At 34.9% G+C, this 112,964-nt stretch carries 144 protein-coding genes and 1 tRNA gene (2 of these 145 running past the window's edge); 66 read left to right on the top strand and 79 right to left on the bottom strand.

Annotation, left to right across the window (positions count from 1 at the left end; genetic code table 11):
• Positions 1-250, top strand: partial view of an inositol-3-phosphate synthase gene (locus NsoK4_RS05125; RefSeq protein WP_211685804.1) — the final stretch only. Its footprint begins 845 nt before the window's first position; 250 of the gene's 1,095 nt are visible here — the last part of the coding sequence; its start codon lies beyond the left edge, outside the window; it ends in the stop codon at positions 248-250.
• A gap of 2 nt (positions 251-252) precedes the next feature.
• On the opposite strand, the gene NsoK4_RS05120 is transcribed toward NsoK4_RS05125, so the two are convergent.
• A complete protein-coding gene (locus tag NsoK4_RS05120; RefSeq protein WP_211685802.1) occupies positions 253-990 on the bottom strand; it encodes a carbon-nitrogen hydrolase family protein in 738 nt (245 codons plus the stop codon).
• Positions 991-1,348: 358 nt separating this feature from the next.
• Between NsoK4_RS05120 and NsoK4_RS05115 the strand changes: the two genes are divergently transcribed.
• A complete protein-coding gene (locus NsoK4_RS05115) occupies positions 1,349-4,873 on the top strand; it encodes a chromosome segregation SMC family protein (protein ID WP_211685800.1) in 3,525 nt (1,174 codons plus the stop codon).
• On the opposite strand, the gene NsoK4_RS05110 is transcribed toward NsoK4_RS05115, so the two are convergent.
• Positions 4,870-5,835, bottom strand: a complete 966-nt coding sequence (locus tag NsoK4_RS05110) for an ABC transporter ATP-binding protein (protein WP_211685798.1) — start codon at positions 5,833-5,835, stop codon at positions 4,870-4,872. The genes NsoK4_RS05115 and NsoK4_RS05110 overlap by 4 nt on opposite strands.
• A 94-nt stretch (positions 5,836-5,929) precedes the next feature.
• Here NsoK4_RS05110 and egtD point away from each other — a divergent pair, with 94 nt between their 5' ends.
• Positions 5,930-6,952, top strand: coding sequence for an L-histidine N(alpha)-methyltransferase (egtD, locus tag NsoK4_RS05105; RefSeq protein WP_211685796.1), 1,023 nt, complete (start codon positions 5,930-5,932; stop codon positions 6,950-6,952).
• Between the two features lies 1 nt (position 6,953).
• Here egtD and egtB read toward each other — a convergent pair whose 3' ends face one another.
• The 3 genes from egtB to NsoK4_RS05090 form a co-directional block, all read right to left on the bottom strand.
• Positions 6,954-8,264, bottom strand: a complete 1,311-nt coding sequence (egtB, locus tag NsoK4_RS05100) for an ergothioneine biosynthesis protein EgtB (protein ID WP_211688937.1) — start codon at positions 8,262-8,264, stop codon at positions 6,954-6,956.
• A 198-nt stretch (positions 8,265-8,462) separates the two neighbouring features.
• Positions 8,463-9,905, bottom strand: coding sequence for a proline--tRNA ligase (gene proS / locus NsoK4_RS05095; RefSeq protein WP_211685794.1), 1,443 nt, complete (start codon positions 9,903-9,905; stop codon positions 8,463-8,465).
• A 52-nt stretch (positions 9,906-9,957) separates the two neighbouring features.
• A complete protein-coding gene (locus tag NsoK4_RS05090; protein WP_211685792.1) occupies positions 9,958-10,245 on the bottom strand; it encodes a hypothetical protein in 288 nt (95 codons plus the stop codon).
• A 174-nt stretch (positions 10,246-10,419) separates the two neighbouring features.
• Between NsoK4_RS05090 and NsoK4_RS05085 the strand changes: the two genes are divergently transcribed.
• From NsoK4_RS05085 to NsoK4_RS05060, 6 genes are all read left to right on the top strand, one after another.
• On the top strand, positions 10,420-10,653 hold the full coding sequence (locus NsoK4_RS05085; RefSeq protein ID WP_211685789.1) for a hypothetical protein: 234 nt from the start codon (positions 10,420-10,422) through the stop codon (positions 10,651-10,653).
• A 124-nt stretch (positions 10,654-10,777) separates the two neighbouring features.
• Positions 10,778-11,428, top strand: a complete 651-nt coding sequence (gene serB, locus NsoK4_RS05080) for a phosphoserine phosphatase SerB (protein WP_211685787.1) — start codon at positions 10,778-10,780, stop codon at positions 11,426-11,428.
• A gap of 32 nt (positions 11,429-11,460) precedes the next feature.
• Positions 11,461-12,186 (top strand): coenzyme F420-0:L-glutamate ligase, encoded by a 726-nt coding sequence (gene cofE / locus NsoK4_RS05075; protein WP_211685784.1) that lies wholly within the window; start codon positions 11,461-11,463, stop codon positions 12,184-12,186.
• Positions 12,187-12,239: 53 nt separating this feature from the next.
• A complete protein-coding gene (locus NsoK4_RS05070) occupies positions 12,240-13,154 on the top strand; it encodes a PHP domain-containing protein (protein WP_211685782.1) in 915 nt (304 codons plus the stop codon).
• A 68-nt stretch (positions 13,155-13,222) separates the two neighbouring features.
• Positions 13,223-13,453 (top strand): sulfurtransferase TusA family protein, encoded by a 231-nt coding sequence (locus NsoK4_RS05065; RefSeq protein WP_249110986.1) that lies wholly within the window; start codon positions 13,223-13,225, stop codon positions 13,451-13,453.
• Between the two features lie 8 nt (positions 13,454-13,461).
• Positions 13,462-14,454 (top strand): cysteine synthase family protein, encoded by a 993-nt coding sequence (locus NsoK4_RS05060; protein WP_211685780.1) that lies wholly within the window; start codon positions 13,462-13,464, stop codon positions 14,452-14,454.
• On the opposite strand, the gene NsoK4_RS05055 is transcribed toward NsoK4_RS05060, so the two are convergent.
• Genes NsoK4_RS05055 through NsoK4_RS05035 form a run of 5 tightly spaced genes read right to left on the bottom strand, consistent with a single transcriptional unit; the run spans position 14,448 to position 17,821 of the window.
• Positions 14,448-14,927 carry a hypothetical protein gene (locus tag NsoK4_RS05055; RefSeq protein WP_211685778.1) on the bottom strand — a complete coding sequence of 160 codons (480 nt, stop codon included), beginning with the start codon at positions 14,925-14,927 and terminating at the stop codon, positions 14,448-14,450. The two genes, NsoK4_RS05060 and NsoK4_RS05055, sit on opposite strands and share 7 nt — an antisense overlap.
• A 27-nt stretch (positions 14,928-14,954) precedes the next feature.
• Complete coding sequence (locus tag NsoK4_RS05050) at positions 14,955-15,167, bottom strand: hypothetical protein (protein ID WP_211685776.1); 213 nt, start codon at positions 15,165-15,167, stop codon at positions 14,955-14,957.
• Positions 15,168-15,182: 15 nt separating this feature from the next.
• On the bottom strand, positions 15,183-16,175 hold the full coding sequence (trxB, locus tag NsoK4_RS05045) for a thioredoxin-disulfide reductase (protein WP_211685774.1): 993 nt from the start codon (positions 16,173-16,175) through the stop codon (positions 15,183-15,185).
• A 27-nt stretch (positions 16,176-16,202) separates the two neighbouring features.
• The gene (locus tag NsoK4_RS05040) at positions 16,203-16,979 is read right to left on the bottom strand and encodes a DUF6775 family putative metallopeptidase (RefSeq protein ID WP_211685772.1); all 777 of its coding nucleotides are present in this window, start codon (positions 16,977-16,979) and stop codon (positions 16,203-16,205) included.
• Between the two features lie 23 nt (positions 16,980-17,002).
• On the bottom strand, positions 17,003-17,821 hold the full coding sequence (locus NsoK4_RS05035; RefSeq protein ID WP_211685770.1) for a sulfide-dependent adenosine diphosphate thiazole synthase: 819 nt from the start codon (positions 17,819-17,821) through the stop codon (positions 17,003-17,005).
• Between the two features lie 187 nt (positions 17,822-18,008).
• Between NsoK4_RS05035 and NsoK4_RS05030 the strand changes: the two genes are divergently transcribed.
• Positions 18,009-19,817: a nitrite/sulfite reductase gene (locus tag NsoK4_RS05030; RefSeq protein WP_211685768.1), complete on the top strand. Its 1,809-nt coding sequence runs from the start codon at positions 18,009-18,011 to the stop codon at positions 19,815-19,817.
• The gene (locus tag NsoK4_RS05025; protein WP_211685765.1) at positions 19,814-20,617 is read left to right on the top strand and encodes a sulfurtransferase; all 804 of its coding nucleotides are present in this window, start codon (positions 19,814-19,816) and stop codon (positions 20,615-20,617) included. The genes NsoK4_RS05030 and NsoK4_RS05025 overlap by 4 nt, the downstream gene beginning before the upstream one ends.
• Here the strand turns inward: NsoK4_RS05025 and NsoK4_RS05020 are convergent, their stop codons facing one another.
• Positions 20,618-21,754, bottom strand: coding sequence for a tetratricopeptide repeat protein (locus tag NsoK4_RS05020; RefSeq protein ID WP_211685763.1), 1,137 nt, complete (start codon positions 21,752-21,754; stop codon positions 20,618-20,620).
• 95 nt (positions 21,755-21,849) lie between these two features.
• Between NsoK4_RS05020 and NsoK4_RS05015 the strand changes: the two genes are divergently transcribed.
• Complete coding sequence (locus tag NsoK4_RS05015) at positions 21,850-23,505, top strand: collagen-like protein (RefSeq protein WP_249110984.1); 1,656 nt, start codon at positions 21,850-21,852, stop codon at positions 23,503-23,505.
• Positions 23,506-23,514: 9 nt separating this feature from the next.
• A complete protein-coding gene (locus NsoK4_RS05010) occupies positions 23,515-23,799 on the top strand; it encodes a hypothetical protein (RefSeq protein ID WP_211685761.1) in 285 nt (94 codons plus the stop codon).
• Between the two features lie 72 nt (positions 23,800-23,871).
• Here NsoK4_RS05010 and NsoK4_RS05005 read toward each other — a convergent pair whose 3' ends face one another.
• The 4 genes from NsoK4_RS05005 to NsoK4_RS04990 all read right to left on the bottom strand — a co-directional run bounded on the left by NsoK4_RS05005 (position 23,872) and on the right by NsoK4_RS04990 (position 25,858).
• On the bottom strand, positions 23,872-24,216 hold the full coding sequence (locus NsoK4_RS05005; protein ID WP_211685759.1) for a hypothetical protein: 345 nt from the start codon (positions 24,214-24,216) through the stop codon (positions 23,872-23,874).
• A gap of 113 nt (positions 24,217-24,329) precedes the next feature.
• Complete coding sequence (locus NsoK4_RS05000; RefSeq protein ID WP_211685758.1) at positions 24,330-24,506, bottom strand: hypothetical protein; 177 nt, start codon at positions 24,504-24,506, stop codon at positions 24,330-24,332.
• Between the two features lie 19 nt (positions 24,507-24,525).
• Entirely contained in the window at positions 24,526-25,635 is a 1,110-nt protein-coding gene (locus tag NsoK4_RS04995) for a GTP-binding protein (RefSeq protein WP_211688735.1), read from the bottom strand.
• 1 nt (position 25,636) lies between these two features.
• Positions 25,637-25,858 carry a DUF504 domain-containing protein gene (locus tag NsoK4_RS04990; protein WP_211688733.1) on the bottom strand — a complete coding sequence of 74 codons (222 nt, stop codon included), beginning with the start codon at positions 25,856-25,858 and terminating at the stop codon, positions 25,637-25,639.
• Between the two features lie 143 nt (positions 25,859-26,001).
• Between NsoK4_RS04990 and NsoK4_RS04985 the strand changes: the two genes are divergently transcribed.
• From NsoK4_RS04985 to NsoK4_RS04970, 4 genes are read left to right on the top strand one after another with little or no spacing between them, the layout of a single operon-like run.
• On the top strand, positions 26,002-26,208 hold the full coding sequence (locus NsoK4_RS04985) for a hypothetical protein (RefSeq protein ID WP_211688730.1): 207 nt from the start codon (positions 26,002-26,004) through the stop codon (positions 26,206-26,208).
• A 42-nt stretch (positions 26,209-26,250) separates the two neighbouring features.
• Positions 26,251-26,601 carry a DUF6659 family protein gene (locus NsoK4_RS04980; protein ID WP_211688728.1) on the top strand — a complete coding sequence of 117 codons (351 nt, stop codon included), beginning with the start codon at positions 26,251-26,253 and terminating at the stop codon, positions 26,599-26,601.
• A gap of 34 nt (positions 26,602-26,635) precedes the next feature.
• On the top strand, positions 26,636-27,331 hold the full coding sequence (locus tag NsoK4_RS04975; RefSeq protein WP_211688726.1) for a phosphoglycolate phosphatase: 696 nt from the start codon (positions 26,636-26,638) through the stop codon (positions 27,329-27,331).
• Between the two features lie 3 nt (positions 27,332-27,334).
• Positions 27,335-29,221 (top strand): arginine--tRNA ligase, encoded by a 1,887-nt coding sequence (locus tag NsoK4_RS04970; protein WP_211688724.1) that lies wholly within the window; start codon positions 27,335-27,337, stop codon positions 29,219-29,221.
• A 109-nt stretch (positions 29,222-29,330) separates the two neighbouring features.
• Here NsoK4_RS04970 and NsoK4_RS04965 read toward each other — a convergent pair whose 3' ends face one another.
• Positions 29,331-29,534 (bottom strand): hypothetical protein, encoded by a 204-nt coding sequence (locus NsoK4_RS04965; protein ID WP_211688722.1) that lies wholly within the window; start codon positions 29,532-29,534, stop codon positions 29,331-29,333.
• A gap of 121 nt (positions 29,535-29,655) precedes the next feature.
• Here NsoK4_RS04965 and hsp20 point away from each other — a divergent pair, with 121 nt between their 5' ends.
• The 7 genes from hsp20 (at position 29,656) to NsoK4_RS04935 (ending at position 34,122) form a co-directional block, all read left to right on the top strand.
• On the top strand, positions 29,656-30,153 hold the full coding sequence (gene hsp20 / locus NsoK4_RS04960) for an archaeal heat shock protein Hsp20 (protein WP_211688720.1): 498 nt from the start codon (positions 29,656-29,658) through the stop codon (positions 30,151-30,153).
• A 12-nt stretch (positions 30,154-30,165) separates the two neighbouring features.
• Entirely contained in the window at positions 30,166-30,288 is a 123-nt protein-coding gene (locus NsoK4_RS10120) for a hypothetical protein (protein ID WP_256438687.1), read from the top strand.
• Positions 30,289-30,300: 12 nt separating this feature from the next.
• Complete coding sequence (locus tag NsoK4_RS04955; RefSeq protein WP_211688718.1) at positions 30,301-30,483, top strand: hypothetical protein; 183 nt, start codon at positions 30,301-30,303, stop codon at positions 30,481-30,483.
• On the top strand, positions 30,464-30,643 hold the full coding sequence (locus NsoK4_RS04950) for a hypothetical protein (protein WP_211688717.1): 180 nt from the start codon (positions 30,464-30,466) through the stop codon (positions 30,641-30,643). The genes NsoK4_RS04955 and NsoK4_RS04950 overlap by 20 nt, the downstream gene beginning before the upstream one ends.
• A gap of 387 nt (positions 30,644-31,030) precedes the next feature.
• The gene (locus tag NsoK4_RS04945) at positions 31,031-31,849 is read left to right on the top strand and encodes a tRNA (adenine-N1)-methyltransferase (protein ID WP_211688714.1); all 819 of its coding nucleotides are present in this window, start codon (positions 31,031-31,033) and stop codon (positions 31,847-31,849) included.
• 52 nt (positions 31,850-31,901) lie between these two features.
• On the top strand, positions 31,902-32,765 hold the full coding sequence (locus tag NsoK4_RS04940; RefSeq protein WP_211688712.1) for an NAD(P)H-hydrate dehydratase: 864 nt from the start codon (positions 31,902-31,904) through the stop codon (positions 32,763-32,765).
• 4 nt (positions 32,766-32,769) lie between these two features.
• Positions 32,770-34,122 (top strand): M20/M25/M40 family metallo-hydrolase, encoded by a 1,353-nt coding sequence (locus tag NsoK4_RS04935; protein WP_211688710.1) that lies wholly within the window; start codon positions 32,770-32,772, stop codon positions 34,120-34,122.
• Here NsoK4_RS04935 and NsoK4_RS04930 read toward each other — a convergent pair.
• On the bottom strand, positions 34,119-34,538 hold the full coding sequence (locus NsoK4_RS04930) for a DoxX family protein (RefSeq protein ID WP_211688708.1): 420 nt from the start codon (positions 34,536-34,538) through the stop codon (positions 34,119-34,121). The genes NsoK4_RS04935 and NsoK4_RS04930 overlap by 4 nt on opposite strands.
• Before the next feature lie 95 nt (positions 34,539-34,633).
• Between NsoK4_RS04930 and NsoK4_RS04925 the strand changes: the two genes are divergently transcribed.
• Positions 34,634-35,227: a proteasome subunit beta gene (locus NsoK4_RS04925; protein ID WP_249111182.1), complete on the top strand. Its 594-nt coding sequence runs from the start codon at positions 34,634-34,636 to the stop codon at positions 35,225-35,227.
• Here NsoK4_RS04925 and NsoK4_RS04920 read toward each other — a convergent pair.
• The 5 genes from NsoK4_RS04920 to NsoK4_RS04900 all read right to left on the bottom strand — a co-directional run bounded on the left by NsoK4_RS04920 (position 35,224) and on the right by NsoK4_RS04900 (position 39,202).
• Positions 35,224-35,700, bottom strand: a complete 477-nt coding sequence (locus NsoK4_RS04920; RefSeq protein ID WP_211688706.1) for a PUA domain-containing protein — start codon at positions 35,698-35,700, stop codon at positions 35,224-35,226. The genes NsoK4_RS04925 and NsoK4_RS04920 overlap by 4 nt on opposite strands.
• On the bottom strand, positions 35,697-36,707 hold the full coding sequence (locus NsoK4_RS04915) for a homoserine dehydrogenase (RefSeq protein ID WP_211688703.1): 1,011 nt from the start codon (positions 36,705-36,707) through the stop codon (positions 35,697-35,699). Before NsoK4_RS04915 ends, NsoK4_RS04920 begins: the two co-directional genes overlap by 4 nt.
• 125 nt (positions 36,708-36,832) lie before the next feature.
• A complete protein-coding gene (gene msrB, locus NsoK4_RS04910) occupies positions 36,833-37,234 on the bottom strand; it encodes a peptide-methionine (R)-S-oxide reductase MsrB (protein WP_211688701.1) in 402 nt (133 codons plus the stop codon).
• Between the two features lie 31 nt (positions 37,235-37,265).
• The gene (locus NsoK4_RS04905; RefSeq protein ID WP_211688699.1) at positions 37,266-38,885 is read right to left on the bottom strand and encodes an FAD-dependent thymidylate synthase; all 1,620 of its coding nucleotides are present in this window, start codon (positions 38,883-38,885) and stop codon (positions 37,266-37,268) included.
• Positions 38,886-38,917: 32 nt separating this feature from the next.
• Positions 38,918-39,202, bottom strand: a complete 285-nt coding sequence (locus tag NsoK4_RS04900; RefSeq protein WP_211688697.1) for a hypothetical protein — start codon at positions 39,200-39,202, stop codon at positions 38,918-38,920.
• Positions 39,203-39,336: 134 nt separating this feature from the next.
• On the opposite strand from NsoK4_RS04900, the gene NsoK4_RS04895 reads away from it, so the two are divergent.
• Positions 39,337-40,215 (top strand): CdvA-like protein, encoded by an 879-nt coding sequence (locus NsoK4_RS04895; protein WP_211688929.1) that lies wholly within the window; start codon positions 39,337-39,339, stop codon positions 40,213-40,215.
• 262 nt (positions 40,216-40,477) lie between these two features.
• Entirely contained in the window at positions 40,478-42,388 is a 1,911-nt protein-coding gene (gene acs / locus NsoK4_RS04890) for an acetate--CoA ligase (RefSeq protein WP_211688695.1), read from the top strand.
• Here the strand turns inward: acs and NsoK4_RS04885 are convergent, their stop codons facing one another.
• Both NsoK4_RS04885 and fen read right to left on the bottom strand, forming a co-directional pair.
• Positions 42,389-42,922, bottom strand: a complete 534-nt coding sequence (locus NsoK4_RS04885; RefSeq protein WP_211688693.1) for a PAS domain-containing protein — start codon at positions 42,920-42,922, stop codon at positions 42,389-42,391.
• A 41-nt stretch (positions 42,923-42,963) separates the two neighbouring features.
• Positions 42,964-43,986 carry a flap endonuclease-1 gene (fen, locus tag NsoK4_RS04880; protein WP_211688691.1) on the bottom strand — a complete coding sequence of 341 codons (1,023 nt, stop codon included), beginning with the start codon at positions 43,984-43,986 and terminating at the stop codon, positions 42,964-42,966.
• Between the two features lie 90 nt (positions 43,987-44,076).
• Here fen and NsoK4_RS04875 point away from each other — a divergent pair, with 90 nt between their 5' ends.
• From NsoK4_RS04875 to NsoK4_RS04865, 3 genes are all read left to right on the top strand, one after another.
• A complete protein-coding gene (locus NsoK4_RS04875; RefSeq protein ID WP_211688689.1) occupies positions 44,077-44,259 on the top strand; it encodes a hypothetical protein in 183 nt (60 codons plus the stop codon).
• Positions 44,260-44,362: 103 nt separating this feature from the next.
• On the top strand, positions 44,363-44,620 hold the full coding sequence (locus NsoK4_RS04870) for a hypothetical protein (protein ID WP_211688687.1): 258 nt from the start codon (positions 44,363-44,365) through the stop codon (positions 44,618-44,620).
• Positions 44,621-44,671: 51 nt separating this feature from the next.
• Positions 44,672-44,753 (top strand) — tRNA-Ser (locus NsoK4_RS04865).
• A gap of 388 nt (positions 44,754-45,141) precedes the next feature.
• Here the strand turns inward: NsoK4_RS04865 and NsoK4_RS04860 are convergent.
• Positions 45,142-45,456, bottom strand: coding sequence for a translation initiation factor eIF-1A (locus NsoK4_RS04860; protein ID WP_211688685.1), 315 nt, complete (start codon positions 45,454-45,456; stop codon positions 45,142-45,144).
• Between the two features lie 540 nt (positions 45,457-45,996).
• On the opposite strand from NsoK4_RS04860, the gene NsoK4_RS04855 reads away from it, so the two are divergent.
• Positions 45,997-46,329, top strand: a complete 333-nt coding sequence (locus NsoK4_RS04855) for an Lrp/AsnC ligand binding domain-containing protein (protein WP_211688683.1) — start codon at positions 45,997-45,999, stop codon at positions 46,327-46,329.
• 54 nt (positions 46,330-46,383) lie between these two features.
• A complete protein-coding gene (locus NsoK4_RS04850) occupies positions 46,384-46,530 on the top strand; it encodes a hypothetical protein (protein WP_211688682.1) in 147 nt (48 codons plus the stop codon).
• A gap of 599 nt (positions 46,531-47,129) precedes the next feature.
• On the opposite strand, the gene NsoK4_RS04840 is transcribed toward NsoK4_RS04850, so the two are convergent.
• Complete coding sequence (locus tag NsoK4_RS04840; protein WP_211688680.1) at positions 47,130-47,651, bottom strand: hypothetical protein; 522 nt, start codon at positions 47,649-47,651, stop codon at positions 47,130-47,132.
• A gap of 657 nt (positions 47,652-48,308) precedes the next feature.
• Between NsoK4_RS04840 and NsoK4_RS04835 the strand changes: the two genes are divergently transcribed.
• A complete protein-coding gene (locus NsoK4_RS04835; protein ID WP_211688678.1) occupies positions 48,309-49,259 on the top strand; it encodes a radical SAM protein in 951 nt (316 codons plus the stop codon).
• A 94-nt stretch (positions 49,260-49,353) separates the two neighbouring features.
• Positions 49,354-49,497, top strand: coding sequence for a hypothetical protein (locus tag NsoK4_RS04830; RefSeq protein WP_211688675.1), 144 nt, complete (start codon positions 49,354-49,356; stop codon positions 49,495-49,497).
• Between the two features lie 3 nt (positions 49,498-49,500).
• Here NsoK4_RS04830 and NsoK4_RS04825 read toward each other — a convergent pair whose 3' ends face one another.
• Positions 49,501-49,653 (bottom strand): hypothetical protein, encoded by a 153-nt coding sequence (locus NsoK4_RS04825; RefSeq protein WP_211688673.1) that lies wholly within the window; start codon positions 49,651-49,653, stop codon positions 49,501-49,503.
• 63 nt (positions 49,654-49,716) lie between these two features.
• On the opposite strand from NsoK4_RS04825, the gene NsoK4_RS04820 reads away from it, so the two are divergent.
• Together NsoK4_RS04820 and NsoK4_RS04815 are read left to right on the top strand one after the other, a co-directional pair.
• Positions 49,717-50,562, top strand: a complete 846-nt coding sequence (locus NsoK4_RS04820) for a hypothetical protein (protein ID WP_211688671.1) — start codon at positions 49,717-49,719, stop codon at positions 50,560-50,562.
• Positions 50,563-50,582: 20 nt separating this feature from the next.
• Positions 50,583-50,948, top strand: a complete 366-nt coding sequence (locus NsoK4_RS04815; protein WP_211688669.1) for a response regulator — start codon at positions 50,583-50,585, stop codon at positions 50,946-50,948.
• 1 nt (position 50,949) lies between these two features.
• Here NsoK4_RS04815 and NsoK4_RS04810 read toward each other — a convergent pair whose 3' ends face one another.
• Positions 50,950-52,179 (bottom strand): PAS domain-containing sensor histidine kinase, encoded by a 1,230-nt coding sequence (locus NsoK4_RS04810; protein WP_211688667.1) that lies wholly within the window; start codon positions 52,177-52,179, stop codon positions 50,950-50,952.
• Between the two features lie 256 nt (positions 52,180-52,435).
• Here NsoK4_RS04810 and NsoK4_RS04805 point away from each other — a divergent pair, with 256 nt between their 5' ends.
• Positions 52,436-53,284 (top strand): CBS domain-containing protein, encoded by an 849-nt coding sequence (locus NsoK4_RS04805; protein ID WP_211688665.1) that lies wholly within the window; start codon positions 52,436-52,438, stop codon positions 53,282-53,284.
• A 2-nt stretch (positions 53,285-53,286) separates the two neighbouring features.
• Here the strand turns inward: NsoK4_RS04805 and NsoK4_RS04800 are convergent, their stop codons facing one another.
• Positions 53,287-53,496, bottom strand: a complete 210-nt coding sequence (locus NsoK4_RS04800) for a hypothetical protein (RefSeq protein WP_211688664.1) — start codon at positions 53,494-53,496, stop codon at positions 53,287-53,289.
• 24 nt (positions 53,497-53,520) lie between these two features.
• On the bottom strand, positions 53,521-55,122 hold the full coding sequence (gene pyrG / locus NsoK4_RS04795; protein WP_211688927.1) for a glutamine hydrolyzing CTP synthase: 1,602 nt from the start codon (positions 55,120-55,122) through the stop codon (positions 53,521-53,523).
• A 74-nt stretch (positions 55,123-55,196) separates the two neighbouring features.
• Here pyrG and NsoK4_RS04790 point away from each other — a divergent pair, with 74 nt between their 5' ends.
• On the top strand, positions 55,197-56,006 hold the full coding sequence (locus NsoK4_RS04790; protein WP_249111181.1) for a PEFG-CTERM sorting domain-containing protein: 810 nt from the start codon (positions 55,197-55,199) through the stop codon (positions 56,004-56,006).
• Positions 56,007-56,204: 198 nt separating this feature from the next.
• Here NsoK4_RS04790 and NsoK4_RS04785 read toward each other — a convergent pair whose 3' ends face one another.
• A complete protein-coding gene (locus tag NsoK4_RS04785) occupies positions 56,205-56,384 on the bottom strand; it encodes a hypothetical protein (protein ID WP_211688661.1) in 180 nt (59 codons plus the stop codon).
• Between the two features lie 84 nt (positions 56,385-56,468).
• A complete protein-coding gene (locus NsoK4_RS04780; protein WP_211688659.1) occupies positions 56,469-56,675 on the bottom strand; it encodes a hypothetical protein in 207 nt (68 codons plus the stop codon).
• 95 nt (positions 56,676-56,770) lie between these two features.
• Between NsoK4_RS04780 and NsoK4_RS04775 the strand changes: the two genes are divergently transcribed.
• Both NsoK4_RS04775 and NsoK4_RS04770 read left to right on the top strand, forming a co-directional pair.
• On the top strand, positions 56,771-57,265 hold the full coding sequence (locus NsoK4_RS04775; RefSeq protein ID WP_211688657.1) for a tetratricopeptide repeat protein: 495 nt from the start codon (positions 56,771-56,773) through the stop codon (positions 57,263-57,265).
• A gap of 38 nt (positions 57,266-57,303) precedes the next feature.
• Positions 57,304-57,501: a hypothetical protein gene (locus NsoK4_RS04770; protein WP_211688655.1), complete on the top strand. Its 198-nt coding sequence runs from the start codon at positions 57,304-57,306 to the stop codon at positions 57,499-57,501.
• A gap of 150 nt (positions 57,502-57,651) precedes the next feature.
• Here NsoK4_RS04770 and NsoK4_RS04765 read toward each other — a convergent pair whose 3' ends face one another.
• On the bottom strand, positions 57,652-57,948 hold the full coding sequence (locus tag NsoK4_RS04765; RefSeq protein WP_211688653.1) for a rhodanese-like domain-containing protein: 297 nt from the start codon (positions 57,946-57,948) through the stop codon (positions 57,652-57,654).
• A 94-nt stretch (positions 57,949-58,042) separates the two neighbouring features.
• Between NsoK4_RS04765 and NsoK4_RS04760 the strand changes: the two genes are divergently transcribed.
• On the top strand, positions 58,043-59,443 hold the full coding sequence (locus tag NsoK4_RS04760; protein WP_249111179.1) for a rhodanese-like domain-containing protein: 1,401 nt from the start codon (positions 58,043-58,045) through the stop codon (positions 59,441-59,443).
• 10 nt (positions 59,444-59,453) lie between these two features.
• Here NsoK4_RS04760 and trpA read toward each other — a convergent pair whose 3' ends face one another.
• Genes trpA through NsoK4_RS04730 form a run of 6 tightly spaced genes read right to left on the bottom strand, consistent with a single transcriptional unit; the run spans position 59,454 to position 65,179 of the window.
• On the bottom strand, positions 59,454-60,254 hold the full coding sequence (trpA, locus tag NsoK4_RS04755) for a tryptophan synthase subunit alpha (RefSeq protein ID WP_211688651.1): 801 nt from the start codon (positions 60,252-60,254) through the stop codon (positions 59,454-59,456).
• Complete coding sequence (gene trpB / locus NsoK4_RS04750; RefSeq protein WP_211688649.1) at positions 60,241-61,431, bottom strand: tryptophan synthase subunit beta; 1,191 nt, start codon at positions 61,429-61,431, stop codon at positions 60,241-60,243. Before trpB ends, trpA begins: the two co-directional genes overlap by 14 nt.
• Positions 61,428-62,204 carry an indole-3-glycerol-phosphate synthase gene (locus NsoK4_RS04745; protein WP_211688646.1) on the bottom strand — a complete coding sequence of 259 codons (777 nt, stop codon included), beginning with the start codon at positions 62,202-62,204 and terminating at the stop codon, positions 61,428-61,430. The genes trpB and NsoK4_RS04745 overlap by 4 nt, the downstream gene beginning before the upstream one ends.
• Positions 62,197-63,243: an anthranilate phosphoribosyltransferase gene (gene trpD / locus NsoK4_RS04740; RefSeq protein WP_211688644.1), complete on the bottom strand. Its 1,047-nt coding sequence runs from the start codon at positions 63,241-63,243 to the stop codon at positions 62,197-62,199. Before trpD ends, NsoK4_RS04745 begins: the two co-directional genes overlap by 8 nt.
• Entirely contained in the window at positions 63,240-63,833 is a 594-nt protein-coding gene (locus NsoK4_RS04735) for an aminodeoxychorismate/anthranilate synthase component II (protein ID WP_211688642.1), read from the bottom strand. Before NsoK4_RS04735 ends, trpD begins: the two co-directional genes overlap by 4 nt.
• Positions 63,830-65,179, bottom strand: a complete 1,350-nt coding sequence (locus NsoK4_RS04730) for an anthranilate synthase component I family protein (protein WP_211688640.1) — start codon at positions 65,177-65,179, stop codon at positions 63,830-63,832. Before NsoK4_RS04730 ends, NsoK4_RS04735 begins: the two co-directional genes overlap by 4 nt.
• A gap of 156 nt (positions 65,180-65,335) precedes the next feature.
• Here NsoK4_RS04730 and NsoK4_RS04725 point away from each other — a divergent pair, with 156 nt between their 5' ends.
• Entirely contained in the window at positions 65,336-65,524 is a 189-nt protein-coding gene (locus NsoK4_RS04725) for a hypothetical protein (RefSeq protein ID WP_211688638.1), read from the top strand.
• Positions 65,525-65,709: 185 nt separating this feature from the next.
• On the opposite strand, the gene NsoK4_RS04720 is transcribed toward NsoK4_RS04725, so the two are convergent.
• The 8 genes from NsoK4_RS04720 to NsoK4_RS04685 form a co-directional block, all read right to left on the bottom strand.
• Positions 65,710-66,312, bottom strand: coding sequence for a transcriptional regulator-like protein (locus NsoK4_RS04720; protein ID WP_211688635.1), 603 nt, complete (start codon positions 66,310-66,312; stop codon positions 65,710-65,712).
• A complete protein-coding gene (locus tag NsoK4_RS04715) occupies positions 66,309-67,118 on the bottom strand; it encodes a winged helix-turn-helix domain-containing protein (RefSeq protein ID WP_249111177.1) in 810 nt (269 codons plus the stop codon). The genes NsoK4_RS04720 and NsoK4_RS04715 overlap by 4 nt, the downstream gene beginning before the upstream one ends.
• A 44-nt stretch (positions 67,119-67,162) precedes the next feature.
• Positions 67,163-67,351 (bottom strand): hypothetical protein, encoded by a 189-nt coding sequence (locus tag NsoK4_RS04710; RefSeq protein ID WP_211688633.1) that lies wholly within the window; start codon positions 67,349-67,351, stop codon positions 67,163-67,165.
• Between the two features lie 92 nt (positions 67,352-67,443).
• Entirely contained in the window at positions 67,444-67,584 is a 141-nt protein-coding gene (locus NsoK4_RS04705) for a hypothetical protein (RefSeq protein ID WP_211688631.1), read from the bottom strand.
• Between the two features lie 202 nt (positions 67,585-67,786).
• Positions 67,787-69,298: a MopE-related protein gene (locus NsoK4_RS04700; RefSeq protein ID WP_211688629.1), complete on the bottom strand. Its 1,512-nt coding sequence runs from the start codon at positions 69,296-69,298 to the stop codon at positions 67,787-67,789.
• 233 nt (positions 69,299-69,531) lie between these two features.
• Complete coding sequence (locus NsoK4_RS04695) at positions 69,532-69,942, bottom strand: hypothetical protein (protein ID WP_211688626.1); 411 nt, start codon at positions 69,940-69,942, stop codon at positions 69,532-69,534.
• Between the two features lie 304 nt (positions 69,943-70,246).
• Positions 70,247-71,266: an LEA type 2 family protein gene (locus NsoK4_RS04690; protein WP_211688624.1), complete on the bottom strand. Its 1,020-nt coding sequence runs from the start codon at positions 71,264-71,266 to the stop codon at positions 70,247-70,249.
• Positions 71,267-71,463: 197 nt separating this feature from the next.
• Positions 71,464-71,853, bottom strand: a complete 390-nt coding sequence (locus tag NsoK4_RS04685) for a VOC family protein (protein WP_211688622.1) — start codon at positions 71,851-71,853, stop codon at positions 71,464-71,466.
• A gap of 77 nt (positions 71,854-71,930) precedes the next feature.
• Between NsoK4_RS04685 and NsoK4_RS04680 the strand changes: the two genes are divergently transcribed.
• Positions 71,931-72,485 carry an HD domain-containing protein gene (locus NsoK4_RS04680; RefSeq protein WP_211688620.1) on the top strand — a complete coding sequence of 185 codons (555 nt, stop codon included), beginning with the start codon at positions 71,931-71,933 and terminating at the stop codon, positions 72,483-72,485.
• Here the strand turns inward: NsoK4_RS04680 and NsoK4_RS04675 are convergent.
• The 3 genes from NsoK4_RS04675 to NsoK4_RS04665 form a co-directional block, all read right to left on the bottom strand.
• Complete coding sequence (locus NsoK4_RS04675) at positions 72,482-72,697, bottom strand: hypothetical protein (protein ID WP_211688618.1); 216 nt, start codon at positions 72,695-72,697, stop codon at positions 72,482-72,484. The genes NsoK4_RS04680 and NsoK4_RS04675 overlap by 4 nt on opposite strands.
• A 33-nt stretch (positions 72,698-72,730) precedes the next feature.
• Positions 72,731-72,961, bottom strand: coding sequence for a hypothetical protein (locus NsoK4_RS04670; RefSeq protein WP_211688616.1), 231 nt, complete (start codon positions 72,959-72,961; stop codon positions 72,731-72,733).
• A 208-nt stretch (positions 72,962-73,169) separates the two neighbouring features.
• Positions 73,170-75,803 (bottom strand): DEAD/DEAH box helicase, encoded by a 2,634-nt coding sequence (locus tag NsoK4_RS04665; RefSeq protein WP_211688613.1) that lies wholly within the window; start codon positions 75,801-75,803, stop codon positions 73,170-73,172.
• A 565-nt stretch (positions 75,804-76,368) separates the two neighbouring features.
• Between NsoK4_RS04665 and NsoK4_RS04660 the strand changes: the two genes are divergently transcribed.
• Together NsoK4_RS04660 and NsoK4_RS10115 are read left to right on the top strand one after the other, a co-directional pair.
• On the top strand, positions 76,369-77,607 hold the full coding sequence (locus tag NsoK4_RS04660; protein WP_211688612.1) for a S8 family serine peptidase: 1,239 nt from the start codon (positions 76,369-76,371) through the stop codon (positions 77,605-77,607).
• A gap of 198 nt (positions 77,608-77,805) precedes the next feature.
• The gene (locus NsoK4_RS10115) at positions 77,806-77,931 is read left to right on the top strand and encodes a hypothetical protein (protein WP_256438686.1); all 126 of its coding nucleotides are present in this window, start codon (positions 77,806-77,808) and stop codon (positions 77,929-77,931) included.
• Between the two features lie 97 nt (positions 77,932-78,028).
• Here the strand turns inward: NsoK4_RS10115 and NsoK4_RS04655 are convergent, their stop codons facing one another.
• From NsoK4_RS04655 to NsoK4_RS04645, 3 genes are read right to left on the bottom strand one after another with little or no spacing between them, the layout of a single operon-like run.
• Positions 78,029-78,709 carry a PAC2 family protein gene (locus NsoK4_RS04655; RefSeq protein ID WP_211688611.1) on the bottom strand — a complete coding sequence of 227 codons (681 nt, stop codon included), beginning with the start codon at positions 78,707-78,709 and terminating at the stop codon, positions 78,029-78,031.
• A gap of 54 nt (positions 78,710-78,763) precedes the next feature.
• Positions 78,764-79,162, bottom strand: a complete 399-nt coding sequence (locus NsoK4_RS04650) for a hypothetical protein (protein ID WP_249111175.1) — start codon at positions 79,160-79,162, stop codon at positions 78,764-78,766.
• A gap of 36 nt (positions 79,163-79,198) precedes the next feature.
• Positions 79,199-79,357, bottom strand: a complete 159-nt coding sequence (locus tag NsoK4_RS04645) for a hypothetical protein (protein ID WP_211688610.1) — start codon at positions 79,355-79,357, stop codon at positions 79,199-79,201.
• A 217-nt stretch (positions 79,358-79,574) separates the two neighbouring features.
• Between NsoK4_RS04645 and NsoK4_RS04640 the strand changes: the two genes are divergently transcribed.
• Positions 79,575-80,633, top strand: coding sequence for a hypothetical protein (locus NsoK4_RS04640; protein ID WP_211688608.1), 1,059 nt, complete (start codon positions 79,575-79,577; stop codon positions 80,631-80,633).
• 10 nt (positions 80,634-80,643) lie between these two features.
• Here the strand turns inward: NsoK4_RS04640 and NsoK4_RS04635 are convergent, their stop codons facing one another.
• A complete protein-coding gene (locus tag NsoK4_RS04635; RefSeq protein WP_211688606.1) occupies positions 80,644-81,045 on the bottom strand; it encodes a DUF6659 family protein in 402 nt (133 codons plus the stop codon).
• Positions 81,046-81,080: 35 nt separating this feature from the next.
• Positions 81,081-81,527 carry a universal stress protein gene (locus tag NsoK4_RS04630; protein WP_211688603.1) on the bottom strand — a complete coding sequence of 149 codons (447 nt, stop codon included), beginning with the start codon at positions 81,525-81,527 and terminating at the stop codon, positions 81,081-81,083.
• An 81-nt stretch (positions 81,528-81,608) separates the two neighbouring features.
• Between NsoK4_RS04630 and NsoK4_RS04625 the strand changes: the two genes are divergently transcribed.
• Positions 81,609-82,034 carry an AAA family ATPase gene (locus NsoK4_RS04625; protein ID WP_211688601.1) on the top strand — a complete coding sequence of 142 codons (426 nt, stop codon included), beginning with the start codon at positions 81,609-81,611 and terminating at the stop codon, positions 82,032-82,034.
• Between the two features lie 98 nt (positions 82,035-82,132).
• Complete coding sequence (locus NsoK4_RS04620; RefSeq protein WP_211688599.1) at positions 82,133-82,945, top strand: ParB/RepB/Spo0J family partition protein; 813 nt, start codon at positions 82,133-82,135, stop codon at positions 82,943-82,945.
• A gap of 43 nt (positions 82,946-82,988) precedes the next feature.
• On the opposite strand, the gene NsoK4_RS04615 is transcribed toward NsoK4_RS04620, so the two are convergent.
• The 3 genes from NsoK4_RS04615 to NsoK4_RS04605 all read right to left on the bottom strand — a co-directional run bounded on the left by NsoK4_RS04615 (position 82,989) and on the right by NsoK4_RS04605 (position 84,713).
• Complete coding sequence (locus tag NsoK4_RS04615; protein WP_211688597.1) at positions 82,989-83,324, bottom strand: hypothetical protein; 336 nt, start codon at positions 83,322-83,324, stop codon at positions 82,989-82,991.
• A 68-nt stretch (positions 83,325-83,392) separates the two neighbouring features.
• Positions 83,393-83,581 (bottom strand): hypothetical protein, encoded by a 189-nt coding sequence (locus tag NsoK4_RS04610; RefSeq protein WP_211688595.1) that lies wholly within the window; start codon positions 83,579-83,581, stop codon positions 83,393-83,395.
• Positions 83,582-83,654: 73 nt separating this feature from the next.
• Positions 83,655-84,713 (bottom strand): Vms1/Ankzf1 family peptidyl-tRNA hydrolase, encoded by a 1,059-nt coding sequence (locus NsoK4_RS04605; RefSeq protein WP_211688593.1) that lies wholly within the window; start codon positions 84,711-84,713, stop codon positions 83,655-83,657.
• Between the two features lie 282 nt (positions 84,714-84,995).
• Here NsoK4_RS04605 and NsoK4_RS04600 point away from each other — a divergent pair, with 282 nt between their 5' ends.
• From NsoK4_RS04600 to NsoK4_RS04590, 3 genes are all read left to right on the top strand, one after another.
• On the top strand, positions 84,996-85,133 hold the full coding sequence (locus tag NsoK4_RS04600; protein ID WP_211688591.1) for a CxxC-x17-CxxC domain-containing protein: 138 nt from the start codon (positions 84,996-84,998) through the stop codon (positions 85,131-85,133).
• 129 nt (positions 85,134-85,262) lie between these two features.
• The gene (locus NsoK4_RS04595; RefSeq protein ID WP_211688589.1) at positions 85,263-85,541 is read left to right on the top strand and encodes a DNA-binding protein; all 279 of its coding nucleotides are present in this window, start codon (positions 85,263-85,265) and stop codon (positions 85,539-85,541) included.
• Positions 85,542-85,564: 23 nt separating this feature from the next.
• Positions 85,565-86,476: a transcription initiation factor IIB family protein gene (locus NsoK4_RS04590; protein WP_211688587.1), complete on the top strand. Its 912-nt coding sequence runs from the start codon at positions 85,565-85,567 to the stop codon at positions 86,474-86,476.
• A gap of 202 nt (positions 86,477-86,678) precedes the next feature.
• On the opposite strand, the gene NsoK4_RS04585 is transcribed toward NsoK4_RS04590, so the two are convergent.
• Entirely contained in the window at positions 86,679-87,320 is a 642-nt protein-coding gene (locus NsoK4_RS04585; RefSeq protein ID WP_211688585.1) for a nitroreductase family protein, read from the bottom strand.
• Positions 87,321-87,703: 383 nt separating this feature from the next.
• On the opposite strand from NsoK4_RS04585, the gene NsoK4_RS04580 reads away from it, so the two are divergent.
• Positions 87,704-87,883 carry a hypothetical protein gene (locus NsoK4_RS04580; protein ID WP_211688583.1) on the top strand — a complete coding sequence of 60 codons (180 nt, stop codon included), beginning with the start codon at positions 87,704-87,706 and terminating at the stop codon, positions 87,881-87,883.
• 12 nt (positions 87,884-87,895) lie between these two features.
• Here NsoK4_RS04580 and NsoK4_RS04575 read toward each other — a convergent pair whose 3' ends face one another.
• Positions 87,896-88,267 carry a response regulator gene (locus NsoK4_RS04575; RefSeq protein ID WP_211688581.1) on the bottom strand — a complete coding sequence of 124 codons (372 nt, stop codon included), beginning with the start codon at positions 88,265-88,267 and terminating at the stop codon, positions 87,896-87,898.
• Between the two features lie 48 nt (positions 88,268-88,315).
• Between NsoK4_RS04575 and NsoK4_RS04570 the strand changes: the two genes are divergently transcribed.
• From NsoK4_RS04570 to NsoK4_RS04560, 3 genes are all read left to right on the top strand, one after another.
• A complete protein-coding gene (locus NsoK4_RS04570) occupies positions 88,316-89,191 on the top strand; it encodes a phosphate/phosphite/phosphonate ABC transporter substrate-binding protein (RefSeq protein ID WP_211688579.1) in 876 nt (291 codons plus the stop codon).
• A gap of 3 nt (positions 89,192-89,194) precedes the next feature.
• The gene (locus NsoK4_RS04565; protein WP_211688577.1) at positions 89,195-90,556 is read left to right on the top strand and encodes a sensor histidine kinase; all 1,362 of its coding nucleotides are present in this window, start codon (positions 89,195-89,197) and stop codon (positions 90,554-90,556) included.
• Positions 90,557-91,055: 499 nt separating this feature from the next.
• Entirely contained in the window at positions 91,056-91,670 is a 615-nt protein-coding gene (locus tag NsoK4_RS04560) for a phosphoribosyltransferase (protein WP_211688575.1), read from the top strand.
• On the opposite strand, the gene NsoK4_RS04555 is transcribed toward NsoK4_RS04560, so the two are convergent.
• The gene (locus NsoK4_RS04555; RefSeq protein ID WP_211688573.1) at positions 91,664-92,131 is read right to left on the bottom strand and encodes a hypothetical protein; all 468 of its coding nucleotides are present in this window, start codon (positions 92,129-92,131) and stop codon (positions 91,664-91,666) included. The genes NsoK4_RS04560 and NsoK4_RS04555 overlap by 7 nt on opposite strands.
• Positions 92,132-92,180: 49 nt before the next feature.
• On the bottom strand, positions 92,181-92,939 hold the full coding sequence (locus NsoK4_RS04550; protein ID WP_249111173.1) for a restriction endonuclease: 759 nt from the start codon (positions 92,937-92,939) through the stop codon (positions 92,181-92,183).
• A gap of 184 nt (positions 92,940-93,123) precedes the next feature.
• Between NsoK4_RS04550 and NsoK4_RS04545 the strand changes: the two genes are divergently transcribed.
• The gene (locus tag NsoK4_RS04545; protein WP_211688571.1) at positions 93,124-93,477 is read left to right on the top strand and encodes a hypothetical protein; all 354 of its coding nucleotides are present in this window, start codon (positions 93,124-93,126) and stop codon (positions 93,475-93,477) included.
• A gap of 198 nt (positions 93,478-93,675) precedes the next feature.
• Here NsoK4_RS04545 and NsoK4_RS04540 read toward each other — a convergent pair whose 3' ends face one another.
• The 7 genes from NsoK4_RS04540 to NsoK4_RS04510 all read right to left on the bottom strand — a co-directional run bounded on the left by NsoK4_RS04540 (position 93,676) and on the right by NsoK4_RS04510 (position 96,863).
• Positions 93,676-93,906 carry a hypothetical protein gene (locus NsoK4_RS04540; protein ID WP_211688569.1) on the bottom strand — a complete coding sequence of 77 codons (231 nt, stop codon included), beginning with the start codon at positions 93,904-93,906 and terminating at the stop codon, positions 93,676-93,678.
• Between the two features lie 455 nt (positions 93,907-94,361).
• Positions 94,362-94,508, bottom strand: coding sequence for a hypothetical protein (locus NsoK4_RS04535; protein ID WP_211688566.1), 147 nt, complete (start codon positions 94,506-94,508; stop codon positions 94,362-94,364).
• 36 nt (positions 94,509-94,544) lie between these two features.
• On the bottom strand, positions 94,545-94,883 hold the full coding sequence (locus NsoK4_RS04530) for a hypothetical protein (protein WP_211688564.1): 339 nt from the start codon (positions 94,881-94,883) through the stop codon (positions 94,545-94,547).
• Positions 94,884-95,271: 388 nt separating this feature from the next.
• A complete protein-coding gene (locus NsoK4_RS04525) occupies positions 95,272-95,691 on the bottom strand; it encodes a universal stress protein (RefSeq protein ID WP_211688562.1) in 420 nt (139 codons plus the stop codon).
• A 25-nt stretch (positions 95,692-95,716) separates the two neighbouring features.
• Positions 95,717-96,067, bottom strand: a complete 351-nt coding sequence (locus NsoK4_RS04520) for a hypothetical protein (RefSeq protein WP_211688560.1) — start codon at positions 96,065-96,067, stop codon at positions 95,717-95,719.
• A 35-nt stretch (positions 96,068-96,102) separates the two neighbouring features.
• Positions 96,103-96,693, bottom strand: a complete 591-nt coding sequence (locus tag NsoK4_RS04515) for a hypothetical protein (RefSeq protein ID WP_211688558.1) — start codon at positions 96,691-96,693, stop codon at positions 96,103-96,105.
• A 32-nt stretch (positions 96,694-96,725) separates the two neighbouring features.
• A complete protein-coding gene (locus NsoK4_RS04510) occupies positions 96,726-96,863 on the bottom strand; it encodes a hypothetical protein (protein WP_249111171.1) in 138 nt (45 codons plus the stop codon).
• A gap of 244 nt (positions 96,864-97,107) precedes the next feature.
• Between NsoK4_RS04510 and NsoK4_RS04505 the strand changes: the two genes are divergently transcribed.
• Positions 97,108-97,365: a hypothetical protein gene (locus NsoK4_RS04505; RefSeq protein WP_211688555.1), complete on the top strand. Its 258-nt coding sequence runs from the start codon at positions 97,108-97,110 to the stop codon at positions 97,363-97,365.
• 339 nt (positions 97,366-97,704) lie between these two features.
• Positions 97,705-98,607 (top strand): matrixin family metalloprotease, encoded by a 903-nt coding sequence (locus NsoK4_RS04500; RefSeq protein ID WP_249111170.1) that lies wholly within the window; start codon positions 97,705-97,707, stop codon positions 98,605-98,607.
• Here the strand turns inward: NsoK4_RS04500 and NsoK4_RS04495 are convergent, their stop codons facing one another.
• Complete coding sequence (locus tag NsoK4_RS04495) at positions 98,608-99,096, bottom strand: hypothetical protein (RefSeq protein WP_211688554.1); 489 nt, start codon at positions 99,094-99,096, stop codon at positions 98,608-98,610.
• Between the two features lie 315 nt (positions 99,097-99,411).
• On the opposite strand from NsoK4_RS04495, the gene NsoK4_RS10030 reads away from it, so the two are divergent.
• Both NsoK4_RS10030 and NsoK4_RS04485 read left to right on the top strand, forming a co-directional pair.
• Positions 99,412-99,612, top strand: a complete 201-nt coding sequence (locus NsoK4_RS10030) for a hypothetical protein (RefSeq protein ID WP_249111169.1) — start codon at positions 99,412-99,414, stop codon at positions 99,610-99,612.
• A gap of 48 nt (positions 99,613-99,660) precedes the next feature.
• On the top strand, positions 99,661-100,194 hold the full coding sequence (locus tag NsoK4_RS04485; protein ID WP_211688553.1) for a hypothetical protein: 534 nt from the start codon (positions 99,661-99,663) through the stop codon (positions 100,192-100,194).
• Positions 100,195-100,217: 23 nt separating this feature from the next.
• Here NsoK4_RS04485 and NsoK4_RS04480 read toward each other — a convergent pair whose 3' ends face one another.
• The 3 genes from NsoK4_RS04480 to NsoK4_RS04470 form a co-directional block, all read right to left on the bottom strand.
• Complete coding sequence (locus tag NsoK4_RS04480) at positions 100,218-100,478, bottom strand: hypothetical protein (protein ID WP_211688552.1); 261 nt, start codon at positions 100,476-100,478, stop codon at positions 100,218-100,220.
• A 329-nt stretch (positions 100,479-100,807) separates the two neighbouring features.
• The gene (locus NsoK4_RS04475; protein ID WP_211688551.1) at positions 100,808-101,050 is read right to left on the bottom strand and encodes a hypothetical protein; all 243 of its coding nucleotides are present in this window, start codon (positions 101,048-101,050) and stop codon (positions 100,808-100,810) included.
• Between the two features lie 67 nt (positions 101,051-101,117).
• Positions 101,118-101,435 (bottom strand): GIY-YIG nuclease family protein, encoded by a 318-nt coding sequence (locus NsoK4_RS04470; RefSeq protein WP_211688550.1) that lies wholly within the window; start codon positions 101,433-101,435, stop codon positions 101,118-101,120.
• Between the two features lie 101 nt (positions 101,436-101,536).
• Between NsoK4_RS04470 and NsoK4_RS04465 the strand changes: the two genes are divergently transcribed.
• Positions 101,537-103,216 (top strand): helicase C-terminal domain-containing protein, encoded by a 1,680-nt coding sequence (locus NsoK4_RS04465; protein ID WP_249111168.1) that lies wholly within the window; start codon positions 101,537-101,539, stop codon positions 103,214-103,216.
• 541 nt (positions 103,217-103,757) lie between these two features.
• On the opposite strand, the gene NsoK4_RS04460 is transcribed toward NsoK4_RS04465, so the two are convergent.
• Positions 103,758-104,042, bottom strand: a complete 285-nt coding sequence (locus tag NsoK4_RS04460; RefSeq protein ID WP_211688548.1) for a hypothetical protein — start codon at positions 104,040-104,042, stop codon at positions 103,758-103,760.
• Positions 104,043-104,100: 58 nt separating this feature from the next.
• The gene (locus NsoK4_RS04455) at positions 104,101-106,221 is read right to left on the bottom strand and encodes a CDC48 family AAA ATPase (protein WP_211688913.1); all 2,121 of its coding nucleotides are present in this window, start codon (positions 106,219-106,221) and stop codon (positions 104,101-104,103) included.
• A gap of 230 nt (positions 106,222-106,451) precedes the next feature.
• Here NsoK4_RS04455 and NsoK4_RS04450 point away from each other — a divergent pair, with 230 nt between their 5' ends.
• The 3 genes from NsoK4_RS04450 (at position 106,452) to NsoK4_RS04440 (ending at position 108,179) form a co-directional block, all read left to right on the top strand.
• A complete protein-coding gene (locus NsoK4_RS04450; protein WP_249111167.1) occupies positions 106,452-106,886 on the top strand; it encodes a universal stress protein in 435 nt (144 codons plus the stop codon).
• Position 106,887: 1 nt separating this feature from the next.
• Positions 106,888-107,322 (top strand): universal stress protein, encoded by a 435-nt coding sequence (locus NsoK4_RS04445; protein WP_211688546.1) that lies wholly within the window; start codon positions 106,888-106,890, stop codon positions 107,320-107,322.
• A gap of 305 nt (positions 107,323-107,627) precedes the next feature.
• Positions 107,628-108,179 (top strand): hypothetical protein, encoded by a 552-nt coding sequence (locus NsoK4_RS04440; RefSeq protein WP_249111166.1) that lies wholly within the window; start codon positions 107,628-107,630, stop codon positions 108,177-108,179.
• Here the strand turns inward: NsoK4_RS04440 and NsoK4_RS04435 are convergent.
• Both NsoK4_RS04435 and ilvD read right to left on the bottom strand, forming a co-directional pair.
• Complete coding sequence (locus NsoK4_RS04435; RefSeq protein WP_211688544.1) at positions 108,176-109,300, bottom strand: YncE family protein; 1,125 nt, start codon at positions 109,298-109,300, stop codon at positions 108,176-108,178. The genes NsoK4_RS04440 and NsoK4_RS04435 overlap by 4 nt on opposite strands.
• Positions 109,301-109,331: 31 nt before the next feature.
• Positions 109,332-111,005, bottom strand: a complete 1,674-nt coding sequence (gene ilvD, locus NsoK4_RS04430; RefSeq protein ID WP_211688542.1) for a dihydroxy-acid dehydratase — start codon at positions 111,003-111,005, stop codon at positions 109,332-109,334.
• A gap of 101 nt (positions 111,006-111,106) precedes the next feature.
• Here ilvD and NsoK4_RS04425 point away from each other — a divergent pair, with 101 nt between their 5' ends.
• A complete protein-coding gene (locus NsoK4_RS04425) occupies positions 111,107-111,301 on the top strand; it encodes a hypothetical protein (protein ID WP_211688540.1) in 195 nt (64 codons plus the stop codon).
• A gap of 3 nt (positions 111,302-111,304) precedes the next feature.
• Here NsoK4_RS04425 and NsoK4_RS04420 read toward each other — a convergent pair whose 3' ends face one another.
• Complete coding sequence (locus NsoK4_RS04420; protein WP_211688538.1) at positions 111,305-111,904, bottom strand: protein-disulfide isomerase; 600 nt, start codon at positions 111,902-111,904, stop codon at positions 111,305-111,307.
• Positions 111,905-111,983: 79 nt separating this feature from the next.
• Here NsoK4_RS04420 and NsoK4_RS04415 point away from each other — a divergent pair, with 79 nt between their 5' ends.
• Positions 111,984-112,388, top strand: coding sequence for an HIT family protein (locus NsoK4_RS04415; protein ID WP_211688536.1), 405 nt, complete (start codon positions 111,984-111,986; stop codon positions 112,386-112,388).
• On the opposite strand, the gene prf1 is transcribed toward NsoK4_RS04415, so the two are convergent.
• Positions 112,381-112,964: the 3' portion of a peptide chain release factor aRF-1 gene (gene prf1 / locus NsoK4_RS04410; protein WP_211688534.1), read on the bottom strand. 697 nt of this gene lie beyond the right edge of the window; 584 of the gene's 1,281 nt are visible here — the last part of the coding sequence; the start codon falls outside the window, past its right edge — the gene reads right to left on this strand; it ends in the stop codon at positions 112,381-112,383. The genes NsoK4_RS04415 and prf1 overlap by 8 nt on opposite strands.

Here is a 112,964-nt window from a genome sequence, read left to right as displayed (position 1 = left end):
GTTTATGAGGATTGAGGGAAGGCAATGGGCAAACATTCCATATAACATGGAAGTTCGTTTAGAGGTTGATGATAAAGCAAACTCTGCTGGCATCGTAATTGATGCAGTTCGATTGGCAAAAATTGCTCTTGATCGTGGAATTGGTGGTCCAATAAAACCTGCAAGTGCATACTTGATGAAGCATCCTATTGAACAAACTTCTGATGTTGCAGCAAAGGCAGCATGTGAAAAATTTGTTGCAGGCGAATAGTTTTATTTGAAACTCCGCTCATCTGAAAATCTTGTTTTTCGAATTTGATTGTATTTTAATAGATTGAATTCTTTTGCTGTAGCGTTTTCTCCTCTTAGATGAGTTATCTTTGGAATGACAACTTTGTTTTTTTCAACAAGATCTACGATAATGCTATTTCCTCCAAACCTGTGATTGTTTACATTTGCTGCCAGAATGGGCACTCTGTTTTCTAATGCTCGTACTTGTACGTACATTTGCCATGGATTTATACCTCTTTTGACAATCCTGCTGGGTGAGATTAGTACTTCTGCACCTTTTTTGACAAGTGTGTTTGCTACATCTGGAAAAACCATGTCATAACAAATGATCACGCCAAACTTGCATGATGTGTTGAAAATTTTTGCTTCTCTGCCTGGTTTCACAAGATTTCTCTCATAGTCAAACGGGTGGATTTTTTCTTGCCTGCCAACAATTTCTCCTTCTGGACCTATTATTGGAGATGATATGGCCATTCTGTGTTTTATTCTTTCATAAAATGCTCCTGGAATTATGGTCATTGAAAAATCTCTTGCAATTTTTTTAAAATCTAAAAATTCTTTGTCATAATCTGTTATTCTATTATCTTGTAACCATTGTTCAGGCAAACATACCAGATCTGTTTCTTTTTTTCCAAGATTCTTCAGCAATCTTGAAACTGAACTAATCCCTACTTTGTTATTTCTGTATGATTTTGTTTGGATGATGCCTATTTTGACCATGATTGTTTTTTGATTAATGGATAATTATAGGTAGGCTTGATTTTGGGCACTAGAATAATTTTGTAGTTCTGGTTAAATACAAAACACACTTCATTTTGTTTATGGAGTTTCCAGCAGAACTAATCAGGTTGATTGAATATGAATTAAAAACTCTGAAAAATTTAGAAACCAAAAATCATTCAAATGTTAAACAAGAAAAAACTTGATCTATGTGTGCTTTAGGCACACGATCTTGAATGGATATTTCATAATACCCACCAATACGAAAAATTTGATAGTAAAACAAGAAAAATTATGCAATTATGTCAACTAAACTTGTTAACAATCGATTATCTCATGATTTTACACAATATTGTTATTGGTACATGTCAAAAAAGTAGAGATCTTTGGTTTCAAGTCGTTTGGATTTAAGAATACTACTGTAAATTTTGAACCTGGATTGGTTTCAATATCTGGACCAAACGGTTCAGGCAAAAGTAACATCTTAGATGCCATTATCTTTGCAATGGGTGAGAATAAACCCAAAATAATGAGAGTCGATAAACTTCGTTCTCTAATTCATGATATTGAAGGGAGTCGACGTGGGCCAAAAATGGCAAGATCAAGCGTTCATTTTGACAATTCTGATAGAAAAATCCCTGTTGATTCTGACGTTGTTGAAATTACAAGGGAAATGGATGAATCTGGAGAAAATACTTACTATCTTAACAAAAAGAAGACAAACCGTAGCCATATTTTGGATTTGCTTGATATGGCAAATGCCGGTCTAGGACAATTAAATGCAGTTCAGCAAGGAACTGTTACGAGGATTTCGGAATTCACATCTGAGGAAAAAAGGAAAACGATTGAAGATCTTATTGGCCTTTCATATTTTGATGAAAAAAAGGCTGAAGCTATCAAACAACTTGATGAAGCTGATAGGCGATTAGAAATTGCACTTGCAAAAATGGGCGAGATTAAGAAAAGAATTGATGAACTAGAAGAAGAGCGAAACCAGAAACTTCGTTATGATATTCTTGAGCGTGAACTGAATCGATATAAAGCAATTGCAGCTGCAAATAAACTCAAAGTCATCGTAAATCAAAAGAGCTCAAAAGAAGAAACCCTTGGAAATATCAATTCTGAAGTTAAGACTTTAGATGATGAAAGAAGTATTCTTAGAACTCAAATTGAACAATTAGAATCAGAAAAATCAAAACTAATGGCCCAGGCAAATGATTACAGTCAGGCCAAAGCTGCAATTGATGCAGAGTTAAGTGCTGCAATGGAGCAATATGAAATTGATAACAGCGCAATTGTAGCTTCAACAAAAAGAATTCAACAGATTAATGATCGTATACCTGAAATAAAAAATGAATTAGAAACAATCAACTCTACAAGAAATGAAATTGAAAATAAGATTCAGGAAATAAAAAACTCAATTGAAGAAACTGAATCCAAAAAGAAAAAAATTAATGATGATTTGGAATTAATTGATTCAGAAAGAACTAAAATTCTAAATGAACAATCTATAGCTGCATCTAAAAAATCTGAAATTGATAATAAAATAAAATCCCTTTCAACACAACTTAACGAAACTAAATTAAAACTGTCTAAAGTTGAACACGAAAAACAAGAATCTGAATCTAAAATTAAATTTAATTCTGAAAAACTTTCTTCCCTTGAAACAGATATTGAAAAATTAACTGGATTGAAAACTCGTCTTGAATCTATGATTAATAATCATAATGCCACAATAAGAGAGATTAAAACAAGAATTGAGAAACTTAATTCTAAAAAGTCTAAAATAATTCATGATATCGAAGAACTTACTCTCATTCTTGAAAAGTCGAGCAAAGCAGCAGCTCAATATGAAACAAAAATTAAAACTGTCAAAGGAATAATGCATGAGGACTATACTGTTGCAAAATTAAAAGAAGATGCTGAAAAACTTGGAATTGTTGGACTAGTTTATGAAATGATCACTTGGGATAAACAATACGAACGCTCGGTTCTTGCGGTGAGTTCTGATTGGATTAAGGCTATTGTGGTTCAAGACTTTGCAACATTGCTTAGTATTGCAGAAGTTGCACGCTCGCAAAACTTACCAAAATTAAAAATTATTCCTCTTGAAGCTATTCCAAAATTCAAACTAGATCTTCCAAAAGATTCTGGTGTTGTTGGAGTGCTTTCTGACTATGTGCACTCAAAACCAGAATATTCTGCTCTGAAAACATTTCTGTTTGGAAATGTGATTCTTACAGAAAGCCGTGATGCTGCACATAGAATTTCAAAGAAAGGCTACAAAACAGTAACGCTTGATGGTGAATATTTTGAGGCCAAAGGTGGTGCCGTAATTATTGATATTAACTCCAAAATCTCAAAACTCACAAAAATCATCTCTATGAGTACTGATATTGAGGGATTAATTCAATCCATCAACCTCCTCAAAAAATATGTTCAAAAGAAAAAACTCTCCCTGAAAAAAATTGAGGACTCCATACATGGGTATTCTCAGAGACTATCTATGTCTGAAAAAAGCTTGGCCTCTACTGATGAAAATTTCTCTAATCTGAACTCGAGAATTTCATCAGCACTTAGTATGAAAGAACAGTTTGCCGAAAGAATCTCAAAACTCACTCAAAGAAATCAGGATATTCTAACTGAGATATCTACACATGAATCTCATGTTGAATCTCTTAATGAAAGAATTGCACTTGTTGAGGAAAATTATGCCAGTGGGGAACAAACACGTATCGCCCATGAGTTGTCCAGAATCAATGCCAAAAAATCTGAAATTGAAAAATTATACACACAAATAATGAATGAATACCGTGATAAGTCATCTAATCTTACTGCATTACAAACAGAAGACAATCGAGAAAAATCACAGGCAAAAAGCCTTCATGAAGAAGAAGTCTCCCTTGTCACACAACGTGAAGAATTACAACAAAAAATTGAATCTCTGGAAAAAGAGAAATCAATTAAAAATGAAAACCTGGTGAAACTAAGAGAGAAAGAACAAGAACTAATTTCTACCTCTGGTTCTTCTATAGGACAACTAAAAGAATTTGATGACAAATTAAAAATTCTGAGTGATAAAGATCGAGAACTGTCAAAACAAATTAACACACTGGAAAGACAATCGGACTCTTTGAACCGTGACTTGCATGATTTGGTTGAAAATGAAACGAAATTACAACAAATTCTATCTACATTTGGATTTGATCAAAATATGGAAACATTTGATGTTGAATCTATCGTTCAGGGTTTGACATCTGAACAAAATTCATTAAATGCACTAAATGCTAAAGCTCCTGAAACTTACCTTGAGGTATCTCATGGATATCGTTCAATGTCAACACGTAAGAATTCTCTAGAAGAAGAGCGCAACTCTATAGTCAAATTTATTGAAGATATTGAAAAAGACAAGCGCCAAACTTTCTTAGATGCTTTTGATAAAGTCGATAAGGAAATTAGGTTAATTTTCAATAAAATGACTAAGGGTAATGCTTGGTTAGAATTACAAAATGAAGATGATATCTTTAATTCTGGAATTTCTTACTTGATCCAATTTCCAAACAAACCAAAAAGAGAATCTACATCGATTAGTGGTGGTGAAAAGACTCTGGCTGCTATTGTATTTGTACTTGCACTTCAAAAACTAAAGCCCTCTCCGTTTTACTTGTTTGATGAAGTTGATGCACATCTTGATGCACCAAACTCTGAGAAACTTTCCAATATTTTAGAAGAGCGTTCAAAAGAAAGTCAATTCATTATGGTTTCTCTAAAAGATTCTGTAGTACAAAAAGCCAAGTTGATCTATGGTGTTTATCCAAAGAATGGTGTATCTCAAGTTGTAACGTATAAGGACAAAAGAGCTCCTTCTGTAAAAGCCACCTAATCCAAATCTACATAACATGCAACAAAGTGGTTTGAGGTTTTTTCACCCAGATTTGGTTCTGTAGCGCATTTTTCTATTGCATATGGACATCTTGGCTTAAACCTACATCCTTTGAAATCTTGTTTTTCTGTTGGTTCCTTTATTCTGATGTGTTTTTCTCTTAGGCGATTTTCTGGATCTGGCTCTGATATTGCATCAATTAGTGCTTGAGTATACGGGTGCTTGGGGCTCAATAACACATCGTCAATTGGTCCCATTTCTACGATTTTTCCTTGATACAAAATCCCTATCCTTTGTCCAAAAAATCTTGCCGTTGCAAGGTCATGCGTTATGTACATAAATGAAATGTTGTGTTTTTTTTGCAATTCTCTCATCAATTCTAACATCTCTGCCCTTATGGACACGTCAAGCATAGATACGGGTTCATCTGCTAAGATGACTTTTGGGTTAACTGCCAATGCCCTTGCCAAAACAATTCTTTGTCTTTGACCTCCTGATAACATATGTGGAAACTTCTTAACGATTTCTTCTGCTGGTTCTAACTTTACTTCATGTAATACGTCGATTACTCTTTGATGTCTTTCATCTTTCGTACCTAAACCGTGTATTTCCAATGGCTCTGCAATAATGTCTCCTATTTTCATTCTGGGGTTTATAGAGTCATATGGATCTTGTTGAATCATTTGACAATTCATTCGAATTTTTTCTAAACTTTTTTTATCGTCTTTGATCTCACTTCCTTCAAAAATTATTCTTCCTGAATCTGCATCAATTGCCTTTAAAATTAATTTTGCAATTGTTGATTTTCCAGATCCTGACTCTCCTGCCAATACAAAAACTTCTCCTTTTTTTAATGTGAATGAAACATCATCGGTAGCTTTTACAGTGATTGTTTTTGATGAAAATATCCCTTTTTTAGTGAAATACTTACTCAAATTCTCGATTTGTAATATTTCATCCATGTATAGACAAATCTTTTCATCTATATCAAGAGATATGTTTCAAATGGCTAATTTAGGATAAAACATTTAAGTTCAAAAAATTTTGTTTTAATACTTGAACGAAACAATACAAGACAATCTAAATTATAAAAAATATGTTATAGATTCTAGACTCAAATACTTTAAACCACACTCTACAAAAATTGAAAAAAGCTTTTCAGAAGAAATTTCTTTTAGTCTTAACCGAGATTCAAAATTTATTCATCCTAAATTTTTTTATGACAAAAAAGGCTCTGAATTATTTGAAAAAATTTGCACTTTAGATGAATACTATCCTACAAGAACTGAAATCTCTATTCTTAAATCAATTCAGAATGATTTGTTTGAGCTACTTGATGGTTCTTTTAGGTTGGTAGAGCTGGGCAGTGGTGCATCTGTAAAAACACGACTAATTTTGGATGTTTTTAACAAAAAATATGATAAAATTGAATATTTTCCAATTGATATTTCTGAAATTCTCACTGAAAGCTCAGAATTACTCTTAAAAGATTATGAAAATCTGTCTATAACCGGCATAATTGATACTTATGAAGGGGGTTTGGAATTTATACAAAATTATGACAGCGAGAAAAATTTAATCGTGTTTTTAGGTTCAAGTTTTGGAAATTTTTCTCCAATTGAAGGTGCTAAATTTTTAGAAAAAATCAACTCAACAATGAAGCATGGTGATCTATTTCTAATTGGATTGGATTTGGTGAAAAGTACATCTGTTTTAGAAAAAGCATATGATGACTCCAAGGGAATTACTGCAGAATTTAATCTAAATGTATTATCTAGAATAAACGATGAACTAGATGCTGATTTTGATCTTTCAAACTTTAAACATTATGCAATTTACAATGAAAAAGATCAACGTGTTGAAATGTATCTAAAATCTCTTGTTAATCAGTCTGTGATTATATCAAAATCTAATCTTTCACTAGAATTACATAAAGATGAATTGATTCACACTGAATATTCTCATAAATTCAAAATAGAACAAATTAAGGAGTTACTTGGGAAAACTGGTTTTAAAATTCAAAAAATATGGCTTGATAAAAACAATCTTTTTTCATTGACTTTGGCTTCAAAAAATTAGTTTAGATGTCTTCAGCACATCTAAAACCTGAAAATAACCATCTCTCGTCTAACCTGAAAAAATTTCTGTAACTTCCTCTGATTGACATTTGTGGTGTACCAAATGATCCTCCGCGTAATACTTTTTGATTTGTAAACCATTTGTCGTTATACTCGTCAAATCCTGTTTTGAAACCTGGATATCCTACAAATTCTGATGATGTCCATTCCCATACATCTCCTATCATTTGATGACACCCTGATGGACTTTGACCACTTGGATATGACCCAATTTCAGTTACTCCCCAATGATATGATTCTAGTAAATTACAATTTTGTTCTGATGGGCTTTCATTTCCCCATGGGAATATCGTCTTTTCTTGTTTTTCTTCATTCCAACATGCTGCCTTTTCCCATTCTGCTTCTGTTGGCAATCTTTTTCCTGCCCATTTACAATATGCTGCTGCTTCGTAAAAACTAACATGGCATACTGGCTCGTTTGGATTTATTTTTCTAATTCCTAGGAAATCCCTTATGTGCCATTGGCCATCTATTTTTTCCCAATACATGGGCGATTTCCATTCATTCTTCTTTACCTTCTCCCAACCATCTGATAACCAGTGTTTGTAGGTTTGATATCCTCCGTCATCTATGAATTTCAAATATTCCTTGTTTGTTACAGGGTATGCGTCTATTTTGAAATCATTTAGGTAAACTTTGTGTTGTGGTAATTCAATATCATAACAATACTCTTTTCCGTTGTATCCTAATGAAAATAACCCTCCTTTGATCATAATTGTTTTTTGTTCTGTATTTCCTGGTTTTGGCATTTCATTTTTTCTTACTGGTCTATATTGTTCTGCAAGTAAATGCTGTAAGTCATAAACTAAAAGTTCTTGATGTTGACATTCGTGATGAAATCCCATGATGATTAGTTTTTTTGCTTTATCACTTAGTGTTTGTGATTGAATAAATTTTTCAACGCGTTGATTAATTGTATTGAAATATTGAAAAATTTGATCAACTGTTGGTCTTGAAATTATGCCTCTTAGACCTTTATCGTGAGGCACACCAAATTGTTGATAGTATGAGTTTAGGTACTCTGAAAACTCCTTTGAATAAAATTCATAATTTTTATCAATTTTACTCAATATTGCCTCATAAATCCAACTAACATGTCCTATGTGCCATTTAGGTGGGCTCATAAAAAACGCAGTTTGCACTACAAAATCATCTTTTTCTAATGTTTTGACTAATTCTAAAGTTCTTTTCCTTGTCTCTTTGAATTGGTCAATGAGTGATTTGTGGCTTGTTAACTCTGGATTGGTCGTCAACACTGAAAATTATTTTTCTCCACTATTATATTTGCCCCTGGATACCTTCTTTTTAGAAATCAATATTCTGTATTCGTTATGTGATCTGTGTCGTGTCTTGAATGAAAATTATGTACAAAAATCTGAATCGTTGATATCTAAACCTGCGCAAATTTTATGAAACTGCTAAAAATTATGAATCACTGTCTTCTTTGATTTTTAATAGCCTCTTGCAAAAATTGGCTTTGATTGGCTTTGTTTCTGACAATAAAGACATTTTCCAGATACATCTTCTGACCCAAATGGTATAACTCTGATGTCTGCACTTGTTTCTTCCTTGATCTTTTCTTCACATTCTTGATTGCCACACCAATATGCTTTAAAGAATCCCCCACTTGAGATTTTTGATTTAAACTCTGAATAATCTAAAATTTCTACTGTGTTTTCTTTTCCTTGTTTCTTTGCTACTTCTAACATGTCTTTTTGAATTTGTTCTAAGATTGAATTGATATTCTTAATTTCTGAAATGGGCATGCTTAATTTTTCTTTATTGTATCTCTTTGCAATCATCACACTTTGTTTTTCAAGATCTTTTGGCCCTATTTCCATTCTTAATGGAACTCCTTTCATCTCCCAGTCATTAAATTTGTAACCTGGGGTTAACTCACTTCTGTCATCTATATGGACTCTGATGTCCTGTTTTTCTAATTCCTCTTTGATTTCTTTTGCTTTTTGAATTACTTGTTCTTTAGTTTCTTCTGATTTGTAAATTGGAACAATTACGATCTGAATTGGAGCTACTTTGGGTGGTAATACTAGTCCTTTATCATCTCCGTGGACCATTATCATTGCTCCAATTAATCTCCACGAGACCCCCCATGATGTTTGCCATGCAAAATGTTCTACATTGTCTTTATCTGCAAATTTTACTTCAAATGGAATTGAAAAATTCTGACCTAGAAAATGCGATGTTCCCATTTGTAGTGCTTTTCCGTCTGGCATGATTGATTCCATTGTGGTTGTGTATACAGCACCAACGAATTTTTCCTTCTCGCTCTTTTTTCCTGTTACTACTGGGATTGCTAATTCATTTTCAACAGTATTTTTATAAATGTCAAGAATTTTCATTACTTCTTTTTCTGCTTCATCTTGTGTTGTGTGAACTGTATGGCCTTCTTGCCACAAAAACTCCGATGTTCTAAGAAATGGTTTTGTAGCTTTTATCTCTGCTCTAAGTGCTGTGTTCCAAAAATTAATTTTTAGTGGTAAATCTCTCCAACTTTGAATCCATTTGGAATATAATGTATATGCTAATGTTTCTGATGTTGGTCTTAATGCCAGTTTGTCTCCTACTTCGTTTTCTCCTGAATGTGTTACCCAAAATACCTCTGGATTAAACCCTGCAAAGTGTTTTTGCTCTTTTCCTAATAATGATTCTGGGATGAGTACTGGTAAGAATCCATTTCTAATTCCGTTCTTTGAAAATTTTTTGTCAAAAGTGTCTCTAAGTAATTCCCAGATAGAATATCCGTCTGGTCTTAGGACAATTAATCCTTTAACTGGTGCATAATCTGCAAGTTCTGCTTTTAGAACTACTTGCGTGTACCACTCGCTAAAATCTTCTTTTTTCGAAACTGTGATCCCTTTATCTTCTTTACTCAAACATGATTCCAACAAAGATTTTACTAATGAGCCTTTCGTGAATTTTGGATTTTTACTTTAATTTGTCTCCTTTACAGAGTACTTTTCCAGTTACTCTGCTTTGGAAATTTGGGCATACAAAACATTGGATAAAATGAGTTTCTGCCTTCAAAACAGGGCAATCCACAAATTCTTGTTTCATCCTCTTGAGCATTTTTGGACTAACTCCTTTGAGTTTGAGTTTGCCTTTGTCATCCATCATTCCTGATGCTTTTAATTCTGCCTTTACTTCATCAGTTAGTTTTTGTCTTTTTTCAGTTGTTTGAACTTCTACTTCGAATTTATGTTCTAATTCTGCCATACTCGGTATCACTATCATCTTTGATTTATTACTAACGTTTTTTTGATCATAAAACTGGTTTAGACTTTAAACCTAAAACCATTTTTCTGTTTGCACTCACTTATTATTTAAATAACTTGTAAAATTTGTAATTTGTTTTAACATCTTTAAATGTCATTCATTTTATATTAAGTTATGAGCCATATATGTCCTGACTGGGAACGAGTTAAAGATTTGCCTACTTTGGAATTAACTGACTTCTTAAGAAGTCATGATGATGAACTTCCGTGGTACATACAATTACTGAGATCTCGAGAATCGAAACATGAGAAAGAAAATGATGGACTAAAAGATCAAAATGGTCATCATGAACAAGAGATTCTTATCTTAAGAGAACTATTGAAAGAATTGGAAAATAAGAAAAAATAATATGATCTCTTTTGTCTTCTACGAAAACAATTCCTTCTTGAATTCTTGAAAAATGTGATTTAATTAGCAAAAATGTGTGGTTACTTTAATATAATTAGCAATTTTTTTGCAAATCAGATAACACTTGTTAGTAATTTTTGATGTTGAAGGGGTTTTGTATGATGCAGAGTATTTGCCAATTCTTGCAGAAAAACTAAACAAAGAAGACGAAATTTGGGAAATTACTAAAAAAGGTATTCAGGGAGTCATAAATTGGGAAGAGGGTCTAAGAACTAGAGTTAAGGCACTAAAAGGATTAGATTATGAAACTTGTAAACAAGTTGCAGATGAATTACCTATAATGACTGGTGCAAAGGAAGCTTGTAGAGTTTTAAAAGCTGCAGGATGGAAAATCATGGCAGTTTCTGGCGGATTTACAATTATGACTGATAGACTAAAAGAAGAACTAGGGTTAGATCATGTTTATTCTAATGAACTACTTTTCAAAGATGGAAAACTAGATGGTGTAAAGATTAACGTTGATTCTGATAAAGCTAAATCAGCTAGAATAAAAATTGAAGAGTGGGGAGAAACTAAAGAAAACATTGCTTGTGTTGTTGATGGCGCAAATGATGTTAAATTGTTTGATATCTGTGGATTAGGAATTGCATATAGAGCACAAGATTTGGTAAAGGACCTCGCTACTACCACATTAGAAGAAAAAGATCTTTCCAAAATTTTAGATATAATTAACAAGCACTACAAATTAGAACTTGAAACTACGACTACTGCATAACCAATATTTGTCTGTCTTTTAGATACCTATCGTTGAATATTTTACCTGTGTTTATCGACAAAGAAATTGAATCTGGCGATGATATTGTAAATTTTATCTTAAATGTTGAAGACATTCAAGACAATGACATTATAGTTTTAGCACAAAAAATAATCTCAAAGCAAGAGGGGCGATTAGTAAATTTATCTTCCGTTACTCCATCATTATTGGCAGAAGGTATAGGTTCCCAATATGAAAAAGATCCTAGGATTGTGGAATTAATTCTACAAGAATCAAAACGTATTATCCGAATGCAAAACGGGATAATCGTTGTTGAAACAAACAATGGATTCATTTGTGCTAATGCTGGAATTGATGAAAGTAATGTAAAAGATGGTTATGCAACATTATTGCCAAAAAATTCTGATGAATCAGCTGAAAAAATACGAAGATCTATTTTTGAAAAAACAAACAAATCCGTTGGTGTGATTATTTCTGATACTTTTGGGCGTCCTTTTAGAGTGGGACAAACAAATTTTGCAATAGGAGTTTCTGGAATTAATCCTGTGCTAGACTATGCAGGGACGTCTGATACTTTTGGAAATGTTCTACGTGTAACTGCCATTGCAATAGCTGATGAGCTTTCATCTGCTGCAGAATTAGTTATGAAAAAAACTACAAAATGCCCTGTAGCAATTATTAGAGGTTTTACATTTCCTAAAGATTCATCATCAATTGATGTTCTATTAAGACCTGAAAGTGAAGATCTGTTTCGTTAAAAATTGATTTCTTGCAATAGGATTATAATCTAAAGGCAATCTTTTTCCAAATATTGCCTGTAAAAACTGAATTACATTGTCATAATTCCTTTTCAAATTTTCATGTTGGAGAAGAAGAACCTCCATATGATTGCAATATTTCTATTAGGGATCAACTTGAGCGGTCATACAGTTTAGGTCTGGATGCAATTTTTGTTACAAATCATAACACATTAGATGGTTACAGACAATTACTAGAATACAAAAACAATCATTCTAAATTCCAAAATATTTCTGTATTTCCTGCTGAAGAAATAACCATTGATACTGGTGCGCATGTATTGGCATATGGCATTCATGATGAAATAAAGTCTGGAATAACATTAGATGAGTTAATTGATGAAGTTCATAAACAAGGCGGAATTACATCTGCACCTCACCCATTTAGTTTGTTAGATGCATTAAGAGATAGTGCAAAAAAATGTGATATGGTTGAGGTCTTTAATAGCAACAACATAGATGTTTTATCTAATGCTAAGGCCACTCAATTTGCGCTTGATAACAATATGATTCAGGTTTCTGGCAGTGACTCTCATGTGCTGTCTACGCTTGGAAGATGTGTAAATGTGATTGATTCAGAAAATGATTTGGACGATATTTTACAGTCTATGAAAAAAGGACAAATTGAAATTTCTCAAACAGGTTATGCTTTACAAGATGAAACCATGGACCATCTAAAATACAAAATTAACAATTCTAAAGAATATCTTGTAGATTATATTTCTGAGCATTATCCAAACACAAAATGGCTTTTGACTTTGCTGCTTCGAATTTATAACTCAAATCAAAACAGTCATCTTTGGTCACTATTTTATAAAATTGCAATTCATTTGATGAAAAGAATTTCCCAAAAAATTAATTTTCAAAATCATGACCCTTCTTTTATGAAGGACAGAAATCTTTCAACTATGTTCAAAATGGCTATTTAGCAAAATAGGTCAAGCTAAACTCAAATAACTTTTAATATGACAGAACGACCTTCTGAAATTAGATAAAAATGTCTGCTGAAAAAAAATTAGATGCAACAGGATTGTTCTGTCCTGAACCTGTGTTTAGAACAAAAATTGAAATTGAAAAAATGCAGGTTGGTGAAGTTCTAACTGTTTCTGCAGATGATCCCGCAGCTGAAGACGATATATCTAGATGGGTTACAAGAAATGGTCATGAATTGTTAGATATGTCTAAAGATGGCAGCGTAATTACTTTTCAAATTAAAAAGGTGAAATAAAACAGATCATGACAACTGTTGCTGATACTGATGTTCTTAACCGTGTTGGAAACACTCCTCTTGTAAAATTAGATTCGTTGTCAAATGAAAATGCTGAATATTTTGCAAAATTAGAAGGTCACAATCCATTTGGCTCTGTAAAAGACAGGGCAGCTTATTGGATGATCAAAGATGGTGAAGAACGAGGAATACTGACAAAAGGAAAGAGCATCATCATTGAACCAACTTCTGGAAATACTGGAATTGCCTTGACTGGAATTGCTAATTTACTTGGTTACAAAGTTGAGATTGTTATCCCTGAAAAAGCAAGTAATGAAACTAAAGATATCATTAGAAAACTTGGTGCCAAAATCTTTGAAACAAGCGATGATTTGTGTCCTAAGGTTGGTGCAGGCACTGATCAAAGCATCGCTCTTGCAACTTCTATTGCCTCTTCTAGGCCTGATACTTATTATTCTCCAAACCAATACGCAAATGAAGCAAACTTCAAGGGCCATTATGTTGGAACTGGCCCTGAGATTTGGAAACAGACTGATGGTAAAATAACTCATTTCTTTACTGGTGTAGGAACTGGTGGTACTATTACTGGAATTGGGACCTACTTGAAAGAAAAAAATCCGAATGTCAAAATAATTGGTTGCCAACCTCAACAAAACCATTTGATTCAAGGATGGAGAAACTTTGAAGAATCTGCAAAACCAGATCTGTTCTTGAAACGTGAAAACGTAGTTGATGATTGGATATCTGTAGATAATGAAGAAGCATTTTCTGTTGTAAAGGAAGTGTATTCTAAAGATAGATTATTGATTAGTCCGTCTTCTGCTGCAGTTTATGCATGCATGAAAAAATACCCCATTGATGGTAAAGCATGTGTGGTTGGAATCTTTGCTGATGATGGAAGAAAGTTCAAGAGTGTTTATGCAAAACAAAATGTAATGTCTGAAGAAGAATTTGACAATGCATTAAAGGATGCAAAACACATGTCTGAATTAGCCTATTGATCTTCTAGTAGTTTCTTTAGGTGTTTTTCATAGAATTCACGAAAGTTTGCATTCATATCCATTTCATGATGTAGTGTTTTATTACTTTGTTCAATTAATTGCTCTTTGAGTTCTTTACTCCATTTACTTTGCTGTTTGTCTTTTGATGACATGATGTTTGGGTTTTCTTTGACTTCTCCTAACAATTCAAAAAGTTTGTCTCCTAATTGATGTAATTTACTTATTCTGAGCAAAAACATTCCTGCTTCATCTTTTTCTACGAGACTCATCATTGAATGAATTTTTTTGTAATATTCCATTCCTTTGTCATGATATTTTTTGAAATCGTCAACGCGTTTTTCCCAATACGTATGGTCTGTTTTGTCTAATACTTTGTAATTAAATTGAATTTCAGATAGTTCTGAACCTAATTTTGCCAATTCATTACTGTGTATTTTTAAAGATTCTGTAATTTCAGTTATTTCTTTATCCATACTCTTCTTTTCATTATTCTTTTCTAATTATCTATTCTCTTTTTGCCATGCCTTACGCGAAATATCTGAATAATGTTTTACACATTCTTCACACAATGAATCCCATTCTCCGATTATTGTCTCTAAAAATTTTTTTGACCATTCGTAGTTTGGCTCTTTTCTGTATTGTAATTGTTGAATTGTATAGATGTCTTTTTCATGAAATCGTCTAGTACACCTAGTACATTGTGCATTTTTCATCTTTGTAAAATTTCTTTAGGGTTTTTCAGTCAAATATTTGTCAACATCAATTGCTGCCATGCATCCATAACCTGCTGCTGTGATGGCTTGTCTGTACCTTCTATCATGGACATCACCTGCAGCAAACACTCCTTCGATGTTTGTGTGTGTCTTGTTTTTTAGAATGATGTATCCTTCTTCGTCTAGATCAATTTGATTTTTAAATAATTTTGTGTTTGGTTCGTGTCCTATTGCAACAAATAGCCCTCCTGCATCAAGTGTTTTCTCTTCTCCTGTTTTGAGATTTTTTAAAATTGCCTGTTGCATCTTTTGATCTCCTTTAATGTCTGTGACTTCTGAATCCCAATGGAATTTTATCTTTTCATTGTTAAATGCTCTTTCTTGCATTGCTTTACTTGCTCTTAATTCGTCTCGTCTGTGTACTACGTGTACTGTGGTTGCAAATTTTGTTAGAAATGTTGCTTCTTCTATAGCTGAATCTCCTCCTCCAACTACGATTAATTCTTGATTTCTAAAAAATGGCCCATCACATGTTGCACAGTATGAAACACCTTTTCCACCAAATGTTTGCTCTCCTTCCAATCCTAGTTTTCTGGGATTTGCACCTGTTGCAATGATGACTGCTTTTGCTTCGTACTCTTCAGATGCTGTTAAAACCTTGAATGGTTTATGCCTAAAATCTACATTTACTGCTTCATCGTCTATTATTGTTGTTCCCATTCTCTGGGTTTGTTTTCTCATTTCAATCATTAAATCAGGACCCATTATTCCTTTTTCAAATCCTGGATAGTTTTCAACTTCTGTAGTGTTGACTAATTGTCCTCCTGGAAGTAATCCTGATAAAATCAAAGTATCATACCCTGCTCTTGAGCAGTAAATTCCTGCAGTGTATCCTGATGGTCCTGCTCCGATAATTATCACGTCGAATTTTGTCTGATTTTTGTCTGGCATTTTTGGTGGCTCGTCTTTTTCTTGAAGGATTGTAGCACCGTCATCTGCTGCCATCATGATGTATCGTGTTTTTACTTCAACAATTTAAGTTATTGTCATTTTTTCTAAGATCTCTTGATGTTTTTGACATAGTTTTGTTGATTCTAACTGAGAATACAAAAGATCTTTTTGCCAATGCGCATTAAACAATCTACATTCCTTATTTTCGCAAAAAGGTTCTAGTGTTTCATAATAAAACAGTGCTTGTAGAAAATACCCTTCGACAATCTTAGATAATCTGGAATCGTGATATTCAAGAAAAGTTCCTTTGTATTTTTCTTTTAGATGATCTATGTTTACACCTTGTCTTGATTTTGTAATTAACTCCATATAGTATTCCCTGGGTTTTGCAGGGGCTTCGATGATTCCCGTTGTTGAAATTATTACAGGATTTGACCCAATCAATGCCCTTCCGTGATATCTATAATCATTATAGTCATACGTACAAGTAAGTTTGTTTGTAAAAATTACATGAAATGTGTCTTCTCCTAGTTCATCTTTTGGAATAATTTTTCCCAAAATATTTTGTAACTCAAAACCGTCATAATATGTAATATTTTGATTGGCTGATGTATCTATGACATTCTTTTTTTCAAATTCAATTTCTTCAAATGATGGAATGTGTTTGGTGTATGGAACACTTAGTTTGAATATTCTTGTTCCAGCAATGTCTTTTGGGATCTCTTCATCAGCTAATGTGAGGATTGATTTTCTTTTTTCTGGTAAAATACCAAATGTATTTTGTGTAAATTTGACTAAATTATCAAGATCAATTTCAGGCACAGAAGGCTCATCATAGAAAATAATTCTAGATATTTTCAATAAATTAAAAGAACGCTGATTGTTTATCTTTCTAACTCTTTAATTTTTGCTGCTGCAATTTCTGCTGCTCTTTTTCCAGAATATAGCATTGAACCAAATGTTGGTCCCATTCTTGCCAATCCGTGAGTTTCAGTGACAGACATTCCTGCTGCGACTAGACCTGGATACACTTCGCCTGTTTTTTCAACAACGTGTTCTTCACCTTCGTTGACAAACATTGGATTCATTCCTTTCCATTCTACTAGTCCTCTGTCTACAAGTCTTTTTACTGCTACTGAATCATGTCCTGATGCATCAATGATTATTTTTGCTTCAAAAGCAACTGGATCAACACATGTGATGTTTCTTGGTAATGCTGAAACCGGCATCCAATTAACTACGATTCCTGCCACTCTGCCATTTTTCAAAACAAGATCATCAAACTTTGTAAGGTTTAGGAATTTTACCCCTGCATCACAAGCTCCTGCAATTAATTTTGATACTGCATGTGGTCCTGGTGTTAAGTAAAGTCCTTCTCTGACTTTTTTGTATGGGATTCCTAACTCATCCCAAATTTTTTGAGCTGGTTCTCTAACTGTAACGGGATTCATCATATAACCTCCAAGCCAATAACCTCCGCCAAGGTAGTTGTTTTGTTCAATAACTAGTACTTTGAATCCCATGTTTGACAGTTCTCTACTTGCAGTTAATCCTGCAGGTCCTGCACCAATAATGATTACATCTGATTCTGCCCTGTCAATTAGAACGGAATGGAATTCATCAGCTATTGCACGTGTAATTTCAACTTCTCTAACATCGGTAAATATTTTTGATGATTGTTCGGCAACTGTTGCTTCTTGCATGAAAAAATTACTGCCTAGAACCCATTAATACTTTGCCACATAATTGAAAATTAGGATCCACTAATTGTTCTAGACATGTAAAATAATTTGTCAAAATATGGGAAATATACTGCTAGTCTTGGATGTTTGACTCCTAAAACATCCATTTATCAAAAATTTATATCACAACTCGACGACTTTTCTTATATTGACAACACCTGAACTTAAACAATCTAGTCCTGATTCGGTCAAACCCAAAATTAACTGGGGACGTCTTGAAGAAGCAGATAACTTTGCAGAAACTGTAAAGCTTTATCGTCAGGGAAAATACGACGATGAAAGTTTTCGAAGGTATCGTCTCCAAAATGGCGCATATGGTACCCGAATGACTAGTGATTATGCAATGGTTAGAATCAAACTACCTGCTGGCGAAGTTTATCCTCACCAACTTGAAAAAATTGCTCAGCTTAGTGAACAATACTCAATTGGCAGTGCGCATTTCTCCACTAGAGAAAATATCCAACTGCATTGGGTAGTTTTAGAAGATGTTTCAGAAATTTTCAGAGGTCTTGCTGAAGTTGGCCTTACATCACGAGAAGCATGTGGGAATTCTGTTAGGAATGTCATGTGTAGTCCTATGTCAGGGGTTTGTCCTGATGAAGAGTTTGACGCTACTCCATATGCTTTAGCTACTGCTAAATTCTTTTTAAGAAATCCAATGGCACAAAGTCTTCCAAGAAAATTCAAATTCAATTTTACTTGCTGTGAAAAACATGGGATGGTAAGAATGGTGGATGTTGGATTAATTCCACAAATTAGAGATGTTGATGGCACTAAACAAAAAGGGTTCAAAATTTTCTTAGGTGGTGGTTTAGGTAATCGTTCTTTTGTTGGTCACCAATTGGAGGAATTTACACCCGAAGAAGAATTATTGTATACATCCATTGCAGTGATGAGAATCTTTGATAGACTTGGAGATAGAAAGAATCTTGCAAGAAATAGAATGCGGTATCTCGTAAATGACATGGGTTGGGATAAATTCCAAAATCTTGTTTTCAAAGAACGTGCTCTTGTTAAAGCAACTCAATCTGTAATCACACAACTTGATGTTGATGAAACACCTGTATCTGTAAAGAGACCTATTCGAATATCTGATGAAAGTGGAGCCCCAACCCCTGATGGGTTTGCAAGATGGTTAAAAACAAACACTGTAAAACAAAAACAATCTGACTATCGTTCTGTATTTATCACACTTGAATCTGGTGATATTACTGCAAATCAACTTACTGCTCTTGGCGGAATTGTCAAAGACTTTTCTGCTGAAGGTATGGCCAGAGCTGGATTTAATCAAAATATCGCGTTGAGATTTGTTCATGAGGATGATCTACCAAAATTATACTCAAAATTGCTAGAGGTAGGCTTGGCAAAATCTGGAGCATTAACTATGACTGCCCCTATTGGTTGTTCAGGCACGACATCTTGTAATTTGGCCCTGACTAATTCTCACAGATTGGCAAAAGAAATTCAAAGAAAATTCCTTGAACTAAAACTAGATGAGGATGATGATCTCCGTGATTCTTCAATTAAGATTAGTGGATGCCCTAACTCTTGTGGCCAACATGGAATTGCAACAATTGGATTCTTTGGTGGTGGGGGTAGAGTTGGAAAAGAAATGTATCCTAACTACCAAATGCTACTTGGTGGCCGTTCAGATGGAGAAACAATGCTTGCTCAAACATGTGCTAGAATCCCTGCAAAAAGAGTGATTCCTGTTATCTTGAAAATCATTGAATTGTTCAAACAGTACAAAAAACCTGACGACACTCTAAAAGAATGGATTCACCGAGTTGCAAATGGAAAAGAAGATTCTGAAATAAAATCCATTAATGATATGAGAAAAATTTTGGAGCCCTTTACAGTTCCACCCACAAAAGAAGAGGATCCTGACTTTTACTCTGACTATGGCAGTGATTCAAGCTATCATACAAAAACTGGAAAAGGTGAATGTGCTGCATGAGCCAAGAAAAAACTGTCAAGACTACAACTGATATTGATACCCTTCGTTCTGAAATTAGAGACAAGAGTGTTCGCGTAATTGATGTTAGACGTGAAGATGACTATAAACAAAATCACATCCCTACTGCAGTAAATTTGCCTTTGGCAAATTTACTATCTGACGATAGCCCTGAAAGAGTTCAAAAAATCTTCAACTCTTTAGGTGTTGATGATGAAACACGTGTTGTAGTTTATGATGATACTTTTGGAGCTCTTGCATCTCGTGTTGCGTGGACATTGGAATACATTGGTCATTCTGACGTTACATTACTTGAAACCACCTATAGTCATTGGAAGTCTCTTGGATTAGAAAATGAAACTCAAACACCCGACATACCAACAAAAGAGCATTCTTTACATCTAAAACCTGAAATTTTAGCTACATCTGATTATCTTGAAAACTCAAAAGAAAAAGAAGATGTGATCCTAATTGATAATAGAGAACGACTGAATTATCTTGAACAACACATTCCAGGTGCAATTAGTCTTCCTTATCGAACTTTGGCAAAAAATGACAAGATTTTGCGCCCAAGAGATGATATGAAACGGCTACTAGAAAATCGTGGAATTTCAGGTGATTCTGAAATTATTACTTATTGTGGAAGTGTAGGAACACTCTCTGGATTAGCTTACTATGCTCTCAAATCTGTTGGACTACCAAATGTAAAACTCTATGTTCGTTCTTTTAAGGAATGGAAGAATTTGCAAAAACCTACTGAAAAACAAGAAGATGCAAACTATTGGGATTTATCTGCTGAATAGCTAAGAGATTTCGTTTCTTAGTTTTTTTGTAATTGTTACTTCGACATTGTCAAACAGATTAAGCATCTTGTCTTTGTTCTCAATCAAATAATCTACTCCTCTGTCTTTTAATCTGATTTTCCACAATCTAATTTCTCTATGCTCGTCAAAGAATAACTCAATCATCTGTTCTCCAGATTTAGTCGAGTCTATAAATTCATCAAAAACATTCATTGTTTTTTCCACATCTTCTTCTTCAATTGCATCCCTGACTGATTGAATGGCAAGACTGAGCTCTTTTAGATTCTTTATTGGCGTTGGTAATTTCTTTCTTGTAATTCCAAACAGTCCTTTCTTCTCTTTTCCCATCTTATCGGCAACTTCTGGTGCAAGATCATAAACTGGAATTCTACTAAGACCATCACGTTTTTCATTTTGAACAATCAATCCCTTCTCAAGTAATTTGTTTAATGCATCATCTGCATCTGCCTTATCCAAAAATGTAGTCCAAACAATTGCCCCTAATGTGTGGTATCCTTGTCTGATGGATTCTAAAACTACGACTTCGTTAATTCTCTTAAAACCTTCTTCAATTCTTACATTTGCAAAGTCTTTATCTCTGACAGATTTTCTTGCATTCTTTACATCGATTTCAATTGACCGTTTTAGTGCTTCTAATGATTCTGGAACTTGATTTAACAATGATAGGTAACATGCTTTGTTGTACCATGCCATTCCATATGTTGGATCTGATTCTATTGCTTTCTCAACTGCATCTAATGCTTTTGCATAATTGTTTTGTTCATAATGTACCAGCGCCTTTAGATTCCAGGCCTCAGGATTTGTAACATCGATATCTAAAATTTTGTCATATACTTTGAGTGCCTCTCCATGTTCATCTAAGTGAAATCTTGCATAGCCTAGTTTCATCAAAGTTTCTACATTTTGTGGATCTATTCTTAATGCCTGCTCAAATACTACTGCTGCCTCTTCTAATTTTTCATCAGCCATGAGGTTGATGCCTTTTTTGAATAATTTTTTACGATTATAATCTGAATCTACAAGACTTGTTTCTTCTTTTTTTTCAGGCTCTGATTTTACCTTGATTTCGACAGAATCCTTACTTTCCTTCTTTTTTTTACCGAACGGTCTCTTCACTAGCTCATAATTGCCATTTTATCTAGATAAATACTATCCTGAATTGAGCCTAATCCTAAAAATCTCTGAAAAAATCCTTGAAAATATAGAAATACTTGGAATTCACACAAACGATTGTGTCTTCTTCAAGAATAGAAATTCAAGGCCAAGCTCCTTTTAAACAATCAGGTGTATATGAGGTTCAAATTTCAATTTCTACATCAAAGCCTTCTGATGATAGTATTAGAACAAAACAGTTTCAGTCATTATGGAGAGGAAATTACCATCTGAGAGTTAAAGATGGTGTATTTTCAGAAACCTTGGGTTCTAATGAAAATCCCATTCCTCAATCAGTTTATGATTATGATAAAATTTGGATTATAGTAGTAGATCTCTTCTCTTCATTACATTCTGTCTTTGACGTATCTTTGGGTGGAAAATCTGAGGTTAAATCAAAATCTCAACCTACATCTGAAACAAAGACTGAAACAGTTTCCGATAAACCAAAACAAAAACCAAAACAAAAAACAACTCCTCCTTCTATCTCAACACCTACTACAGGTCCACCAGGTGACAAAGGCCCTACAGGTCCACAAGGTCCAGTCGGTGACAAAGGTCCACAAGGACCACCCGGTCCACAAGGTCCTCCTGGGGAAAAAGGTCTGCCCGGTCCACAAGGACCACCCGGTGACAAAGGTTCTACTGGTGACAAAGGTCCACAAGGCGACAAAGGATTAACAGGAGAAAAAGGAATTTCTGGTGACAAAGGAATTACTGGTGACAAAGGTGACAAAGGTGACAAAGGCCCTACAGGTCCACCCGGTGACAAAGGTGACAAAGGCCCTACAGGTCCACCCGGTGACAAAGGTCCATCTGGACTTAAAGGTCCATTGGGAGAAAAAGGTGACAAAGGTCCTACAGGTCCCTCTGGTGACAAAGGCCCCACTGGACTACGTGGAATAGTTGGAGAAAAAGGTGACAAAGGTCCACAAGGTCCACCCGGTGACAAAGGTCTTACAGGTCCCACAGGTCCATCAGGAGAAAAAGGTCCCACAGGTCAAGCTGGTGTTCAGGGTGAAAAAGGAATTCAAGGTCCCCCCGGCCCAGTAGGAGAAAAAGGTCCTGCCGGCCCAGTAGGAGAAAAAGGTCCAGTCGGTCCACCCGGTCCAGTCGGTGACAAAGGTCTTACAGGTCCCACAGGTCCACACGGAGAAAAAGGTCCATTAGGTCCACCTGGCCCAATAGGAGAAAAAGGTCAACGAGGTCCAGAAGGTCCAGTAGGAGAAAAAGGTCCACAAGGTCCACAAGGTCCTGCAGGAGCTAAAGGTCTTACAGGAGTCCCAGGTCCTCAGGGAGAAAAAGGTGACAAAGGTGTTGTAGGTGGCCCTGGAGAAAAAGGCCCTACAGGTCCACCCGGTCCAGTCGGTGACAAAGGTCCACAAGGTCCACAAGGTCCACAAGGAGAAAGAGGTTCAGCAGGTCCACCAGGAGAAAAAGGTCCACAAGGTCCACAAGGTATTCAAGGTCCACAAGGAGAAAGAGGCCCAACAGGTCCTTTGGGCCCAATAGGTGAACAAGGCCCAATAGGTGAACAAGGCCCAGTCGGTCCAGCAGGTCCAAGAGGTCCACCCGGTCCACCCGGAGAAAAAGGTCCAGCAGGAGGGATGTCGTCTGAACAAAAAGCAATATTCAAAGAACTTTTAGAAATTCTAACCAACAAAAATATTATTTCTACTGAAGAACAAATCAAATTAATGAGTTATCTTTACTAGGTAATTGACATGAGTGAAAATAGAGAAAAAATAGATTTTGAAATGTTAGATTACAAACGTCTTGAAAATGAATTTGTTTCATTTGAATTGGAAGATGGAACTATTGTTAAAGTTAAAGTTGATTTAGACCGAGTTGGAAAAGCTATCAACTACACTAACCCTGATGGCACTCCTCATTATGCAATTAATACTGCTGTGAAATTATCTATTACCCCTCCAGATAAAAAATTCTCAGTACAAAAAAATTCTATTAAAGGAAAAAGCACCAAACCACCTGGACAAATGTTTAGTTAATTTTTAAAAATTAAATTAGAAAAAGGGAAAACAAACCGCCATCATGTGACGATTGTTAATTTTTGAACGAGTTTATCGTTTTCTTTTTGCTGCCTTTCTCTTTGGAGCTGCTTTCTTAGCTGCAGTTTTTCTCTTTGGAGCGGCTTTGCGTTTTGCTGCCTTTCTCTTTGGAGCTGCTTTCTTAGCTGCAGTTTTTCTCTTTGGAGCGGCTTTGCGTTTTGCTGCCTTTCTCTTTGGAGCTGCTTTCTTAGCTGCAGTTTTTCTCTTTGGAGCGGCTTTGCGTTTTGCTGCCTTTCTCTTTGGAGCTGCTTTCTTAGCTGCAGTTTTTCTAGTAGCTTTTCTCTTTGGAGCTGCTTTCTTAGCAGTAGATTTTCGTGTTGATCTACGTTTAGTTGCAGCTTTTCTTTTTGTAGCCATAAAAAAACGACATTTTCATTCTTTTTCTATAGTTAAACTAAAGAATGTTACACAATTTGATAACAATTTGTCAACGAAATTTTTACAAAAATTTTTTTCTTGATCGTTTTTTTTCAATAAACACTTTCTGCTGATGGTCTTCTTCCTTGCAACCAACTTTTTTTTCCACAAACTGTACATTTGTACTGTCTTCTACGCTTGTATGTTGCCATTTCTGGAAGAAACACAAGGATTTGTTTTGTTTTTGTCATGCAATATTTGCACCATCTATGTTCTATTTCTTGATCCATTTGAAATCTTCTGATCGAATTATACTCCTCGATTTTTAATTATTGTTAAAACATCTTCATCTTGTAAAATATGATTCAATCCTACTCTTTGTCCCCCAAATTTAACACTTTTACCCCATACTAGCCCATATCTGAAATCTCTTTTCATCCGACGATGAAGTTTGTTACAAATGTCTTCAACTGTGTCTCCTTCTCTTGCAATCAATGGTTCTTTGTAATCTGTTTCACCTCCTTTTGGTTTCATGTAAATTCTGATAAAGCTGAGTTTTTGGTAAATTTTTTCTTTCAATAATTCAATGTTAATATCTGAATTTGCAGAAACTTCGATTACATCTGATTTAATTTTTGTTTTCAAATCTTTGAGGAATTCTTTGTCTACTAAATCTATCTTGTTGAGTATTGTCAGTGATTTTGAATAGCTAATGTTTCCTGCAATATGATCTGCTAATTGCTCTGATGTGATGTCTTCTCTGATTACTACTCTTGCACTGATTATTCCGTAAAGATGAAGAATATCTTTAAGATGTTTTTCTGAAATTTTTGTTAATTTGACTTGTTGTGCAACTGCGATTCCTCCCATTGGTGCCTTCTCAATTGTAATGTTTGGTGGTAACTGATTCAGTCTAATTCCTATGTTTCCTAATTCGTTTACCAAAACATCTTCATGATACGGTTGAAAAACATCTAACACCAACAGTACTAAATCTGCACTTCTTGCAACTGACAAAATTCTTTTTCCAAGCCCCTTTCCGCTTGACGCCCCTTTGATAATTCCTGGTAAATCTAATACCTGTATTTTGGCTCCTCTGTACTCCATCATTCCTGGAACTACTGTCAATGTTGTGAATTGAAATGCTCCTACTGTGGATTTTGCATCTGTTAATTTGTTTAACAATGTAGATTTCCCTACGCTTGGCAACCCTATGAAAACAACAGTTGCATCTCCAGCTCGTCTTACATCAAAACCATCTGTTTTTGCACCACTTTTTTTAGTGTCTTTGTCTTCTTGTTCTCTTTTTAATTTTGCAATTTTTGCTTTTAGTAATCCTAAATGGTGTTCTGTAGCTTTGTTAATTTGTGTTCTTGCCATTTCATCTTGAATGGCTTTGATTTTTTCTGGAATTCCCAATCTATTCTACCTCTTTTTTCTTTTCAAATAAAACGGTATCATTCCTTTCAATTTTTTCTATTCTCGAAATAGGAATTGTTTGAAAATTATCTGATTCTTTGATAAAATTTGGTAGTGTTGTCTCTGTTATTCTTTCAAAATCCCTGTAGTAAATTTTGTACTCGCTTGGATTGTCTGCAAATTGTGCCTTACTGAAAATTTCCTCGATGACTCCTTTTTTCATATCTTGTATGAATACTGCATCAATTTTAGGCAATAACTATTCTGATAAAAGATATGTTCTACAATGTTTTTTTGAATTATGTGTCTGCAAACAATATTTCTGATAATGATTTATCAAAACTATGTGATTATGTGGAGAATGTATTGGAAGATATTGTCATTCAGTTTCGCGGTCAGTTTTTTGAAGAGGGTATGGAGAGTAAACTACGTGCACAATATGAGTCTCGTTTGTCGATCATGATTGCAAAGAAAGGGGGCAATTTTGAAAAATTGTCTGCTGAACAGCAAAAATTTATTCAAAGTAGAGTTAATCTGGCTCTTGACCTTTTCAAAAAAGAATATGAGTCGTGATTGATACAAAATTTTCTAATATTAGCCTAGACGATTAGGATCATGGATTTTGAAAAATTATGCAAAGATGTCATGTCTTTGGATTCTAAAATTCGCTTTTCCATGGCGGTGGTTGAAGGAAAACAAAAGTTTGGAGGTTATAGATTTGACACTGTCGGAATTCTGGATTCTGATGAACTAGAAAAATCCATCTGGTATGCCTTTGAACGAATGGAAGGCAGGCAAATGCAAGAGCACAAACTTGGAAAGATAAAATATGCTCTTGCTGAATATGAGAATGTAAAGAGAGTTACATTTCCCTTAGAACAAAAAACAATGCTTCTTGTAAGTATGGATACCGATTCCAATCATGATGAAATAATCAAAAAAATTCTTCACTTAATCCATGCTTAGTAGCAATTATTATTCGGATTAATTGAGAAATTCTGTGAAACCTAAAACATTTGCTGTAGATATTGATGGAACGATCACTGAAAATGGTGGCGGTAGAATTAATCTTGATGCTCTTGCTGCTCTTAGACACCTCAAAAACATGGGTCATAATGTGATCTTTGTAACAGGCCGCTCCTCAATTGAAGGGTTTCTTTTGTCTGTATTTGGTGGAACAACTAAAATCGCTGTTGGCGAAAATGGTGGATGTATAACTCTTGATTCTTATGATCATGTCAAACTAGGAGATATCACAAAATGCCAAGAAGCGTTTCAAATAATTAGAAAAGAAATTGATAATGTTATCGAAAAACCTGTATTTCCAAGGATGACAGAAGTTGTTTTAGAAAGAACATTTGATTTAGATTTTGCAAAAAAGATTGTTGATGAAAAAAACCTAGATGTTGTTTTATCTGACAGCCAATATGCATTTCACATAAACTCTGCAGGTATTGATAAGGGATTTGGATTTACTGAAATTATGAAGCGCCTTTCTATTTCAAAAGATGATGTGATTGCAATTGGTGATAGTGCAACTGATGTTCCGTTATTCAAAGTTGCCAAAACAAGCATTGCGCTTGGAAATGCATCAGAAGATGTTCAATCTGAGGCTACTATGGTCGTGTCTGCTAAGGCTGGAGATGGAGTTTTAGAAGCACTAGATAAATTAGCACCAAAATTATCGGAGATATAGCAAATGTCGTTTAAATCTCTTATTGATGAAATTGAAAATAATCTAAAGAAAATACTAGAGGATCTGTCTCAATCAGACATTCCTTTTTCTGTGGAGCCTGCAAAACCTGGTTTTGGCGATGCCAGTTCTAATGTTTCTTTTTTACTTGCAAAACGACTCAAACAAAGCCCTAAGGAAATTGCAGAAATGTTGTCTGAAAAATACGAAAAATGCCAAAACACACTTGTTTTAAAATCAGAAGCACATACGTCTGGATATCTTAACTTTTTTGCAGACTGGAAAAAACTCAGCCAACTGATTTTATCTGAATCTGTCTTGCCCGAATTTGGTGAAATTGATCTTGGAAAAAATTCTACAATTGTTGTAGAACACACCAGTGTAAATCCAAACAAAGCTCTGCATATTGGCCATATTCGAAATATCATTATTGGTGACACTGTGTCTAGAATTTTAGACAAATCTCATTACCATGTAAATGTTCTAAATTACATTGATGATTCTGGATTACAAGTTGCTGATATTATAGTTGGCTTTAGACACTTTGGATTTGATCAAGATCCTCCAAATGATAAAAAATTTGATCATTATTGTGGTGATGATGTTTATGTTAAAACTACTGAAAAATACGAAACAGATCCTAGTTTGGAAGAAATAAGAAAAAATACTCTAAAAGAACTTGAAGAGGGTGACTCTGATACTGCAAAGTTTGCTGATGTGATTACAAGACGTGTATTGTCCGCACAACTAGAAACCTGCTGGAACCTAGGAATCTCTTATGATTGCTTGAACTTTGAATCTCAAATTATTCGTTCTGGATTATGGAGTAAAATCTTTGAAAAACTCAAAGAAATGGGAATGATCGAATTTGAAAAAGAGGGGAAAAATTCTGGTTGTTGGGTGATTAGAGGAGAGGGAAAAGAAGAAGATAAAGTAATTGTGCGCAGTAATGGTACTGCTACATACATTGCAAAAGACATTCCCTATGCTGCATGGAAACTTGGTCTTGTAGATGATCCATTTAATTATGAAAAATATGAAAAAAACCAACCCTCTGGAAGACAGTTGTGGCAAACTACGTTGAATTCCTCTACAGAGCCAAAACAGAATTTTTCAGGACAGAAAGTTATCACTGTAATTGATTCTAGACAAGCGCGGTTACAAAAAATCATCACCTCGTTGATGGCCAAATTCAAATCTGTTGATGATGCATATGTTCATCTTGGATACGAATCTGTAACTCTTAGTGCAGATACTGCAAAAACTTTGGGATTGGAAACTGATGGAAAACAAGCTCAAATGTCTGGCCGAAAAGGCTTGTATGTAAATGCAGATTCTGTTTATGAATTATTGAAAAACAAAACAATTGAGGAAACAAAAAAGAGACATCCGGAAATGTCTAATGAAGACATAGAAAAAATCGCCCACCAGGTTTCTGTTGGAACGCTTCGCTATGAAATGATAAAACAAGATCTTGATAAAATTATTGCATTTGATTTGACCAAATCTCTTAGTTTGGAAGGTGATACTGCTCCATACATACAGTATACCCATGCAAGATCTGCAAGAATTATTGAGAAATCTGGAAGAACTCCTTCCATTGATGTTGATTATGGTTTGCTGAATGAAAAATCAGAACTGGATTTGATTAGGGGAATTGGTTTGTTTGATATCCAAGTTCGTGATGCTGCAAAGAACCTTTCTCCAAAAGTGATTGCAAGATATTGTCATGATTTGGCAGTGTCATTCAATTCATTTTATGAACATGTGCATGTTTTGGATTTGGGTGATGAGAAATTAGAAGATTCTAGATTGTGTCTGGTTAATGCATTCAAATCTGCAATTGAAAAATCACTTGACTTGCTAGGTATTTCTGCACCTGATAAGATGTAATGTCCCAGAGAGTGCACTGCACGAATGCTGGCTGTCTCTCTGGGCTGTTGGCGTGCAAACCAATCATTTTGGTTGATTTTTGACACGCCATAAATGTATCTTCAAAAAATTATCTTGATTCTATGAAAATCACATTGACTAGATCATCATTACTTCTTTTTGTTACAGTGTCTCTGTTTGCATTGTGGTGGTTTTGTAAGTGTGCTTTTCTTGTTTTAATTCCATAATTTCTGCACAACCTGCAAAAATATGTAACCTGTCTTGCTTCTCTTGGTTTTGCATGTTGTTCGTTTACTAATACTGCATGTTGCATGCTTGTCGATGCAATTTTTGATATTTTAATCTTGTCATAAATATGACATACAGTCAAATATAGACAATTAATGAAAAAATTTTAAATATTGTAAGATACATTACATACACTTGGTGATAATATGTGGTTTGATGACCAATTCGAAAAAACATTTCGAAGATTGTCTGACCGCTTTTTTAATTCGGGCGACGTCTTCGAATATCCATTTGGAGGCCAAGTCCAATCTTATGGACCATATTATTATGGCTATGAAATGACTGTGGGGCCTGATGGGAAACCCCATGTTAGAGAATGGGGAAATACAAAACCTACTACTGCGCTAACAGAGACGGGCACAAGAGAACCATACGTTGATGAAACAATCAACGAAAAAGAACAACTGCTCAAACTAGTGACAGAAATGCCAGGAATTGAAAAGTCTGACATATCTGTAAACATTGCAGACAACACTGTTTCTATCTCTGCTACTAGAGGAGACAGAAAGTACAGTGCCAAGGTTCCACTCAAGTACAAAGTAGATGAAAACTCTGCAAAAGCAAAATACACAAACGGAATACTTGAACTGACACTCAAGCTTGCCGAAGAGAAACCAAAAGGCAAGGTAGTGTCAGTTGAATAGGAGGTGTCTGAGATGAAAGAGTATACGTCTCTATCTAGCCTGAAAAACTCTATCAAATCCTCCTTTGATAAGATTTCTTCAATATCTGAAGAACTTCCAAACAAATGGAGGATTGGTAGAAGAAACTTTCCTTGAGGTGATGCAAAAATGAAGACGCAAAGTACATGGAACAAGTATGTGCATGCTCCATTCAAAAAAGTGGTTGCCTTTGATCTTCTTTGCATGGCAATGGGAATGCCAATAGGTGCAGGACTTGCAACTGCATTTTTGACAGGAGATATCTACAAGTTAATTCCATGGGTGATGGAAAATGCCAGACACCTTATGTAGGCGATGCGGTGGGGACTTGGATTCCCACCTACTTTGTCCTCAATGCCGTCAACCAATGCAAATGATTTGTACTAAATGCGCCAAAACTACTGAAGTCCAATTCCATAGTGGATGTCTGTATGGTGATGTCCTGTGTCATACAGTAGCAGCTCTTGCATGAATCAAAGAACAGATGACTCAAAAAGTGGGGAGACTTTTTCCTCCCCTCATACACCTACTTGCTATGTGGGATTGTGTCATAGGTGCTATACCAGTGGGACTGCAGTATCTGTGAGCAAATTTGATGAGATACTGTGTGAAAAGTGCTTAAATCAGTCAAAAAATAGGATTAATGGCTATGGCCACAACCACATGAATGATCTTCATGACCGTGGGATTCTTTAGGTGCACATTTGGAACATTTGTCTGAACCCATTGGGGAAAAGAAACTGATGCCACATGAAACACATTTCATATTTGCCATAATGTTGAACTTTTCTTACTGTATTTATTGAATTCGTATCTATAAAACCAGTAGATTCTTATCTAAAATTTTTTGGGAGCAAACATGGAAAAGATCAAACAAAATTCTCCTGTTTTGTTTTATTATAATCAATCAAAAAAATGGCTAGTCAAAATATCAAAAAAAGAATCTCTTCACACTCACATTGGTGTTCTAAAACATGCTGATGCAATAGGAAAAGAATACGGTTCTAGACTGACAACAAACAAAGACAAGTATGTCTATCTTTTGAAGCCAACCATCTACGACTACATAATGAAAATTCAACATGGGACTCAAATTGTATATCCCAAAGACATTGGATACATAATTGCACGAGCTGGCATTACAAGCGGTCAAAAGATTTTAGAAATTGGAACTGGCAGTGCATCACTTACTTCTTTTGTTGCAAGTGTTGTAAAACCAAGGGGTCATGTCTACACGTTTGATGTTGATGAAAAGTTTATGAAAATTGCAGAAAAAAATCTCAAAAAAGCTGGAGTATCAAAATATGTTACTCAGGAAAAATTAGATTTGAAAACTGCAAAGAAACTTCCTATGGATGATGCAGATGTTGCATTAATTGATTTGGGGGATCCTTGGACCGTAATTCCACAAGTTAGAAAAATGCTAAAGGGAAGCGGTGCCATTTTTGCAATATGTCCTACAATGAATCAACTTGAAAAATTAACTCAGTCTCTGGTTGAAAATGAATTTACTGACATTGAATCAACTGAGCATATTTTGAGAACTATTGAAGCACGAGAAGGAAAGACACGACACTCTTTTCAAGGTATTGGACACACAACATACCTTTGTTATGCCCGAAAGGCATTTTTTGAACGAGAAAAACCAAAGAAGAGAAAAAAATCTACTGATAAATAACCTCCAAATTCACTAAAACAAGATTTATTCCTCTTTGTTTAAGACAATTTGTATGGCAGGCAAACCACTGACACTTTCTTTAGTAAAAAAATTCATCCCTTCTAGAAAGGCAAAATCCAGAAAAGGTGAAAACGGCATTGTTTTGATAGTTGGAGGAAGTTACATCTATCATGGCGCACCTATTTTGTCTTCTATTGCAGCCCTTAGATGTGGCACTGACCTAGTCTACACTGCTGTTCCAAAAATCAATGTTTCAGCAACTCGCTCTGTATCTCCAAACCTAATTGTCATTCCATTAGTTGATCAAAAATTAACTCGTGGCGCTGTAAACAAACTGATTGGTGCATTGCCAAGAAACTTGGATTCTGCAACAATTGGAATGGGATTGGCAGTTCAAGACAAAAACGCATTACTTCTTTTGATTCAATCTCTTTTAGACAGAGATGTTAGATTGTCTTTGGATGCAAGTGCTTTAATTCCTGAAGTCTTACCCCTGTTGGCAGACAAGAATGTAGTTGTGACCCCTCATGCTGGTGAATTCAAACGACTATTTGGAATTGCTCCTCCAAATTCAAAAAAAGAAAGAATTTCTTTGGTAGAAAAATGTGCAAAAGAAAATGGAATTACTGTTTTACTAAAAGGCGCAACTGATGTTATTTCAGATGGGAAGACCACTTTTCTAAATGAGAAAAAAACCCCTGGAATGACTGTTGGTGGAACTGGAGATGTTCTATCTGGATTGGTGGCAGGCATGTTGTCAAAAAATCGCAAACCCTTGGAGTCTGCAGCAGCAGCTACTTTTATCAATGGATTGGCAGGAAAAGCAACTCAAAAAAAACTTGGTTTACACATGACGTCTATGGACCTTTTAGAAAACCTCGCATCTGTTATGAAACCCTTTGATAAAATAGTGTGATTAAATGAAACCGCTAACACATGTAGACTCTAATATGAAGAATCTTGTTTCAGATCTTCAAGTCTTAATTAGGCAACCAAGTGTTTCTGCAAAAAATGAAGGAATCGAAGAATGTGCAAAACTAGTAAAAAAATTACTGCAAAAATCTGGAATTAAATCTGAAATTTTACGTTTGAAAAAGAATGTGGCTCCTGTTGTTTACGGTGAAATCAAATCAAAATCAAATCCATCTAAGACCTTACTCTTTTACAATCATTATGATGTACAACCAGCTGAGCCTTTTGAGTTATGGGATGATCCCCCTTTTAGTGGAAAGGTAAAGGGAAACAAGATTTTTGGACGTGGCTCATCTGATGACAAAGGAGAATTAATCACTAGAATCAAGGCTGTTGAGGCATTTTTGAAAACTACTGGTGATGTTCCATGCAATATCAAATTTGTAATTGAAGGAGAAGAAGAAACAGGTAGTGCACACATTGAAGATTATCTAAAAAAATACAAAAAGAAATTCTCATGTGATGGTGTTATCTGGGAGTTTGGTTATGTTGATTCAAAGAATAGACCTATTGTTGGTCTTGGAATGAAAGGGCTGTTATTTGTAGAATTATCTGTGACTGAATCAATCCGTGATGCTCATTCCAGTTTGGCAGTATTGATCAAAAATCCTGCTTGGCGATTGATTGAAGCCCTAAAAACAATCAGAGGAGATGATGGAAAAATCCTCATCAAAGATTGGTACAAAGATGTTGCTCCTTTATCTAAAAAAGATCTTCAAATCATTTCAAAGGAGCCTTTTGATGAACATTCATTCAAAAAAGAATTTGGAATTAAATCCTTTGTTGGAAATAAACATGGGTTAGAAGCCAAAAAGGCTCTAGTTGGCGGTGCCACATGCAACATTGCCGGTTTTGTTTCTGGATATACTGGAGAAGGTGCAAAAACAGTTCTTCCTGGCAAGGCTCTGGTAAAAATTGATTTTAGATTGGTCCCAAAGATGAATCCAAAAAAACAGGTGGAGCGACTAGAGAAACATTTGAAATCTCAGGGATTTTCTGATGTCAATATCAAAGTTTTTCATGGTGAGGCAGCAGCAAGAACTAATCCATCTGATCCATTTGTAACAAATGTAAGAGAAGCAGCAGACGAATCCTATGGAAAATCTATTCTTAACGTTTCAAATGCCGGAACTGGTCCTATGTTTTCCTTTATTGATGTACTAAAGGCACCGTGCATTTCCATAGGAAGCACATACATGTTTTCAAGAATTCATTCTCCAAATGAATTTACTCGAATTGATTTGCTCAAAAAAACTACAAAATGTATTTGCTTGATAATGGAAAAATTTGGAAACTCTTAATGAAGACATCTTGGTAGTTTCTTTACGATATGAGATAATGATACTCTGCCTGGACCTCCTGCAATAATTACAAGACATGCAGCAAGTAAAATCAAGTCAATTCTGTATCCTCCATCCCCTGTTAGGCTTTGAGCTTCCTTGACTAGGAAAATTGCCCCTAGCATGATTATTGATAACAATGATGCAGAGATTCTACTCAAAACCCCGATAATCAAAAGAATCCCTGGCACAATTTCTGCAAGTGCAATGAGAATGTGCATCTCTGCTGGTAATCCGATGTTGCTCAAGAAACCTCCAAATCCTGGATTGCCTAACTTTGACATGCCTGCAACAATAAAGATTACACCAATTGATGATCTTAATCCCATAAACGAAATGTCTACTAAACTCTTTTTACTAATCTCGCTAGTAGCCATCGATAACTGAGATTTTTTTTAGTATAACTATTTTTCTTATTATTTTTCAACAGAATGTAGAAAGCCCTTTATTATGCTGTGAAATGATTTGAGATATGTCTATGTACATGCCAGGTGCAACGGCTGTAGGGATTACTTTTGACGGCGGAATTGTACTTGCCAGTGAAAAAAGGATCGCATTTGGAAATTTCCTTGTAAGTAAGTCTTCGAAGAAAACTTTCCCAATAACACCCAAAGTTGGTGCAACTTGTGCTGGTCTTGTAGCAGACATGCAAATTTTATCATTGCAAATTGCAGCATTGGCAAAAATTAGAAAGATGGAACTCAAAAGAGATGTTCCTCCAAATACTGTTGCCAAGATGATGTCAAACATGATGTATGAAAGAAGATTTTTCCCTCTTTTGACTCAGGTAATAGTGGGTGGAGTAGTTGGCAAACCTATCATGTATACTTTGGATCCGTTAGGCTCTGTCCTACCTGATGAATATGCTGCAGTTGGAACTGGCGCTGAAATGGCACTTGGTGTTTTGGATCCTCAGTTCAAACCAAACATGACAAAAGAAGAAGCAATTGATTTGGCAAAAAAGGCAGTACGTGCAGCAGCATTAAGAGATTCTGCAAGCGGTGATGGACTCGACATTCTTGTAATTACAGAGCAAGGAACTGAAGAGTTTACTGAAAAAATTTAATCATAAATTGTTTTTCCAATCTCCCAGAATTTATCTGAGATGTAATGAAGGTTTTTTATCACTTCACCTTTTTCCATATTTTCCAATTCATCACTAGAAACAAGCGCTTTTCCAACTGCTAAAAATTTATGTTGTGATTCTTCAACTATGCATACAATTTTATCTTTTTGGAACTCTGAGTTATTTTTAATTCCTGGCCTCATGACATTTGCTCCCTTACACATGAATTTTACAGCTCCCATGTCTACCATAACATATGGAAATTTTTCCAAAGTGTCCGTTTCTGATAAGAATGGGAGATAATCTTCTTCTGTTTTTAGTATTTTGATTCCATTTCCTGTGATAATTTGTGCATCATCTGTTATTTGATGAACTTTGAGATTTTTTATTTTTGGAAATTCAACCCCCCATTTGTCTGACACCTCTTTTAATAATGCAGATGTCTCACTTTTTGAAATTAGATTTGATTTCAACTTCTTGCAATCTCTTGTCTGATGTCTAGCAAGTCTCGTAGGATTGAACTGGCCGTCTCTATTCCTCCTGCTCCTCTTCCAATAATTGTCTGTGTTCCTGAATGCTCTGATGTAAATGCAATTGCATTTAGTGTTCCATTAACGCAAAGTGGATCATCTACTGATACTTCTATTGGTGCTACTTCTAATTCCTTATTGCATGATGCAATTAGTTTTACCGCACATTTGTTTTTTGTAGCTTTTTCGATATCTTCTGTAGTCACTTTTCTAATTCCAGTGCACTTTATGTCTGGCATTGTGACTTTCAAATCCATAACCCAATTTGCAAGAATTACTAGTTTTGCAGCAGCATCTAATCCGTCTAAATCTAGTGATTCATCTGCTTCTACGTACCCTTTATTTTTGGCGTCTTTGAGTGCCTCCTCAAATGACAGGCCATTTGCCATGTTTGTTAAAATATAATTTGTCGTTCCATTTAGGATTCCTGCAAATGATGTAATTCTTTCTCCTTTTAAGCTGTTTTTTGCATAGTTTAGAATTGGAGTTCCTCCCCCAACAGTCCCGCTAAACTTGAACATTACCTGATTGTATGTTGCCAATTCCATGAGTGATGGAAATGCTAAGGCTAGCGGTCCTTTGTTGACTGAAATTACATGCATTCTGTGTTTCATTGCATTTGTGATGTGTGTCATTCCAGGTTCTGCATCTTTGTAGTTGCTTGCTGTGGTCTCAATTAACACATCTGCTTCAAGGTTTTTTATCATGTCTATTCCAGACCAGTTGTTTTTTGTTTTTGCATAGTTTTTTACAGTTCCAGTGTCTTTTTTTACAGAGATTAATTTCTCCAAGTCTAATCCTGATTGATCAACTGCACTTCCTTTACTATCAAAAACCCCTACTACTCTTGGCTTTAGACCGTATTTTGCATAGAGGTCTTCAGATCTTGAAACAAACAATTTAACTAAACTTTGGCCAACAACACCAAATCCACAAAGTATTATTCTCAAATTCCTTCTTTCCTTTCTGATTTGTAATTATTGCTCATTTAATTCACTCTTTGATTTTCTTATCATTAATTGCGTTTTATTAATAATTTTTGAATGCTGTCTGAATCTTTCCCATCGTTTTGTGTCTATTGCTTGTCTTTACTCAAATCCAATGAAACAGAGTTGATACAATACCTTTGATTAGTTGGTTTTGGACCGTCATCAAAAACATGTCCTAAATGCGCTCCGCATTTGTTGCAGTTTACTTCTGTTCTTACCATTCCACAAGACGTATCTGATACATATTCTATCTTTTCATCTGCTATTGGCTGCCAAAAACTTGGCCAACCTGATCCAGAATCAAATTTTGTATCTGATTTGAATAATTCTTCTCCACAACACACACATTTGTATACGCCGTTCTCTTTACTATCACAATACTTTCCACTAAATGGTGGCTCTGTTCCCTTGTTGATGCATATCTCATACTGCTCTGGTGTGAGTACCTTCTTCCATTCTTCACGTGTTTTTGAAATTCTATCTGTCATGATATGGTTTGTTCGTGATGATATTAGAAGATTATCTATTTAGCTTTTTTCTTTTTTCTTCAGTTCTTTTTTCTGATTCAAATCTTTCAAGATCATACTCTTTCATGTCTGCAAATTTTATGATCTTAGATAGCTTTGGATGTACTCTGTTGATTTCTTTGAACATTTGCTGTGCCACCCTTCTATAATCAATATGTCCTTGAGGAACAGTTCTTAATTCTATAAGATGACATGCTTCTCGCAAATTAAATTTCATAAAATACTGATAATTGTATGCAAAGTTAACAACGTATTGGGATTGTTCGGGAAATTTTGTTCTCATCTTATCAAATGTTTCTTTTGTTTTTGCCATGCACTCTTTGTAATCTTTGTCAATTCCTAAAATTTTGATTTCCTCTGGCATGTTGTATCCATGGTCTGTTGTTAGGAGTTGCCTTTCTAGTGTTAATGCCCTATGTCTGTGAAAGTCTCTGAACATTCCAAAGTTATTTAATAAATCAAATGTATAGTATGCACTTTCAAATGCTCTAGGTGGCCTGTGCCTGCGATTTTTTCTTAATGTTACAAACGAATTGATGATTTTTTCCTTGTTTTGAATTGACATCTTTTTTACTTGTTGCAAAATATTGTGGTAGGATGTGCTTGGTGATTGCTCATACATTATACTTGTGACAATCTTGTCAAGTGCGTTTTTTTCTGATTCGTAATCTACAAGCTTTGTATGTGCCCCTGTGATGATTTTTGGTTTGATTTGTTTTTGTACAATCTTTTTTGAAGTCTTTTTGATGTCTTTGAGATATTTCTGTAATGCTTTTCCATATTTGTCATCGGCTCTTCGCACAAATGATTTGATTGTGGTGTCTAACTCTTTTTTGATTTTTGAGGCTAACTCTTGCTCTTCTTTAAGCTCAGATGAGCCTAAAACTGTGAGCAAATATTCAAAGGCTCTGCCGTTTCCTGTAATACCTACGTTTGTAAGAGTTGAAGCTGGTAAAAGTCCTCTCAGAATATCTAATGCTTTGGCTTTTGTAGATCCTTTGTAAATCATGTTTGCAGATTTGATATCTTTTTCATTTTTTAATTTTGAAAATGATTTTTCTTTACCGTCTCTGGAATCTTTGAAAGTATATTTTTCAATAGGGTATTTTTCTCTTACATAATTTATCATTGGCTCGATGTTTCTTGAATAAACATCAAATGAAAAATTACATGTATCTAAATACAAATCTGCAAATTTTGAATTCATAATTTGTGGATCTCTGTAAAATCTGTACTTACCATTAATTTTTTTATTCCATGCAACGTATCTTGATGATTTTTCTAAATATGATAATCCTATCCGTCTATCTTCGATTTTTTTTACTGCAATGTTTGATAATCCTTCTATTGCGATTTGGGCTTCGCCTAACTCTGCAACTGAATCATCTCCGTACTCTAAAAGCACTCTGTTGTAAAATTCCTCACCGCGGTTTTTATTTTGTAAAAATTCATCTAAGAAAATTCGTCGCATGCTCTTGTCTGTCCGACTGTATCTTGACATGAGAGCTCCTCGATCAACTTGTTGTGGGGTTATTATTGCAAATACGTCTCCGTCTGTATTTGAAAAGTGATCTGATAGAATCTTTTTTTCTTTATCTGAAAACTCTGACAATGACTTTTACATTATTCCCAATTATTAATAGTCTATTTCTTTTTTCCAATTTGAATTAGATCGGGTGATTGGTTTTTTTCATTTCCTTTAGCCTGCCATCTTAGCAAGACTTCTTTGAATGCATTTGCATCTGCTTCATTTTCTGTGTACATCAATGCAGTTACCCATCTTCCTTTTCCAGCTTTTCCTCCGACTGAATTCATCCAAAAATTACTTGGAAGTGTTTCCATCGCTTTATTGTTTGGTTCCTTTGTAATGTCAATCCATCTTTTTGAGACAAAGTACAAAATTTGTTCTAGTTCTTCACGCTGAATCATGCTATTGTTTTTTTCTCATAGGATTTTAAAATTTCTCAATCAATCTGTGATTTTTAGTTGGTAAAAATAATCTTACTAAAACTAGAAACCTTACTAACCCTTTGTGGGTTATACGTATCTCTAAAGAACTACACATGACCCACGACGATATCGATATTATCGGTAAGAACGTCAAAGACATGTACGGTACATTCATGGGTAAAGTCGTTGGAACAATAACTGACATCGATGGAAGCATCCAATCAGTAGGCATTGACTGCGGTTCTCAAGGATTACAGCAAATCCAGTATGAGCAACTAGTAGTTCAAGGCGATGTTGTTATTTTTATTCCAAGATGGAGACTAGACTCACAAAGACTTCTACGTGAAAAACAACTAACTCTACGTCGTCTAAAGGCTCTGATTGATATTGTTTCTGAAAACGATGACATGAAAGTAGATGCAGAAATAATTCATGAAAAATACAAGTCCAAACTTGTATCGTTAGATGAGACAGAACGTGAAATCAAAGCCAAACTTGAGGCAAGATTGACCGAGTTAGATGAACAAATGAAGTCTGCAAAGATGTTACTATTTGATGCAAAAGTACAATACAAGAGTAATGAAATCTCCGATGCAACATTTGAGACCGTGAAATCATGCACAACTGAAGTAATTGAGCATGTTACTCACGAAACTGCAGAAATCTCAAACGTACAAAGAAGAATTTCAGATCTTGATATGGAAGTTCAGAGTACTATTGCCCCTCCACAAAAACATCTACAGGAATCAGCCGTTTCATATCTGGACAATTCTGAACAAGTAGTTCAGACCAGCCTTCCAGAGGCACCAACAGAACCAGTACCAGAATCTTCAGAAACCCCTCTTGAGGTTGAGGCTCAATCCAAAATACCAGAACCTCCAACTGAAACTGAAGCACTACCAACAATTCCAGAACCACCCCAACAGGTGACAGCAGACACATCAGATGACAACAACGATAACGACTGGCTTGCTAGAATGGAAGCACAATAATTTTTTTCCTTTTTCTAATTTTTAATGGATTTTTTTGAGAATATTCTATATTTTTCTTAGTTTTGTGAAAACTGCCTCTGTCATTTTTAACAATTCGTTCATTTCTGGTTCTAGTTTTTCATCCATCATGAAAATTAGTAGATCTATTTAGTACTTAATCAGGTGTTTGTAATTTGAATTACACATTAATTTTCAGGCACGAATTCTGTTTTTAAATAAAAACATCATTAACATTTAGAAAGTTTGGGTTCCTTTGTTTTTTATGCCTGAAACCTATGAAATTGGGCTTGGAAATTATGATACTGAGACTCGAAAATCAGCCGAATCTGATTTTGTGTCTTTTTGGGGAAAACAGGCCGAATCCCTCCATTGGTTTTCAAAATGGAACAATGTTTTGGATTGGGATCCTCCCTTTGCAAAATGGTTTGTTGGTGGAAAAATCAACGCCTCCTACAATGCCTTGGACGTTCATCAGGAAAAACGAGCATCAAAACCAGCAATTCTGTGGGAAGGGGAAAATGGCGAGTCAAGAACATTGACCTATCGTGATTTGTGGGTTCAGGTCCAAAAACTTGCAAATGCTCTAAAATCACTAGGCGTAGAAAAAGAAGACCGTGTCACAATTTATCTTCCAATGGTGCCAGAGCTTCCAATTGCAATGCTTGCATGTTCTAGAATTGGGGCAACTCATACAGTAGTGTTTTCTGGATTTAGTGCATCATCAATTAGAGACAGAATAGATGACTCTAAATCAAAAATTGTGATCACTGCTGATGGTGGTTATCGAAGGGGCAATATTGTAAAACTAAAAGATGTTGTTGATGAAGCAATAAAAGATTTTGATTTTGTAAAAAATGTTATTGTTTTAGAAAGGACAAAAAACCAAATCACAATTAATCAAAAAGATAAACTTTGGAAAGATTTGATGAATAATGCATCGGAAAACTGCGAGGCAGAACCTCTTGACAGCTTACATCCTCTTTACATCCTTTATACTTCTGGTACTACTGGAAAACCAAAAGGTGTATTACATGGCACTGGTGGGTATCTTACACATCTACATTCTACTTTCAAATGGGCATTTGACATCAAAGACTCTGATGTGTTCTTCTGTACTGCTGATATTGGATGGGTTACGGGACACAGCTATGTTGTGTATGCCCCGCTTTTGCATGGCGCAACAGAAGTTATGTACGAAGGTGCTCCTGATTTCCCTGATGCATCTAGAATGTGGGATGTGATCCAAAAATACAAAGTTTCTATATTTTACACAACACCTACTGCACTGAGAATGTTTATGAAATTTGGTGATGATATTCCAAATTCATTTGATCTATCCTCAATTAGATTACTTGGAACAGTTGGTGAGCCGATAAATCCTGAGGTTTGGAAATGGTATTACCGTGTAATTGGAAAAGAAAAATGTCCGATTATTGATACATGGTGGCAAACAGAAACAGGTGGAATGATGATTTCTCCTCTTCCTGGCCTAGAAACAATTCCACTAAAACCCGGTTCAGGCACAAACCCTGTTCCTGGAGTGTTCATATCTGTAGTTGATGAAAAAGGGGATGATGTTCCTGCAAACACCAAAGGATATCTTGTAATCAAAAAACCGTGGCCTGGAATGCTTTTGACATTGTGGGGCGATGATGAAAAATACAAAAATGTTTACTGGTCAAAATACAAAAACTGTTACTATCCTGGTGACTATGCAATTAAAGATGAAGATGGTTATTTTTGGCTACTTGGTCGTGCCGATGATGTGCTAAAGGTTGCAGGACATCGAATTGGTACCGCTGAGCTTGAAAGTTGTATTGTATCTCATGAAGATGTTGCTGAATCGGCAGTATGTGGCATTCCAGATGAGGTCAAGGGTGAGGTTATTATTTCGTTTGTTGTCTTAAAAGAAAATTGCTCTAAACCTTCTACTGAATTAAAAAAAGAATTAATTGCAAAAATCAGAAATGATATTGGTGCAATTGCAACTCCTAAGGAAATTTATTTTGTTTCAAAACTTCCTAAAACTCGTAGTGGTAAAATAATGCGCAGGCTGCTCAAAGCAATTGCAAGCAATGACAAAATTGGTGATGTCAGCACTCTTGAAGATGGCGCAGCAGTAACCGAAGTTCAAAATGCTTTTGAAGAGTTACAAAAATCTATGAAAAAATGACTATTCATTTCGTAATTCTTTAAGATCTGTGTCTATTAGCATATCGAACATCTTCTTTAACCCGTCATACTCTGATTTTGAATTTTCATCGAGTTTGTCGTACTCTGTTTTTTTAATCTCATCTAATCGCTTTTTGGCATCTTTGAAATACTTTTCCAACTCTTCGATTTTTTGGTCTGTCAAATCATTGATGTCAAAAATCACAGTGTTACTTCCAATCAACTCCCCTTTCTTGTCATACAAGCTTGTTGCCTGCAACAGTCCAGGAAATTCATCCCCGTTTTGTTTTTTGAACTTAATCTTTCTTTCAGATACCTTTCCTGTCTCAAACCATGTTTTTAGAGACTCATTCATGGCCTCCCATGATTCTTTTGGAACGTGTTCGAATACTGGTCTGCCCAGAATCTCCGATTTTGCATATCCTATTTTTGCAGCATATGTTGAATTACAATCTAAAATTACGCCGATAGAATTTACCCTTCTCCACATGATTGGGGCATCTTTTAGAATTTTTCTTGCTTCTGTTTGCTGCACTTTTCTGATTTCATTTGTCTTATTATTAAATTAAAATCTGACTAGAACCACTGATCTAGATTTTGGCTTTTCTTTTCTAGTGCTTTTTTTAATCTATTCAGGGAAGATTGAATTCTGTCTTCTGAAAAACTCCTCTCATTTACTAGATAATTTGTTATTGCATTATAGTTGACTTCGTCAAATTTTATTTCCTCTACTTTTGCCACTTGTGGCTCTAGGAATATTTTTCTGATTTGCTCGTAGTCTATTTCGTTTAATTGTTCTTGTATTTGCGGAATGTCTTCTAGTCTTGAATGCTGTTTGATCATTTTCAATGCTGTCTTTGGGCCTATTCTTTCAAAACCATCTGGATTAAAATCAGTACCGATCAAAATACCTACATCTACTAACTCTTCTCTTGTAATTTCTAATGAATCTAGAATTTTCTGTGTTTCGATAATTTCTGGTTCTATGTCTATGTAGCTATTTCTGTTTGGAATTTTTCTTCTTCCACTGTTTGTAAAATTCCTTACTAGTCTTTTTGCACCAAACAAAATTGAATCGTAATCTTGACTTGCAGATGCATATGCCTGTCCTGTGTTTGTCAAATGTGCTGCAGTTGCTTCTCCTTCTGATGGTGCATCAATATATGGAATTCCAAAATGCTTCAAAAGCGTCTTAGAGTCTTCTACCATGCCATCTTTCATGCTTGTTGTCTGCTGTGCAAATTTTCTTGCATCTTCTAGATTTCCCTCTGCAATGGCTTTTTCATATTTTACAGTAGCATCCTTTTTGATCTGCTTTCTTCTTTCTATCTCTGCTGTCTTTAGTGACGGTGGTTTTCCATCAAATACATACACTGGTTTTATTCCTAGAGACAAGAAATTGATATTTCTATACAATAATCCACTCAGATGACTGGTGATTCTCCCCTCTGAATCTGATAATTGCATGCCATCTGGACCTCGGATTATAGCCAAAAATTGGTAAATTGCATTGTATGCATCAATTGCTATGACTTTGTTTGCAAATGACTCTAACTTTGTTTTTTCTTTGTCTACTAGTCCTTTCAGATTCAGACCCATTACTTTGAGACTGTTTTTTGCAGTATTTTGTGTTTATCATTGATTTGAATTAAGGCAAATACCAATATTCTAAGAATTATGACTTATTTTATGCAAAATTGGTTTCTTTGGGCAGGAATTAGCTTTGTTCTTGGCGGATTCATAAGTTTTGCCTTAAACGCAGGTGCTTCTGAAACGGTAAGCTTTCAAGAAGATATTTCTGGATATGCAATAGGCTGGATTCTTGTTGGTGTTGTTTTGATTTCTGTTGGATTCATCAAGAAGAAAAAATAATTGCGATCTTTTTTTGTGATAACATGAGACAATAAAAACACAATTATTCTAATCATGTCTTGTCTTAAATTTGGTTTTTATAATATTTTGAAAATGATCATGTGTGGATGATTTTGTTCTGCCAAAACGTTTGACTGATAAAATTTTTGAAATAAAAAGAAATGATGGATACGTCTCAATAATTTCATATTTTCCTTTATCTGATACTGAAAAAAATCAACTAAAAAAACTATTTGGCAAAAAATTAGTTTGTGATGGGTTTCGTTCTATTTTTTCTGACTCTGTATCTGACGAAGAATGGAAAAAATCCAAATCTCAAATCAAGAAAAGATTTCAGGATGAATTATTTGAGATAGATTAGATCCTGTTTGTTTCAGATTTGCTTAATTATGGAGTTAATCTCAATAAAACTGCCAGGTTAGCCAAGCGGTAAGGCGGCCGTCTCGAAAACGGCTACGCGCAAGCGTGCAGGGGTTCGAATCCCTTACCTGGCGTTCACTTTTGAGTTTAATACCCTGAATTGCCTATTTATCCACATTGCAAACTATACAGACAGAAAAATTCCAAATTCATAATTATGATGGTGCAATTGCCTCTATTCTGAGGGCAGTACACAAGGAACTGTCTCCTGAAAACATCGATCTTGTAATGAGATATGATAAATTGATGGTAAGGGAATCTCTTGTAAAAGCAACAAGAAGAAAACATCTGGAGATGATTCTTAGTAGGATGTTTCAAAAGAATTGGATGATGTCTCGGACTTGTAGGTTAAACTTTGCGCATCCTCATCCCATGTTGAATTTAACACTCTATTCCGTGAGACTGACGATTTTAACTATTATCTTTGATGTTGATCGGTTTGCAATCCTCATTACAAAATTTTTAAAAATCTAATGGTATATGCTTATTCTCTTTTAACCACTGTACTTGCGGTAATGTGTATCTCCATAATATGTCTCCTCTCTCTTCTTTTCCAAAATCCCAAGGTGCAATTATCACTATGTCGTTATCTCGTATCCATACTCGTCGTTTCAATTTTCCTCTGATTCTTCCTCTTCGCGCAACATTGTCTTCGCATTTTACCATGACGTTTTCTCCCCCCATCATCTTGATTACTCTGCCAAACATTTCTCCTTCTTCTTCTGGCATTCTGATTTCTTTTAATGCACTTTCATTTTTTACTTGACGTTTTCCCAACGCATTTCATACCTTGCTTGTGCTATTAGTGTTGGTATTGCATCATTTTTCATCTAATCATGTTTTCTAATTCTGATTTTTCATATATTTCTTGAATTATGTTGTTTATCTTTGAGTTTTTCAACTAGTTTCACAGCTTTTGTAGTAAAATTACATGTTTCTTACATGTTTCTCAGATGAAATTAATTTGTAATTTTTTTAGAAATATTTCTACTTCTTTTATAGTATAAGCGTGTAAACAATACATGTCTTTTATGAATTGTCTTCATTGTGGAAGAGAATACGAAAGTTTGAACAACGACACAACATGTTCATCAAACTGTGCACAGGAAATAGGAAAATAAATGAAATACAGATGCAGTAAATGCGATTTCTATTGGATTGGTACTTCCTACAAGTTTGATGAGGTACGTAAACATGAAAAAATCCATGAAAAAGGAAAAAACTCATGCTAATTTGTAACAAATGTTACAATGAACATCATGATCAATGCATGGGCAAAGCCGGAATGTTTGATTGTGGGTGCAATTGTTTAAAGAAATGAATGATTATACGTGCACCTGTGATTGTGGGTGCCAAAACTCTTCTGGTGAATATCTTTGTAGAACATGTAAGATTGGCATGTGTGCATCAAATTCTGCATACCTCTTAATCATATGTAATGAAGGAAAACTCGGAGATGTGCTGTCCGAAATCAAAATTCTGACAGATGTAAAAGAAGTTCAAGAGACATGCGGCGCATATGATATTATTGCAAAGATTGAGTCCATTACCTCTAATCATTTACAAAAATTCTTAATCAAAAAAATACAAAATCTGGCAAATGTTCGAAGTGCCATGACCTTACACTGCAAGTCCTCTTTCACTAGTTGATATTTAGAAAAACATGACAGCAAAGCTTAACTTTGAACGCTTCTGTAATTCAATATGATCGACGTAAAAGATTTGAGAGTGTGCTCTGATTGCGGTACTGTATATTTTGAAAAATTTTCCAGAGGACTATGCCCTAACTGTCATACCAACAACTATGAGCAAGTGTCTGCTGACAGTGGTGTGGGTAGTCTAGAAAGATAATACACTAAAAACACAAAATAAACCAATTTAATTTGAGAACTATTTATTCTTGCATTCACATTTTTGCTGTTTTTTAAACTTGGGATACTTTAGCTTATGGCATACTTCACAATACAATTGATTTGACATTTCCTATTTGTAATGGAATTCAAGTAAAAAGGGAATCATATAACAAATCTAAACTAAAAATACCATAAACAAGAACTGCTACTCTGGTACTATGCGACCATCGTCGTCTAGTAGATTTCCACATGTCTGACATTGCCATTTTTCAGATGTTCTGTGATTTTTCCTTGTGGTGTTGCATACTTTACATCGTACAGCCATTACTCTGTTTTACCTGTGTGTGTTTTCTCATGCTCTCTTACTTTGTCAAATGTATGTGATGTCCCTTCCCATTTAAAACTGCATTGAGTGCATTGGTATTTCATTTTTCTTTTACATCCTCTTGTTTTTCTTTTTTAATCTTTTGAACGGTGCTTGTCTTCTTTGTGATTTTCCACGATTCACACTGTAGTTTTTTCATCATTTTTCTGAACATGGCATAATAGTTCTTCTCTGTGATATATACCGGCGCAAACCGTAATTGTCACGCATGACTATGTTTTGTCTTTTAGTTGATTATAATCTCGCATTATCTTTGGAAGTTTGTCTTCCGGATCCAAATTAATTTCATGTTTTTCGCAATAAAGAAAATAATTCGGCCAATTTACTTTTGCAATCTTTTTGAAATCCTCACCGATCATGTTGTTGTACCACTCAATTATGCTCAATCCATACGCAAAAAACCTCTTGAGATACATGACGATTCCGTGGGGTATTTTTCCATTGATGTACAAAAAAGCGATTTCATCTACTGTGTTCAGATAATCATTTGCATATCGTTCACAATCCTCTGTAGTTTTAAGTACTGAGTTTTTGTTAAGACGATTTGTTAAATCTTCGTGAAAACCACGTAAAAGTTGGGAATATGTTGCCTTTGTGTTCTCTCGTATGTTCTTCCAAGTAAGAAAAACCATGCATGCAAAAATTGTTGCAGTCGTAGAACTTACTACTATGGCAACAAACGCTAAATCAATCCCTTGTGATAACTGTAAAAATAAATTTGAAAAACTAAACAACTATTTTTTTCTCCAACAAACCCTGATCTTTTTTCAAATGAGTTTTTTCATGAATCAATACTTTGTCAAAATTATCCATGTTCCCTTCCCAATGAAATTTGCAGTTTTTGCAATTATACTTCATTTTTTCTCCTCTCTTCGGTTTCTTTGAATGCATTTACGTCATTTGATGTCTTTTCTTGTTTTCCTTTCAGTCTTGCTAACAGATTTTTTAACATGATCATTTAGGCTGTATCTTACATATAAAGACAGAAATTATTGCCATTTGCTAAAAATCAATAATGTCTTTTAATGCCCGGAAGGCATCTTGATTAAAAAATGATTATCTATTTTGTAATGTTTTCATGCCTGCCCCATTTGAGATAATACTCTTCCTTGGAAATGGGGACTCTGGATTTACACTTTAGACATCTGCGTATTTTATTGTGTTTGGAATATCTCCAAATATGTGCTTCACTTTTTTTATGACAGTTCATACAGTTGTATGTTGTACTAGTATTTAGGAAACTCTCAGGACTGTCATACCTGAAATCAAAATTATATCTTAATTCTAATCAATACTGAAGTGATTTAGTTGATTATGCGCTATACAGAACTAACATGTCGTCATTAAATTAATTTGATAACTGTTAAATTTTTTGAAGTGTAACTTATGCCATGGAAATCATGGGTCGTGGTTTCAAACAGATAGTTAGAGAATCTCCTCTTTACTTTCATTTGGGACTAAAATTTGTTGGATACAAGCTATTTGGTAAAAAAAGTCCCTTTTATGGATCTGCTGATATTATCAACGTATGTAATTTGCATTGCAAGCACTGCTATTGGTGGTTGAACAGAAAAGAAAATGAGGAACTTTCCCTTAAAGAATGGAAAAAAATCATAGACGAGAAATTCAAGAAACAACATATCTTTATTGTGACTCTTGTTGGTGGCGAACCAATGATGAGGCCTGATGTTGTTGAATTGTTTGTAAAAGAATTCCCTAAAAGAGCATGCGTTGTTACTAATGGAACGTATCCTATTCCGCATTTTGATGACATTTACTTTTATTGGATTTCAATTGATGGGGATGAAAAAATCCATGATGAGATTAGGGGTGATGGTGCCTGGAGAAAAACAAGACAAAATGTAGTGAACTATGTTCAAAACAATGGCTCAGGAGCTTGGAAAGACATTTGGATAACCATGACGATTAATACAAAAAACTACAAAACTGTAAAAAAAGTAATTGAAGACTGGAAAGACTTTTCAAATAAAATTGGGTTTCAATTTCATACTCCGTTTATGGATGGAGATCCTTTATGGCTTCCTTTTGGAAAAGAACGTAATCAAGTCATAGATGAGATTCTTGAACTGAAATCTGGTAATCTAAAAAACTACATAATTAATCCAAAAGAGCAATTAGAAGTCATGAAGAAAAATTGGGGCGGAAAGGGAACTACTCCTATTGATTGTCCTACGTGGGCAATTACATCGGTTGATCATATGGGAAGAGAAAAACACCCTTGTTGTATAGGAAGTGCAGAAAATGATTCCATGAAGCCAATTTGTGAGAAGTGTGGCTTGGGGTGCTATTCTGTACTTTTAGGTTATGGAATTAAGGGTTAGATTTTTTACATCCTCTTTTGAATATTGTGATTGTTATGGTCTTAAATTATTATGTTAATAAAATCTTTTTTTACTAGTTTTTCCTATATATTACGTGGTTCATGCAAATTCATGGTACATTTCTATGCATTTTGATAGACTCTCTGAGGAATTGCTAGAAGGATTTCAGAATAACATTGATGACACTGAAGACTCAAAAAATGACAAAAAAACAGCTAATCCTAAACGTAAAAAATAAAAATTATTTTGTTCCTTTTATGCTGGAACGTAGCACTTCATTAATTACATGTGAGAAACTAATGGATTTAGCAGAATCTTGAATCATTTTGGATTGCTTGATTCTAAGCTTCTTTTCTAAATCTTTGTCTAACATGATGGTTATTCTTGATGACATTTCATATCTCCTTATAATGAGTAAATAATAATTCTTATATAAGAACATCACCCCATTTGCGGTATGGTTATATTAAATGAAGAGAGATTGCCGAGTCTTCTTACCTACAAGTACTACATTAGACCCAATGCTCATAGGTTGTATGGTGACTATGCAAATAGAACAAAACATCAACAAAACGTACACCGAATTTTAAAGATCCTTGCATTAAACGGCCCGATGACTACGTGGGATATGGCAAAAATCAGATTCCCAAACGATATTGAAAAAATTCGTTCAAAAGAAAAAGAGTACCGTAGACTTCTTGTTGGGCGTACTGATAGGGGGAGACATTCTGATGGTATATTGGGTCTTAAACTTGTACTAATTGACAGCATATCTACAAAACGCAATCCTGGAAACAAATACCGCTTATCACTGTTTGGGATTCTCTATTGCCTTGATCGACTTCATTTGGAAAAATTTGAGGTTGACAAAATGGCAAAAAATTATGCAGTCGTACTTCCGTTGGTTTTTGGAAACTGGGATTTACTAAAATCAATAATTGGGGATAATGTTTACAATTTATCGTTACTTGGAAAGGGGTTGCTGTTTGACAATCTTCATGTGTTGACTATAGATAATTCTGAATTTTATGAACTAATTATGTTTTTCAATATTAAATCCAATCAACTCTCTCAGTCTTTAAATGAAACTAAAATAGGCGAATTAATTTCGCTCTGGTTTTATATCACTTTGTTATATTTTCCTAATTTAAAACATGAAAAAAAGAGAAAGCCTTCCTTTATGCTAAAACAAATTTTTAAAAAAAGAAAAAATATTGAAAAATGGTTTTTGGATTATGTTGATTCTGCAAAAAAATATTACAAAGAGCGTTCAAATATCTTGGAGGATGTTTCTTTTACTTAGTGTATTTTTTGGTGATTGCTATGAGTAAGGGATTAATTTTGGTTGCTGATGATGACATTGCTGTTTTAGATACTACTTGCACTTTTTTAGAGTTCTTTGGCTATGATGTAATTCAAGCACATGATGGGCTTGATGCCCTCACAAAATATAAAAAATTCAAACCTGGATTGGTATTTTTGGATGTAAAAATGCCTAAGATGGACGGCTATGCTACCTTTTTTGAATTAAAAAAACAGTTTCATGATGCAAATGTAGTTTTGATGACTGCTCATGCTGATTATTCAGAATGGGAAAAAGCAAAAAAAGAAAATGTATTGGAATTAATTGAAAAACCTTATTCTGCTGAACAATTAAAGAAAATAACAGAAAAATTCTACGGTAAATAGACTATTTTTTTGGAAGTATTATGATAAACATTGTAGGATTTATTTTTACACCTATCTTTCCTCCATGCTCTTCTATGATTCTTTTACAATTTGCTAATCCTAATCCAGTTCCTGACTGTTTTGTTGTATATAATGGCTCAAAAATTTTGGAAATATCTTTTCTATCAATGCCTTTTCCAGTGTCTTTAATTGTAATCATTATGTCATCATATCTTTCTTCTGAATCTATTTCTATCACTCCTTTTTCTCCAATTGCATCGATTGCATTTTTAATCAGGTTTGTAATTACCGTTTGAATCTTGATCTTGTCCACTTTGATTTTGTAATTATTTTTAGGTAGTTTGACCTCAATCTGTTCAGAAATCTCAACTTCATTTATTGAGTTATTGAGAATCTCTAACAATTCAACATCCTCTTTTTTCATTAAAGATGTTTTTGAAAAATCTAGAACATCTTTTGTCAAATATTGTATTTTATCAACTGCTTTACTTATCTTGTCAAACTGTGCTTTCTGAAATTCATTCACTTCTTTTTGTTTTATTTTTAACATTTCTAAACTTCCTTTGATAACTGTTAGTGGATTTCTTAAATCATGGGCAATGCTGGCACCCATCTTGCCTATTGTTGCAAATCTCTCTAACTGTATTTTTTCTAGTGCTTCTTTATTGAAAATTCTAAAAACTATGATTACCAGTATTATATGCACAATTGTGTTTGTTATCAAAAGTGCTATCTCTAATCTGATTAATAACTGGTTTTTACCTTCTAAAAATATTGTAATCTCTTCTACTAATTTATCTGAACTTTGAATTACTGCTTTTCCATTCTGTTCTATTTCACTATGTATATTTTCTTGCTCCGATTTAGTACTGTCTAGTTTTTCAATACTCTCTCTAAAAATTAAATAATTTTCATAAACCTCATTCCATTCTTTTTCTAATTCTGTTGGAAGTTCTTTGAGGCTTTCGCCGTTTATTTTGCCTCCATTTTTTATCAAGAGGATATTTTTTTCAAGCATATTGATCATCTTGTCCTTTTCATCAAAATACTTCTCCTCATGATGAATTTCCATTATAGAACCTAGGGCCAAAAATCTATTCAGACCTGCGTAATCTATGCTATTTCCTAAATCAAGCCATTCTGTTTCAATGTATACAAGCACCAAAAAACTAACAATGATTAAAATGATCTGTACCATTACAATGGATGCGATTTTTTGCTTTACTTTCAAATTTTAAATCTCTATTACTTTTATCTTCCCCTTTTTAATGATTAAATTAATCACGTCATTATTCATTGCATAAATGACTAACTAATGAATTGACCATTTCTGTTAAATACAAATTTTGTAAGGATTGCTCACCAAGCACAAATGATTGGCATTGGCATGAATTCATGCAATGTCTATCATTCTTTGATTTACTCTGACGATTTTCATTCATGGAAATGATCCTGTGTTTTTTATAACTCTCTGTAATGGTCAACATATGAAATATGCAAAAGATATCCTAAATTCCCCTCGAACTATAAAATATGAATCCACACTAGCTGATATTTTAAAAAAAATACTTGATGAGAAAAAAAGTAGAATTTTAGTTACTGAAAATGGAAAAATTACTGGCATTGTATCTGAAAAAGATCTAGGATTCTTTTTGTTGACTGACAAATCCGAGCGTAAATTAGACGAAATACCTCTGTCTGAAATTTTTAAAAAAATTATTTCGGTTGATGAGAAAACAGAACTTAACGAATGTGCACAAATCATGCTAAAAAATGGAATTGGCTCTTTAGTGGTTTCTTCAAATGATGAGGTTGTTGGTATTTTGACAAAAACTGATCTTGTTCGATATTTTACCAAATCTTACTCTGGTGAAAAAACTGTTGGTGAATACATGTCGCCTTACTATGCTTGGCAATATGCTGATACTTCTCTTTACAAGATTGTGCAGAAAATGGTTGATGAGAAAATATCTAGGGTGATACTACGTGATGATCAAGAAAACCCCGTAGGAATTGTGACTTTTAGAGATTTGTTTAACCTTGCACTGAAACTAGGTGAACAAGAAGATGTTCTTGACAATACGGATCCTGTAATATCTGTAATTTTTCCTAGAAAGGGCTTTGTGTCTGAAACGGGATTTGGTGGCAGTACCAAAGCACATGAAATAATGAGCAAAAACATTGTATCTGTGGATTATGATGATGACTTGGCAAAAGCTGGAAAAACTATGCTAGATGAACATATCAACGGTATTGGCGTGCTATCCGGGCATGGAAATATTATCGGTGTTGTTAGTAAAACTGACATCATAAAGGCATTGGCCTTTATGAAGTGATTTTATCTTTTTGCAACTCTTTTTTCATCTCTGCATTTTCCACACAGATAGTTTTTTTTGAATTGTTCTAATTCTTTTTCAAACTCCTCTGTTTCATAATATGATTCGGATACTTGAATTCCTCCTGGTACCTTGCAATTACAATTTGTACAATTAATATCCAGATTGATTTTTATTCTTTTTTCATTTGGTCCTGTTTTACCAATAATCATTTTTCATCTAAATTGCAAGATTTCTTATTTTTCTGATGCTGCTTTTACAAATGCCTCAAAGGCCTCTTCAGGAAAGCCCGGTCTACTGTTAAATTCTGGGTGGAACTGTACGCCTAGATAGAACTTGTGGCTTGGAATCTCCAACATCTCCATTCTTTTTCCATTGTCACTGTCTGCAGGAAATATCATTCCATTCCTTTCAAACTCTGAAATGTATTTCTGGTTTATTTCATATCTGTGTCTATGTCTCTTTGAGATAGTGTCTGTCTTGTAAATTTTATGTGCAATTGTGTTTTGTTTGATGAATACCTCGTTTGCTCCCAGTCTTAGGGTTCCACCCATATCTGAAAGCTCTTTCTGTTCTGGTAACAAATCCACAACCGGATTTTTTGCATCTTCTTTTATTTCTGTAGAGTTTGCATCTTCTAAATTCAAAACGTTTCTTCCAAATGCAATAGCAGCTAGTTGAAATCCAAAACATATTCCAAGGTATGGGATGTTTTTTTCCCTTGCATAATTTGCTGTTTTGATTATTCCTTCAGAACCTCTTGTTCCAAATCCACCTGGCACTAAGATTCCGTCATATTTTGAAAAAATCTCATAATCTGTTATTGTTTCAGAATCAATCCAATCAATTTTTACTGATTTTCCAAGCTTTGCACCTGCATGTTTTAATGCGTGATTTACGCTTACATAACTATCTGGAAGTGTAACATATTTTCCCACCATTGCAATTCTGACTTTTTGATCTTCATGATTAATCATTGATTCAGCGATTTTATTCCACTTGTCCCAATTTGCAGATGCGTTAACCATTCCTACAATGCCAAACTTCTTGAAAATAGAATCTAAAATTCCCTGATCATACAAAATCTGTGGAACTTGAAATATCGATTTTACATCATGACATGATAATACGTCATTTACTGTAACATTTGTAAATAATGCAATCTTTTTCTTTGTTTTTTCTTCTAGAGGTAATGTGCATCTTACTGCCAAAAAGTCAGGCTGGATACCTATTCTCCTAAGCTCTTGAGCACTATGCTGTGTTGGTTTTGTTTTTTGCTCCCCTACCACATCTAATGATGGTGCCAGTGTAACGTGCACAAATAGAACGTTTTCAGGTCCTTCTTCTACTCTCATTTGTCTTAATGCTTCTAAAAATGGCAGAGATTCAATATCTCCTACAGTTCCACCACATTCTACAATCAAAAAATCCAGCTTTTCATCTTCTGCTATCCCTCTAATCCTGTTTTTTATTTCATCAGTGACATGGGGAATGATTTGGACACATGCACCAAGGTACTCCCCCTTCCTCTCTGCTTCTATTACCGAAGAATAAACTTGAGCAGTTGTAATGTTGTGTGTTTTTGGAATATTTTGATTTAAGAATCTCTCGTAATTTCCAATATCCATATCACATTCACCTCCATCGTCCGTGACAAAAACTTCGCCATGGGCTACTGGATTCATAGTTCCTGCGTCATAGTTTAGATATGGATCGATTTTGATACAAGAAACTTTTTGATCTGCCAATTGTAAAAGTTTTGCAATAGATGATGTTGTGACGCCTTTTCCGAGGCCTGACATGACACCGCCAGTGACAAAAATAAACTTCGTCTGCACATTAATGAAACGAGTATCTGGTTTTTGTATGTTTTGCCGATCATTTGAAATACTTGCACTTTGTATGGAATTTGTTGAAACTTCGTTATTTTCCAATTGCATTTTTTATTCTTTTTTCAGTTGGTCTTGGCGTAGATGCATTTGCAACAACTTATGAGATTAAAATTCCCTCTGGCGCATCAGATCCAAATGCTCCTTACTTTTGGTCTGAAAAAACCACTGGTGTGACAACAGGTGAAATTACAATTCATCCAGGTGACTCTGTTACATGGGAAAATGCTGACACTGCTTTCCATACCATTACGTCTGTTACCCGTGAAGGAGAACCAAATGACTTGTTTGATAGTGGATTCTTTACAGCAGGTGAGTTTTATACAAAGCAATTTCCTGAATTAGGTGACTTTTACTATTTTTGCAGTCTTCATCCTTGGATGAACGGTGTAGTGCATGTTGTAAAAGATCCTGGCAGTGTAAAATCTATCAAAGGTGTTGCATCAGGATTTAGTCAAACTGGTGTGGGATTTGAAGTAAAATACATCTTAGATAGTACTCTTCAACAAACTGTAGATGTTGAGCCTGATGAACGTACACTGACCTTTTTGATCACAGGAGAAACACAAAATGAACAGATTACACTAATCTTGCCTACTGAACTCATCGAAAATCCAAACACCGTTTGGATTGATGGCATGCAAACGGACTTTGATACTGAAGTAACAAAAACCGGTACAAAACTTATCATCCCAATTGAACCTGGTGCAAAAGAGATCAAGATAATGGGGAGTCATGTGATTCCTGAGTTTGGAATACTGACAATGATTATTTTGGGCATTGGCGTGCTTTCAGCAGTAATGGTTTCCCGATCTAAATTTCCTAGATTTTAAATCTTAACACTTGTTAAAATTTTTCAAAGATTTTTTACACTTGTTTTGATTGTATATCGAGATTTTTTTATTTATCTTTGTAGTATGATATCTTGAGAACATCTAGATAGTGGCCTTTGCCTGAAATAGAGTTCCCCTCAATTGCAGTCAAAAGAAAATCGGCCACTATTCTTTGACGGTGTTTTCATTTTTTTTGAATTATTTTGTCTTTTGCATCTCTCCAAACCAATTCATGATATCATTATACAAAATTATTTTCAGCATTTCTGAATGAATACTACATAGGCTATCGTTTCTCAAACAATTGTAACAATGTGAGATGTCTTCTAGCGACTCGTCAATCTCTGATCTACTGTCGTTATCAAACGATGTTTTCATAATTACTCTTGTCAGAATATGATTTAAGAAAATGTCATTTCTAATGATTACAAACAATTCTGAAAAATTCCCTAAATCGGGAAATTATTCTTTTAACATGAATCTGTATTCTTGGTATTCTTCATCAAAAATTTTTTTGATTATGTTTTTTTCAGACAATTTTGTAAGTATTTCTTCAGCTTTCTCTATTGGTATGTCAAATCTTCTATGAATATGACGTGAGGTTGTAGTTTCATTTTGTTGACCTCTGTTTTTTACAAACTCTAAAATTGTTTTTTCTAATATGCTCATGTGTGTATCTCTTTTATGTTCCTATATGTAATTTTAAAAATTAGAACATGTAAGACAACCGCAAATCTCATAAAATAACTTTGATAATTTGTATTGTGTCTGAATCTATTGAGCTTCTTTTGAAAAATGCTCAAATCTTATTAAATTTGGGAAATCCAAAAGAAGCATTAGTGCTTTATGAAAAGGTTCTATTTCAAGAACCTACCCACAAAGAAGCGTTGCTAAAAAAAGGACATGTTTTGGGCAAGCTTGGGAAATACGAAAACACAATTGATTGCTATGATGCTGTGATACAACAAGATTCTGGAAACTTGCTAGCTTATCTGAACAAAGGATTAGCTCATCATTATGTTGGAGAATGCGATGTTGCAATAAGGTGTTTTGACATGGTTTTAGATTCAAAACCAAACAACACCACTGCTCTATACAACAAGGCTTCGTCTCTTGTCAAATCGGGTAGATTCGATGAAGGTTTAGGTCTCTTATCTGACGTCATACAATTGGATGCATCTTTTAAGGAAAAAGCAAAGTTTGATGTTGATTTTCAGCATATAAAAAAATTAACTGAATTTAAAAAAATCACAGTATGAAAAGAAATTCTTAAGTTCAAAAATGATGTATAGTATTCATGGCAACTAGAGAAGATCTAAAAAATGATATTCTCAAGGCAAATGAGGAACAGCAAAAATTAATGTCAATGCGAAAAAAATTTTTGGGCTCAAAAGATAACGAGGATCAGATGAATTCATTTCGTCTTACTACTCAGATAATGAAATATGAGGATTTTATCCGCGATACTGAAAAACAGCTGAGAACTATGGATTGATAGTGATCTTTGCTAACCTGTTTTTCTAGTTATTGTAGATGTCGATGAAGGTTTTTCTTTCCGTATGGAATTACCCAACTAGGTTGTGCCTACAAACCTTTTGACGGCAAGGACAAGAAATTGATCATGGATAAAAACCTGATGGTTAATTTATTCTTGCTTCCATGATGGGTATCCGCCTTCTAATGTTACTGCATCAAACCCTTCCTTTGCAAGTTCGTCAGCTGCAATATTTCCTCTATACCCGGTTCCACAATACGTACAAATTTTTTTGCCTCTAAGATCTTCGATTTGTTTTTTCTTTGCATTTCTGATTGCCAATCCTAAAGGCATGTGTATTGCTCCTTCTATTTTTCCTAGTTCTAATTCGTCTGCTTCTCTTACATCTATGACTACAAAGTTTGCCTTTTGCGCTCTTAGGCTTTCAGCGGAAATTTTTTCTGCCATAAGCGTGGTTGGCCTTATTCTAATTTATTTTCATCCCTTCTATTTTTGAATGTGGTCCTCAAGTTTTATTTGGAATGATTGATAAGCAAATTCTGTGAAAAATTTGGATGATTTGAGCATATCTTCTGAAGAACTAACCAAAAATATTGCAGACCATGTTCCTTTACTGTTATTTGATCTCAGATTGAGAGATGATTTTGAAGAATCGCATGTAGAAGGTTCTGTTCATGCTGTATGTGATACAGATGCAAAAGAAAAAATCATGCCAAATATTCCAAAAGACACAAAAATTGTTCTGATATCAGAACCTGATGATTTTTCAAAAGAAATTGCAGAAATGATGGTCTCATTTGGTCTAGATGCTCATTATCTGCAAGGTGGGTTCTCTTCTTGGAGTGGTAAAACAGTAAAAGGCAGAACTGGCAAAACAATTTCCCCTGATGCATTGTATGAAAACCTTGATGATGTTTTTTTACTTGATGTGAGAAACGCTGATGAGTTCTCCGAATACAAAATCCCTGGAAGTGTAAATATTCCTCTAAATGCCATATTTGATACAAAAACACTTGAGCAAATCCCAAAAGACAAAGAAATTGTAACCATATGTCCACATGGTAATCGTGCAATGGTTGCAAACTTTGCCTTGGAGCAAGCAGGAATCTCTTCTAAAACCCTTGAAGGTGGACTTGCAGGATGGAATCAAGTCCTAAAGCCTGTAACTGTTGTGGATGGACCTACAAAAGTAATTCAAGTTCAAAAAATCGGCAAAGGATGTCTATCTTATATTGTAGTGTCAAATGGTGATGCAATAGTAATTGATCCTCTTTATCCTTTTGAAAAATATTCTGATGTCGCTAAAGAACATGGATTCAAAATAACACGAGTATTTGACACACATCAGCATGCAGATCATGTTTCAGCTGCCAGAAATCTTGCAAAACATGCAAATGCAAAATTATATTTTTCAAAATATGAAGGATATGAAGTTGATGCAAATTTTGTTGGCGATGATGATGAAATTTCATTTGGAAATGCAACCCTCAAAATCATACACACTCCTGGTCACACTCCTGGAAGTTTAAGCTATCTTGTTGATGACAAATTTGTATTTACAGGAGATATCTTATTTGTTGAATCAATCGGTAGGCCTGATCTGCGAGATCAAGCTGAAGAATTTGCAGAAAAATTATACGCCACACTGCATGACAAACTGCTTTCTCTTTCTGAACAATGTCTGGTGTTTCCAACTCATCATGGTGAAGGAGTCCTGGACACAGATGGCGCCTTTTACTCTACGATAGAAAAATCAAAAAAATTACCTTGGCTTGACCTTGCAAAACAAGAATTTATCAACAAGGTAGTTGCAATAACTGTTCCAAGGCCTATGAATTATAGAAAAATAATTGCAATAAACAAAGGGGAAGTTCCATTAAACATTACTGAAATTCCTGACTTGGAAATTGGTCCAAACCGATGTGCTGTAGATAGCAGTTAAAGCCTGTTTGTTATAGAATTGTCTGTTTCTTGAGTGATTTTGTAAATGATGTGATTTTTGATTCTAGTTTTGCTTGTGGAGTTTTTTCAATTAGTTTTAAAAATGCACTTCCTACAATCACTGCATCAGCCCCTGTCTTGACATATCTTTTTACATCTTCTGGGGTTGAAACCCCAAATCCCACTCCAATTGGAATTTTCCCTTTGGTTAATTTCTTGACGTCTTTGATTGCCTTTAGTGTGTATTCTTTGATTCCTGACTTTACACCCGTAGTGCCAAAAACTGCTACCAAATACAAGAACCCTGATGATGCCTTTGCAATATTCTGAATTCTTTTCTTACTAGTGTTTGGTGATATGAGAAATATTGTGTCTGCATTATTTTTTGCGGCAGACAGATATTCTTTTGATTCCTCGATAGACATATCTGGCAGAATAACCCCATCAATTCCTGCATTTTTTGCTTCTTTAATGAACTTTGAATATCCTTTGTTGTATAGAATGTTAGTGTATGTCATTAGGATTAGTGGGATGTCTGTTTCTTTTCTGATCTTTTTCACCAGTGAAAAGAATTTATCAATTTTAGTTCCTTTTTCTAATGAAACTGTACTTGCATTTTGAATTACAGGGCCATCTGCAAGTGGATCTGAGAATGGAAATCCTAATTCGATTATGTCTACGCCTCCCTTGATCAGTCCTCTTATGGTTGACATTGTTGCCTTTTCATTTGGAAATCCTACCATAATGTATGCAATCAATGCCTTTTCGCTCTTGGCATCAAGCTCTGAAAATTTTTCATTAATCCTTGACATTTTTATTCAAATAGTTTTGTACTTCTTCGACGTCCTTGTCTCCTCTGCCAGATAATGTGACTACTACTGTTTCTGATTTCTTTCCTTTTCTTGCGACTTTGACAGCTTCTGAAATTGCATGAGCTGATTCTAGTGCAGGGATGATTCCCTCTGTTCTTGTTAGAAGCAAGAATGCATCAATCACTTCGGTGTCTGTTGCAGAGTGGTATTTTACACGTTTAGTGTCTTTTAGATAAGAATGCTCAGGTCCAACTCCTGGATAGTCTAAACCTGCTGAAATGCTATGTGTTTCTGTAATCTGTCCCTCTTTGTCTTGTAGCAAATACGTCATCATTCCATGAAGCACTCCTTTGCTTCCAGCAGACAATGTTGCTGAATGTAATTTTGACTTTAATCCGTGACCTGCAGCTTCAACTCCTATTATCTCTGCGTTTGTATCTACTAACGGATAGAATGTTCCTATTGCATTGGATCCTCCTCCAACACAGGCGATAACACTATCCGGCGTCTTGCTGTTTATTTTTTTCATTTGTGATTTTATTTCCTCTCCTATCACACTTTGAAAGTCTCTTACCATTACCGGATACGGGTGTGGTCCTACTGCAGAGCCAAGCAAATAGTATGTTGTTTCTACGTTTGTAATCCAATCTCGAATTGCCTCATTAATTGCGTCCTTGAGTGTTTTTGAGCCTGATTTTACTGGATGGACTTTTGAACCTAAAAGATTCATTCTGAAAACATTCAGCTTTTGTCGAATGGTGTCTTTGTAACCCATGTATACTTCAGATTTCATTCCTAATGCAGCACATGCCATCGCAGTTGCAACTCCGTGTTGACCTGCTCCTGTTTCTGCAATGATTCTTTTTTTGTTCATTTTTTTTGCAAGCAATGCCTGGCCTAATGTGTTGTTGATTTTGTGGGCTCCTCCGTGTAACAGATCTTCTCTTTTTAGGTAGATTTTTGCACCGCCTATTTTTTCAGATAAATTCTTGGCATAATACAGTGGTGTTGGCCTTCCTGCATATTGTTTTAGATAGTAATCTAACTCTTTTTTGAAATTCTTATCATTTTTGAATTTAAGATAATTTTCTTCTAGTTCTTCAATTGCGGGAACCAGCGTTTCTGGTATGTATTTTCCACCAAATTCTCCAAATCTGCCGTCTTTAGGATATTTCAATATGCGTTCACCAAATTTCTAACCTGCTCTTCGATATTATCGCTTTTCATTATGCTGGACCCTATTAAGAAAGCATCTGCTCCGCATTTTCTAAGATATTGAATGTCTTCTGGAGTTTCTATTCCGCTTTCACTTAAGATCGGTCTGGTTTTTTCATACCCTTCAAGAACCTTTTCTGTTGTCTTCAAATCAATCTCTAATGTGTCTAAATTCCTGTTGTTGATTCCTATGAGATCTGCTTCTGTTTTTAGAGCATTTTCAAACTCTTGTTTTGTATGAACTTCTAATAAAATCTCCAATCCTTGTTTATGCCCATACCCAATAAACTCGTCTATGTCTTTGAGGAATCCTTGGTCAAACAGTGATTGGATTACTAGCATGTAATCAGCCCCTATCTTTTTTGCTGCATCAATCTGTATCTTGTCAATCATGATGTCTTTCATGAGCAATGGAACATCTACTGCCTGCCTGACTTTCATGAAATACTCTGGCGAACCATTAAACAAATGAGGCTGTGTCAACACAGACAACGCACGTGCTCCCCCTGCAATCATCTGACTTGCAATGCTTACAGGATCCGTTAATGTACGAATTTTTCCAAGTGATGGCGATGAAAATTTTACCTCAGTTAGCAAAGTGGCATGGGCATTTGTTCTAATTATCTGAATGAAATCTTTGTTTGATTTTTGCAAGTCACATTGCACATCATACGTGCCATCATCAATTGCTGCCTGAGAATTGTTTACTAGTTTTCTCAAAATGTTTTCAGCCATCTATTATCTCCCTTAGTTTTGACATGTCTCCTGTATCTTGTATAAATTTCTCTAATAATGAAAAGGCTTTCCCGTCTTTAATTGTATTTAACGCAGTTTCTACAGCTTCTTCAAAGTTCTTAGAAATGTTTGCAACAATTAATCCTCCCGCCGCATTTAGTGCTGTTGTCTCAATCATTGCTTGGTTTGCTCTGTTATTTAAAACATCTACAAATGACTTTATTGCTTCCTCTCTTGTTTTAATCTGAATATCTTCTAGCTTTGACTTGTGCAATCCTATAACTTCTGGATCTATTGCATTCATCAATACCTTGTCGTTTCGTAAAACACACACTCTGTTTGTGGAGCTGGTTGAAAATTCATCCATGCCGTCATCTGAACGTACTGTCATGACGTTTTCAGCTCCTTTTCTTTTTAGGATCATTGGAAGTCTGTCTAGATATTCTGTTGAGAACACTCCCACTAGTTGATTTTTTACTCCTGCTGGATTTGATAACGGTCCTAGTAAATTAAATGCAGTTCTTTTTCCAAGTCGCTTTCTAGCAGTTGAAACATGCCTCATTGCAGGATGAAATTTTTGTGCAAACATGAAACAGATGTTGTGTTTTTCCAATATGTCTGCAATCTGGGATGGCTCTGCATTTAGATCATATCCGAAATACTCAAAGATGTCTGCTGAGCCTGATACTCCGGAACTTGAACGGTTTCCGTGTTTTGCAACAATTCCACCAGCTGCTGCAACAACAAATGATGCTGTAGTTGAGACATTAAACGTCTGAAGCTTGTCTCCTCCTGTACCGCACATGTCTATCACAGTCCCTTTGTTTTTAGGCTCAACTTTGAGGGAAAATTCTTGCATTTTATCTAGCATGCCTAACAACTCATCATCTGTTTCTCCTTTGTCTGCCAAAAGTGAAAGAAAATCTGCATTTTCTTGATCATTTGTTTTACCTGAAAGCATCTCTGCCATTATTCCGTTTATCTCGTCATATGTGAGGTCTGTCTTTTCTTGCAGTTTTGAAATTAAATCTGAAATCATTTCTTTTTTTTCACCTGTTCTATGAAATTTGCTAAAATCTTTTTCCCGTCTTCAGTCATGATTGATTCGGGATGGAATTGAACTCCTTCGATAAGAAATTCCTTGTGTCTTATTGCCATGACTTCTCCGTCATCTGCTGCAGTTGCAGTCACTTCCAAAATTTCTGGAATTACTGTTTTATCACCTACTAAACTGTGATACCGTGTAGCCCTAAATGGATTCTTTACGTCTTTGAAGAGTTTGGAGTCTGTATGTTTCACAGGGCTTGTCTTTCCATGTCTGACACATCCTGCATTTGTTACCTTGCCTCCAAACGCATCGATAATTCCCTGATGTCCTAGACATACTCCTAGTATTGGTTTTGTTGGACCCATGTGCTTTATTACATCTGAACACACTCCAAAGTATTTCTTGTCTTCTGGGGTACCTGGACCTGGCGAAATTATTATTGCATCATAATTTGCATCTTTGATTTGTTGTAGCGTGATCTTGTCATTTCTAATGACATCGCAATCAACTCCCAACTCTCCCAAGTATTGTGCAATGTTGTACACAAATGAATCGTAATTATCGATAATCAGAAATTTCATTTTGTTGCCTCCTTGAGGGCCTGCAGCATTGCTCCTGCCTTGTGTTCTGTTTCTTTGAATTCGTTTTCTGCAACAGAATCTGAAACAATTCCTGCACCGGATTGCACAAACCCTTTGTTGTCTTTGATGAAAATACTTCTGATTGCAATTGCAAAATCACAGCATCCATTATATGAAAAATACCCTACTGCTCCTGCATACGGTCCTCTTGACTCTGGTTCTAATTCGTCGATTATTTCCATAGCTCTAACCTTTGGGGCACCTGACACCGTACCTGCTGGAAATACTGCCTTAAACGCATCAAACATGTCGTTTTCAGGTGCTAATTGGCCTACAACATGCGTAACTATGTGTTGAACATGACTAAATCGCTTTATTTGCATCAGTGATTCTGGATGCACAGTTCCGTACTTGCAAACTCTTCCAATGTCATTTCTGCCTAAATCCACAAGCATAGTGTGTTCTGCTAATTCTTTTTCGTCGTGAAGTAATTCTTCTGCTAACTGCTTATTTTTTTCTTCATCGCCTGTGATTTTTCTAGTTCCTGCAATAGGAAATGTTTCTACTCTGTCATTTGTGATTCGAACAAGCATTTCAGGTGATGCTCCTATGATTGTTTTGTTATCTTGCTTGAGATGATACATGTATGGTGAAGGATTTAGTTGGCGTAGTGTTTTGTATAGTGCAAGGTTGTCTCCATTTATGTCAAATGAAAACTTTCTGGATAACACGACCTGAAATATGTCTCCATCATGAATGTACTTTTTTGCCTTGTTGACAATTTCTGAGAACTGCTCTTTGTTCATGTTGGCAGTGACTTCACTTGAATGAAATTCTCCAAATTCATCCTTGCTCATTTTCAATTTATCGAATCTATTTTCATCATGGTAAAAATAAAATAATTTTTTGTGCAAGTTGTCATACAGAATTCCGTCATCGTAAATTCCAAACTCCATTAATGGCTGCGGTGCATTGTGGGAATCTGGAATATCTTCTACCGTTCTGATTGCATCATAATTTACAACTCCTACTGCTCCTCCAAGATATCGATAACTTTGATCCGTGGATTTTCCTAGGAGTTTCTTTAGCTCATCAAATGGGTCGTCTGTTTTTATCGTTTCAGTTTTTCCGTTTTCTATGACTTCTACTCTATCTGTGTATCCTTTTATGATAACTTTTGGGTCAAAACCCATGACTGATGTCTCTGCTAAGACCTCCGGCCCCGTAAGTGATTCAAAGAGAAATGAATGTGAATAATTTCTTGAGATTTTATTGTAAATTTGAAATTGGTTTTCAGATAAATCTAGGGGTATTACATGCGGTTGAGAGTTTCCAAAAACGTCCACCCATAAACAAAACTCTTGACGTTTATTATTTAAAGTGATGGCCTATTCTCTTTTGAGAGTAATCTGTGCCTGAAATTTTCATTTTGAGGTAAAAAAGTAGAATACAGTACTAGTACGGTACCTTTATTAAATACTGGATCGTAGTATTATTGACTCATGCAGGGGGTTAGACAAAATTCAGCATTGTTGCAAAAGATGCAGTATTCAAAACAGACTCATTCTTCTGTTTCTTCAGTTGAATGCTATGTTTGTGGAAAAGGAATTCATGATGGACATTCCATTACTGCAAAGACATTACAAAACGGTGTAGTCTTGTTTTGCGATGTGCATTATCCATTACAGTGAATCTGTACAATTGATTTCTTACACAGATCATCTTTAAATAAACTCATACTTTCATTATTTTAATGACTAAAACAATAGTCGTGTCTATGATTGTTGGAGCAATTATTTTGAGTTCCGCAGGTTTTGTAAATTATGTAAATGCGGTTACTTCAAACATGGTTGATTAAATGAAAATCTGAGAAATACTACACTCGAAGCCTTGCAAAGTTCTCACCCTGCATCCACTTGAAGTAAAAAAAGTCATTGCACCACTGAATAAACTTCTTCTCATATCCTACAACTGCATTAGTCATGTCAGTTTCTTCATTGTTTGCAAGCATAAGACATGCACCAGAATCAGAGACAATTACATTTGAGACAACTCTGTCACATATTCTCTTTTCAAACATTTCAGAGTTTGATGGCTTGTTTAATTCTAACTTGTCAACTAGGTCATTGCACTCAGGAATACTGCTATTTTTCCCAAAGAGCATCTTGAGATCAACAGAGTCCTGACTCTTTTGGTACATCAGGTCTGCCAACAAAAATGGGGGCTGGGTAAAAATGCAGTTTAAAAATTCAGACGCGCCTGATGTAATCTCCTTGAAGCGTGTGTTTGTAGGCCAGACACTTTTGACAATATCACATCCTGCAAAAGCCTCGACTCTGATCCGAAGAGATTCAGGAATGTCGTGAAATCTGTGTTCTGAGAAATAGTCAGAATTTTCATAAACAAAGCCAATTCCCTTCATCTTTTCAAAAAACAAGTTCCCCAAAGTCTTTGAGAGAAACTCCTTGTCTGGCATCATTGTTCTTTTAATGCATAGCCCTCAATTGCAGGCATTCTCCAATAGTAGTCAACTAAATCACTGCACCAGGCTATGGCTCTTGGGTCCTTGCCAAAAAAAACCCCCTTGCAGTCAGGAATCCTCAGTCCCTTGTTTGCAAAAAGCATGTGACATTCATTTTCAGATACTGCAACAGATATTGGAATGTTCTCTACAATCTTTTCTTCTACCTGACCAGACTCTGCATACTTCAAGTATTCTTTTCGCGGACCATATTCAGAAAAGCCCTTTGAGACTATGGTGTTTTTTCCATAGACTAGTTTGCTGTATCCTCCTTGTTTGAGATTTTCTAATACTACATCGTATAATTCCAAGGGGACAGTAAATGTTGCACCTACAAGTGATTTTTTTGCATTGGCGCACACATCACGTGCCCTCTGCATTGATTTCATTACATCTCCTTCGTACTCGCAGTTTGTCAAATCTCCTAGTCTTGAGACAAGATGTGGTGGGATTCCTGAAAAGTCATGTGTTGAAAAAAATTCTTTGTTGTTTTCAAGAAATTCAAAAAGAGGAATTTGCAGCATCAAGACATCAGCTATTGGAGTAAGTCTGTATGTTCCAGTGACTGTTTTTTCAATTAGTTTTGATTCAGATAATCTATCAAGATGTCTTGTAATTGCCTGAATTGATGTTTGCATATTTTTTGCAATCTGACTTGATTTTAGTTCTGCAGGTCTAAGCATTTGCAGTATTTCAAGTCGAGGCCCACTTGATATGCTAGATAACAAGTCTAGTTCTTTTTCACCCATGTTCCTTGTTAACAAGTGAGCTAAAGTGTTGATTAAATGTTTTATCTCAAATGAGAGTATCATGATATGTGAAGCACATAGAAGATGAAGACATGCCAGTATGTGATTGCTGTCTCACAAAGATAGAGTTCTTGCCATACAGGATAGTAAGTCTTGCCGACCACAGTGACATCCCAAAAGTGCTCCACTTTCATTATTTTTATCCCTGCTGGGATCTGCATCAGTTCTTTGAACGATACACGAACCACGAGATCATATCCGTCGGGTTTTCATGTGATGCAAAGATTTTGGAAAAACCAAAAATCGTCAGAAACATGAAGCATAACCTTGATCTGTGGTACTAGACTGATTTTTTGAGATACTCTGCTATGATTGATGAAAAGCTTACTGCTTTAGATGAATCTTGAATCTTTTTTGCCTGAATCTTGCGCAGTTTCTTTACTATCTCATCATCAAGTACTATGGTGATTCTTTTTGCCATGATACCAATCCAAGATTTGCATTATTATACCCCTTGTGATTGGAGAAAATTGATTTGATGTAAAAAATATTAACATATGATGTTAACATATGGTGGTAGGGAATTCTTTTTGTGTATGTCTGCACATACTGCAATCATTGCTTGTTTATTCAATTGGGAGGTAAAACATTATGCCTTTTTGCTAGAAAAAAGAAGGGGGATGTTATTGCCCTGCTACAGTTATTGTAACAGTATGGCCTGCATTTTCTGGACTAAACTGAACTGGCTTTTTTGCATCATCATTCCACAGAATAATGTCTACTATTCCTGGCAGAATGTCACCATGATACACACATGATTTTCCTGGAACTGATATTGGCTCTACTGAAACAAGGTCCAGTTGGACAATTTCAATGTCTATTGTTGTTGCCTTGATGACAAGAGGTGTCTGACCATTCTTGTCACATGGAACCTTCATTGCAATATGTCCTGTCACTGACTGGAACGGTGTCAGATCAACTAGCAACTTGAAATCTTGTGCATCTAACTTTCCATTGAGATTGATTGTTTCGATTTCTACAAATGATACTTGAGGTGTTGGTGGTTCTATGCACTCGTTGTTGGGATCAAAGGGACATTCATCTACAGAGTCTGGAATTCCATCACCGTCAGTGTCTGGAAAGTCTAGACTACAGTAAGGTATGCCAAAATCTGATAATCCTTGATTAATTGCCTCTAATTCGCTTGGTGTGTCAATTAGTCCATTTTGGTTGCTGCCATCTACTTGAAGTTCTAGCAATGCAATTAACTGTTCAACTGGATATGGTAGGTCGCTTTCTGAAATCCCATATGCATCAAGATACGACACAAGCTCGTCTGGTGTTATTGCAGAGTCACCGTCTGGATTGCAACTAACACATGTGTTTTGGGGATCAAATGGACAAGGGTCTGTAGAGTCTGGGATGCCGTCACCATCTGAATCATCAGTAGGAAGACTACACTGCAAGATACATTGGTCTTCAAATGCATTTGCCTCTTGACTGCATGTAAAGTCGTCTCCTCCATTTACAACACATTGCTCAAAAATAGTTACAGCAGTTATTGTACACTCTTCCTCACATGATGGTGGAACCACGATACACTCGTTAGAAGGATCAAATGGACAAGGGTCTGTAGAGTCTGGGATACCGTCACCATCTGAATCACAAACGTCATTGTCTGAGGATGGACTGCATGCATCAAGAGGATCAGAAAGTAGATTTAGTATTTCTTCTCCATCAGAAACGCCATCTCCGTCAGTATCGTAGTTGTTTGGATCTGTTCCGTAGTTTGCCTCATCAGTGTCAATTATTCCGTCACCATCTGAATCTTCGAACCCTTCATCTACAATTCCATCACAGTCATTGTCAATGCCGTCATCTACTTCGGTAGCACCGGGATTGACATCGGGATTTGAATCATCACAGTCATCAGAGAACACTGAATAGAATATCACATCAGGATCGTTTGGACAAAGAAAGTCCATAATATGAGAACCATAGCCGTCCTGATCTTCATCAAGAAAGTATGGTACTGCTTCACCTATGAGAGGATCATTATCGTCACAGTCAAATGGAGGTTCTAAACCGTCACCGTCTGCATCTGCAAATGCGTTTTGCATTGGGGATGTTACTATCATTGATGTTATTGATAAAAGTGCAAGCGCTGTCAGTAATTTCATCGATAATTTTGTCATTAATAGTATGAAGTCATGAAAATAGTTAAGGATGATCTAGAGTATCATATGAAAAAATACACTTTATGCCGTTTTGCTATTTTTTGGATTATCTCAAAATAACAAAGAATGCTGCACAAGGGAGTCGAGAAATATTTCCTGTAGTGGAAATTTTCGATATTACACAGATAATCACACCTGTTTTGTGTAGTTACAGGAATAAAAGTTGGCCAAACATAAATTTTTAAAAAATTCTAGTAGCCTTCTTCTCCGGGGAAAAGAAGACACCAATAATTTGCACTAGTTTTAGCAGATTTCTTCTGGCCTATTTTACAAGGACCAAACACTTTTCCGGCTGCAAGTTCCGATTGATAATTTGGAACCCTCTGAATCTGCTTTACTATTGCAGGTGTTACAAAAAAGGAGTTTACGTTATGCCCATTTACTTCAAAAGATTCAACAGTATCGATGACATTGTAATCTGTCATTCCGTCTTCTCCGATTGATTCTTTTGGAGTGTACGGTGAGGGTTTTCCCCTGTTTGTCCTAAAGTCCTTGATGTTGATTATTTTGCCTGAAATCTTTCCGATTCCAACTGCTTTTGTTTGCTCCTGTGGTTTGTTGTAATCACCCAAGTTGATTTGAGTTTGTGTCGTTTTGTTCATTTGTGATTGTGTATTTTATGTAGTGATTTCTACTTGAATTGTTTCTTTTAACATATGATGACAATTAGCTAATGCCTATTCTATATCTGCAGAAAAATTTGATCATCTTGTATATGGACAAATTTTACAACACATCTCAAGAATTTTGCAATCTGTGGAGTGGTATTGGCTTTTTCTATCTGTGAATTCTTTTTTACATGTAGCACACATATTGCGGATTTTGAATTTTATATCCATTACCTAACTTGCAACCCATCTGTAAAAAACAAGATAATGAAAATAACCTACTGGCACTATGATACATCTAGACACAAATTGATGCAACCTGAAATTGGACATTTTTAGTAGAAATTATCGAATATTCATTAGACATTACGATATGGTATTCTCCTGATGGGAGCGTCATCTCAAATGTTGCAGATTTTGTTTTACCGCTGTCATATATGGGCGCATTTTCAAGACCGTCTGAATACCTTCCAAAGTTGTAATCATCAAACACAAATACCATGATGTCATCCCCAAGCATGGATTTTGAGAGAAATCCTCCCTGAATCTTTGCATCGCAATTCAGTGAAAATGACACAAAAGTATATGATCCTGGTTCAACTGTATATGTGGAATCAATGAATTTCTGCCCCTGCAATGACAGTTCAAGTTCTTCTCCTCCAAGCAAGTCATTTACAAAAGCTCCAATTGCATTTTCTATCGACTTCCCTACTGTTGTCCCCACTGATTTTTGATTATTTTTCTGAATTTCTTTATTTAGCGTGTTTCTTACTTCATCATAAATTGAAATTTGCCTCGATGATTCAAAGGGTATTGGAATATCTATCCCCAAAAATTTGACAAATGCCGTGCCTTTTACCTTGATGTCCATTATTCCTTTTGTATCTATTATGGAAAACACGGCTTGCCCCATTCTGTCTTTTTTGAAGTTTTGAAACGAAGTGATTTCTTTTGTATTTCCGGGATTTATTGTAATGTCTGTTTTACTACTGCCCTTGCCGATTGATATTCCGTTTACAAAAATATCATATGATAGATCAGGAATATACACTGGAAGAATTCCTTTGTTTTGGACTGCAAAAATCAAATTAAGATTTACTCCGTCTATCAATTCAAACGCAGCACCAAACCAGTTTCCCGTTAAAGCATCCAAACCCAGATTTATCAACGCAGGCCAAGAAAGCGTGGCCCAATCAATACTGTGTAATTGAACATTGCTCAATTCTACTGATATTTGTGTGTATGAATAAACAAACAATCCTGCCACAACCAAAATCATTACAATGATTGCAATGCCGATGCCGATTGCCTTGCTCATTTTCTCTTCTCATCTACTTCGTGCTGAATCTTTGTCATGCATTCATGGCAAATCACAGATTGTGCTGTCATGCTACGAATAATCCTGTGATTTTGAAACTCAGAATCATACAACGCTCCCACTACTATTTTGTTTGTCCACACTTCGTAGTCTTTTTTTTCTTTAGAACATACAAGACAATTTACCTTATCCTTGATTTACAGTCCACCACCTGACACTTTGCTTAACTCAAGTTCATATCCGCTTGGATCTACTATGTATATTGACTGGGATTTTTCCCAATCAATTGGACCTCCATAGAGTATGCTAACTCCATTCTCTCTACATTTTTCTAGCACTTCATCATAATTTTCGATGTTGAAACCAAAATGAGCAATGCCTCCCTCTGGGGACATGTCTTGAACCTCATACATACAAAGCTTGATCGAATCATTTCCTATGATCTTAGACGGAGCATCAATTTTGTTTGGGTTGTCTTCTTGTTTTACCTCAAAACCAAACAATTTTTGGTAAAATTTTACACTTTCTTCTAAATTCTTTACTTTCATGTTGATATGATCAATTGACGTTGCTCTGAGATTTTTCATATCTGTGTTGCAATTTCGTTGTATTTAGATGATAATCTATTCTAAAGGAATATCTTGATGATGGTGGTTTTTGATTTGTGACTAATTTAGAAACTGCACAAAAATTTGCCAAAGAGAAACACAAGGAAAGTCTCAAAAAAGACGGCATCACAAAACATGTAACTCATCTGGAGTCTGTAGTTAGTAGGCTGAAGGGACTTGGCGTGATATCTGAGGATGTCTTGTGTGCCGGATGGCTGCATGATGTTTTAGAAAACACTAATGTCGCCTTTGATGAACTCTTTGAAAGATTTGGTCAAAATGTGGCAACCACTGTTATGTCTCTATCAAAAGACAATACCCTTTCAAAAAAAGAAAAAGAGATTCAATATACAAAACAGCTAAAGAATGCATCCATTGATGCAAAACTAATCAAACTATGTGATGTTTCTGCAAACCTTAAAGAAGTTATAAAGTCTGACATATCAAAAACTAAAAAAAGAAAAACCATCAATCAAATGCTTCATTATCTTAGAATTATCAAAAATGATCTTACTAAAAACCAGGAAACTTACCCTGGAATTGCAATCTTAATTGATGGAATAAACCAAATTGTTGTTCAATTTCATCAAAAACCAATTCGTTTGAATTAGTTTTTCTCTTTTATTTTCTTAATTTCTTTTTTTATTTTTTCTACGTTATTGCTCCAAATTTTTATCATCTTTTCTTGATTTTTACTTTCTATAGAATTTTCAGGAATGTCTTTTAACTGCTCTTTTCTGGAAATATGATATTTCAAATTATCTTGTGCTTCTGCAAGTTTCTTTTTGTGATATTCTAGAATTTTTTTTGATAGAAAATTCAATCTCTTAGATGTATCAAAATTCTACAATAAAAATTAGATACTGGATAAAACACATTGTTGCTCAATTCCTATTTTTTGCACAGTTGATGTTGAGACTAGTACTGCTTCTTCATCACAAATGCCGTCTTGATCAAAGTCAGCTGACATGAAGACCTTCCCTTCAGGTGCTGATGCATTTGACACTATCTTTAGTGGGAATGGATCTGCCATTGCCGGAAATGCCATTCCTATACTTAGCAGTAATGCAATACTACAAATGGACACGATTGTCCCTCTCATGTCTATTATTGGCTTACTTTTGACTTAAGACGGCTGGAATAATATGACTAAACTAAGATCCGATGCGGAAAAATTTTGAATTCTGGAGATTATTTTTCTTCAGGCTCATCTGCCCTGTCTCTTACCTTTTTGAGTACACAGTACTTGCTGAGTTTTTTTAAAAATCCCATACTTTGTTTGCCTCGTTTCTTGTTTATGTGTGTTGAAAATCTGCAAAAAATCTCATTGCAGAGGTCTTTGAAAGATCCTTGTTTTTTGTCTGGCAGTAATTTGTAGTGAATGTACACTTGGGACATCCTCCCCAGTCTTCTCCTTTCTGAATTATTTTTTTGTCTGTAGGACAGTCACAGTCTGCCAAAAGAGAATAGGACATTTGAAGGACTTTTTCAAAGTTATCAAAGATAATCTTACTACATCCATTAAATCCGTCAGATGAATTGTCGTATAGGTAGATTACCCCGTTTTCATAATACGCATCAATGTCATTTGATTCTGACTTTGTTAGGATCTTTCCTGCATTGACAAGAATATGCGTTATTGTGTGTATTCTAGAATTTTGACTCATGGCTTTTTTTGAATCGTCTTTAGGATCTGAGATGTACTCATCTGGAATTTTTATCTTCACCGCTGAATGCTTTGACTTCCAATTGAAATTTCTCCAAGATGAAACATTACTTCTGTTAAATGTTTGAAAAGTATCTACTGATTCATTATAGTTTCCCTTGAGATAACCTGTAATGGTGCGATTCAATTCTATTATTCCATAACGCAGTGAAATTGTTCTGTTGTTCACTGTGATGTCTTTGTTTACTGCATTTCTTTCTGATGTTTGTATAATTGATGTTTTTACAATTGACATGGTCCTTTTTCCTTTCTCAAATGTTCTCTCGAGGTACGCCCTTGCCCCATTTTGGGATTTGATCAAATTTTTTACAACATAGTTTTGTTTGTTAAAATGATATATTGCATTTTGATGTAACTGATAATATCCCACAGGCACTCCTCTGGTCCCTATTTTTCTAGAGTTGTGATATATTGAAATCTCTCCTGATGCCCCTCGGAGATTAATGCTATTTGCAAAGTCAAAGTATTGTGACTTATCTGATTCTTCTGCAGCCTCTTTTTCTATCTCAATTGATTCTAAATGCTTGTCAGCAATGATTGGATTTTTCTTGTTAATTGGAATGATGTGCTCTTGGGCTAGATATTGGTCAATATGGCGCGCAAAATAGTGGCATGATGCATCATCAGGGTCAAACACGCAAATTGCATATGATTTCTGCCCCATCCTTCCTGCACGGCCAATTCTCTGAACAAAAGAATCATACTCATTTTTGAATGCTGAGATAACAACATCTACATGACCTATGTCTATTCCAAGCTCCAAAGTAGGCGTACATGATAATACGTCAAGTTCACCTGCCTTCATCTGATTTTCATATAATTTTCGATAGTTTTGATCAAGGCCTCCTCTGTGGACCTGTATTCTCATTCCTTCATTTGATTCCTCTAGGTTTGATGCAAGAAACTCTGCATCATTATGTGAGTTGCTAAAGACAAGCTGTGTTGTGCCATACCTGTGACATATTGATGATAATATCTCCATTGTTGTTCTCTGTCCAAATTTTTGTGGCATTATGAAAAACATGTGCATGTTTTGCTTTCTTCTGAATTTACTTTTGATGTAAGAGAATGACTCTTTCGGTAAATCAAACATGTTTGAAAAGAATTCTTTTGAGTTGTCCAATGTTGCTGATGACCCGATGTACTGAACTTTTCCCATGTATCTTTTCATTCTCTTTAAAACATGGTAAACGTTTGAACCGTGAAAGCTTGTATATGAATGAGCCTCATCCATTACAATTATTTTTGCATTCTTGAACAACTCATTCCATTTTTTGTCTTGTAAAATTAGATGATAGTTGATAAAATCAAAGTTTGTGGCAATTATCAGAGATTTTTTTGAAGCCTCTGAAATTATCATGTTTTTGTATTCTGTACTCTGACCTCCGTGAATTGAATACGCTCCTACCTTGTCATCTAACTTGCATTTGTGAATCAAATCAGTTACTTTGGATACTTGATCATCAATTAGTGCATTGAGAGGATATACAAACAATGCAAATACGCCTGGCTCTGATTGAGCAGAGATTTTTTCTAAAATAGGTATGGTAAATGCCTCTGTTTTTCCAGAACCTGTAGGAGCTGAAATTATTGTGTTTTCTCCTCTGATAATGCTTTGAATGGACTCTGCTTGAAATGGCAATAATCCTGAAAAACCATATTTTACAACTCCTTTAATGATGCCATCTGATAACATATCCTTTAGATTATCCACAGGTATCTTTTCAGATTCTGGAGATGTCATGTTCTCATAATGGATTATTGCATGTGATTTCTCCTTGTGCCCTTGAATAACTTCATGGATAATTGGGTCTTGTTCTACTAATGATTGTGGAATTTTTCTAGTATCAAACAATATGTTTTGTGGTATGGGAATTTTGGGTGCTGGCGGCTTTGATTCTTTTTTGATTCTTTTGATTTCATCTGGATAGTATGGCTCTGCTTCACCTACTTCACATGTATGTGGTTCGTCTGTTCTTGCATCAATTGGGATAAATTTTCCTGAGTCTGACTTGAATGCCTCATCCCAGTAAATCTCTGCACCACATCCTTTGGAGCATGGTTTTGTTCTTCCAGAGTAGTTCATTCCATACACTGGTCTTTTTGGAATAATTTTTTCAGGGTTGCACTTGGGACATATCCACAGGCTTACATCCTCAGGATTGTGTGTTAGTTTTGTGCCACACTTTGAGCAAAACTTCATGAATGAATTTTAGATTTGTTTGCCATTAATGAATATATGATGGCAATATTGTTTACATCTGCTCAATACTGTTTTGATCGACTCAAATCTTAAACAGTTATTTTTTACAAGATTGTTGTTGGGTGAAAAAATTTCTTGCAACTGTATTTGCTGCTCTTGCACAAACGAATTTGAAATTATTGAGGCTGAGGAACTGATTAACTTGATTCAACATGGACGACTAACTGAAGAGCAGATTAATTTTCTTAAAACTAGAGTTGGAAGTAGAATTTGCAAATGGTGCTTTACTGGAAAACACCGTTCCTGATATTCAGATCGGATCACTAAAAAAAATTCACACAAAAGTGACTTTTTTTCTGACAAATTTTTTAACACAAACACGTTCTTATTCTGTCCATTGAGTCAGAGACATCTCGCGGTGTTAGCTGGGGGCCTGCAAGCTCACATAAACTAGTTAATACGAAATTACCAAAGTCTCCACAGTAAAGGAGACTGCTTTTTTCTCTGATGACTATCTGATGATTTTATGAGTAAAGGTTAAATTCGTTTTTTTAAATGACATATTATGAATATTCTGTATTCTGTAATTTTATCTACAACATTATTGTTTAGCATATTTACCATATCTGAGTCATTTGCAATGCCTGATTCTGATTGGGTTTATTTGATACCTTCTCATGAACAGGGACTCAAAAACATGTTTGGTGTTAGACACAACTTTGATACTGGTTTTACTGCTACTCTTAATGATCATCAGGTAACTGCATTACAAAAAGCTGGATTGAATGTTGAAAAAATCTATAATTATCAATTACTCGCACCTCCTGGTGCATGTGAGCCTTGGCCTAGTTGCAAGAATGGCGACGGCGGTGATTCTGGCGGCAGTGATCCTGCAAGAATTGCAACACCTTCCTCACAGATACCTTGGGGCATAAATTCCATTTACAATATCGGTGAGGATGATTTTACGCCTTCTGGCGGTCTAGGTGTAAAGGTTGCAGTACTTGATTCAGGTGTTGACGTTGATCATATTGATTTAGTATCTAGAATTGTTGATTGTAAGGACTTTACCAAAATTGACCGAAAAACTGGTGGTCCAAAAGAAAACTGTGATGATAGAAATGGACATGGAACTCATGTGGCAGGAACCATAATGGCAGATGGCGGGTTTGATGGAAACGGAATTTTCGGTATTGCTCCTGAATCTGAATTGATGGCATACAAAGTATGTGGTGGTGGTGGTTGCTGGGGTGATGATATTGCAACAGCTATCATAACTGCACATGCAAACGGTGCCGATATTATTAGTATGAGTCTTGGCGCTGATGGCCAAAGCTCTGTTATCCGCGATGCTATCTTTAGTGTGACTGAAGCTCAGGATGCTCTTGGCGCTGATGGCCGAAAAGTTCTAGTCATTGCTGCTGCAGGAAATGATGGGCCAAACATAGGTACAATTGATTATCCTGGCGCAAACTCAAATGTTGTAGCTGTTGGTGCACTTGATGAAAATCATAATGTTGCAAACTTTTCAAGCAGAGGCATCAACAACGGTGATTATCAAATAGGTGAAAGGGAAGTATATTTTGCAGCACCTGGCGTTAGTGTGTATTCTACGATAAATGATGGAACTTATGGTACAAAATCTGGCACATCTATGGCCACTCCTCATGTTAGCGGATTAGCTGCAAAAGTTTGGCAGGGAAGTGCAGATGCAACATTGACATATCTTGAAAATCTGTCATTTGATTTTAATAATGATGGCGATGACCCTGCAAGTGGATTTGGACTTCCACGTCTTCCTTGATTAATTTAACATAGGTTCTAGGAGTTTGTTTTTTGTCTATGGATAAAGAATGGCTTCGTATTAAAAGCGGTAGAAGTAAAGGTTGCAGAGATTGTATTAAGCACAGGTGCATTCCTGACAGTTGTTCTTGTTACTGCCACAAGTAGGTTTTCACAATAACCATCATCTTTAAACTAAATTTGTCATAGTTTTGATTCCTTGAGTTATAGATGTTTGATTTGTAATGTTGTCTTGGATTCTCCAAGAAAACTAGAAATTCATTTACAAATAGAACACAAATGGGGAGTCAAAAAAGAATCAAAAGGATTGGATGCTTGGTCTTGAGTTTATCTTAATATTTGGCTCATTCCTGTTACTAAAAACATCAAAAACACTCCTGCGATTACAAATCCTACAATAACTCCGATTTTTACTGCCAGGCTCAATTTTGAAACTCCTTTTCAATTTCCTGTGCCATTAATTCCAGTTTTGATGTGTCTCCGAGTTTTCGAAAAGTCAATTTTTCCAATGTCTTGATAATGCTTATGGCTGCCCTATACTGTGGAATTTCTGGATGATTCAATTCTCCATACATTCCAATTCCTTGTATGTTGTTTTGTTTTGCAAACCCCAAAATCAACCCATTAAACCCTGTGATTAGTGAGCGTTGAGGTGTTGTCTCTATTCCTAATGTTTGCATGTGTTTTGTAAGATCTTTTGATGTTGACGTGACAAACGTTTTTGGGTTGTTATCTAATGCTCTGTTTGTATGAAACCCTCCTAACGTGTAGATGAACTTTGCAGAGTATTTTTTTGCAACATCTATCACGTCTTGGCATAATTCATTAAGTTCTTGATTTTCTTGAGGCTGGCCCGTCCCTCCTCCAAAAACAATCAAATCTTCTGTGTATCTATATTGCCAACTCTCATTTGGCAGGTCAACATATCCTCCATTATCTACAACAAATGTTGGATATGGTGTCTTTGCTGTTCTAAATTTTTTGGTATCTAAATTTTTGTTAATGAAATTAATTGCTATACTTCCAACATTTCCCATATCTTGCATAGCTGCAATTATTATTGGTTTTTTGATGTCTGGTTCTTCTGTTTGCAAAAACTCCATGAACTGCTTATTCTCTTATGTGATTTGTATGTTTTTGGAAAAAAGATTTAGAAGTCATTTTGCAGAATTGACAAAATCCACAATGGACATTATCTTTCCCATGTCTACTAAATGACCATAGCTTTTGTTTTTAGTTTTTTGAAGTGGCTCGTTTGTCACGCTTATGAAAAGAAGATTTCCTTTATCTAGAGGAATTGTTATCCTCTTTATCTTTTCATATGCTGCAATTACGTATAGGCCTCTGCCTACTTTGTCTGTAACTTTGGAACGTTCTTGCCATGCCCCAACAGCTCTCTGAAGTGTTTTTTTTGTGTCTGACAACGGAATTTTGTTTTTCACTCCTGTTCTTTGACTGTGCCATAGTATGTCTCCGGTGGAATTACACACTGCGGCAAATCTGATGGATGAATTAAAATCCATCAACATGTTTAGTAGTTTTTCATACTTTTCCACATTATTACTATGTTATCAAATTAATTAAAAGATCCATTATTGGATGGATTTTTTGTATTCATTGTAATCTATTATTGATTCATTTAGTTCCTTTAATAACGAGTCATCTTGAAATCCATCTTTTTTGAGATTTTCCCAATTTGCAACAATTTGTTGTTCTAGAACATGTAGCATTCTTTTGTCATCACAATGCATGATTTTATTATGATTTCATGAGATTTATTCTTGCTTGACTACAGAACTCCTTTTTAGTCAGAAATGGCATATTATACGTCATGTATGATGGCAAGTGTCCTTTCTTCAAATGGGTAGATAAGATATTTGGAAACTCTGATTCAAAAGGCATAGACGAATCATCATAAGTTATGAAATATCGACACAATTTTATCTTCCATGAAAATCCAAGATATGATTGACAACATCTGATAATTTACTGCAAATTTCCCAGATTAGATTTCCTATAATCTCGTTTTTGATTGCACTTGCAGGGGGAACTCTTTCGATGTGGGGTGGAAGCTGGGATGTTACGTCTCATTTGTTGAGAACTCCTGAAACTTTCTTTACTCCTTCTCATACCGTGCTGTATGCAGGTGTTGGGGTATCTGTCATCAGCGCTGCTCTGAGTTTAGTTTTACTGATTAAAAACAGAGAACCAAAATCATATCGTTTTGGATTTAGACTAATTCTGGTGGGTACTATGATGCAATTGATAGCAGGACCTGGTGATTTTGTATGGCATGACGCCTTTGGTATTGATGGTCTACTTAGTCCCACTCACTTGCTTTTGGTTTTAGGAATTGTCATTGTATTACTTGGCCCTGTGATGGGACTTGGAAGGATGTATCTTAATTTAGAAAAGAAACCCTCTTTTCTCAAACTAGTATTGCCGATATCTTTTGGTGTTTTCTGGTTTAGCATTATGTGGCTTGTTTTTCTTTTTGTATTACCTATATCTGAGGGTGATACTCATAACTTTAACCCTGATCCTTATGTTGGATTAGTCTTGGGGTTGACTTTGCTGCCCTTTGTGTTTTCTGTCCTGTTTTGGACATGCTACAAAACTATGGGTGTGTTTGGTGCTGCAAGTGCAGCCTCTTTGTCTTTTGTGATGATGAATGTGACGTCTAACATTTTGACTTCTGAAGGTTTGATTCAATACATTCCCTGGTTTGCAGCCCCTTTGATTTGTGCAGTTGCGTCTGATTATTTACTAAACTCTGAAAAAGTGATAAAAAAATTCTCTACAAAAATTGCTGGTGGGCTTTTGGGCTCTATGTTCTTTGTATTTTGTTTTCCAATGTTTTCGATGACCATTTTAGATTTTTACGTGTTTAATGATGTATTTTCATATGATGTCCTTCCTACAGCATATGATGTTGTGTATGAAATTTGGATGGTAAGCATCATTCCTGGTGCAGTGTTTGGAATGATTGGAATGTGGTTTGCATCAAAAAAATTACAAATTTCTTAATTTGATAATCTTATTTTTTGATGGTCATGATATTGATACTGTCAAATAATTCCTCTGCTTTTTTGATAATTTTCTTATCATCTGCAGTAGGTTCTGCTGTAATCAAAACAATATTTTTTCCTATTGGCACGCTGATTACAAGTTGTTTTTCTCTTCTTGATGCAATGTAATCAATTGGCCCTAACACTTCGTCCATTTCTTGCCTCATGTTAAAATCTAATTGCATTTGCATGTATGTTACCTTCATGCTTTCTTTGTTAAAGATGGGATCCTTCTCATTTTTGAATCCTCCTGCAATCAAATTTCCTAATTGGTTGATTACTCCTGCATGAAAAACTTCTTTTTCTTCTTTAATCAATCGTTTACATGCTAAATCTAATTCCTTTAATTGCTCTGAACTCAATGCAGACATGACTCTCATTTGCGATTCTGGGATATTAGGATATCCTAGTTTTTTGATTTTGGCAGTTTTGCAATTAGTACTTGGCAGTTTGCTTTTGTTGTGACTTCTGATGCCACACTACCTAAAACTAGTTTCTTGACTCCAGACCTTCCATGAGAACCCATTACAATCAGATCTATGTTGTTTTTGTCAACAAATCCGATAATCCCATCTACTGTTGATGGATTATTGATAATTTCTACTGATATGTTTAGGTCTTGATATTTTCCAGAATTTTTTATCATTTCTAGATCCTGCTTTGTTTTGTCTTCTCTTTCATCTTGAACTTCCTGTGCTCTTGAAAATGACATTCCAGATGTGTCAACGTCTCCTCCAATTACTGTGAGAAGTATCACTTCTGCATCAAATTTCTCTGCTATTTCTACAGCTTTTTCAAAAGCAGTATCTGCAAATTTTGTAAAATCATAGGGTACTAGTATTTTCTTTATCATGAAAAAACTAAACAAATTCCGATATTTAAGATAAGATTCTGATGTTTAACTAAAATATGAGATGGGGTTATTTGGGTGACTATGACACAAATTGAATATGTGTTGATGATCGGCGTTGCTCTGAGTGGAAAATCAACATATGTCAAGGCAAATTTTGAACATGAGTTAGTTAGATTGTCTTATTTTGACAATGATCGTAAAAAAGAGATGAAATATGTTGAAGATTGCCTTAAGAATGGGAAAAGTGTGGTAATTGACGATACTAATCTAACTGTAGAGATTCGAAAACGTCATTTGGATCTTGCAAAAAAATATGATGCAAAAACAATTGGAATTTTTATGAATACTTCGGTAAACATACTCGAGCAAAGACAGAAAAGGAGAAGAGATCCGTTCCCACTTGCTGTTATTTACAAACAAATCAAAGAATTGCAAACTCCAACAATAGACGAAGGTTTTGATAAGTTGATTGTGAAAAAAGATTATGAGCAACCAAAACACACTTGATCGCTTTATTAGTCGATCAACCTTGTTCAAAAAAATAGAGCTAAATTCACTTCAATTAGACCTTCATCATTTAACAAATAACACGTTTGTGATACTTTGTGGCAAGACGTTACAAACCCACTATTTCTTATAGATTAAAAGAAATTCCTATAAAACAAATTCATATTTGGAAAGAAGCTCAGGCAAGAAAATTAGATCGAGAAGGAATTTCTGAGCTTGCAAAATCTATCAAAAGTGAAGGTTTGCTAAACCCTCCTCTTGTACAGAAAGAAGGCAAGTCTTACTTGTTGATGTCTGGTCAACGCAGATTGGCAGCAATGAAACGACTTGGTGCCAAAAAAATTCCTGTTCATTTGTTGACTAAAAAAACTGCATATGATCTTGAGGATGCAAAAGCTGCATCTGTTGTAGAAAATATTCACAGAAACGACATGAATCATAAAGAAACTGCAGATGCATGTAAATTTTTGACTGAAACCATTGGAAAATCAGCTGCTGCCCGTTCTATGGGTATGTCTTTGCCTACTCTAAACAAATATCTTGGATTTTCAGGAGTTCCTGACAAATTAAAGGCATTTGTTCCACAACAATTATCTCGAGACGAGATGACTCGTCTTTATCAGACAGTACCTAATGTCTCAAAAGCCATAAAAATTGTTGAAAAAATATCAAAACTAGACCCTCAATTAAGAAAAAAATACCTGATTGCATTATCTCGCTCTCCAAAGTCTTCTCATCAAAAACTACTAAAACAGGCAAAATCTCTACGAATAAAGCAAAAAATATCCTTCAAATTGTCTAAAACAAACGCCAAAAAACTTGCTAGAGCCTCTGATACTCTGGATACTACTCCCGACGATCTTGCTGGAAAGATAATTGCTGATTATCTAAAACGAAAAAAGCGTAGATAATTCTAGTGACTAAAATAAAAAATTCGATTTTAAAAAAGATAGGCTATAGGGACTTTGCCCTTTTCAATGCCTTTTGATATACTGATTTCTTTTTTCTTGCAGCTTTTTCAGCAGATTTCAGTGCCTTCTTGAGACTCTTTACTTTGTTATCTGCTTTTGAAAGATCGCGTTTTCTCTTGTTAGCTACTTTTTCAGCATTTCTTTTTGCCTTGCTTACAGTGCCAGATGCTTTTCTTGCAACTTTTCTAGTTGCCTTCTTAGCTTTCCTTACTGTTCTCTTAGCTTTCCTTGCTGTTCTTTTTGCTTTAGTAGCTGTTTTCCTTACTGCTCTTTTGACCTTTCTAGCTGGTTTTCTTGCTGTTCTTTTTCTTGCAGCCATGTTTGATTCAAAATTTTATAAATTAAATATACTATTAATCAGAAAAAATTGAGAAAAGCTCAACAAATCTATTGTTCTTTACCTGTTATTTTTGAAAATATTTCTGTAATTTCTTTTTGCTTTTCATCTAGTTGTGTTCTTTTCTGATTGATCTCATCGTCGCTTGCATCATTGTCTCGTAACTCTTTGTATTCGTTCATCAGTTTATTGTAATCTTCATGTAATTTCTCATAATTCTCTGGATTGTTTTCTGTCATTTGTTTTTCAATTGTTTAATCATAAAAAATAATTTTTAACAAAATTTCTTGTTATTGACTCAATTTTTTTCCATCATTTGATTCTATAGCGTAAAATGGCCAAAACTGAATCATTAATGTCTAGTTTTTCAATTATTTTAGGCGATGTGGCAAATTCTATTTTTGCTGCTGTGTTTTTTGCAATCTCCAACATTTTCATTATTTTCCTGAATTGTGTGCTTGTGTGGTAGTCAGCAGAAACAATCAGTGTTTCCACAGCTCCTAACTCTAATGCCTTGTAAATTACGCTATTTTTCTTGGCAGTGAGTCCTTCTTTGACGAGTTTTTCATATCTAGATATGACGTCTGATACATGTTGTCTTCTTTGCTTGTATAAATGATGGATAATTTTTTCATAAACCTTAGATTTTGGAGTAGAAAAAGAAACATTTGTTACAAATCTGCATTTCTTTTTTGATTCTGTGTCTAATTCATCAAAGAATTCTGTTTTGGCATTGCCGTTTCCTCCTATTAATATGAGGTTTACGTCTTGACTCATCATTCGTATTTTTGCAGCAATTTTTTTAAAAAAAACGTGAATCTTTGTATTGCGGGCTCTCAAAAACCTTCCTTGACTTTGCCCACCTTTTTTATGCCTTCCTCGAAGATCAATTCCTAGTTTTGCTTCTTCTATACTTTGCCCACCGTGAAATTTTTGAATTTTAGCTGATTTTTGATCGAGTATTACAAAAATCACATCGTGATTTGTTTTTAGAATATCAAAAAATGGTTTGATGTGTGGTTTTTTGCTCACTGTGTAAATATATGGCAATTTTTTTGATGTTCCAATTTCTTTAATGGTGACTTTTCCATTCTGAATCCATCCGAAAATACATAATGTTTTTGTAGTTTTTCCGACCGTTGTAGGGTGTTTCTTTAACCTTGAAATTCTTTTTTCAATCTCCTTTTCTATTCTCTCGATAGATTCTTCTCGTTTTGTATTTTTTAATAATGATATTGTTTCTGTGCCTTTTCCATATGGATAGTATACTGAAACACATGGTTTTTCAATTTGTTTTATTTCAAATAGAAATTGATTTATTGATAACCATTCATCAGGTGAAATTTCTGATGTTTCTAAATGACTCTTCACAATACTGGGTAATATTTGGCAGATTAGTATCTTTTTCTTAAATACAATTAATGTTCTGTTTTGTGCTTACTGTGGAGTTTTAAAAATAAAACTTATTTTTCAAATCAGACTATGTCTATTGCTATGATTGCTACCAATATTGCAAATGGAATCCCAAATGCCAGTCCTACTCTTTTACTTTGCATACTCTTGCCTCTTTACCTCCTATTTTAACAAGATGAACCATTGTTTCTCTGTCTCAAAATACCTACCGTTCTTATAGTCGACAACTCTTAAATGATCATGTCTGAAGACAGAAAAATGTACAAATGTACATGTGCAGATTGCGGCAAAGACTCTGAAGTTCCTTTTGAACCAAAAGAAGGAAGACCAGTGTATTGTCGTGAATGTTTACCAAAACACCGTAGTAGAAGATTTTAAGCTAGTTTTGTTTAATTAATTTTGAACTCAATTATCAAACAGATATTCTAAAGACTTCTTTTTTTATCTATATTTGACGTATTGACATGAATATGACCGGTTTAAATTAGACTGAAGAACTAAGATATTATGTCAAATGATACAAATGATGTTATCTTTATTGGAAAAAAACCCCTTATGACTTATGTTAATTCTGCAATAATCCAACTATCCTCGATTCCTGAAATTACATTAAAGGCTAGAGGTTATACCATGGGATTGGCAATTGATGTTTCTCAAGTGATATTGAGAAAGACCAAAATTTTTGAAATTGGGACTATCAAAGTAAGCTCTGAACAACTTGTATCTGCAGACGGCAGAAAAAGAGATGTCTCTACTATTGAAATTCCTATCAAGAGGATTTCATAGACAGAAGGTACTGGTTTGAGTTAATGGTGCTTTCTAATTTTGATAAATCCGCATGTATACGGTGCGGGAAAAACTCTATTGTGACAGACAGTGACACTGGAGAACACTTCTGCACAAAATGTGGATATGTAATTTCTGAAATCGTGGAAGATTCTGGACCTGAATGGAGATCATTTTCAAAAGATGGAGGTGCCGACCCTACAAGAACAGGTGTTCCAACATCTCTTACACGACATGATAAAGGACTTTCTACAATTATTAGTCCTGTAAACCGTGATTCTTCAGGAAAACCACTTTCATCTGCAATGAAAACTACTGTTGAACGACTAAGAACTTGGGACAGTAGAAGTCAATCCCATTCATCTGCAGATCGAAATCTGAGACAAGCATTAAGTGAACTAAGCAAACTTAAAGACAAACTCACAATTTCGGCAAGTGTTGTTGAAAAAGCAGCATATATCTATCGAAAGGCATTAGATAAAGGGCTTGTTCGTGGTCGCTCTATATCTGCACTACTTGCAGCATCTCTATATGCAGCATGTCGAAATGCTGAAACACCTCGTACAATAAAAGATGTTTCTGACGCATCAAATGTTAGACGTAAAGACATTGCAAAATGTTATCGATTACTATTTCACGAATTAGAATTGAAAATGCCTGTTGTGAATCCTATTCAGTGTATTGCAAGAATTTCCAGTAATTTGCAAATGTCTGAGAAAACAAAGCGATATGCAATTAAAATTCTACAAGAAGCACAAGACAATCATGAGTCATCTGGAAAAGATCCAATGGGACTTGCTGCAACTGCACTGTATCTGGCATGTGTGCAAAATGGTGTCTCTATCACACAAAGAGATCTTGCTGAGGCTGCCGGTGTTACAGAAGTCACAATCAGAAATAGATACAAGGGTCTAAAATCTCAACAGTCTGTTTGAACTGTATGGGTGTTACAGAACTACAAATGTCTGAATTGTTTGATTTTGAATTTTATTATGTGGTATTCACTGCTTCTTAGACAATAGTGTCTTTAATCATGACAAAATTTTTTAATTATTTTGTTTTATGTTGTTTGATTCCTACTTTTGTGGCGAATCTCGGTCGTTTGGTTGCGGGATCGACGGAAACGACCGAACATTCTCAATAAACGACATGGACTAATTCTTTTAGATTTCTTCTTGGTTTTGGGAATTTTTGCTTCTCTGGATATCCTATACATAAAACAGATGAGGGCACAAGGTCTGTTCCGATCACATTCATTACTTTTTTCTCATCTAACATGCCTATCCAAATTGAACTTAACCCTAAGGCTTGTGCTGCAAGCTGCGAATATCCTGCTGCTAAGGTTGCATCTTGAATGGCAAATTTTTTCAGAACTTCTTCTGGAAAATCAAATTTTACTCTAGATGGGTTTTTACAAAAAACCAGAACAACTGGGGCATCAACATATGGTTGTTTATTACATGCTTCAACAAGCTGTTTCTTTTTTTCAGGACTCTTGATATAAAATATTTCAAACCCTTGATAGTTGCCTGCAGTAGGGGCAGTATCTGCAGCAGCTATTATCTTATCGATCTTTTCGGTTTCTACTATTTTGTCTGAAAATTTTCTAGTGGAGCGACGTTTTGCCATTACTGCAAACAGATCAGTATTAACAACTTCTGTTGGTGAGCTTTTTAGAATTGCATCTAATAGTTGATTTCGGACTCCTGGTTTCTCTTTTATCTCTACATTCGGTTTGTATCCTGCAGGGTAGACCTTTTCAACATTGTCCTCAGACATGCAAGAATCACAACAGTATTGTATTAAAGAATTTCAAAAACTCATGTTAGTAATTGTGAATGGAAATAATTCATGGTACATTTACTATGAATTTGTTTTTCTGACTCAAAACCACAACTGTGACAATAAAATCTATTTGGTAATTTACATGCATCACACTTGGTACTGATCTCCATTTTATTTCCACATCTCCTGCATGACTCTTCTCGCATAAATTATCTCATAAAATTTTTCATTTAAACTATGTGAAAGTTAGGTTTAGTTAACTATCTTGCTCTACTCATTCTCTCTTCCAATTCTAAAACATTGGAAAAATTAGAATGGCCTAATTAGCTTTTTCTAATTTTCAAATTGTTTTTTAATCAAGAAAACATACTCTTCTCATGAGCAACAAATGCACAGTTTGTAATTCAAATCTGGAAGTAGAGAAAACTTGCAAATTTTGTAACGAGCCTACACGTCTGTTTTGTCACACTTGTGGTGTGATTGCTGAAAAAATTGAACATCCTGCATGTATGGTGCTAGATGTAAATCAGATGTTACTGGCAAGTACCACAAACTAATTTTTTTATTTTTTATTCAGTCTCAAGACATAACTCTTCTTTTAAAACATGCAAAATACTGTTAATGTCAAATGGTTTATGAATTATTGCAGATGGTTTCATTTTTTTTATAACTTCCATTTCATTGGGCCCTGCACCGGATATGATAACGATGTTTGCATTAGGATCTATTTTCCTTATCTCTTGCATTGCATAAATGCCATCATACTTAGGCATCATTATGTCTAAAAATATGACATCTGGTTTTAATTCTTGAAACTTTTTTACTGCTTCTAATCCGTTATTTCCAGAACCCACCACGTTGATTTTATGCATTTTGAGCAGATCTGAGAATGTGTTTCTAATCCCATTGTTGTCATCAACAACAATAGCCCGAATTGTCATATGGTTTGACTGTTAAATTATTTTAAAAGGATTTTCTTACATTGCATTGTGAAAAAAATTCTTCTTACTTTACTTTCATTTCTGGTAATAGGAATTGTTCTGTTTGTCGTGTTTCAGAGTTATGACGAAAAAAACTCTGATTTGTCTCAAAAAACAATTACTATTGCTACTATTCACAGAGATGCCTCAAAAATGACTGATAGATTTCAACCCATGGCAAACTACATTGCAGAAAAGGTCAGTGATGGCAAAACAACATATTCAGGCCGAGTAATGATCCCTGATTCGATTGATGAATTGGTTATGTATCTTAATGATGGTGAAATTGACATATTTATTGACAGTCCACTTGTCGGATTATTTGTAGCAAACCAAACTGATATTTCTCCTACATTATTTGCGTGGAAAGAAAACTCTTTTTCATATCATACTGTGTTTATTGCTCCTAAAGATTTGGATATATCTATGGACACGCTACATAGAAAGACTATTGTGTTTGAAGATACTGCATCATCCTCTGGTTATTTTCTTCCAAAATTACACTTGGAAGATATGGGATATGTTTTCAACAGCACATCTCAAAATAATATTTTCTTTAAATTTAGTGAAGATGATCAAAACACTCCTGTTTGGATATTGGAGGGCAGGGGAGATTTTGGCTCAGTTTCAAATATTGACTATGAAGAATTCCCAGAACGAATAAAAAATCAATTAAAAATTATTGGAAAGACATCTGAAATCCCTCGACAATTGGTCTTTTTTTCAAATAGTCTTAATGACAAGGAAATTTTAGAAAAAATATTTTTAGATATGGAAACCAATGCTGATCCTGTTGTTCTTGAAGATTCAAAAATTTCAAAATTCTCTCCGCTGAACCCTGATGCTGATTTGGAAGAAACTAAAAAACTGTTGGGGCTGGAGTAGGAATTGAAATTACAACAAAAATCTTTGTTATTGATAATTTTGCCCATAATTTTGTTTGCAGTGGCTATTTCTATTTTGGAGTATTATGTTACAACTAGCAATTTAATAGACTCAGCTTTGGATGACACCATTCAGCTTACCGCATTTATTGCTAATGAAATGCGAAACCCAATGTATAATCTCGATGTTGATAAATTGAATGATATAATTGATAATTTAGAACAGAAAGAAGGTGTTTCACAAGCTTTAGTTTTGTTTCCAGATGGTCGAGTTTTAACAGATGGAAGTGACAATGATTATTATGGTTTGGTCTCTGATGATGATTTTCTTTTAACTTCTCTTTCCTCTGACACATTCCAGACAAAAGTTATTGATGATTATATTCGCATTTCAATGCCTATTTACCTCAATGAACCTATTGGGTTTTTGGCTGTTGATTATTCTCTCACTCCGTATTATTCTCACATGCGTGATTCACTATTTCTTGTGTTTGGGATTTCATCTTTACTTTTAGGCATCTTTATTCCCTTGACTATTTTAATTTCTGGTAAAATCACACGGCCAATTTTGAGACTAAAAGACAAAGTATCTGATATATCTGAAGGCAATTTTTCTCAAATCGATGAACACTTTGATACTGTTGAATTACAAGAATTATCTGATGGGATAAATGACATGCAAAAAAAACTTCGTGATTATCAGCAGGACTTGATTAATACAGAAAGGTTGTCTACCATTGGCGAACTTTCTGCAAGAATTGCACATGATCTTCGAAATCCACTCACTACTATGAAAAATGCTGTTGAATTGATAAAAACAAAAAATCCAGAACTTGTAGAGAAAAATCTACAATATTTTGACTGGATAACATCTTCGATTGATAATATCAACACTGAAATCAATGATGTGTTAATTCATGTGAAAACCCAAATCCCAGAAAAAAAATTAACTCCCTTTGGTGATATTTTGGAACAGACACTTTCACAAATTATTATCCCAAAAAATATCTCATTAATCAAACCAAAAGAAAACCCCGAAATTTATTGTGATAAATTTCAAATAAACAACGTCTTGACTAATTTAATTATAAATGCAATTCAATCAATTGATGGTAATGAAGGACGTATTGTAATAGGTGTGACCTCTGATACGGATTATCATAAAATCACAATCTTTGATGACGGACCTGGGATTTCTGACGATTTAATTGATTCTATATTTGAGCCTCTATTTACTACAAAGTCTTTTGGTACTGGTTTAGGACTCGTAAATTGTAAAAATGCTGTTGTAGCACATGGTGGAAAGATCTCTGTAAAGAATCTTGAAAACGGTGTAGAATTTACTATTTTACTCCCCAAAAAATAATGCTTTTTTGAGGCATTAGTTAATTCTGCCGATTCTCTTCATAATTTTAGCTAAAATTATTGTTTTACTCATCTGAGATAAGCCAAGATAATCCGATGACTTCTTCCCAGGATATTTGTTCTGCATTGTAATTTGTCATGTTATGTCTTACGTGATTTTGCTTAAAACGATAATGAACAATTTATCAGTGCAATTTCTATGATCAAATTAGTAGTGATTCTTTTTATTTAATATGTGACAGAAATCATACCCGACCATAGATGGGCTTGATTCATGGTTCAAACCTTGAATCTGTCCATTTTGTGACATATTTTATAAAAATGAGATTCAAAGCCTTTCATCTGTACGATTGGACGCAAACGCACAAACCACTATCCTTTTTGATTAGGCCTTGACCTCATGTATTATACGTAATTATTGCATTTAAGGAAAGTGGTGATTCTCAAACTTGTATCTTGTAATCTGAATACAATAATACCAAAAACTGCATTGATGTCTTGTGTATGTTAATCGGATAGAGGCAGCACATGAGCTTGCCAAAAAAATTCATCCTGAATCTGATGCTGTGATTCTTGCCATTCCTCGTGGAGGCATAGTTATTGGGGATATTCTTGCAGAAAAACTAGGTTGTATTTTGGATGTTGTAATTTCAAAAAAAATCACCCCTCCAAACTACCCTGAATATGCTATCGGTGCAATAACTCATGATGGAACTCTCTACAAAAGCGAGTACTGGTCAAAATTTTGTAATGAACCTGGCTTTGAACATGAGTTAGTAAAAAAACAATCTGAGGTAAAACGAAGGTTAGAAGAATACCGTGGTCATGATTTTTACGAACTCGAAAATAAACCTGTCATACTTGTAGATGATGGTGTTGCAACTGGCTCTACCGTGTTTGCAATTCTGAACTGGATTAAAAAACAAAGCCCAAAAAAAATAACCTTAGCAATACCTGTCATATCTCCTAATACATATGAAAAAATGAAAAACCAAGTTGATGAGATGGTGGTATTAAAAATCCCCGATAATTTTTCTGCAGTTGGTCAATTTTATGATGATTTTTCCCAAATTTCTGATAGTCAGGTTAATAAAATTCTCAACAAGTATCACTGATTACGCATTTCAGCATTTTTCTCAAAAAAGAACTCTTGTTTTTTTAGGTCTTTTTCAGATATGATCCTACATTTTCGTAGTGGAACTAATCTTGAAATCTGCTCATATGTATTCATGTCTCTGACATCTGCTGCATATGCAATCTGCAGTAATGGGGATTTTTCCTCAATCATTGGTTTTGCCTGTTCGTACCCACCTGCTTGACGCATGCCATTTCGATATAATCCGACACTTTTCCCCTTTGAAATTTGTGGATCTTGGTAACAACAAATGGCATATTCTCCGTTTTCTTTTTCAATTATTGTCAGTCTTGTAAATTTGTCACTCCAACTGTCCACTTCTTTTGCAAGCTCTGTTGCCTCATTCTTATCCTCAAAAACTGTAGATACCACCAGTCTGTCTTTTTCATATGCCCAAGAAATGCCAAAAAAGTCCCCATGCCACTCTATATCAAAAGACATGAAATTCATTTAAATTTCTCAAATTAATGTTTTGACTAAAATCGTTGATCTAATTTGGATTAAAAATTTGTTTAACTAGTTTCTGTAAATTTGATATTCTTTTTTTAGACACTCCAGTGATTTTTGCAATTTTTGAATCATCGTATCTCAATAGATCTTTTGCAATCATGATGTTGTTTTCTGAAAATGCCTGGAGTTCTTTTTGAGTTAAATTTAGAATTGTTATTGGATACAAATCGTGTTCTTCAATTATTTTTTCTAGGCTATTTTGAACAGGGTATCTCCATGATACCACTTGTTGTCCTATACATTTTGCATATTTTTTTGCATTTGTTGAAATTTTTGTGTTGCAAAAAATTATTTCTCCTGCAAATTTTGGCTGCAGATCTAAAAACCTTGCATGCGTGTACAGTGCCACTTTTAACCCTGTATAGATTCCGCGACTTGAATGGTATTTGCATTCTACCAAGAATTCTTTTTGACCTCTTGATGCTACAAGATCTATTTCATGCGATGCGCATTTTCCATGGATTTTAGATCTAATTGATGATACTTGATAATCATAATATTCCAACAATGATGCGATATAATTTTCAAATGCAAATCCTGCAGGACCCATTCTCATGATGGAGTCTTTGAGTTGATATCTTTGATGTAGTGCCCTGAGGCCTTTTTCCTCGGCAATTGCATGCAGGACTTTCTTATAGATGTCATTTGAGGTCATATCTCGATATACTTCTGATTTAACCTTCTTCAGAATCCTTTTTGCAGTGTTCCTACTTGCACCTGCCCTCATGATTGTACTCAAAATCTTTCGCTCATTGAATGGAACCCTACTTCCATCTGCTTTGTAAATGAAGAATCTTCTCGGTGCTATGATTCACTTCTAATGCAGTCAAATTTAATTTTTCACAGTGTTTTCATAATTGAGAATCTTTTTCAAGTTTGAAAATTACATAATTGTTTTTAAAATCTATTAATTCCTTTGTAGTGTGGATAGAATTACACTAATTGAAGGATATGATCCTGTGTTGGTCAGAGAAACATTGGAACTTTTGTTAAGAGACAGAAAAAACGAATTTAGGGAATTGGCTGAAACTATGAAAATTCCTACCATTTCTAATGATTGGGAAGTAATAATTCTGAAATTCTGTCTTGATTTTGAGGATTGTTATAAATCATGGACTGATAGCCATGAACCTGATTCTCTAAAAAATACAAAATGTATGACGATAATGCGAACTATTGCAAAAGGTAAAAAGAACATCTCAGATGTATTTCATCTACAAGATATTGCGTATACTATCTGTGTTGAATTCCATCAAACATACAATCGAATAAAATGAGACTATCTGTTTTTCCCAAATGCACCTTGATGATCAGTTAGACAGCAAGCACATTGTTTTGAGTAGCATTCATCTATTTTTTCATGACCGCATGAGCCACAGTGACAATAAGGATCATTTCCCATACTGTTTGATTTTCTTCTTCATACTTAAGGTGTGACTGTGATTCTTTTTTATGAGAATTGAAATAAAAAATCACTAGCACATTTTACTGCATTCACATTTTCTGCTTGTAAATAGATTTTTTAGCATGCCTATTTTTGATATTGGGATTGTTGGTTGCTTTTTCCCTACAATCTTAAACAACGTAATGCCCGTTTCTGCGCTAGTTCCTTTTAATGCCCATGTTCCATTTTTCATTAAATATGGCTGTGGGTTTTTCATTGAAACTTTTTTTCTTGCTTTGATGTCATAGGCTTGAATTGACATTGCAGTAATTGAAAAATTTCTTATTATAGGAACTGTGTAAAAAAATTCATATCATTAAGCTCAAAATAAAATTAATTAAAACAAAATGTGCCTATGGTGCTATTGCGATTGGATGCAATTCACATTCACAGGCGTCTCTTTTTCCACAATAAGGGCAGTTGCAGTCACAATAAAGAAGTGGCTGCTCACATGAAACACATTTTGTATATTCTGCAAAATCCTCATTCATCTGGCAATACCTCTCATAGGTAATATTGGGTACCAAAATTGATAAAACCTCTTACTGCTGATCTGAAAATTAGTTTTGTTTTTCAAAATGAACTAAACAAATGTTTAGATTTTGCTTGATCTTTATTTTATACCAGATTCGCATAATATGTTTGACGCCTTCGTATAGTGGTCTAGGCATGCTATAAACGACTACTATTCCAAGACGTCGTTTTTTTCGCAATTAGTTACCTTTTCTTTAGTATTGCTTCTTCTGGTGTTTTGTCTTTGTTGCTTTCCCAATGCCAACTATGATGTTTCTTCCAATGTGTTTCAAGTTCTTTAGTTGTTGGTTCTTTTCCTAATGGTGTTCCGCAAATTTTGCACTGGATCATAAACTTTCTAAATAATTTTTAAAAATAAGGGTTTGTTTATGGTTTTCTGTCAGTGCGGAATAACACCATGAAGAAAATAAATTCTCGCAAGATGTTTTTTTGAATGGGCTTTAATTCGATATTGAATTTCTTGGCAAAATCTAATGATATTTGATAGATTTGACCTATGTGACTTCCAATAAGTACTGCATCTACCTGTTTTCCTGGAATTCTTTCGATATTTTTTTTGTACAGAACTTTTTCTACTTCTTGAGACCATTTTGTTTTCATCACTAGATCAATTACTAATTTGATTAGCTTGTCATCTAGTCTCCCCTTGATTGAATCTAAAACTCTGTTGATTTCTATTTTTTCTTTTTCTGTTAACTCATTCATCTGTTTTTACCTCAAATTTTTTCTTTTTAGTCTTGGTAATGGGGTGGCACTGTGAAGGTAGATTTTCATCTTCAGCCATGATTCAGTACTGTTTTAAAATGAAATTAAGAGTTTTGTTACTTTTTAAACATAATCCAAATTCTACTACCTACAAAAATTCCTACTGCAAGTATGACTAATAATGGTACGAGGATTTGACCTTCTTCCATAATTAATTTTAGATTTAAACTGAATTAATGCTTTCTAATATGGCCTGTCTCTTAATTCATGGCAATCACATAAACATCCTTTTTCACATTTCATTCTTTTACAGTCAGAACAAATTTTTTTGTTCCAATAAGGAGCGGTATTCATAAAATTATTTCCAAGTCAATGAAGTTAACATTTGCTATTTTACAATTAACACTGGAATTTTTGATTTATGTAAAACATAATTTGAAACACTACCCAAAAACATTTCCTTTATTGGGTTGAGACCTCTTGCGCCAATTACTATTGTGTTGACTTTTTGCTTTTTTGCATATTTTACAATGTCATATCCTATATCCCCACCTGGGATTATTTTTGATTCAAAATCAATTCCTGCTGAATTACATTTTTTCTTTGCATCTTCGATAATTTTTTTGGCTTTTTTTGCCATATTGTTTTTTATTTCCATTTTTGGTCTTGTAATAAAATATGATAATGGTAATTCAACAACATTCACTCCTACTATCTTAGATTTGTCTGCTTTTGCTATTTCTATTGCTTTTCCTAAACCTCTGATGGAGTTTTTTGAGCCGTCTAATGCGACAAGAATTTTCCCCATGATTTTTTTATTATTGGTGTGTGATTTAAGGTATTGGCTTTGCTTTTTTGGGTTTATTTTTTCTAGTTCCGTTTGATTTTTGCCTTTTTCTTTTGCTTTCTTTACTGAGAATTTGATATGTCTTTCCCGTTTCACATAGTTTCATTTCTCCTGTTCTTTCATCATGAACTGCTTCGATACCTCCTTCTACTAGTAGGGCACCGACTATTTCCCAAGATTGCTCATCAGACACGTTGAATTTGTATGATATTGTTGATGCTCGTGTATAGAAACCATTTTTTGAATTTCTTAAAATGAATCCTTTTATTCTGTCCTCTATGGTCTGAGGCTTTGATCTTTTGGAAAATCTTCTAAATGGTTTTTTATTTTCAGCCAATTTCTTTGATCTTCTTTTCTGTTATTTTAGATAAATCATTCTGCGTTGATTGAATCAGGATCATTATTTCCTGGCAAATACCTGTCTCCTAACCTCTCAGTCATCTTTTGATCAAACTCTTCTTGTAATCTTGTTAGATAAATTTCAGCCTCTGTTTGATCTTCGGGTATGCCAGTATCTGTATCATAGTTTACTCCTGTTGCAAGATGATAAAATTCTTCAAAAAACTCTTTACAGTCAATTACATCTGCATCATGATCAACTGACACAACAAGACACTCCTCTTCAATTCGAAACTTTAATGTTATTTCTTCATCAATCATAATATCTGCCATTACTGCCATCAGGTATGGTATGATCTTTTTGTCTATCTCTTTTTTTTCTTTAGAGTTTGATATCCATAACTCAAACCCATCTGCAAGAAAATCAAAATTGTCAATAGTGACTTCTCTAATATCTGATTTCACGTATGCAAATTTTGATTTCCAATCTATGTTTTTATTTTTAGGTTCTACAAATAACACATCGAATTTTAATTCTGGATTCTTTTGTTCGTACTCCCAAATCTGTTTATTTGTCCACATTGGAGAGTATTTTTCAATCAATATTGCAGTGCCCTGATCCATTGCTCTTATCACGATTTCTCTCTTGTTTATGCTTAACTTGATATCCCTGATTTAAGAAATGCTAAGGTACACTCGGCAAGTTCAGAATCGGTATGTTCTTTGATGTTGTGCATACAGTTAGGACAAATTCCTGTAGGTGCATCAGAAAATTCATCTCCTACTTGTTTCATACAACACTCCATCAATTCTGATGTAGAGTGTGATTCCATTGATAGTTTACAGGTAGGACATTGTGTCATATTTCATATTTTTGCCTTGTGGGTAATAAAGCAATTTGATGTGTTCTAATGAAAAAATAATTTTATGGCTGCTGCCATGTTATGACTTAATTTAGATATTGTTAAATAAAAACAATATGGACAATTGATTCAATTGTGGATATGACATATATTGAATTTTATTTTATTTTTTAAATTGTTCACTGAAAAATTCCAAAATAAAACTATCTGTTGCAGTTCTTGTAAAAAAAACGTATTTTTTGAACTAATTGAAGATATAGAATGTGATATGGGGCATCATGATGTGATTCAATGCCCAAATTGCCAGGAATTATTTTCTATTGACAAACAATGTCCTGCATTTCAAGACATGCTTTATCTTGTTTCTTGCAATGCTACCTTGTTTACAGAATCTGAAAAATCTGAATATTCAAAAAACCCTCACTGCTTTTAATAACACCTACTCCTATGCAAGTGGATTTTAAACATCTTGTAAATTAGATGTTTTTTATATTTTCATTCACACGCATTAATTTTCTATTTGAAATAATTCGTTCTTTTCAAATTTGTTTTGGCCACAGAAGAAGTTGGTAATCAGTGCCGTTTGCAATTTTCATTGCGATTACCAATCAGCCCAGCTATTCTATGGCAATGTTTTCCCTCTAAAAAACTTCATAAAATAAAACAAGTGTTGAAAAGCTTTCTATGTTATCAAATAAATTAATTCAACCTTTTTGTATTGTCTGAGTTTTCAATAGAAAGTTTTAGGTATGTTTAAAATCATGTGTTTTCATTGAAGGGGTTTGTAATTGCCATGTTTGTCATCATTATTGTGGGCTTTCTTTTGTACTCTGATGTTTTATCATTTGATGGGGATGACGTTTTTTCTGGGCTAGAAAAAACATCTGAGAAAACTAGAGAGATTGTTCAGACAATAAAACAAAACAGTGAACGCATAATTTCTTATTCTATACATGATGTGCCAAATTTGCCTGATAGTCAGATTCCAATTAATGCTTTGAAAAAAGCTCTTTATTCTTGGGAATCTATCAATCCTAATTTGACCTTTGTAGAGGCAGAAAATCCTGAAATTGTATTTAGATGGCAGGTTTATGCCTCGGAGACTCACACGGGACTTGCCACATGCAACTCTGCATTGTTTGGTGTTCTGAATAGTTGCATTTTGGATATCTCTGTTGGAAACGAGGACTGTAATGGCAACTATGTACAAAACGATGAAAACATGGTTGCAAATATTATCATGCATGAAGTAGGGCATGCACTTGGACTACGACACACTATGGAAAAAAATAACTTGATGTATTCTAATGAATTCCCTGAGGAAAATTTTGATACTCTGGGTTTACAAATTCCTCAAAAATTTGATGAGTTGTATATAGGCCAAAAAGAACTGTTAGACCAGGATCGACAAATTAGAAATAATATTGAATCTTTTGATGAGGAGATATCCAAATTACAAATTCAGTATGATGAATATTTCGAGCAATATTTGTTCTATGAAGGTAAATCATTATCTGATGAAGAACTTGAAAAGACAAAAAGAATATTTGACAAACTGAGTTCTATTTCTGATGAAATCAACACTTCCATTGATGAGCGAAATATGCTTGTATATCAAAGCAATGAACTTTTAGAACAATTAGGTTGTCAACCTAATTTTGTAATTGTTGAATGACTATTGGTTTTTTTCTAAACTGTTAAGCATGGATTCTTCTCCTGCCCAGCTGTATTTTCCTAACTGCCAGAATCTCATGTCTATTGTTTTATCTGTTTTTAGCTCACTGGGCAATTCGTTGTATTGTTCAAGAATTTTCTTTTGTGTGGCAACTTCTGCCTTTATAATATTGATTACTTCTTCTGTCTGCAATTCCCCGTGATATTCCCCATTGTAAAACTTGTCTTTGATTATGGCTAGTCTTTCATTTGATTCAGTTAATTGTTTGTCTAGATGTTTTTGTGTGATTTCTGCTGCATTTTCCTGATTGATGTCATTTAGAAGATAAAATCCCACTGCCAAAGATATTATCGCAATAGCCATTGAAGCCACAAATCTGACATTCATGTGATTGTGGGCCTTGATTGTTAAATTAATAGTTTTGAAAGCAAGCATGTTTGATGTTTTCTCTAGCTTCAGTCCCTTTGGGGGATATGTTGAAAACACCAAACAAGCAAACAACCTTGCTTTATGTTGGTTTTTCTTTTGAAAAATTGTTAAAATTCAACGTGTCTTGATATTTGATCAAAATGGTTTGAAAAAATTATCCACATTGAAATTTGTGCCTAAAATGATGCTGACAAAACATGTGTTTCAAAATAAACACACTATTTCTTTTAATCATTTATGGGTATATTGTATTGAGTCATCGTTTGACGGCTGTCCTACGTTTGCCTTAACAGACCATGCCCCTAGAATTCCCGGCCGTCAAACATCTCTTTTATACAAATATTTTTCACATGTGTTGACTAAATCACTATGTTGATGATTGTTTGTAAGGGGATTCGAAAGTCTGGAAAACTTCAACATTGCAAGTTCATTTATGATGGGAATTGGGGAGATACTGCTCTTGTGGAGCATGAAAAATTTCATAATGAAAATATGACTCATGATGAATTTTGGCTAGGTTTTGATGTGCCTCAATTTTTTGGAAAGTTCAGCGGTAGAGATGGAAAACGTGAATGATGTTCAATACACGTCAATGATTTTATTCTTAATCTGATACGGAAAATCATGAATGATGATAATATTGTCAGTTGGTCTAAAGACTATCGATTAAAATGGTCTGATTTTAAAGCAGAACCAAATCCAGCAGCGTTTGAGGATGCATATAGTTTTGTAAAATATAGATCAACTTGGACAGTTAACTCTGAGAGTTTTGGACGTGATATTAAATTCTGTATTTCAGATATTGCTATAATTCCTGAGTTTCACCGACACTTGTCTTGGGTAAGAAAACAAATGGCAACATCTGATCTTTTAGAACATCAACAGGGACATTTTGATCTTGCAGAACTCTTACGATATGATACGACCAAAAAAATCGAAGAATTTTTTGAAAACAAATGGTATCCTACTAGAGGACAAAATGAAGAGCAACGAAAACAATTTGCTCGTGAAGATTCTGGTGCTATGATTGCAAAACAAGTTGAAAAATTAGAGGCTGTTTTCTTAAAACGACAACAAGACTATGATGAACAGACGGATTTTGGGCAAAATGCTGAAAAACAAGATGAATTTAATACAACGTTTGCACAATTAAGATAGCCGTAATTCTGAAAACATCTTGTTTATTTTTGAGCAATTTTACTTTCTGGAATTGCAGAAATGTAGTTTACTAGACTGCGGTAGTATTTTAAATGAAATTCCAAGTCTTTAATTTCTGTATTTTTTAATTCTTCTAATTCTGGTCCAAAATCTCTTGTGTCTGATTGTATGTGATTTAACGTGTTTTCATTGATTTCGATCATGTGAAACAAACTGTGTAACACTTCTCCTTTTGTTAGTGTCTTATCACATGATTTTTGTAACAATGCGTCAATCCAGTCCATGTTATGTTAAATCAAAATTATTATTTCCATCCCTGAATGTGAAATTTTCAACCTTTACTCTAATTTTCTTTAGTGTGTATTGGTGATTCTATGAAAATTCTATTGTTTTTTTGATTTTTTCCTAGACATGATTTCTTTATTTCTCTCAATATCTGAGTGCACTTCTACATGTTCGTAGAGTTGTTCTTTTGTATCAAAAATTTGCTCACAGTAATAGCATTGATGCATCCCTATCATATGTTGATCTTAGATTAATTATTTTCTCTAATTTTACGCCTCATCTCATTGAAAATGATGTAAAAAATGAAAAAAGATGATGTGGTTAGAATCTATTTTCCGGCATTAGCCCTTACTGCTGCAGCTTCGTCTGCAAAGGGATCGTCATGCCACCTTTCCTTGTTTAATTGTGGTCCTAATCCTGATTCTGGGGTGAAAGAACCTTGTTCGGCAGCAGGTGCTAATACTGCATCTTCTGGAACGAAATTTTGTTGGTTTTCTGTAGCATATACAATTGCAGCAGCTATGGCTGCAACCCCTATTGCAATTCCTGCATAAACCATTGCGTTTGACATAAAATGAATATTGGATTTTTTATATTAATCCAGTAGGACTGCATTGCACTCATTTTATGAATTTCATCTAATGTGTTTCTAATTCTATCTCTGTATTACAGACTGGAATTTTTCCTGTTTGAGTTTTGAAATCTTCGATTAATTGAAGTTGTTTTTCTTTTGGATTATCCGTAAATTCTCTTTGATATGATGCTGTTTTTTGCTTACATTCGTCACCCTCAAATTCTTCATCAACATATTTTGTAAACGTCTTCTCTAGATTGATGCTTTCTCCAATGTAAATGACTTCTTTGTTTCTTGAATATAGTACATATACTCCTGGAATTGGTTTTACAAATTTTGCACTCTCTAACCAGACTCTCATTTTATCATCAAGCAATTCCATATTCTATGTTAGATCTACTAGATATTAAACTAGATTACAAATAATGTGATATTACAAGAACCTTCATGCTTTTAATATTAAAGAAAAAGAGGATTAATCCTGTGTCCCTTTTAGAGAAATTCCCAGATCAATTCACCCCTAGAGAAATTCAAAAAGAGATCATCTCTCAAATTGAAGATAAGATAAAGTCAGGCTACCGCAAAATAATACTATGTGCACCTACTGGTGTTGGAAAATCCCTTGTCGGTGCAACAATCTCTAGATATTTTGATAGTTCTTTTACTGTAACTGCGTCAAAACATCTTCAAGATCAATATATCAAAGATATTCCTTTTCTAAAACCCGTAAAGGGAAAACAGAATTTTCCTTGTCTGAAAATGATGCACTCTGAAAAAGTAGATAACCCAAGACGAGCAATGCGTTGGGGATTGACATGTGATAAAGGACAATGTCAAGAAAAGATCAGTAAGAACGGAAAGGAGATAATTGAAGTATGCAAATTCAAGCCTTCAATTAAACAAGTTGAAGAAAACACTCAAGATTCTGAATCATGTCCATACTATTTACAAAAATATGATGCTCTAGTCTCAAAACACTCTTTGTGGAATTATCATGCCTTTTTTCAAATAATGAAATTTAACAAAAAACTCTTTGAAGATTACCTTGACAGAAAGGTATCTGTTTTTGATGAGGCTCATAAAATTGAAGACCAAATAATGCAGTTTATTGGATTTGATATTTTTGCAGGACAGGTAGAAGAATGCAATTTGAACGCTGACCGATACGATTTTGGAGATTTGGATTCTATGCTACAATTGACTGATGATATTGCTTTTTCATATGCTAAAAAAATAAAAGATATCAAGGAAAGTGATGTATTTCAAAAAGATCCTGACTATGAAATGATCACTAGGTTGGAAAGAAGGTATGACAGGGCAGCACAAGCAAGAATTGATATTCAAAGCGATAAAGATAATTTTGTTGTAAACGATCCTGTCAAGGATTTTAATGGCAATTTTCGAACTATTTCTATCAAACCAATTGATGTTTCAAAATTTGCACATTCTTTTTTTGAAACTGAATACCAATTATTCATGTCTGCAACAATTGACAAACACAGTTTTTGTGAAAACATGGGATTAGATGGAGAACAAGTTGCGTTTATTGATACGCCAAAATCACCTTTTCCAATTGAGAATCGTCAAATCAATCTTCTAAACATTCGAAGACTCAGCTATGGTTCTACCGAAGAAGATGAACTTGAGGTGATAAAGACAATAGACCGAATTTTAGATGAGCACTCAAATGAACGTGGTTTGATTCTTACATCTTCAATTCCTAGATGCCAAAAAATTTTGAGATACCTCTCACCAAAAAACACTCGACGAATACGAATATGTCACAGCTCAAACAAAGACGGAAAAACACAAGATGAAATCATATCTGAACATGCTGAAGATCCTACTGGGATTTTATTGTCTTCTTCGTTGTGGGAAGGTGTGGACCTAAAAGATGATTTGTCAAGATTTCAAATAATAGCTAAGGTACCTTATCCGAATTACAAGGAAAAAAGAACAAAAGCAAAAATGGACAAATTCCCACTATGGTATACTTCTCAAACACTTACCAAATTACTACAGGGTTTTGGCCGCTCAATTAGGAGTGAGTCTGACTGGGCAAAAACATACGTACTTGATACTGCTGTAAATAATGTCTTTTTTAAGGCACAAAGAATGATTCCAAAGGCATACTATGATGTATTGAAATTAGAGAATCTTTAGTAGATTAAAGTGTGAGAAAAAGTAAATCTGTTAGGCATGAATTATCGAGGTTTTAGATTTTGATCATACATGGAATCGATAATTACAATCGATGTAGATGCAAATATTTTATAAAAAATGAATCAGTGCTTGTTGTGACATAGTTAAGCAGTCTGTCACATCTAGTGCTTTTTCCACCAGTAGTGCTTCTTTTTTTATATTGTTGTGAAGTAATAATGAAGAGATTCTTAAGATAATCACATACATCTGACTTTATTTTGTGCTTTCCTTTTTCCATACGTTGCATGCCGGACAACGATTTACTATCTTGTCTTGAATCTTTTTTGAGAATACATTTCCACATGATTTGCAAATACGTAGCTGATCTGAACTAACCATATCAAAATAACACCTCACATCTTTTTGTATATTTCGTAAAAATCCATTTTTGAAGCTACTTTCTCATATTTTCTGATCTTCCATCAACACTTTAGAATCAATTATTCTTGATATGTTATTTCTCAAAAATATGGTTGATAGGATCATGCTTTGATACGGTTATTCAGATTTTATCCTGAGGGGATCCTATGTAGAAGACATATACAAAATCGGCACTACCATAACTTTCTGAGTCTTGCCTCATCCCTTTGTCCATAAAATAAGATTCTACCTTATCTGCGTCCTCTTTGGAATTAGCATCCCAATCCCTCCAACTGCTTGGTTCTCCGCGTTTGGTCTTACTGTTTTCAGAATCATTTGTTCTACCTATCATCCATTTTGAGTAATTTCCACCTGATTGAGACTTTACAATCTCTTCAATCTCGGAAATGATTTCTGAGGATTCCATGATTTTTTAGTGACTATCATCTTAAAAAAAGAATATCAATAAAATCAGTCATGATAATTCAGGATGAAGATTTTGTCTTCTTTATTTCGTTTATTGAGTATTCTAGATCCTTTTGAGTTATTTTGATAGACTTTACGTCTTTTTCCTTGTTTTCCACAAATCTCTTAACTCCCAAGAGTGCTCCACGATTGCACACCTCTTCAATTTCTGCCCCACTGAATCCCTTTGACATTTCTGCCAGGGTCTTTAGATTGACATCCTCTGCAAGTGGTTTGTCTTTGGTGTGAATCTTGAGAATCATTTCTATTCCTGCAACATCAGGGTTTGGAACTTCTATTACCCTATCAAATCTGCCAGGCCTAAGTAGTGCAGGATCCACAATGTCCCGCCTGTTTGTTGCACCAATTATCAATACGTTATTGAGCTCCTCCAACCCATCTATCTCAGTTAGAATTTGGGAGACGACATTTTCTGTGACATGTGAATCTGAATTACCGCTTCCTCTTTTTGGAACAAGCGCATCTATTTCATCAAAGAAAATTATGCATGGGGCAGCCATACGTGCTTTTCTGAAAATTTCTCTTACTCCCTTTTCAGATTCACCAACCCATTTGGATAGCAGTTCAGGACCCTTGATGCTGATAAAATTGGATTCAGTTGTTGTCGCAACTGCCTTTGCAATTAGTGTTTTTCCTGTTCCCGGAGGACCGTAAAGCAGTACTCCCTTTGGCGGTTTTATATGCGCATATTCAAAAGCCTCTTTGTATTTTAATGGCCATTCTATTGCTTCACGAAGTTCTTCCTTTAGTTTGTCCAGCCCCCCTACATCATCCCAACTTACATTTGGAATCTGAACTAGAACTTCCCTTAATGCAGAAGGCCTGACTTCTTTTAACGCATCAGTAAAATCTTCACTAGTTATCATTATTTTTTGCAGTACTTCCTTTGAAACTTTTTCTTCTTCCAAATTAATCTCAGGTAAAATTCTTCTAAGGGATCTCATTGCTGCCTCCTTACACAGAACTTCCAGGTCAGCCCCCACAAATCCGTGAGTTATTTTAGAAATTTTTTCTAGAACCACATTTTTGTCTAGAGGCATTCCACGTGTGTGGATGTTTAAAATTTCTAATCTTCCCTCTTCATCAGGAATTCCGATTTCAATCTCTCTGTCAAATCTGCCTGGTCTTCGTAGTGCAGGATCTATGCTATCTGGTCTATTAGTTGCAGCAATAACTACAACTTTTCCTCGAGATTTCATTCCATCCATCAGGGTCAGTAATTGTGATACAATCCGTTTTTCCAATTCTCCTGAAACCTCCTCTCTTTTTGGAGCAATTGAATCAATTTCATCAATGAATATAATGCTAGGAGCGTTCTCCTCAGCCTGTGTAAAAATTTCTCGTAGTTTTTCCTCGCTTTCACCATAATGCTTTGCCATGATTTCTGGACCGCTAAGTGATGTAAAGTGGGAATTTGTCTCACCTGCAACTGCCTTTGCAAGTAATGTTTTTCCTGTTCCGGGAGGGCCATACAACAAGACACCTTTAGGTGAGGATATGCCTATTTTCTCAAACAATTCTGGATGTCTCATTGGCAACTCTACCATTTCACGTATCTTTAGAATCTCATTTTTTAATCCGCCCAACTCGTCATAGGTAATTCTTGGTATGGAAGGATCATCTAATTTTGTAATGTTGCCTAACTTGAATATTGTATCATCGGTTACAAAAACAGGCTTTGCGGGTTTTGTGCTAGTTACCACAAGCTGAATCTTACTTCCCATTTGAGTATTGACTATTACTGTGTCACCTGTGGTGAAAACATGGCCTTGATAAAGTGAAGACATGTACTCATGTAACCCCTCGGCATGAATCTTTTCAATAGGGGACAACACAATTTGTTCTGCTTCTACTCCCTCAACTGCATTAATGGAAAGATTCTCACCAATACTTGCCCCTATATTGTATCTGGTGAGACCATCTATACGAATAGTTTTACTGTCATAATCTTCTGGAAATCCAGACCATAGTTTTACATGACTTTTTTTATTTGCAGACAGTTCTAGAATTTGTCCCGGTTTCCAGTTATTCTCTTCAATTATTTTTGGATCAACGATAGCCATTCCCTTACCAACATAGGCCTGTGGCATCTCTTCGATTTTTAGTTCAATTTCTGACAGGCATTATTTACTGCACTGTACTATTTGAGTAATTGTGTTGTTATCATAACTGACATTAAACGTTGTTCTCTTTTATGATTGGAGTGTATAGAGTCAGTTTTGAATAATGATTTTTTGTGTAATTTGAACCAATGATTTTTTGCCTTAGGTTTATTGGAATGGTTGTTATGAGCCCTCTACTAAACATGATATTGTGAATTGAATTAATAAGCAAGTTTACTTTACCTTTAATGTTGAATTTCAAAAACATTTTGGTAGCATACGATTCATCAGGATTCTCCAACAGGGCTTTCAAAAGTGCACTGGACATCGCAGAACCAAAAAGTCAAATTACCATTGTAACTGTACTTACAGGAATTTATCAACCATCTATAGGGTTTTCAATGAAGTATAGCAAAGATTTGTTAGATAAGGAAACTAAAATACTAAATAATATTTTCTCGAAATTGCAGGCAACTGCCAAGAAAAAAGACATTTTGCTTTCCTTAAAAATTCTTCAGAATAATTCTGTTTCAAAAGCAATTCTTGACTATGTGAATTCACACAAGTATGATCTAATTGTAATTGGTTCTCATGGCAGGACTGGACTTAACAAGATGATCTTGGGCAGTGTTGCAAATGCCGTTTCTCAACAATCAAAAATACCTGTGATGGTTGTGAAGTGATATGGCGTTCTCAAATATTCTGGTTCCTTTTGATGGTTCATCTTTCTCAGTTAAGGCATTTAATGCAGCCTTAAAAATAGCAATAATGCATGATGCCAAAATTAAAATTATTACATGTTTAGAAAAAGAAAATTTAGGTGCTTGGTATATTGACAAAAGAACTAATAAAAAAATAATTAACGATGCTAGGATTTTTGCAAAAAAATCTCTTTCAAACCTAGAGAAAATTGCCAAAAATTCTAATATTTCACTTTCCATACATATAGTTGAAACAAAATCCATCTCAAAACAAATTGTAGATTTTGCTAAATCCCGAAAAATTGATCTAATTGTAATTGGTTCTCATGGCCAATCAAAAGTCAAACGAATCTTTCTGGGAAGTGTAAGTAACTCCGTAAGTCAGACATCCAAATGTCCTGTTTTAATAATAAAATAAACTGTTAATTTTTGTCTGAATTACATTGTACACCATTGATTTCTCCTGCATCTTAAGACTTCAAACCCCATAGTTCCATAACTATAGGGTCAAATGGTAATGATTTGTATCTGCTCAAACATCATGTGGGTACAACGAATGTGAATCTGCCTTTAGTAGATAACAGTAATTTTCAAGGGGAAATTGTAATTTTTACCTGTTATCTCTGACTGAATTACTGATCGATGATCTATAAACCTTGTGAACAAATTGATCATGTCTGAGAATTTCCCAAATCCTTAATTGATTATGGCTTTTTTTAGTGCATGTTGAGTGTTTCACAATATTTGAGAAAGATTAAAGGAAAAAAACATCCGTTAAAAATTCGTCTATATCTAATTGACAATGAAAAGCATTACTTTGTTAATAATGGTGTTGTCAAAAAAGGATTTGATTCTAAGCTAAAGATATCAAAAAACAGGGACAGTGTATTATCAGCATTCTCAAAGATGGCATTTTTGTTTGATGAGATAATTCGTTTACGAATTGTTGGCGTTTCAAATGAGCGAGACAGCACAGAATTGCTGTATCTGCTGAACCTTGTTCCAATTAACAGAAAAATTAGGACGTTTCTTGATTGGAAAGTTTTTGGACCTGAATTTACACGTGGCATGTCCAGACTCTTTGAGGTTAGAAATGATGCTGTACATTGTGTTTCTCTAAATGATGTGACTTACAACCCACAAAACAAAGTATCTTTATCAAGTCAATCGGGTTTCAAAAAATTCTCAACTGATCTTCAGAAAGCATGGAAGGAACTTTTGAAAATTTACATCAATGAACAAGAAAAGATTGATTTTGACAGGTTAAAATTTTAAGGGTTTGCTGGTACCGTTACCCAAAATGGTTTTTCTCCAACATCTATTCTGTGTTTGATCAAAAGAGTCTCCGTATCTATCACTACTATGTGATTATCATTTACTACTGCAACATACAATAGTGTTCCTTCTGTATTGGTTCTTAACCCATGTGGTCCTGCCCCTACTGTGATTTCTTCAATTACCTCAAAATTCCCTGAATCAATCACACTGATCTTGTCTTCTGCTATTCCTGAGACAAATATCCTGTTTCCTGACTGTGGTATATCAATCCCATGATGTCCTTTAGTTACTGGTATGTTTTTGATAATCTCTTTTTCGTTCAGATCTATTACTGAAACATCATTTGTTCCGATGTTTGTGACTAGAATGTGTTTTGCATCTGGTGTTATGTCTAAATTGTGGGGCATTTTTCCAACAGAAAACCTGTCAACTACTGTTAAGGAATCAACGTCAATTTCCACAATCTCGTCTTGACCTTGTAATGTAACGTATGCTGTAATCCCATTTTGTGTGAAAACTATGTTGTGTGGCATTGTTCCTACCTTGATTTCTTTTACCACTGTATGCCTAAGAACATCAATTACGCTAATCGTACCTGCACCTTCATTTGCCACAAAAATCAAATTTCCTGTTGGGTCAAATTTCAAACCTTTTGGCGTATCTCCTACGCTAATTTTTGACAAAAGTTCTCCAGAATGTGCTTCATATACAAATATTGAATTTTCTTTACTGCTTGTTGCAGCTACCATGCTTGCATCCATGTTTGTTGAAACATATGTCATTTTTTCTCCTGCATCAAATTTTTTCATGGAGTTAATTTCAACAATTTTATCTTCGCCTTGCAACGTTGCAAATATCAATCCGCTATTTGTAATAATTTTTGTATGTGTTGGATTGTGATCCTCTGCCCATCCTCTTTGAATTAGTTTTTCCACACTTTCTTCTTTAACACATGCAGGAATCCATCCAATTTTGAAAATCAATGTCAAATGTGATTTACATTTCGTATTGTGTGGATCAATTCCTGTTTGTTTTAATGGGGGAGGGATGTCTCCAAACGTGTTTACAGCAAAATTTCCAAGCAATAGAAGTAAAACAATTGGAATTACCTTGATCATTATTCTTACTTCAAAATAATCTACAATGGATTTATAGATTAGGTTTAGTGATGGCGCCTTCAGCTGCAGAACCTACAAGCGTTGCAAATTTTGCAAGTGCACCTGTTGTATAGTTTGGTTTTGGAGGACTCCATTGTTTTCTTCTATTTTCTAATTCTTCTGGTAAAACATGAAGATCAATAATGTTAGTTTCAGTATCTATTGTAATTTCATCATCGTCTTTTACAAGCGCAATTGGTCCACCTACATATGCTTCTGGTGCAACGTGTCCTACCATAAATCCTCTTGTTCCTCCAGAAAACCTTCCGTCTGTAACCATTGCTACTTTCTTACCTAATCCTTGACCTACAAGAGCTGCAGTTGTTGCCAGCATTTCTCTCATGCCTGGACCTCCTTTGGGCCCCTCGTATCTGATAACTACTACATGTCCTTCGTCAATCTCTCCTTTTGAAACTGCATCAAATGCATATTCTTCTCTGTCAAACACGCGTGCTTTTCCAGTAAATTTTGTCATTTCTACTCCTGCTGTTTTGATTACTGCTCCATCTGGTGCTAGACTTCCTTTCAAAACTACTGCTGTTCCAACAGAATGCAATGGGTCTTCAACTGATTTTACAATTTGCTGTTCTGGTTCTGTTATATTCATAGATTCAAGATTCTGTCGAATTGTTTTTCCAGTAACTGTCATACAATTATCGTGAATTAGTCCTTTATCTGATAATTTTTTTAGAACAAATGGAATTCCTCCGATTTTGTCAAGAGAATTCATCACGTAACTACCTCCAGGTTTCATATCTGCAAGATGTGGTGTCTTTTTTCTAACTCTTTCAAAATCGTCATAAGTTAGTTTTATCCCAACTTCGTTTGATAATGCCAATAAATGCAATATTCCATTTGTTGATCCTCCGACTGCATTTAGCATTGTAATTGCGTTTTCAAATGCTTCAAATGTCAAAATATCACTTGGTTTGATATTTTGCTCTAGTAATTTTACACATGCTACTCCTGTATCATAAACCATTTTCTCTCTTCTGTCGTCTTCAGCAGGTGGGCTGGCACTTCCTGGTAATGCAAGTCCGATTGCTTCTGAAATTGATGCCATGGTATTTGCTGTAAACATTCCTCCACAGGAACCAGCATTTGGACATGCTGTGTTTTCGATATTTTTCAAAGCCTCTAGTGATAACTGTCCTGCATCATATGCCCCTACTGCCTCATAGACATCTACTACTGTAAGCTCTTTTCCATCTAACATGCCTGGCATGATTGTTCCTCCATAAACAAAAACCGACGGCAAATTCAGTCGTGCCATTGCCATCATGGTTCCAGGTAAGCTTTTGTCACATCCTGCAATACCTACAAGTGCATCATATTGATGCGCTCTTACCATTAATTCAATTGAATCTGCAATAACTTCACGAGAGATCAATGATGATTTCATCCCTTCATGACCCATTGCAATTCCGTCACTAACTGCAATAGTGGAAAACTCTCTTGGTGTTGCACCTCCGTCAATTACTCCTTCTTTTGCTCTTAGGGCTAGTCTTGGAAGATGAATGTTACAAGGTGTCGCCTCATTTCCTGTATGACAAACACCGATGAATGGTTTGCCTAAATCGTTATCTGTTAATCCCATAGCCTTGTACATTGCTCTATGGGGTGCACGAGATGTTCCTTCAACAACATTTCTGCTAGAAATTTCCATAATACTAAATTCAAAATTGCTATAATTTAGACTTTGTTGAAATTATCGACACTTATTCAGTATTGTAGAGCGTTTAAATTTCAACGATTTGTTCGAAACATATGGAACAAAAAGAATTACACTGTCCAGTATGTCAGGGAAATAAAGCAGAGATTGCGGGAGAAGATGTCAAACTATCTGGTAGATTTCAAGACAAAGAATTTCTTACCACACCATTGACGGTATTACGATGCACTAGGTGTGGATATTACATGTTCTTTGATAATTCTGCACAGTTTACTGCAAAAGATTCTTGAACTCTATTTGATGATTTCTTGGTTTTCTAATTCTAATAATTGACCTTCAATCTCTTCGGGAGTTTCTGCACCATATGAAATCAATATTCTGTCTCCTTCTTGAATCTCCAATGGCCTAATGTCTGGCAATTGCTCTCCGTTAACATAGAACTTTAGCGAATAGTCCTCATTAGTGCAAAACTCTCTCCCATCTTGGAAGATAAAGCATTGATCATCAAGTCCTAATCCTAATGTCTCAAACAGATATCCTAGTGTTACTCCTGTTGCATGTTTGTGAACAGTAGTACCGTCTCTTCCTTCAAAATGAATCCAGCTTGATTTGATTTGATATGCTGGTGCTGAAAAGTCAAATTTATCTCCAAATATCTTAACCAAAATTGCAGCATGTGAATGTTCACTGCCTAATGCTCCTGCGTTTTCAGGCCCTCCTGGAACTGCTGTGTCACTCATATTTGCAAACAAAAATGCAGAATACCCTACGATTACTGCAATTACGCCTAAAACACCCGCTGCAATGAGTGTCTGCTTTCGTTTTTCTGCAGAACGCTTAGAGGCAAAATTATCTCTTTTTTGTTCACGTTCTCTTCTTTCTTTTCGTCCCATGAGATACAAAAATTTCTGAAATTGCCCTAATTAACTGTTCGATGAAACAATAAATAAAATCAAAAATTGCTGGTTTGATATGGCTTGTATATTTTGTGAAATTTTATCTGGAAAACGAAATGGGCATATTATTTATGAGGATGAAAAACATATTGCAATTTTGGACAAGTACCCAATAGACATCGGGCATAGTTTAGTCATTCCAAAAGAACATCATGAAAGAATCACTGACATGGATTCCGATTCTGTAGGGGATATGTTTTCACTTGTACCAAAAATTGCAAATGCCGTTATTTCTGTGACAGGTGCAGATGCATTTAGTTTAGGACAAAATAATGGTAGAGCTGCAAAACAAATAATCCCACATGTACATGTGCATATTATTCCTAGATATAATCACAAGGGAACAATTTGGACAAAACGTGCAATATCTGATGATGCTGAATTATCTGAACTTGCTAAAAAAATCAAAGATATTATTTAGTGTGGCCTGGATTGTATCTTAAAATTGCACCAACGCTTCCTAGACTGGATAACATAACTCCATGTTCTGCTGTTCCTGAAATTACTTCAAGTTGGGTTCCAGTTTGTGCTGCAAGCAATTCCAGATAATCCACTATGTCTTGTTCGTTTGCTTCTACTTCCATTGACTTACAACCCGGGCACGGATTGTTTGCAAACTCTGTCTTTTTTGGAATGACTTCAGGCCTTTCTACAATTTCTTCTTGAATGTTTTGACATCTCTTACATTTTCCCTCTATTCTATGCAAGTTTGTATTGTCTGTTATCAGTAAGGTTTTGACGACATTATTTTTGAGAAGTTCAATCACCTCTTTTAATCCATATGTGCCTAATCCGGTACGACCATTGATTTCTTTGAATAAATCTTCAACAAGTTTCTTTTCTTCAACCATCCTAAAATCTGACAGAATGTCCCCTGCTTTTGCAAATGCCTCTCTGATTCCTTCTGCTCCTGAATACGATGAATCAATTGTTGCAATGATCATATTTTGAAGACGGTATTCTAGATAATTACCATTAATGAAATCTTCTTTTGTTG

Source organism: Nitrosopumilus sp. K4, from assembly GCF_018128925.1.
GTDB lineage: Archaea > Thermoproteota > Nitrososphaeria > Nitrososphaerales > Nitrosopumilaceae > HKST03.
The sequence above is the reverse complement of the archived record's forward strand: the minus strand, read 5'-3'. Positions and strand labels throughout refer to the sequence as shown.

Coding starts and splice junctions, on each gene's coding strand:
- NsoK4_RS04725 (WP_211688638.1), top strand. CDS start 65,336: ATGCAGGGGGTTAGACAAAATTCAGCATTGTTGCAAAAGATGCAGTAT.
- NsoK4_RS04800 (WP_211688664.1), bottom strand. CDS start 53,496: ATGATTATTGGTAAAACAGGACCAAATGAAAAAAGAATAAAAATCAAT.
- NsoK4_RS05090 (WP_211685792.1), bottom strand. CDS start 10,245: ATGGCAGAATTAGAACATAAATTCGAAGTAGAAGTTCAAACAACTGAA.
- NsoK4_RS04770 (WP_211688655.1), top strand. CDS start 57,304: ATGGCAACTAGAGAAGATCTAAAAAATGATATTCTCAAGGCAAATGAG.
- NsoK4_RS05110 (WP_211685798.1), bottom strand. CDS start 5,835: ATGGATGAAATATTACAAATCGAGAATTTGAGTAAGTATTTCACTAAA.
- NsoK4_RS04630 (WP_211688603.1), bottom strand. CDS start 81,527: ATGATAAAGAAAATACTAGTACCCTATGATTTTACAAAATTTGCAGAT.
- NsoK4_RS04875 (WP_211688689.1), top strand. CDS start 44,077: ATGCAAAATTGGTTTCTTTGGGCAGGAATTAGCTTTGTTCTTGGCGGA.
- NsoK4_RS04625 (WP_211688601.1), top strand. CDS start 81,609: ATGACACAAATTGAATATGTGTTGATGATCGGCGTTGCTCTGAGTGGA.
- NsoK4_RS04590 (WP_211688587.1), top strand. CDS start 85,565: ATGGTGCTTTCTAATTTTGATAAATCCGCATGTATACGGTGCGGGAAA.
- NsoK4_RS04695 (WP_211688626.1), bottom strand. CDS start 69,942: ATGAACAAAACGACACAAACTCAAATCAACTTGGGTGATTACAACAAA.
- NsoK4_RS04555 (WP_211688573.1), bottom strand. CDS start 92,131: ATGTCTTTTGATATAGAGTGGCATGGGGACTTTTTTGGCATTTCTTGG.
- NsoK4_RS04485 (WP_211688553.1), top strand. CDS start 99,661: ATGAATGATGATAATATTGTCAGTTGGTCTAAAGACTATCGATTAAAA.
- NsoK4_RS04690 (WP_211688624.1), bottom strand. CDS start 71,266: ATGAGCAAGGCAATCGGCATCGGCATTGCAATCATTGTAATGATTTTG.
- fen (WP_211688691.1), bottom strand. CDS start 43,986: ATGGGTCTGAATCTGAAAGGACTAGTAGACAAAGAAAAAACAAAGTTA.
- NsoK4_RS04825 (WP_211688673.1), bottom strand. CDS start 49,653: ATGTCATCAAGAATAACCATCATGTTAGACAAAGATTTAGAAAAGAAG.
- NsoK4_RS04425 (WP_211688540.1), top strand. CDS start 111,107: ATGGAACAAAAAGAATTACACTGTCCAGTATGTCAGGGAAATAAAGCA.
- ilvD (WP_211688542.1), bottom strand. CDS start 111,005: ATGGAAATTTCTAGCAGAAATGTTGTTGAAGGAACATCTCGTGCACCC.
- NsoK4_RS04575 (WP_211688581.1), bottom strand. CDS start 88,267: ATGACAATTCGGGCTATTGTTGTTGATGACAACAATGGGATTAGAAAC.
- NsoK4_RS04420 (WP_211688538.1), bottom strand. CDS start 111,904: ATGGGACGAAAAGAAAGAAGAGAACGTGAACAAAAAAGAGATAATTTT.
- NsoK4_RS04595 (WP_211688589.1), top strand. CDS start 85,263: ATGTCAAATGATACAAATGATGTTATCTTTATTGGAAAAAAACCCCTT.
- NsoK4_RS04765 (WP_211688653.1), bottom strand. CDS start 57,948: ATGGCAGAAAAAATTTCCGCTGAAAGCCTAAGAGCGCAAAAGGCAAAC.
- NsoK4_RS04685 (WP_211688622.1), bottom strand. CDS start 71,853: ATGAAAAATCTCAGAGCAACGTCAATTGATCATATCAACATGAAAGTA.
- NsoK4_RS04480 (WP_211688552.1), bottom strand. CDS start 100,478: ATGGACTGGATTGACGCATTGTTACAAAAATCATGTGATAAGACACTA.
- NsoK4_RS04440 (WP_249111166.1), top strand. CDS start 107,628: ATGTTGAGTGTTTCACAATATTTGAGAAAGATTAAAGGAAAAAAACAT.
- NsoK4_RS04525 (WP_211688562.1), bottom strand. CDS start 95,691: ATGGGGAAAATTCTTGTCGCATTAGACGGCTCAAAAAACTCCATCAGA.
- NsoK4_RS04835 (WP_211688678.1), top strand. CDS start 48,309: ATGGAAATCATGGGTCGTGGTTTCAAACAGATAGTTAGAGAATCTCCT.
- NsoK4_RS04585 (WP_211688585.1), bottom strand. CDS start 87,320: ATGTCTGAGGACAATGTTGAAAAGGTCTACCCTGCAGGATACAAACCG.
- NsoK4_RS04645 (WP_211688610.1), bottom strand. CDS start 79,357: ATGCATTGTGATGACAAAAGAATGCTACATGTTCTAGAACAACAAATT.
- NsoK4_RS04925 (WP_249111182.1), top strand. CDS start 34,634: ATGTCTATGTACATGCCAGGTGCAACGGCTGTAGGGATTACTTTTGAC.
- NsoK4_RS04965 (WP_211688722.1), bottom strand. CDS start 29,534: ATGCAACATGCAGTATTAGTAAACGAACAACATGCAAAACCAAGAGAA.
- NsoK4_RS04745 (WP_211688646.1), bottom strand. CDS start 62,204: ATGGCTGAAAACATTTTGAGAAAACTAGTAAACAATTCTCAGGCAGCA.
- NsoK4_RS04615 (WP_211688597.1), bottom strand. CDS start 83,324: ATGGCTGCAAGAAAAAGAACAGCAAGAAAACCAGCTAGAAAGGTCAAA.
- acs (WP_211688695.1), top strand. CDS start 40,478: ATGCCTGAAACCTATGAAATTGGGCTTGGAAATTATGATACTGAGACT.
- NsoK4_RS04635 (WP_211688606.1), bottom strand. CDS start 81,045: ATGTCTGCATTGAGTTCAGAGCAATTAAAGGAATTAGATTTAGCATGT.
- NsoK4_RS05025 (WP_211685765.1), top strand. CDS start 19,814: ATGAGCCAAGAAAAAACTGTCAAGACTACAACTGATATTGATACCCTT.
- NsoK4_RS04705 (WP_211688631.1), bottom strand. CDS start 67,584: ATGGCAAAAAGAATCACCATAGTACTTGATGATGAGATAGTAAAGAAA.
- NsoK4_RS04470 (WP_211688550.1), bottom strand. CDS start 101,435: ATGGAATTGCTTGATGATAAAATGAGAGTCTGGTTAGAGAGTGCAAAA.
- NsoK4_RS05055 (WP_211685778.1), bottom strand. CDS start 14,927: ATGGATAAAGAAATAACTGAAATTACAGAATCTTTAAAAATACACAGT.
- NsoK4_RS04955 (WP_211688718.1), top strand. CDS start 30,301: ATGAAGACGCAAAGTACATGGAACAAGTATGTGCATGCTCCATTCAAA.
- NsoK4_RS05010 (WP_211685761.1), top strand. CDS start 23,515: ATGAGTGAAAATAGAGAAAAAATAGATTTTGAAATGTTAGATTACAAA.
- NsoK4_RS04600 (WP_211688591.1), top strand. CDS start 84,996: ATGTCTGAAGACAGAAAAATGTACAAATGTACATGTGCAGATTGCGGC.
- NsoK4_RS05050 (WP_211685776.1), bottom strand. CDS start 15,167: ATGAAAAATGCACAATGTACTAGGTGTACTAGACGATTTCATGAAAAA.
- NsoK4_RS05005 (WP_211685759.1), bottom strand. CDS start 24,216: ATGGCTACAAAAAGAAAAGCTGCAACTAAACGTAGATCAACACGAAAA.
- NsoK4_RS04930 (WP_211688708.1), bottom strand. CDS start 34,538: ATGGCTACTAGCGAGATTAGTAAAAAGAGTTTAGTAGACATTTCGTTT.
- NsoK4_RS04980 (WP_211688728.1), top strand. CDS start 26,251: ATGGATTTTGAAAAATTATGCAAAGATGTCATGTCTTTGGATTCTAAA.
- trpD (WP_211688644.1), bottom strand. CDS start 63,243: ATGATTTCAGATTTAATTTCAAAACTGCAAGAAAAGACAGACCTCACA.
- NsoK4_RS04735 (WP_211688642.1), bottom strand. CDS start 63,833: ATGAAATTTCTGATTATCGATAATTACGATTCATTTGTGTACAACATT.
- NsoK4_RS04900 (WP_211688697.1), bottom strand. CDS start 39,202: ATGATTCAGCGTGAAGAACTAGAACAAATTTTGTACTTTGTCTCAAAA.
- NsoK4_RS04950 (WP_211688717.1), top strand. CDS start 30,464: ATGCCAGACACCTTATGTAGGCGATGCGGTGGGGACTTGGATTCCCAC.
- NsoK4_RS05060 (WP_211685780.1), top strand. CDS start 13,462: ATGACAACTGTTGCTGATACTGATGTTCTTAACCGTGTTGGAAACACT.
- NsoK4_RS04415 (WP_211688536.1), top strand. CDS start 111,984: ATGGCTTGTATATTTTGTGAAATTTTATCTGGAAAACGAAATGGGCAT.
- msrB (WP_211688701.1), bottom strand. CDS start 37,234: ATGACAGATAGAATTTCAAAAACACGTGAAGAATGGAAGAAGGTACTC.
- NsoK4_RS04970 (WP_211688724.1), top strand. CDS start 27,335: ATGTCGTTTAAATCTCTTATTGATGAAATTGAAAATAATCTAAAGAAA.
- NsoK4_RS04665 (WP_211688613.1), bottom strand. CDS start 75,803: ATGAAGTTTTGCTCAAAGTGTGGCACAAAACTAACACACAATCCTGAG.
- NsoK4_RS04945 (WP_211688714.1), top strand. CDS start 31,031: ATGGAAAAGATCAAACAAAATTCTCCTGTTTTGTTTTATTATAATCAA.
- NsoK4_RS04855 (WP_211688683.1), top strand. CDS start 45,997: ATGAATGATTATACGTGCACCTGTGATTGTGGGTGCCAAAACTCTTCT.
- NsoK4_RS04540 (WP_211688569.1), bottom strand. CDS start 93,906: ATGTCAATTCAAGCCTATGACATCAAAGCAAGAAAAAAAGTTTCAATG.
- NsoK4_RS04805 (WP_211688665.1), top strand. CDS start 52,436: ATGAAATATGCAAAAGATATCCTAAATTCCCCTCGAACTATAAAATAT.
- NsoK4_RS04655 (WP_211688611.1), bottom strand. CDS start 78,709: ATGGAGTTTTTGCAAACAGAAGAACCAGACATCAAAAAACCAATAATA.
- NsoK4_RS04510 (WP_249111171.1), bottom strand. CDS start 96,863: ATGAAACAAGTAGGAGATGAATTTTCTGATGCACCTACAGGAATTTGT.
- NsoK4_RS05035 (WP_211685770.1), bottom strand. CDS start 17,821: ATGCAAGAAGCAACAGTTGCCGAACAATCATCAAAAATATTTACCGAT.
- NsoK4_RS04530 (WP_211688564.1), bottom strand. CDS start 94,883: ATGAATGAGTTAACAGAAAAAGAAAAAATAGAAATCAACAGAGTTTTA.
- NsoK4_RS04780 (WP_211688659.1), bottom strand. CDS start 56,675: ATGAGCATATTAGAAAAAACAATTTTAGAGTTTGTAAAAAACAGAGGT.
- NsoK4_RS04895 (WP_211688929.1), top strand. CDS start 39,337: ATGACCCACGACGATATCGATATTATCGGTAAGAACGTCAAAGACATG.
- NsoK4_RS05085 (WP_211685789.1), top strand. CDS start 10,420: ATGAGCCATATATGTCCTGACTGGGAACGAGTTAAAGATTTGCCTACT.
- NsoK4_RS04515 (WP_211688558.1), bottom strand. CDS start 96,693: ATGGATCAGGGCACTGCAATATTGATTGAAAAATACTCTCCAATGTGG.
- NsoK4_RS04990 (WP_211688733.1), bottom strand. CDS start 25,858: ATGAAAAAAGGAGTCATCGAGGAAATTTTCAGTAAGGCACAATTTGCA.
- NsoK4_RS05000 (WP_211685758.1), bottom strand. CDS start 24,506: ATGGATCAAGAAATAGAACATAGATGGTGCAAATATTGCATGACAAAA.
- NsoK4_RS04475 (WP_211688551.1), bottom strand. CDS start 101,050: ATGTCAAACGCAATGGTTTATGCAGGAATTGCAATAGGGGTTGCAGCC.
- NsoK4_RS04720 (WP_211688635.1), bottom strand. CDS start 66,312: ATGATGCCAGACAAGGAGTTTCTCTCAAAGACTTTGGGGAACTTGTTT.
- NsoK4_RS04610 (WP_211688595.1), bottom strand. CDS start 83,581: ATGACAGAAAACAATCCAGAGAATTATGAGAAATTACATGAAGATTAC.
- NsoK4_RS05065 (WP_249110986.1), top strand. CDS start 13,223: ATGTCTGCTGAAAAAAAATTAGATGCAACAGGATTGTTCTGTCCTGAA.
- trxB (WP_211685774.1), bottom strand. CDS start 16,175: ATGATGGCAGCAGATGACGGTGCTACAATCCTTCAAGAAAAAGACGAG.
- NsoK4_RS04700 (WP_211688629.1), bottom strand. CDS start 69,298: ATGACAAAATTATCGATGAAATTACTGACAGCGCTTGCACTTTTATCA.
- NsoK4_RS10030 (WP_249111169.1), top strand. CDS start 99,412: ATGATTGTTTGTAAGGGGATTCGAAAGTCTGGAAAACTTCAACATTGC.
- NsoK4_RS04535 (WP_211688566.1), bottom strand. CDS start 94,508: ATGATCCAGTGCAAAATTTGCGGAACACCATTAGGAAAAGAACCAACA.
- NsoK4_RS04940 (WP_211688712.1), top strand. CDS start 31,902: ATGGCAGGCAAACCACTGACACTTTCTTTAGTAAAAAAATTCATCCCT.
- NsoK4_RS04445 (WP_211688546.1), top strand. CDS start 106,888: ATGGCGTTCTCAAATATTCTGGTTCCTTTTGATGGTTCATCTTTCTCA.
- NsoK4_RS04660 (WP_211688612.1), top strand. CDS start 76,369: ATGAATATTCTGTATTCTGTAATTTTATCTACAACATTATTGTTTAGC.
- NsoK4_RS04815 (WP_211688669.1), top strand. CDS start 50,583: ATGAGTAAGGGATTAATTTTGGTTGCTGATGATGACATTGCTGTTTTA.
- NsoK4_RS04460 (WP_211688548.1), bottom strand. CDS start 104,042: ATGGAATCCTCAGAAATCATTTCCGAGATTGAAGAGATTGTAAAGTCT.
- NsoK4_RS04450 (WP_249111167.1), top strand. CDS start 106,452: ATGTTGAATTTCAAAAACATTTTGGTAGCATACGATTCATCAGGATTC.
- NsoK4_RS04435 (WP_211688544.1), bottom strand. CDS start 109,300: ATGATCAAGGTAATTCCAATTGTTTTACTTCTATTGCTTGGAAATTTT.
- NsoK4_RS05120 (WP_211685802.1), bottom strand. CDS start 990: ATGGTCAAAATAGGCATCATCCAAACAAAATCATACAGAAATAACAAA.
- trpA (WP_211688651.1), bottom strand. CDS start 60,254: ATGTCAAGGATTAATGAAAAATTTTCAGAGCTTGATGCCAAGAGCGAA.
- NsoK4_RS04850 (WP_211688682.1), top strand. CDS start 46,384: ATGATCGACGTAAAAGATTTGAGAGTGTGCTCTGATTGCGGTACTGTA.
- NsoK4_RS04580 (WP_211688583.1), top strand. CDS start 87,704: ATGAGCAACAAATGCACAGTTTGTAATTCAAATCTGGAAGTAGAGAAA.
- NsoK4_RS10120 (WP_256438687.1), top strand. CDS start 30,166: ATGAAAGAGTATACGTCTCTATCTAGCCTGAAAAACTCTATCAAATCC.
- NsoK4_RS04820 (WP_211688671.1), top strand. CDS start 49,717: ATGGTTATATTAAATGAAGAGAGATTGCCGAGTCTTCTTACCTACAAG.
- NsoK4_RS04935 (WP_211688710.1), top strand. CDS start 32,770: ATGAAACCGCTAACACATGTAGACTCTAATATGAAGAATCTTGTTTCA.
- NsoK4_RS04785 (WP_211688661.1), bottom strand. CDS start 56,384: ATGAAAACATCGTTTGATAACGACAGTAGATCAGAGATTGACGAGTCG.
- hsp20 (WP_211688720.1), top strand. CDS start 29,656: ATGTGGTTTGATGACCAATTCGAAAAAACATTTCGAAGATTGTCTGAC.